This is a genomic window from Phyllobacterium myrsinacearum (assembly GCF_014138285.1).
GTDB lineage: Bacteria > Pseudomonadota > Alphaproteobacteria > Rhizobiales > Rhizobiaceae > Phyllobacterium > Phyllobacterium myrsinacearum_A.
Genome location: NZ_JACGXN010000009.1, coordinates 1 through 114,382 on the forward strand (window position 1 = coordinate 1; position 114,382 = coordinate 114,382).

The 114,382-nt window shown below is 56.5% G+C and carries 108 protein-coding genes and 5 tRNA genes (1 of these 113 cut by a window edge); 50 read left to right on the top strand and 63 right to left on the bottom strand.

Annotated elements, in window-relative coordinates; translation table 11 throughout:
- From FHW16_RS21405 to FHW16_RS21415, 3 genes are all read right to left on the bottom strand, one after another.
- Positions 1-473 (bottom strand): GTP-binding protein (locus FHW16_RS21405; protein ID WP_182551329.1); only part of this gene is annotated, 473 nt, incomplete at its 3' end.
- Positions 474-713: 240 nt separating this feature from the next.
- Positions 714-787, bottom strand: a tRNA-Gly gene (locus FHW16_RS21410).
- 122 nt (positions 788-909) lie between these two features.
- Positions 910-994: transfer RNA gene (locus FHW16_RS21415), tRNA-Tyr, on the bottom strand.
- A 255-nt stretch (positions 995-1,249) separates the two neighbouring features.
- Between FHW16_RS21415 and rlmB the strand changes: the two genes are divergently transcribed.
- The 3 genes from rlmB (at position 1,250) to FHW16_RS21430 (ending at position 3,402) form a co-directional block, all read left to right on the top strand.
- Complete coding sequence (rlmB, locus tag FHW16_RS21420; protein WP_182551330.1) at positions 1,250-2,119, top strand: 23S rRNA (guanosine(2251)-2'-O)-methyltransferase RlmB; 870 nt, start codon at positions 1,250-1,252, stop codon at positions 2,117-2,119.
- Between the two features lie 102 nt (positions 2,120-2,221).
- On the top strand, positions 2,222-2,812 hold the full coding sequence (locus FHW16_RS21425) for a cytochrome b (RefSeq protein ID WP_182551331.1): 591 nt from the start codon (positions 2,222-2,224) through the stop codon (positions 2,810-2,812).
- Complete coding sequence (locus FHW16_RS21430) at positions 2,809-3,402, top strand: YceI family protein (protein WP_182551332.1); 594 nt, start codon at positions 2,809-2,811, stop codon at positions 3,400-3,402. Before FHW16_RS21425 ends, FHW16_RS21430 begins: the two co-directional genes overlap by 4 nt.
- 34 nt (positions 3,403-3,436) lie before the next feature.
- Here the strand turns inward: FHW16_RS21430 and FHW16_RS21435 are convergent, their stop codons facing one another.
- Both FHW16_RS21435 and FHW16_RS21440 read right to left on the bottom strand, forming a co-directional pair.
- A complete protein-coding gene (locus FHW16_RS21435; protein ID WP_182551333.1) occupies positions 3,437-4,411 on the bottom strand; it encodes a sterol desaturase family protein in 975 nt (324 codons plus the stop codon).
- 370 nt (positions 4,412-4,781) lie between these two features.
- Positions 4,782-5,786 (bottom strand): alpha/beta hydrolase, encoded by a 1,005-nt coding sequence (locus tag FHW16_RS21440; protein WP_182551334.1) that lies wholly within the window; start codon positions 5,784-5,786, stop codon positions 4,782-4,784.
- A gap of 316 nt (positions 5,787-6,102) precedes the next feature.
- On the opposite strand from FHW16_RS21440, the gene FHW16_RS21445 reads away from it, so the two are divergent.
- Positions 6,103-6,678, top strand: coding sequence for a transglycosylase SLT domain-containing protein (locus tag FHW16_RS21445; protein ID WP_182551335.1), 576 nt, complete (start codon positions 6,103-6,105; stop codon positions 6,676-6,678).
- Positions 6,679-6,806: 128 nt separating this feature from the next.
- Here the strand turns inward: FHW16_RS21445 and FHW16_RS21450 are convergent, their stop codons facing one another.
- The 4 genes from FHW16_RS21450 to FHW16_RS21465 all read right to left on the bottom strand — a co-directional run bounded on the left by FHW16_RS21450 (position 6,807) and on the right by FHW16_RS21465 (position 10,531).
- The gene (locus FHW16_RS21450) at positions 6,807-7,910 is read right to left on the bottom strand and encodes an ABC transporter substrate-binding protein (RefSeq protein ID WP_432652068.1); all 1,104 of its coding nucleotides are present in this window, start codon (positions 7,908-7,910) and stop codon (positions 6,807-6,809) included.
- A gap of 181 nt (positions 7,911-8,091) precedes the next feature.
- On the bottom strand, positions 8,092-9,012 hold the full coding sequence (locus FHW16_RS21455) for an aminoglycoside phosphotransferase family protein (RefSeq protein ID WP_182551337.1): 921 nt from the start codon (positions 9,010-9,012) through the stop codon (positions 8,092-8,094).
- A 46-nt stretch (positions 9,013-9,058) separates the two neighbouring features.
- Positions 9,059-9,592: a cupin domain-containing protein gene (locus tag FHW16_RS21460; protein ID WP_182551338.1), complete on the bottom strand. Its 534-nt coding sequence runs from the start codon at positions 9,590-9,592 to the stop codon at positions 9,059-9,061.
- Between the two features lie 420 nt (positions 9,593-10,012).
- Positions 10,013-10,531 (bottom strand): lysozyme inhibitor LprI family protein, encoded by a 519-nt coding sequence (locus FHW16_RS21465; protein WP_246711894.1) that lies wholly within the window; start codon positions 10,529-10,531, stop codon positions 10,013-10,015.
- Between the two features lie 68 nt (positions 10,532-10,599).
- On the opposite strand from FHW16_RS21465, the gene FHW16_RS21470 reads away from it, so the two are divergent.
- The 3 genes from FHW16_RS21470 (at position 10,600) to FHW16_RS21480 (ending at position 11,888) form a co-directional block, all read left to right on the top strand.
- Complete coding sequence (locus FHW16_RS21470; protein ID WP_182551339.1) at positions 10,600-10,842, top strand: hypothetical protein; 243 nt, start codon at positions 10,600-10,602, stop codon at positions 10,840-10,842.
- A 70-nt stretch (positions 10,843-10,912) separates the two neighbouring features.
- Complete coding sequence (locus tag FHW16_RS21475; RefSeq protein WP_182551340.1) at positions 10,913-11,149, top strand: hypothetical protein; 237 nt, start codon at positions 10,913-10,915, stop codon at positions 11,147-11,149.
- A gap of 34 nt (positions 11,150-11,183) precedes the next feature.
- Positions 11,184-11,888, top strand: coding sequence for a hypothetical protein (locus FHW16_RS21480; RefSeq protein ID WP_182551341.1), 705 nt, complete (start codon positions 11,184-11,186; stop codon positions 11,886-11,888).
- 535 nt (positions 11,889-12,423) lie between these two features.
- Here FHW16_RS21480 and FHW16_RS21485 read toward each other — a convergent pair.
- Positions 12,424-12,499: transfer RNA gene (locus FHW16_RS21485), tRNA-Thr, on the bottom strand.
- A 155-nt stretch (positions 12,500-12,654) separates the two neighbouring features.
- Here FHW16_RS21485 and FHW16_RS21490 point away from each other — a divergent pair.
- The 3 genes from FHW16_RS21490 (at position 12,655) to FHW16_RS21500 (ending at position 15,560) form a co-directional block, all read left to right on the top strand.
- Positions 12,655-13,428: an NAD kinase gene (locus tag FHW16_RS21490; RefSeq protein WP_182551342.1), complete on the top strand. Its 774-nt coding sequence runs from the start codon at positions 12,655-12,657 to the stop codon at positions 13,426-13,428.
- Positions 13,429-13,617: 189 nt separating this feature from the next.
- The gene (locus tag FHW16_RS21495) at positions 13,618-15,147 is read left to right on the top strand and encodes a DEAD/DEAH box helicase (protein WP_182551343.1); all 1,530 of its coding nucleotides are present in this window, start codon (positions 13,618-13,620) and stop codon (positions 15,145-15,147) included.
- 11 nt (positions 15,148-15,158) lie between these two features.
- Positions 15,159-15,560 (top strand): NUDIX domain-containing protein, encoded by a 402-nt coding sequence (locus FHW16_RS21500; RefSeq protein ID WP_348643920.1) that lies wholly within the window; start codon positions 15,159-15,161, stop codon positions 15,558-15,560.
- Positions 15,561-15,597: 37 nt separating this feature from the next.
- On the opposite strand, the gene FHW16_RS21505 is transcribed toward FHW16_RS21500, so the two are convergent.
- Both FHW16_RS21505 and sufA read right to left on the bottom strand, forming a co-directional pair.
- Positions 15,598-15,921 (bottom strand): TfoX/Sxy family protein, encoded by a 324-nt coding sequence (locus FHW16_RS21505; protein ID WP_182551496.1) that lies wholly within the window; start codon positions 15,919-15,921, stop codon positions 15,598-15,600.
- Between the two features lie 102 nt (positions 15,922-16,023).
- On the bottom strand, positions 16,024-16,398 hold the full coding sequence (gene sufA / locus FHW16_RS21510) for a Fe-S cluster assembly scaffold SufA (RefSeq protein ID WP_182551344.1): 375 nt from the start codon (positions 16,396-16,398) through the stop codon (positions 16,024-16,026).
- 125 nt (positions 16,399-16,523) lie between these two features.
- On the opposite strand from sufA, the gene FHW16_RS21515 reads away from it, so the two are divergent.
- Complete coding sequence (locus FHW16_RS21515; RefSeq protein ID WP_182551345.1) at positions 16,524-17,126, top strand: hypothetical protein; 603 nt, start codon at positions 16,524-16,526, stop codon at positions 17,124-17,126.
- Between the two features lie 247 nt (positions 17,127-17,373).
- On the opposite strand, the gene FHW16_RS21520 is transcribed toward FHW16_RS21515, so the two are convergent.
- The 7 genes from FHW16_RS21520 to FHW16_RS21550 all read right to left on the bottom strand — a co-directional run bounded on the left by FHW16_RS21520 (position 17,374) and on the right by FHW16_RS21550 (position 24,592).
- A complete protein-coding gene (locus FHW16_RS21520) occupies positions 17,374-17,589 on the bottom strand; it encodes a hypothetical protein (protein WP_182551346.1) in 216 nt (71 codons plus the stop codon).
- A gap of 257 nt (positions 17,590-17,846) precedes the next feature.
- Complete coding sequence (locus FHW16_RS21525) at positions 17,847-18,266, bottom strand: SUF system Fe-S cluster assembly protein (RefSeq protein ID WP_182551347.1); 420 nt, start codon at positions 18,264-18,266, stop codon at positions 17,847-17,849.
- A 4-nt stretch (positions 18,267-18,270) separates the two neighbouring features.
- Positions 18,271-19,512, bottom strand: a complete 1,242-nt coding sequence (locus FHW16_RS21530) for a cysteine desulfurase (RefSeq protein ID WP_182551497.1) — start codon at positions 19,510-19,512, stop codon at positions 18,271-18,273.
- Positions 19,513-19,589: 77 nt separating this feature from the next.
- Positions 19,590-20,861, bottom strand: coding sequence for a Fe-S cluster assembly protein SufD (sufD, locus tag FHW16_RS21535; RefSeq protein WP_182551348.1), 1,272 nt, complete (start codon positions 20,859-20,861; stop codon positions 19,590-19,592).
- A gap of 11 nt (positions 20,862-20,872) precedes the next feature.
- The gene (gene sufC, locus FHW16_RS21540) at positions 20,873-21,628 is read right to left on the bottom strand and encodes a Fe-S cluster assembly ATPase SufC (RefSeq protein ID WP_091877072.1); all 756 of its coding nucleotides are present in this window, start codon (positions 21,626-21,628) and stop codon (positions 20,873-20,875) included.
- Positions 21,629-21,718: 90 nt separating this feature from the next.
- Positions 21,719-23,248, bottom strand: a complete 1,530-nt coding sequence (sufB, locus tag FHW16_RS21545) for a Fe-S cluster assembly protein SufB (RefSeq protein WP_182551349.1) — start codon at positions 23,246-23,248, stop codon at positions 21,719-21,721.
- A 168-nt stretch (positions 23,249-23,416) separates the two neighbouring features.
- Entirely contained in the window at positions 23,417-24,592 is a 1,176-nt protein-coding gene (locus FHW16_RS21550; protein WP_182551350.1) for a cysteine desulfurase family protein, read from the bottom strand.
- A gap of 207 nt (positions 24,593-24,799) precedes the next feature.
- On the opposite strand from FHW16_RS21550, the gene FHW16_RS21555 reads away from it, so the two are divergent.
- Complete coding sequence (locus tag FHW16_RS21555; RefSeq protein WP_182551351.1) at positions 24,800-25,474, top strand: alpha/beta hydrolase; 675 nt, start codon at positions 24,800-24,802, stop codon at positions 25,472-25,474.
- A gap of 183 nt (positions 25,475-25,657) precedes the next feature.
- Here FHW16_RS21555 and FHW16_RS21560 read toward each other — a convergent pair whose 3' ends face one another.
- Entirely contained in the window at positions 25,658-26,791 is a 1,134-nt protein-coding gene (locus FHW16_RS21560; RefSeq protein WP_182551352.1) for an anhydro-N-acetylmuramic acid kinase, read from the bottom strand.
- A gap of 110 nt (positions 26,792-26,901) precedes the next feature.
- Here FHW16_RS21560 and tyrS point away from each other — a divergent pair, with 110 nt between their 5' ends.
- Complete coding sequence (gene tyrS / locus FHW16_RS21565; protein ID WP_182551353.1) at positions 26,902-28,155, top strand: tyrosine--tRNA ligase; 1,254 nt, start codon at positions 26,902-26,904, stop codon at positions 28,153-28,155.
- 185 nt (positions 28,156-28,340) lie between these two features.
- On the opposite strand, the gene FHW16_RS21570 is transcribed toward tyrS, so the two are convergent.
- Positions 28,341-31,676 carry a DUF3971 domain-containing protein gene (locus tag FHW16_RS21570; protein ID WP_246711896.1) on the bottom strand — a complete coding sequence of 1,112 codons (3,336 nt, stop codon included), beginning with the start codon at positions 31,674-31,676 and terminating at the stop codon, positions 28,341-28,343.
- 209 nt (positions 31,677-31,885) lie between these two features.
- Here FHW16_RS21570 and bcp point away from each other — a divergent pair, with 209 nt between their 5' ends.
- Positions 31,886-32,353 (top strand): thioredoxin-dependent thiol peroxidase, encoded by a 468-nt coding sequence (gene bcp, locus FHW16_RS21575; RefSeq protein ID WP_182551355.1) that lies wholly within the window; start codon positions 31,886-31,888, stop codon positions 32,351-32,353.
- A gap of 124 nt (positions 32,354-32,477) precedes the next feature.
- A complete protein-coding gene (locus tag FHW16_RS21580) occupies positions 32,478-33,752 on the top strand; it encodes a M23 family metallopeptidase (protein ID WP_182551356.1) in 1,275 nt (424 codons plus the stop codon).
- Between the two features lie 119 nt (positions 33,753-33,871).
- Here FHW16_RS21580 and prfB read toward each other — a convergent pair.
- The 3 genes from prfB to FHW16_RS21595 form a co-directional block, all read right to left on the bottom strand.
- A protein-coding gene (gene prfB / locus FHW16_RS21585; RefSeq protein ID WP_182551357.1) for a peptide chain release factor 2 occupies positions 33,872-35,000 on the bottom strand; the annotation gives its coding sequence in 2 pieces (ribosomal slippage) (positions 33,872-34,930 and positions 34,932-35,000; 1,128 coding nt in all).
- A gap of 115 nt (positions 35,001-35,115) precedes the next feature.
- Positions 35,116-37,575 carry a penicillin-binding protein 1A gene (locus FHW16_RS21590; RefSeq protein WP_182551358.1) on the bottom strand — a complete coding sequence of 820 codons (2,460 nt, stop codon included), beginning with the start codon at positions 37,573-37,575 and terminating at the stop codon, positions 35,116-35,118.
- Between the two features lie 289 nt (positions 37,576-37,864).
- Positions 37,865-39,094, bottom strand: a complete 1,230-nt coding sequence (locus tag FHW16_RS21595; protein ID WP_182551359.1) for an N-acetylmuramoyl-L-alanine amidase — start codon at positions 39,092-39,094, stop codon at positions 37,865-37,867.
- A 714-nt stretch (positions 39,095-39,808) separates the two neighbouring features.
- Here FHW16_RS21595 and FHW16_RS21600 point away from each other — a divergent pair.
- The 8 genes from FHW16_RS21600 to FHW16_RS21635 all read left to right on the top strand — a co-directional run bounded on the left by FHW16_RS21600 (position 39,809) and on the right by FHW16_RS21635 (position 48,938).
- A complete protein-coding gene (locus FHW16_RS21600; protein ID WP_182551360.1) occupies positions 39,809-42,775 on the top strand; it encodes an Rne/Rng family ribonuclease in 2,967 nt (988 codons plus the stop codon).
- A 179-nt stretch (positions 42,776-42,954) separates the two neighbouring features.
- Positions 42,955-44,352, top strand: a complete 1,398-nt coding sequence (locus FHW16_RS21605; protein WP_182551361.1) for a M48 family metalloprotease — start codon at positions 42,955-42,957, stop codon at positions 44,350-44,352.
- 52 nt (positions 44,353-44,404) lie between these two features.
- Entirely contained in the window at positions 44,405-45,193 is a 789-nt protein-coding gene (locus FHW16_RS21610) for a DsbA family protein (RefSeq protein WP_182551362.1), read from the top strand.
- Positions 45,194-45,432: 239 nt separating this feature from the next.
- Complete coding sequence (aroQ, locus tag FHW16_RS21615) at positions 45,433-45,876, top strand: type II 3-dehydroquinate dehydratase (protein WP_182551363.1); 444 nt, start codon at positions 45,433-45,435, stop codon at positions 45,874-45,876.
- A 38-nt stretch (positions 45,877-45,914) separates the two neighbouring features.
- Positions 45,915-46,385, top strand: a complete 471-nt coding sequence (gene accB, locus FHW16_RS21620) for an acetyl-CoA carboxylase biotin carboxyl carrier protein (protein WP_182551364.1) — start codon at positions 45,915-45,917, stop codon at positions 46,383-46,385.
- A 12-nt stretch (positions 46,386-46,397) separates the two neighbouring features.
- A complete protein-coding gene (gene accC, locus FHW16_RS21625; RefSeq protein ID WP_182551365.1) occupies positions 46,398-47,762 on the top strand; it encodes an acetyl-CoA carboxylase biotin carboxylase subunit in 1,365 nt (454 codons plus the stop codon).
- The gene (aat, locus tag FHW16_RS21630) at positions 47,759-48,373 is read left to right on the top strand and encodes a leucyl/phenylalanyl-tRNA--protein transferase (protein WP_182551366.1); all 615 of its coding nucleotides are present in this window, start codon (positions 47,759-47,761) and stop codon (positions 48,371-48,373) included. Before accC ends, aat begins: the two co-directional genes overlap by 4 nt.
- Positions 48,374-48,527: 154 nt before the next feature.
- On the top strand, positions 48,528-48,938 hold the full coding sequence (locus FHW16_RS21635; protein ID WP_182551367.1) for a VOC family protein: 411 nt from the start codon (positions 48,528-48,530) through the stop codon (positions 48,936-48,938).
- Between the two features lie 158 nt (positions 48,939-49,096).
- Here the strand turns inward: FHW16_RS21635 and FHW16_RS21640 are convergent, their stop codons facing one another.
- The 5 genes from FHW16_RS21640 to gatB form a co-directional block, all read right to left on the bottom strand.
- Positions 49,097-49,471, bottom strand: coding sequence for a DUF2155 domain-containing protein (locus tag FHW16_RS21640; RefSeq protein WP_432652069.1), 375 nt, complete (start codon positions 49,469-49,471; stop codon positions 49,097-49,099).
- Positions 49,472-49,618: 147 nt separating this feature from the next.
- Complete coding sequence (locus FHW16_RS21645; protein ID WP_182551369.1) at positions 49,619-50,017, bottom strand: NADH:ubiquinone oxidoreductase subunit NDUFA12; 399 nt, start codon at positions 50,015-50,017, stop codon at positions 49,619-49,621.
- Positions 50,018-50,087: 70 nt separating this feature from the next.
- Positions 50,088-50,576 carry a GNAT family N-acetyltransferase gene (locus FHW16_RS21650; RefSeq protein WP_182551370.1) on the bottom strand — a complete coding sequence of 163 codons (489 nt, stop codon included), beginning with the start codon at positions 50,574-50,576 and terminating at the stop codon, positions 50,088-50,090.
- A complete protein-coding gene (locus FHW16_RS21655) occupies positions 50,573-51,082 on the bottom strand; it encodes a GNAT family N-acetyltransferase (protein WP_182551371.1) in 510 nt (169 codons plus the stop codon). Before FHW16_RS21655 ends, FHW16_RS21650 begins: the two co-directional genes overlap by 4 nt.
- A 14-nt stretch (positions 51,083-51,096) precedes the next feature.
- Positions 51,097-52,599: an Asp-tRNA(Asn)/Glu-tRNA(Gln) amidotransferase subunit GatB gene (gene gatB, locus FHW16_RS21660; protein WP_182551372.1), complete on the bottom strand. Its 1,503-nt coding sequence runs from the start codon at positions 52,597-52,599 to the stop codon at positions 51,097-51,099.
- A gap of 189 nt (positions 52,600-52,788) precedes the next feature.
- On the opposite strand from gatB, the gene FHW16_RS21665 reads away from it, so the two are divergent.
- Positions 52,789-53,430, top strand: a complete 642-nt coding sequence (locus tag FHW16_RS21665) for a cysteine hydrolase family protein (RefSeq protein ID WP_182551373.1) — start codon at positions 52,789-52,791, stop codon at positions 53,428-53,430.
- 878 nt (positions 53,431-54,308) lie between these two features.
- Here FHW16_RS21665 and FHW16_RS21670 read toward each other — a convergent pair.
- Positions 54,309-54,956: a TetR/AcrR family transcriptional regulator gene (locus FHW16_RS21670; RefSeq protein WP_182551374.1), complete on the bottom strand. Its 648-nt coding sequence runs from the start codon at positions 54,954-54,956 to the stop codon at positions 54,309-54,311.
- Between the two features lie 105 nt (positions 54,957-55,061).
- On the opposite strand from FHW16_RS21670, the gene FHW16_RS21675 reads away from it, so the two are divergent.
- Positions 55,062-55,922, top strand: a complete 861-nt coding sequence (locus FHW16_RS21675; protein ID WP_182551375.1) for an NAD(P)H-binding protein — start codon at positions 55,062-55,064, stop codon at positions 55,920-55,922.
- 1 nt (position 55,923) lies between these two features.
- Positions 55,924-56,412 carry a DUF1772 domain-containing protein gene (locus tag FHW16_RS21680; protein ID WP_182551376.1) on the top strand — a complete coding sequence of 163 codons (489 nt, stop codon included), beginning with the start codon at positions 55,924-55,926 and terminating at the stop codon, positions 56,410-56,412.
- A gap of 1 nt (position 56,413) precedes the next feature.
- On the opposite strand, the gene FHW16_RS21685 is transcribed toward FHW16_RS21680, so the two are convergent.
- Positions 56,414-57,358, bottom strand: a complete 945-nt coding sequence (locus FHW16_RS21685) for a GlxA family transcriptional regulator (RefSeq protein WP_182551377.1) — start codon at positions 57,356-57,358, stop codon at positions 56,414-56,416.
- An 81-nt stretch (positions 57,359-57,439) separates the two neighbouring features.
- Here FHW16_RS21685 and FHW16_RS21690 point away from each other — a divergent pair, with 81 nt between their 5' ends.
- The 4 genes from FHW16_RS21690 (at position 57,440) to FHW16_RS21705 (ending at position 59,590) form a co-directional block, all read left to right on the top strand.
- A complete protein-coding gene (locus FHW16_RS21690; RefSeq protein WP_182551498.1) occupies positions 57,440-58,126 on the top strand; it encodes a DJ-1/PfpI family protein in 687 nt (228 codons plus the stop codon).
- A 113-nt stretch (positions 58,127-58,239) separates the two neighbouring features.
- Complete coding sequence (locus FHW16_RS21695) at positions 58,240-58,554, top strand: ArsR/SmtB family transcription factor (RefSeq protein ID WP_105732628.1); 315 nt, start codon at positions 58,240-58,242, stop codon at positions 58,552-58,554.
- A complete protein-coding gene (locus FHW16_RS21700) occupies positions 58,551-58,931 on the top strand; it encodes an SRPBCC family protein (protein ID WP_182551378.1) in 381 nt (126 codons plus the stop codon). Before FHW16_RS21695 ends, FHW16_RS21700 begins: the two co-directional genes overlap by 4 nt.
- A gap of 35 nt (positions 58,932-58,966) precedes the next feature.
- Positions 58,967-59,590, top strand: coding sequence for an ATP-dependent Clp protease proteolytic subunit (locus FHW16_RS21705; protein ID WP_182551379.1), 624 nt, complete (start codon positions 58,967-58,969; stop codon positions 59,588-59,590).
- Positions 59,591-59,599: 9 nt separating this feature from the next.
- Here FHW16_RS21705 and FHW16_RS21710 read toward each other — a convergent pair whose 3' ends face one another.
- Entirely contained in the window at positions 59,600-60,241 is a 642-nt protein-coding gene (locus tag FHW16_RS21710; RefSeq protein WP_182551380.1) for an HD domain-containing protein, read from the bottom strand.
- A 114-nt stretch (positions 60,242-60,355) separates the two neighbouring features.
- Between FHW16_RS21710 and FHW16_RS21715 the strand changes: the two genes are divergently transcribed.
- Positions 60,356-61,309: a GlxA family transcriptional regulator gene (locus FHW16_RS21715; protein ID WP_182551381.1), complete on the top strand. Its 954-nt coding sequence runs from the start codon at positions 60,356-60,358 to the stop codon at positions 61,307-61,309.
- Between the two features lie 228 nt (positions 61,310-61,537).
- On the top strand, positions 61,538-61,795 hold the full coding sequence (locus FHW16_RS21720) for a YjhX family toxin (protein WP_182551382.1): 258 nt from the start codon (positions 61,538-61,540) through the stop codon (positions 61,793-61,795).
- A 287-nt stretch (positions 61,796-62,082) separates the two neighbouring features.
- On the opposite strand, the gene FHW16_RS21725 is transcribed toward FHW16_RS21720, so the two are convergent.
- From FHW16_RS21725 to FHW16_RS21760, 8 genes are all read right to left on the bottom strand, one after another.
- On the bottom strand, positions 62,083-63,327 hold the full coding sequence (locus FHW16_RS21725; RefSeq protein WP_182551383.1) for a Y-family DNA polymerase: 1,245 nt from the start codon (positions 63,325-63,327) through the stop codon (positions 62,083-62,085).
- A gap of 104 nt (positions 63,328-63,431) precedes the next feature.
- On the bottom strand, positions 63,432-65,222 hold the full coding sequence (gene recJ / locus FHW16_RS21730) for a single-stranded-DNA-specific exonuclease RecJ (protein ID WP_182551384.1): 1,791 nt from the start codon (positions 65,220-65,222) through the stop codon (positions 63,432-63,434).
- A 70-nt stretch (positions 65,223-65,292) separates the two neighbouring features.
- Positions 65,293-65,937, bottom strand: a complete 645-nt coding sequence (locus FHW16_RS21735; protein WP_182551385.1) for a hypothetical protein — start codon at positions 65,935-65,937, stop codon at positions 65,293-65,295.
- Positions 65,938-66,088: 151 nt separating this feature from the next.
- Complete coding sequence (gene glpX, locus FHW16_RS21740; RefSeq protein WP_182551386.1) at positions 66,089-67,078, bottom strand: class II fructose-bisphosphatase; 990 nt, start codon at positions 67,076-67,078, stop codon at positions 66,089-66,091.
- Between the two features lie 215 nt (positions 67,079-67,293).
- Positions 67,294-67,956, bottom strand: coding sequence for a VOC family protein (locus tag FHW16_RS21745; RefSeq protein ID WP_182551387.1), 663 nt, complete (start codon positions 67,954-67,956; stop codon positions 67,294-67,296).
- Positions 67,957-68,119: 163 nt separating this feature from the next.
- On the bottom strand, positions 68,120-69,436 hold the full coding sequence (locus FHW16_RS21750; RefSeq protein WP_182551388.1) for a homoserine dehydrogenase: 1,317 nt from the start codon (positions 69,434-69,436) through the stop codon (positions 68,120-68,122).
- A 69-nt stretch (positions 69,437-69,505) separates the two neighbouring features.
- Entirely contained in the window at positions 69,506-70,723 is a 1,218-nt protein-coding gene (locus tag FHW16_RS21755) for an LL-diaminopimelate aminotransferase (protein ID WP_182551389.1), read from the bottom strand.
- A 185-nt stretch (positions 70,724-70,908) separates the two neighbouring features.
- Positions 70,909-71,253: a hypothetical protein gene (locus FHW16_RS21760; RefSeq protein WP_182551390.1), complete on the bottom strand. Its 345-nt coding sequence runs from the start codon at positions 71,251-71,253 to the stop codon at positions 70,909-70,911.
- Positions 71,254-71,503: 250 nt separating this feature from the next.
- Between FHW16_RS21760 and phaC the strand changes: the two genes are divergently transcribed.
- The 9 genes from phaC to FHW16_RS21800 all read left to right on the top strand — a co-directional run bounded on the left by phaC (position 71,504) and on the right by FHW16_RS21800 (position 80,052).
- Positions 71,504-73,324 carry a class I poly(R)-hydroxyalkanoic acid synthase gene (gene phaC, locus FHW16_RS21765; RefSeq protein ID WP_182551391.1) on the top strand — a complete coding sequence of 607 codons (1,821 nt, stop codon included), beginning with the start codon at positions 71,504-71,506 and terminating at the stop codon, positions 73,322-73,324.
- A gap of 252 nt (positions 73,325-73,576) precedes the next feature.
- Positions 73,577-74,881 carry a YcbK family protein gene (locus tag FHW16_RS21770; RefSeq protein ID WP_246711886.1) on the top strand — a complete coding sequence of 435 codons (1,305 nt, stop codon included), beginning with the start codon at positions 73,577-73,579 and terminating at the stop codon, positions 74,879-74,881.
- 147 nt (positions 74,882-75,028) lie between these two features.
- A tRNA-Glu gene (locus tag FHW16_RS21775) sits at positions 75,029-75,103 on the top strand.
- Positions 75,104-75,777: 674 nt separating this feature from the next.
- Positions 75,778-75,900: a hypothetical protein gene (locus tag FHW16_RS29105; RefSeq protein WP_281410135.1), complete on the top strand. Its 123-nt coding sequence runs from the start codon at positions 75,778-75,780 to the stop codon at positions 75,898-75,900.
- A gap of 53 nt (positions 75,901-75,953) precedes the next feature.
- Positions 75,954-76,655 (top strand): DNA/RNA nuclease SfsA, encoded by a 702-nt coding sequence (gene sfsA / locus FHW16_RS21780; RefSeq protein WP_182551392.1) that lies wholly within the window; start codon positions 75,954-75,956, stop codon positions 76,653-76,655.
- An 18-nt stretch (positions 76,656-76,673) separates the two neighbouring features.
- On the top strand, positions 76,674-77,504 hold the full coding sequence (map, locus tag FHW16_RS21785) for a type I methionyl aminopeptidase (protein WP_182551393.1): 831 nt from the start codon (positions 76,674-76,676) through the stop codon (positions 77,502-77,504).
- Positions 77,505-77,517: 13 nt separating this feature from the next.
- Complete coding sequence (gene radC / locus FHW16_RS21790; RefSeq protein WP_182551394.1) at positions 77,518-78,309, top strand: RadC family protein; 792 nt, start codon at positions 77,518-77,520, stop codon at positions 78,307-78,309.
- Between the two features lie 92 nt (positions 78,310-78,401).
- The gene (locus FHW16_RS21795) at positions 78,402-79,235 is read left to right on the top strand and encodes an AraC family transcriptional regulator (protein WP_182551395.1); all 834 of its coding nucleotides are present in this window, start codon (positions 78,402-78,404) and stop codon (positions 79,233-79,235) included.
- Positions 79,236-79,308: 73 nt separating this feature from the next.
- A complete protein-coding gene (locus tag FHW16_RS21800; RefSeq protein WP_246711887.1) occupies positions 79,309-80,052 on the top strand; it encodes a 3-keto-5-aminohexanoate cleavage protein in 744 nt (247 codons plus the stop codon).
- Between the two features lie 15 nt (positions 80,053-80,067).
- Here FHW16_RS21800 and FHW16_RS21805 read toward each other — a convergent pair whose 3' ends face one another.
- Positions 80,068-80,712: an HD domain-containing protein gene (locus tag FHW16_RS21805; protein ID WP_182551396.1), complete on the bottom strand. Its 645-nt coding sequence runs from the start codon at positions 80,710-80,712 to the stop codon at positions 80,068-80,070.
- 120 nt (positions 80,713-80,832) lie between these two features.
- Positions 80,833-82,257, bottom strand: coding sequence for a trigger factor (tig, locus tag FHW16_RS21810; protein WP_182551397.1), 1,425 nt, complete (start codon positions 82,255-82,257; stop codon positions 80,833-80,835).
- A gap of 714 nt (positions 82,258-82,971) precedes the next feature.
- Here tig and FHW16_RS21815 point away from each other — a divergent pair.
- The 4 genes from FHW16_RS21815 (at position 82,972) to FHW16_RS21830 (ending at position 89,651) form a co-directional block, all read left to right on the top strand.
- Positions 82,972-84,078 carry an efflux RND transporter periplasmic adaptor subunit gene (locus FHW16_RS21815; RefSeq protein WP_182551398.1) on the top strand — a complete coding sequence of 369 codons (1,107 nt, stop codon included), beginning with the start codon at positions 82,972-82,974 and terminating at the stop codon, positions 84,076-84,078.
- Positions 84,075-87,245: an efflux RND transporter permease subunit gene (locus tag FHW16_RS21820; protein WP_182551399.1), complete on the top strand. Its 3,171-nt coding sequence runs from the start codon at positions 84,075-84,077 to the stop codon at positions 87,243-87,245. The genes FHW16_RS21815 and FHW16_RS21820 overlap by 4 nt, the downstream gene beginning before the upstream one ends.
- Before the next feature lie 146 nt (positions 87,246-87,391).
- On the top strand, positions 87,392-89,476 hold the full coding sequence (locus tag FHW16_RS21825) for a prolyl oligopeptidase family serine peptidase (RefSeq protein WP_182551400.1): 2,085 nt from the start codon (positions 87,392-87,394) through the stop codon (positions 89,474-89,476).
- 92 nt (positions 89,477-89,568) lie between these two features.
- Positions 89,569-89,651: transfer RNA gene (locus FHW16_RS21830), tRNA-Leu, on the top strand.
- A gap of 18 nt (positions 89,652-89,669) precedes the next feature.
- Here FHW16_RS21830 and FHW16_RS21835 read toward each other — a convergent pair.
- Positions 89,670-90,557: an alpha/beta fold hydrolase gene (locus FHW16_RS21835; protein WP_182551401.1), complete on the bottom strand. Its 888-nt coding sequence runs from the start codon at positions 90,555-90,557 to the stop codon at positions 89,670-89,672.
- 327 nt (positions 90,558-90,884) lie between these two features.
- Between FHW16_RS21835 and FHW16_RS21840 the strand changes: the two genes are divergently transcribed.
- Positions 90,885-91,661, top strand: coding sequence for a class I SAM-dependent methyltransferase (locus FHW16_RS21840; RefSeq protein ID WP_182551402.1), 777 nt, complete (start codon positions 90,885-90,887; stop codon positions 91,659-91,661).
- On the opposite strand, the gene FHW16_RS21845 is transcribed toward FHW16_RS21840, so the two are convergent.
- From FHW16_RS21845 to FHW16_RS21855, 3 genes are read right to left on the bottom strand one after another with little or no spacing between them, the layout of a single operon-like run.
- A complete protein-coding gene (locus FHW16_RS21845) occupies positions 91,643-92,047 on the bottom strand; it encodes a GDYXXLXY domain-containing protein (RefSeq protein WP_182551403.1) in 405 nt (134 codons plus the stop codon). The two genes, FHW16_RS21840 and FHW16_RS21845, sit on opposite strands and share 19 nt — an antisense overlap.
- The gene (locus FHW16_RS21850) at positions 92,017-92,211 is read right to left on the bottom strand and encodes a hypothetical protein (protein ID WP_182551404.1); all 195 of its coding nucleotides are present in this window, start codon (positions 92,209-92,211) and stop codon (positions 92,017-92,019) included. Before FHW16_RS21850 ends, FHW16_RS21845 begins: the two co-directional genes overlap by 31 nt.
- Complete coding sequence (locus FHW16_RS21855) at positions 92,208-93,320, bottom strand: DUF2157 domain-containing protein (protein WP_182551405.1); 1,113 nt, start codon at positions 93,318-93,320, stop codon at positions 92,208-92,210. Before FHW16_RS21855 ends, FHW16_RS21850 begins: the two co-directional genes overlap by 4 nt.
- 268 nt (positions 93,321-93,588) lie before the next feature.
- On the opposite strand from FHW16_RS21855, the gene FHW16_RS21860 reads away from it, so the two are divergent.
- Positions 93,589-93,735, top strand: coding sequence for a DUF1127 domain-containing protein (locus tag FHW16_RS21860; RefSeq protein WP_091878374.1), 147 nt, complete (start codon positions 93,589-93,591; stop codon positions 93,733-93,735).
- Positions 93,736-93,874: 139 nt separating this feature from the next.
- On the opposite strand, the gene FHW16_RS21865 is transcribed toward FHW16_RS21860, so the two are convergent.
- Entirely contained in the window at positions 93,875-94,453 is a 579-nt protein-coding gene (locus tag FHW16_RS21865) for a hypothetical protein (protein ID WP_246711888.1), read from the bottom strand.
- A gap of 140 nt (positions 94,454-94,593) precedes the next feature.
- Between FHW16_RS21865 and FHW16_RS21870 the strand changes: the two genes are divergently transcribed.
- Entirely contained in the window at positions 94,594-95,541 is a 948-nt protein-coding gene (locus tag FHW16_RS21870) for an aldo/keto reductase (RefSeq protein WP_182551406.1), read from the top strand.
- An 81-nt stretch (positions 95,542-95,622) separates the two neighbouring features.
- Entirely contained in the window at positions 95,623-97,050 is a 1,428-nt protein-coding gene (gene trmFO, locus FHW16_RS21875) for a methylenetetrahydrofolate--tRNA-(uracil(54)-C(5))-methyltransferase (FADH(2)-oxidizing) TrmFO (RefSeq protein ID WP_182551407.1), read from the top strand.
- Between the two features lie 38 nt (positions 97,051-97,088).
- On the opposite strand, the gene FHW16_RS21880 is transcribed toward trmFO, so the two are convergent.
- From FHW16_RS21880 to yajC, 4 genes are read right to left on the bottom strand one after another with little or no spacing between them, the layout of a single operon-like run.
- Positions 97,089-97,925 carry a phytoene/squalene synthase family protein gene (locus FHW16_RS21880; RefSeq protein ID WP_182551408.1) on the bottom strand — a complete coding sequence of 279 codons (837 nt, stop codon included), beginning with the start codon at positions 97,923-97,925 and terminating at the stop codon, positions 97,089-97,091.
- A 27-nt stretch (positions 97,926-97,952) separates the two neighbouring features.
- Entirely contained in the window at positions 97,953-98,342 is a 390-nt protein-coding gene (locus FHW16_RS21885) for an MTH938/NDUFAF3 family protein (RefSeq protein WP_182551409.1), read from the bottom strand.
- Positions 98,343-98,347: 5 nt separating this feature from the next.
- Positions 98,348-100,606, bottom strand: coding sequence for a protein translocase subunit SecD (gene secD / locus FHW16_RS21890; RefSeq protein WP_182551410.1), 2,259 nt, complete (start codon positions 100,604-100,606; stop codon positions 98,348-98,350).
- A gap of 56 nt (positions 100,607-100,662) precedes the next feature.
- Positions 100,663-101,001 carry a preprotein translocase subunit YajC gene (gene yajC / locus FHW16_RS21895; RefSeq protein ID WP_182551411.1) on the bottom strand — a complete coding sequence of 113 codons (339 nt, stop codon included), beginning with the start codon at positions 100,999-101,001 and terminating at the stop codon, positions 100,663-100,665.
- A gap of 163 nt (positions 101,002-101,164) precedes the next feature.
- On the opposite strand from yajC, the gene FHW16_RS21900 reads away from it, so the two are divergent.
- A complete protein-coding gene (locus FHW16_RS21900) occupies positions 101,165-102,028 on the top strand; it encodes an ATP-binding protein (protein ID WP_182551412.1) in 864 nt (287 codons plus the stop codon).
- A gap of 56 nt (positions 102,029-102,084) precedes the next feature.
- Here the strand turns inward: FHW16_RS21900 and FHW16_RS21905 are convergent, their stop codons facing one another.
- The 12 genes from FHW16_RS21905 to argS form a co-directional block, all read right to left on the bottom strand.
- A complete protein-coding gene (locus FHW16_RS21905; protein WP_182551413.1) occupies positions 102,085-103,431 on the bottom strand; it encodes a M23 family metallopeptidase in 1,347 nt (448 codons plus the stop codon).
- 145 nt (positions 103,432-103,576) lie between these two features.
- On the bottom strand, positions 103,577-104,230 hold the full coding sequence (locus FHW16_RS21910) for a protein-L-isoaspartate(D-aspartate) O-methyltransferase (protein WP_182551414.1): 654 nt from the start codon (positions 104,228-104,230) through the stop codon (positions 103,577-103,579).
- Positions 104,227-104,985 (bottom strand): 5'/3'-nucleotidase SurE, encoded by a 759-nt coding sequence (gene surE / locus FHW16_RS21915; protein ID WP_182551415.1) that lies wholly within the window; start codon positions 104,983-104,985, stop codon positions 104,227-104,229. Before surE ends, FHW16_RS21910 begins: the two co-directional genes overlap by 4 nt.
- A 9-nt stretch (positions 104,986-104,994) precedes the next feature.
- A complete protein-coding gene (gene serS / locus FHW16_RS21920) occupies positions 104,995-106,278 on the bottom strand; it encodes a serine--tRNA ligase (RefSeq protein ID WP_182551416.1) in 1,284 nt (427 codons plus the stop codon).
- Between the two features lie 69 nt (positions 106,279-106,347).
- Positions 106,348-107,178 (bottom strand): twin-arginine translocase subunit TatC, encoded by an 831-nt coding sequence (tatC, locus tag FHW16_RS21925; protein ID WP_182551417.1) that lies wholly within the window; start codon positions 107,176-107,178, stop codon positions 106,348-106,350.
- Positions 107,175-107,825, bottom strand: a complete 651-nt coding sequence (tatB, locus tag FHW16_RS21930; RefSeq protein WP_182551418.1) for a Sec-independent protein translocase protein TatB — start codon at positions 107,823-107,825, stop codon at positions 107,175-107,177. The genes tatC and tatB overlap by 4 nt, the downstream gene beginning before the upstream one ends.
- Positions 107,826-107,889: 64 nt before the next feature.
- Complete coding sequence (locus tag FHW16_RS21935) at positions 107,890-108,111, bottom strand: twin-arginine translocase TatA/TatE family subunit (protein WP_182551419.1); 222 nt, start codon at positions 108,109-108,111, stop codon at positions 107,890-107,892.
- A gap of 189 nt (positions 108,112-108,300) precedes the next feature.
- The gene (gene scpB, locus FHW16_RS21940) at positions 108,301-109,032 is read right to left on the bottom strand and encodes an SMC-Scp complex subunit ScpB (protein WP_182551420.1); all 732 of its coding nucleotides are present in this window, start codon (positions 109,030-109,032) and stop codon (positions 108,301-108,303) included.
- Positions 109,025-109,855, bottom strand: coding sequence for a segregation and condensation protein A (locus FHW16_RS21945; RefSeq protein WP_432652070.1), 831 nt, complete (start codon positions 109,853-109,855; stop codon positions 109,025-109,027). The genes scpB and FHW16_RS21945 overlap by 8 nt, the downstream gene beginning before the upstream one ends.
- A gap of 58 nt (positions 109,856-109,913) precedes the next feature.
- Positions 109,914-110,933, bottom strand: a complete 1,020-nt coding sequence (gene nagZ / locus FHW16_RS21950) for a beta-N-acetylhexosaminidase (RefSeq protein WP_182551422.1) — start codon at positions 110,931-110,933, stop codon at positions 109,914-109,916.
- A 76-nt stretch (positions 110,934-111,009) separates the two neighbouring features.
- The gene (locus FHW16_RS21955; RefSeq protein WP_182551423.1) at positions 111,010-113,697 is read right to left on the bottom strand and encodes an SPOR domain-containing protein; all 2,688 of its coding nucleotides are present in this window, start codon (positions 113,695-113,697) and stop codon (positions 111,010-111,012) included.
- A 99-nt stretch (positions 113,698-113,796) separates the two neighbouring features.
- A protein-coding gene (argS, locus tag FHW16_RS21960) for an arginine--tRNA ligase (protein WP_182551424.1) crosses the window boundary here: on the bottom strand, positions 113,797-114,382 show its final stretch. Its footprint extends 1,172 nt past the window's final position; the window shows 586 of its 1,758 coding nt (coding positions 1,173-1,758); its start codon lies off the right edge, out of view — the gene reads right to left on this strand; the stop codon is at positions 113,797-113,799.

Here is a 114,382-nt window from a genome sequence, read left to right on the forward strand (position 1 = left end):
AAGTCGTACTTCGACAGAAGTTCACGAACCTCAAGCTCAACCAGTTCCAGAAGCTCGGCATCGTCAACCTGATCAACCTTGTTCAGGAAAACCACAATCGCAGGAACGCCAACCTGACGCGCCAGAAGGATGTGCTCGCGCGTCTGCGGCATCGGGCCGTCGGCTGCCGATACAACCAGGATCGCGCCGTCCATCTGCGCCGCACCGGTGATCATGTTCTTCACATAGTCGGCGTGTCCGGGGCAATCAACGTGCGCATAGTGACGGGCCGGCGTCTCATATTCAACGTGTGCCGTCGAAATCGTGATGCCGCGCGCCTTCTCTTCAGGCGCCGCGTCAATCTGGTCATACGCCTTGTATTCACCAAAATACTTCGTAATCGCTGCCGTCAACGATGTCTTGCCATGGTCAACGTGACCAATCGTGCCGATGTTGACGTGCGGCTTGTTACGTTCAAACTTGCTCTTAGCCATAGCTGTCGTTCTCTCGTCATCACAACCGGTCTAGGGCCGGTACCATGTTTGTAGCTCAGACGAGACAGCATGCCGTCCGTCAGCTCAGTCGCCCGCCCGATCAGCCATGATCAACGCGGGTTAGCTTTGTCCTGATCATGCTCGTTCATATGGGGACACATGAGCGGCGTGCAATGCTCAAGACAAAAATCGAAGAGCACCTATGCACGCTCACGCGTGCACGCGGTGCTCTTGTAAATCTGGAGCGGGTAGCGGGAATCGAACCCGCATATTCAGCTTGGAAGGCTGCTGCTCTACCACTGAGCTATACCCGCACACCTTACTGCGCCGTGCATCGATACGCACAAGGAACACAGTAACACTCATCACAGCGCACAAACCATACCAAAACCATTTCAGGTTTTGGCGGTGCGCGCCAGGCGGGCGGTTCCGGCAGTGGTGGAGGAGGTTGGATTCGAACCAACGTAAGCCAAGCTAACGGATTTACAGTCCGTCCCCTTTAACCACTCGGGCACTCCTCCGGTCACTGCCGTGGAACCGCGCCATCAGGCACTCTGCAAACCAGCTGCCGAATTTGTTTTCCAGCGGCGGCTTGCGGGTGGCCTTATGCCGACTAGCTTTCGTGGTGTCAACAGTCTGTGGAAGAAAATGACGGGCCCTGTGAAAATGATTGTTCAACAACCACCTGCAATCAAATTCTGCAGAAACAGCCAAAGCCTGCATTTTAGCCAACAAGCATATATCGCAAGACGGTTCGAAAGGTTATAGGTTGCGCCATGACCGACGAAAAACCATCCCGTACCCTTAAAGATTCCCATTATGCGACACTGCGCCGTCAGTTCCGCGATCAGAAGTCCGGCGGCGCACCGCAGGCCCCGCGCGAAAGGGCATCACGCCCTGCCGTAGAAGGCACTGCAGTGCCGGATGGCCTCGTACGCCTTTATGGTTTGCATACAGTGCGAGCGGCCCTTGATAACCCAAATCGCCAGATTAAGCGCATGCTTGTGACCAAAAATGCGCTGGACCGGCTGGAAATTGCCGATTCGTCCGCCCTGCCCTTTGATGTTGACGTCGTTGATCCGCGCGCCATTGACCGGGAAACCGGTTCGGACGCTGTGCACCAGGGCGTCATGATCGAGGTCCAGCCCCTGAAATCCCAGTCGCTGAAGGCGCTGAAGGACAGCCAGCTGCTGCTGATTCTCGATCAGGTAACAGATCCGCACAATGTCGGCGCCATCATGCGCTCAGCCGTCGCCTTCGGTGCCGGCGCGATTGTGACAACAGCCCGCCACAGCCCCCAGGAATCCGGCGTTCTGGCCAAGGCTGCATCCGGTGCACTGGAGCTTATTGCACATATCGAGGTGCGTAATCTTGCTGAAGCTATCCATGAATTGCATGAACTTGGTTTCGCGACGATCGGGCTCGATTCGGAAGGCCCGCTTGAGCTTGAAAAAACCATGACCAGCGATCGCATCGCGCTCGTTCTTGGAGCCGAAGGCAAAGGCTTGCGGCAGAAGACGCGTGAGACGGTGACCCATCTTGCCCGGCTCGATATGCCAGGCGCGATCAAATCGCTCAATGTTTCCAATGCAGCCGCCATTTCGCTTTATGCGGCTCAGCGCTTCCTGACTTCCAAGGCCGGTTAAAAAAGAATCGGCGATCTGAATATTCTTCGCAGCTGCGGTGTTCATTCCACGTCAGGGCACAGACTCCTCATGTGAGTGGTGCCCTCCCGATGGAGTGTACCGATGCTGCGCAATGACACCGAATCCTATGGTTTGCTTGCGATCCTTTTTCATTGGATCATTGCCGCCATCTTTATGGGTCAGATTCTGCTGGGCTATCTGATGGTCCGAACCAGTGATTTCGCGCTGCAGTTCAGCCTTTTCCAATGGCACAAATCCTTCGGTTTCCTCATTCTCGTTCTTTCCGGGGTACGGCTGCTCTGGCGGATGGCAAATCCGCGGCCTCGTGATATCGCCGGGATGAGCCGAATGGAACGATCGGCGGCCCATCTGACGCATGGCGTGCTTTATCTCGCGCTCTTCCTCATTCCGCTGACTGGCTGGGCACTGGCTTCCAGTTCGCCGCTGCAAATACCGACGTTTGCCTTCAATCTCATCGTCATTCCCCCGTTGCCCCTGACGATTTCCGATCAGGCCGAAGCATTCTGGACGGCCAGCCACGCCTGGCTTGCCTACATCTCCTCCCTTGTGGCCGCCGCACATATGTCGGCAGCTCTCCACCATCATTTCTGGAAAAAAGATGCTGTTTTGCGGCGCATGCTCAGTTGGCATTCTCGCGCCCGCACCGCCGCTCAAAAGGACACGCGATCATGAATAGCGCCCAAACATTCATTTCAACCATTCTCAAGGCGGCAGTTGCTTTGCTGGTCGCTATAGCGCCTGCCCTGGCCAATGCGGATACATTGTCAGAAGTGGCAGGCCGCTATCGAATAGACACATCGTCCCGTATCGGTTTCATGGTCGCGCAGATCGGTGGCGGTGGAATATCCGGCGATTTCAAGAAGTTTTCCGGTGTTTTTGCCCTTAATAACAGTGATATCAGCCGTTCCACCATCGAATTCACCCTCTTCCCGGAGAGTGTCAGCACTGGTCAGGCGCGGATCGAGAGCTTCCTTCGCTCCGACGCGGTGTTCGATTCGCAGAACTTTCCTACAGTGACGTTCAAATCGACACAGATTACCCAGACGGGACCGAGCACTGCGGCTGTCGACGGCATACTGACTGCACGTGGAAAGAGCAGCCCAGCCAATTTCCAGGCCACCCTCTCCACCCATGACAAGAATGCCATCGTCTTTCATGTCGAAGGCAAGATCATGCGTTCACGTTATGGCATGGACGTAGGCACGCCGATCTATTCCAATGTCGTGCAATTCGACATGACAATCCATGGTCAACGCAGTTAAGGGGATTATTCAGCCGATGCACCAGCACGGTTCGTCAATCCTTCTCGCCGGCCGATATTTCCACGGCGACGGGTTGAACACTTTTCTCTTCACTCTTTCGCGGAGCGTAACCAAGGATTTGCCTGACGCCCTTTGCAGAAAAAGGTTGAGCCAATTGGCCGAGAAAACTTTTTGCCACGCGACCGCTGATACCTATGTCGACCGGCGATGGCCGTGGAGGATTAAAGTAAGTTCCGAGAACTTGATCCCAAAGCACGAGATTCTCACCATAATTGGTGTTGCCCTCCGACAATTCCTTTGAATGGTGCCAGCGATGCAGACGCGGCGTACTCAAGAACCAGTCCAACGGTCCCGTCCGTACATCCACATTGCAGTGGGTCAAAAGCCCGGTGAATGCGGTGACTGCACTGATCCACAGGAAGACAGGCAAAGGTGCGCCGAGCAGATAGAGCGGAATCTGGCTGAGGGCGATCTTGAACAGGGAGTCGATCACATGGAAGCGGCCGGTGTTAACCACCCACAAACGCTGAACGCTGTGATGCAACGCGTGAAACCGCCAGAGTGCGAGTTTTTCATGCGCCAGCCGATGCGCAATGTAGAGTCCGAATTCAGCAATGATCAGCCCGAGAACGACCTGTATCGCCAGCGGCCATTCGCTTGGCCATATGTGTACAGACGTCGCGAGAATCGGTTGCGCAACAATCGCTACAACCATGGGAAAGGATGCCGCAATGGCTGCGGCAATCTGCACCGCGCCCTTTGTCAGCAACGTATGGGCAATATCGTTGAAAGTCTCGCCATCCCGCTTCAGCCACGTTTCTTCGTAGGGCATGAGCCGTTCGAATATGGCGATCAGGAACACCACGGAAAAATAGACCACGTTGAACCATAGCAGCGGCGATTGCGTTTGGAAGGCGGCGTAAGTGCCAATAAGACCAACACAATAGAAGAGCGGCCACAACGAACAGGAAAGCGCTGTATAGAGCCATGAATTTTGGGGGATCGTCATTCAAAAATCCCCTTATTCTCCGACATCAATCTGTGTTCCATGTTTATCGCAGTCATCATTGCTTCACGCGGGGTTATTTCATCAGGCTCGTTTCCCGATCCCGCTGGTGATGTTTCACCAGAACGAACAGGAAAGGCAGAGGTCAAATTCTGGTCAGCATAGCAAACCGGGTTGCAGTCACAAACGGGTTGTCACGACATTAGATTGCAAGAACATTGCGCGATACCCGATTAATAGCTTACCCAACCGGAACTTTTTGGTTGAATCTGGCGTTCAGTCATCGCTGGATTTCCAGCAGAGGCTTGACTTTATTACCTGCTCTCCAAGTTGGTTGGTTGGTCAAGCCTCTCCTATCTACGAAGCAAAACGCTTAAATCAAGGCCTTGGCAATAAACGGCAGACTAATATCCATGCGATAGTCGACTGCCGAATGATTATCGTCGAACTCCTCATAGCGATGCTGAATTCCGAGCCGGTCAAGCGTGCGATGAACACGGCGGGAACCGTAAAGAATATTATACTGATCCTTGGTCCCGCAGTCGAAATAGACGGCCTTCAATCTCGCGAGATTGGAACTGTGTGTTTCCGCCAGTCGTGCCGGATCCCAGGCAAGCCAATTCGACCACCGGTCTTCGATCAACTCGCAGGTTTCCAGATCGACCGGCAAACGCAGCCCCAGAAATGCGGAAGGATCCGGATCGAATGTTGCGGCTTGAGCCAAGATCATGATCACCAGTGTGTCATTATCACTCTTCTTGGGCTTTGCCTCAAAAGCCTTCATCCATGCTTCGATAGACAGATCATGTTCCGCAAGCGCTCGCAGCACGCCGGGAAATTCAGGCAGATAAAGCTGTTCAAATCCCGCATCGCCGGAATGGCTCGCAGCGGCAGACCAGACGTCCGACCGCCGCATTGCGTGCACGTGGGTGCCATAACCGCCTGAGCTTTTTCCGAAAACACCACGTTTTCCATAGCCGCCGCATTTGAACGGGCCTTCGACCGCCGGCAGCATCTCGTCGATCAAAAAATCTTCCCAATTGCCCATGACAGCGCTGTTTATGTACTGGTTACCGCCAAGTCGTGTGAAACAATCGGGGAACGCCACAACCACAGGCGGCATCGCCCCCGAGCCGATCAACCGGTCGAGCCGCTCCGGCACGTTTTCGCCAAAACCTTTCCAGTTCGTATGCGCCGGACCGCCCGCGGTGAAGCCAACCAGATCAACAAGCAACGGCAAGCCTTCACCGTTATGGCCGGCAGGCACATAGACATCGACAACACGAGTCGTGGGATCGCCCAGAAGGTTATTGCGAAGATGAACGCCGTCAACGCTCAGACGATGCACGGCTCCGGCGGGATGATTGGTAACACGCATGGGACAGCCTTCGGATATATGCCAGGCGATCCTCCGTTGCTTGGAACAGATTCGCCGAACCAACCGTGATCCCGCTCCGCCGCGAAGGCAAGTGTGTTTATTCCAGGATGAGATTTGCTGTGTCGCCAGCCTTGGCTTGGTACTGAAACTTGCCACCTGTGCAAGCGGTCGAAGACGCCTTGCTCCAACCAAGGCACCACCGAATCAATAATTTGTCACATCAAAGTTGATCAAGCGCGATGGCTTCGGCGGCCATTTGGTAAGAAAGCGTTAGGAATTGAGGACTAGGTGATTGGGTGAGACAAAGGACTTACCTATGCGCCGCATGATGATCATTGCCTTGTTATTGCTGGGAGGCTGCGCCTCAGCGCCCACTCAGACCAACAATGTATGTGCCGTATTCGATCAAAAGGACGGCTTCTTCAACAATTGGTACTCCTATGCCAAGGGTGCGGAAGCGCAATATGGCGTTCCGGTTCCCATTCTGATGGCCACGATCAATACGGAATCCGGCTTCCAGGCGCGGGCACGTCCGGCGCGCACCAAGTTGCTCGGCTTCATCCCCTGGACACGCCCCTCCAGTGCCTATGGCTATTCGCAGGCGCTCGACGGCACTTGGGCTGAATTCCAGCGCAGCACCGGTCGCTATGGCAGTGGACGGACAAGTTTTGCCGATGCAATATACTTCGTCGGCTGGTACCACGCACAAAGCAATCAAAAGAACGGCATTCCACTGAATGACGCGTATAATCTTTACGCGGCCTATTACGCAGGCCCAAAGGAATATGCGCGCGGTACATGGAGAAACAAGCCCGGAATTGATCGTGCTGCACGCCGTACTGCGGCTATTGCAAGCAAATATGCAGCCCAGATGCAAAGCTGCGGATTGTAGGGCGACTGAAGCTCGCCGCTACAGCCACGCATGCAATGTATAACGGGCGCCCGAGGCGCCCGCTTTTCTTCCGAATGGAACGTCCCGGATAAAAGATCCGTTCCGCACACATTCCCTGGATCAATGCCTCACGGCTTCATCGCCGTGTAAGCACCGTCGTGCCAGACGTTGATGTCATACTTGGCATCCTTGATGTCGCCCTTCTCGTCGAAAACCACGGCGCCAATAACCGTATTGACAGGCTTCCCATCCTTGAGCGCGGCAGCAACCTTCACCGGATCATCGCTGCCGGCGCGTTCCACGCCTTGAGCAAAGGCTTCCACGACAGCATAGGAGAACAGCGTGAAGCCATCCGGTGTAAAGCCACTGGCCTTGATCTTTTCAACGGCTGCTTTGGCTTCCGGCCGCGCTTGCGGGTTTGCCGGGAAGGTGAACATCACACCCTCACCCGCAGGTCCCGCAACCGCCCAGAATTCAGGAGAGGCAATCGCATCCCCCATCATGAGCTGGAACTTGAAGTTCTGGTCGGCTGCCTGGCGCAGGATGAGACCAGCTTCAGGATGGTAACCACCGAAGTAAACAAAATCAGCCTTTGCTTCCTTCAGCTTTGTAATGAGCGCCGAATAGTCCTTGTCGCCGGCATTGATGCCCTCATACAGGACTTCCTTCAATCCGCTTTCATTCATCTTGGCCTTCACCGCATCGGCAAGGCCCTTACCATAGGCGCCCTTGTCATGCAGGATGACAACGCGTTTGCCTTTGTACTTCTCGGCAATCCACGGCCCGACAAACTCACCTTGACCATCATCGCGCGTATAAAGGCGCATGATCGTCGACCAGCCCTTTTTCGCGGCTGCTTCAGTAAGGTCCGGATTGGAGGATGCAGGTGTCATCATAAGCACGCCAGCTTCGGCATAGACCGCCGAGGCGGGAATGCTGGAGCCCGAACAGGCATGGCCGTCAACGAACTTGATCCCTTCGGCGACGATGCGATTGGCAATCGATACGGCCTGTTTCGGATCGCAGACGTCGTCTTCGATCACCAGCTTGATCTGGCGGCCCTTGACGCCACCCTTCTCGTTGATCGCGGCAGCCGCCGCCTGTGCGCCCTGCTTGAACTGATCACCGATATTGGCAAGCTGTCCGGTCATGGGACCGGCGACCGCGATCTTGAGATCGTCAGCCAAAGCCGCCGGAGCGCCCAAAGCAACACTCAGTAACGCAGCTTGCATTATTCTCTTCAAAGGCATGTTTTTTCCCCTCATTTTTCTTCAATGTCCCCAAGGACGAGCGAACCGTACTATAAGTAAAATTGAAATACCACGGGCTGCATATGCTCATTTAGTAGGAAAAACACTGCGTTGGTTATCAAAATATTGGGCTGATTTCCTTCAGGCAAACAGGACGCTAATATCAAGCTGGTTTTGCTGAAATCTTGTGGTCCGCAAGTACTTCTTTGAGAACTCTTCGCGAATTATGTGCTTCGAGCGGATCGGTACCAGCAAGCCCGGCATACACGATCAAGGCCTTCCACAATGTCCAGCCACGGCCGCGTGCCCACGTTGCCTCATCGAGCGGCAAGGCTGCCCGGAAGGTTTGCCGGCTTTCTCCTGAAAAGAGCGTCCACGCAATGGCCAGATCACAGGATGGATCACCGACACCGGATGTTCCGAAATCGATGACCGCGCTCAACCTGCCTTCCCTGACCAGAAGATTGCCGAAGCTGACGTCCCCATGGAACCAGACCGGAGAACCCTGCCAAGCGGTGACAAGAGCAGCCTCCCATATTTCGGTGGCGAGATCCGTATCGATCTTGCCCCGGAGCGCGATGATGGCCTCCCGTGTTTGCCCGTCATAAACGGCGAGCGACCCGCCGCGATGAAAATTGTGCATGCCGGGTATTGGCCCGCCGATAGCGTCAATGGCCTGCAGGGCGACAAGGAACGCAGCGAGATCGGCAGCAAACTGTTTGAGATCAACGATACGTTCCGGTTTGGCAACGTCACCGTCGAGCCATTTGTAGATGGACCAGCGCCACGGATAATTCTGATCTGGCAATCCCATCGCCACAGGGGCCGGAATGGGCAAAGGCAGATGCAGCGCCAGTTTGGGCAGCCAGAATTGCTCCTTTTGCACCTGTTCGGCATAAGCGCCGCTGCTCGGCAGCCGCACAGTCATCCCATCGCCAAGATGGAAAGTCCTGTTGTCCCAGCCGCCATGCTCGACGGGTCTTACCGGCAGATCCGCCCATTGCGGAAATTGGGCGGTTATCAGTCCTTTGACCAGCGCGACATCGATTACCGGCGGTTGCCTGCACGCTTCTTCGTTTGACATGCATAGACACCCTTTGTTGAAGTCATTCCACGTCCCGTTCGGTCGTCTAGCCCGGTTTGGCTGGCGTTGCCGCTTTGCGGGCCCGCTCCCTGTCAGTCAGTCCATCATGCTCACCCATCGGCCGTTCCGGCGGGTTCTCCCACCAATCCTGGCGAAGAGGCTTTCGCTCGGGGTTTCTTGGATAGAAGATCAGGTTCTCAGCCTTCGGCGTTTCACCGACAACGAGAAGGCGCACTTCTTCCTCTGTATTGTTGAGAAAACTATGGGAAATCCCCGTCCCTGCAGGAAAGCCAACACCATCGCCCGGTTTCAGCCGATGCAGCGTGCCGTCAATCCAGACATCGGGCGTACCTTCGATGACATAGACGAATTCCTCCTCCGCGCTTTCAGCATGGGGGAATGATGTGCGCCTTCCCGGTGGCAACCGCTGATGGTGGATGCCTATTCTACCAAGCCCGAACTGCTGACCGAAGGACGCATCGACGGCAAGCAGTTCGTGCTCGCCCTTGTAATGATTGTCATCCGGTCCCTCGATCTCAGACCAGTGCGCAATGAAGGGCGGGCGCCCGCTGGATGTCATGTCATGCCTCCCGATGAACCGAACGGCACGGACACTAGCCAACAAAAATCATCGCTGCAAACCAAGAAGTCGGCACAATAGCAGCCATCCTATACCGAATTGTCCTGCTTGATTATTCGCAGAGACACTCGTCTGCCCTCCAAAAACCACGCGTTTATCCCCGCGGAGATGGTCCATGTTTTTGAAGCGGCGTGCTCGACGCTTGGTCTGGAGCTTCTCGAAACTGGAGTGAAGGATCAAGTATTCTAACCAGCGCAACGAAATCAGCGCACCTTAAACGGAGTGATGCATTTGCTTATCAACGGGCGAATCTGTCAGCACTGCCCTTGGTTATCCGGTTCGCACACCTTTGTACGAAGTATTCCACCTCTCTATTTATCGAGACAGAGCTGAACACAGTGCTTCCATTGCCGGTCCAGCTCACCGGCTTCCGTTAATCGCCTCAGAATAGCCCTCCAGGTCTTTTGTTCTGGCGGCGATAACTTCTGCACGGCAACTCGGGAAGCTTAAAACCTGCCCCTCTCGTCCCCAATCGCCATTATCGTAAAACTTACACGACCCCTCTTTAAAGGTGTTCCAAAGGCGCTGCTCCGCCAGGAGAGCGCTTTTGGTATTTCCCTGAGCGGTTGTGAATAAAGCATTCCAAGCTTTATTGAGCTTATCGTCCTCGCGCTGCACCCAGTCGCCGCCACATTGGCCCCAACTCGGATTATCCGTGTATTTTGCGATGCATTTATCGTAGATGTCATCAGATAGAGCGGGCGACGGCACTCCTGCCAGAATTACTCCTAATGCGAGAAGTTTGATTGAAGTCCCCGTACGCAAGTTCATGTCATTCGCTCCCGATCCGAAAAAGTAAAAAGCAATCTGTGCTGAAATGGGAATCTTCTCAAGGCACAGTCTTGACTCTTCCGCCTGATGAGAACGAATATAGAACATCACGTTACGATGTCCTGTTGTCTTCATAAGGGCTCGGGCAATCTGAGGTTCAGATAGGAAGATTCCGAATGGCTCAACCTCCAAAACTCATAGTTGTCATGGCATTTTCCCGATCGGACGAAGGCGAACTCGTTCCGGCATTTGAACCCGTGCAATTCGATACGGAAGAACGCGCGCTGCGATCTGCCAGAAGTTTGGCTGGTCAACACGTTGGCGTTTTGGCCTGGTCCCGTGAAGCGGATCCCAATATTGGAGAATACGGGCCGCCCGCGGTGCTGTTCCAATCCGGGGAAGTCCCAGACATGGAATAGCTCATGCTCGTAAAAAAGCGTTTCTCCACAAAACGTCTGAAGCCATAAATGCTATCGCGCATCGATCGCGATGTCGGGAACGCCGGCTGATGACCAGCAAATGAAGATTGCCTGCCAATTGGACAATTATGCCGATGATTTGAATTTTCATGCCCGAAAAGACCAGAGCAATAATGCTGGAAGTCTCCGGCTCTTTGCCGATTTTTCGATTGCTGACGGGTATCAAGCAAGAAGTGCTGGACGAAAACGGCCGAAACCATTGATAGTCCAAGATACCGGTATCGCTTTCTTCAACGACGCGTCCTGAAGAAGCGAAGCCTCGATTGCATCAGGAGGCCTCGTTGCGCAACATAGATTTCAGTTCATGGCAAAGCCTTGGCGCCACGCTTATTGGCCTTGCAATGTTCACGCTGATCGGTGTCGGTATTCGGCTGTTGATGATGCTCACCATCCAACAGCGTCGAGAGCGCATGAACCGGCAAATCAACGAGCGGCTCCGTACGTTGATTGCAGCATATAAAGTTTTGGGCGGTTCATTTACTGGAAACCTCACAGTTGATCCTGCTCATCTCCGCGACTTGCGCAGTGTATCAATATCTGAGGTGGATTCTGAAGACCCCCTTCATTTGACGGACGAGAAGCCAAGACGATCTGACCGCCCTCGACGAATACGCGATGCCGTGGAAGCAGCTCTTTCAGATGTCATACTTCTTGGAACCGACGAACAGGTACGCCTGGCAGAGCGAGCTGCTCGCGAATTGGTTGCGGGACGCCCTGTCCATACGCACGAGCTCGTCATCGCATTGAGAAATTTCATTCGCAAAGCACTCGATCTCGATCCGGTTCCCACGGATCTGAGCATTCCGATGCAAGGCCCAACGAGGCCATCGACATCCGGCGGACGCAATAAAGGGGAAACAGAAGGGTCCAAACGAGGCGGTGGAAGCGGTAGTATGGGTGGTGGCGGAATGGGCGGCGGCGGAATGGGTATGACCGGCGGATCAATTGGAAGCGAAGAACCACCCTCATCCGGTCATTCAACCTGATATCATGGTGAAGTAGGAAAACAGCGAGACTCCAGGAAATTATAATTGCGAACCCATCGCCCGCATCAACCGAACGCCTGAACGATGTAGGTCTTCATCTCTTCGGATAGTTTCGCTTTGGCCATGGCTGTGTCAAAGTCCGGTAAAATACGGGGAGAAGGAATGGCGACTGGGAAATGCCCAAAATGCGAACGCGCGCTGTCCAACATTAAGGTGCAACCGGTCAATCTGGTCTACGGACCAAAGCACCTGCGTGGCGGAGCATTCGTATGTCCGCACTGTAATACCGTGATAAACGTTTCACTGGATCCGGCACTGGTAGCAGATGCCTTGCGCCGCAGTTCCCGTCGCTGAGATCAGGCCGCGTGCAATTGGCACGTGGCGGGCATCGAGCCGTTCTCCTTGTGGATGACAAGGATGGGATCAGCCATCGCCGGTTCCGGTTCGCCTTTGCTCCAACGCGTAGGATGTAAATTCGCCCCCGGCACCTCAAAAAAGGTGCTGGTTGATCAATCAATTGAAAGTGAAGGAAAAATGGTGCCCCCGGAGAGACTCGAACTCCCGACCCTCTGATTACAAATCAGATGCTCTACCAACTGAGCTACAAGGGCAGCGGCGTCCGATTAGCACAAACATTCCTGATGTAAAATGAAAAAACAGCACTTTATGCAAATTTCCCGCTTTTTTTGAATCAACAGCATTTTGCCAGATCAATCGCGCCGTGCTAGGCGATACGTCCTTGAGATGCTCGGACACGCAGGCAGCCATGAACCGGAATATTGAAACCTTTGCTTTTCTCTCCTCCGGAACGCCGGAATCCGACGAGGCTATGGATAATCTTGTCAAGCTCTATGGGCAGACAGCGCCCAAGGATGCCGATGTCATCATCGCGCTTGGCGGAGACGGCTTCATGCTGCAGACGCTGCAGAACCACATGAACCAGGGCAAGATGACCTATGGCATGAATCGCGGCTCTATCGGCTTTCTCATGAATGAATACAGCGAGACCGGTCTGAAAGAACGCGTCGAGGCGGCACAGGCTGAAACCATCCGTCCGCTGAAGATGGTGGCGGAATCGCTCGAGGAAGGCACAGTTACCTCCTTTGCACTCAATGATGTCTATTTGCTTCGTCAGTCCTATCAGGCGGCAAAGATCAGGATCACGGTCGATGACCAGGTTCGCCTGGAAGAATTGATCTGTGATGGCGTGATGGTGGCAACGCCTGCAGGCTCAACCGCCTATAATCTGTCCGCACAGGGGCCTATTCTGCCACTCGATGCCCGTTTACTCGCGCTCACGCCGGTTTCGCCGTTCCGTCCGCGCCGCTGGCGCGGTGCGCTCCTGTCAAACAAGGTGACTGTGCGGCTTGATATTCTTGAACCGGAAAAGCGCCCCGTGAATGCTGTCGCTGACCACACGGAAGTAAAATCTGTTCTTTCCGTCACTGTTGAAGAAGCCGCGCAATTGCGCGCAACCATTCTGTTTGACAAGAATCACTCATGGAACGAACGAATTCTCAAAGAACAGTTCCTTTATTGACAACATTAGCTTAAAGTGATGAACAATTGTAACGGACTCTTAAATCTCACGGGACGCAAGAGTTGACTTTTGCCGGTATGGGCCCTAACGCCATTCCTGCAAGACACTGTGCAATAAAAAGCACCCATTCCATTGGCAAAAATGACGGACATGTGCGGCATCGACTGCAGATAGAAAGTTAAATCTCCATTGACCACGTTCGCTGATCTGGGCCTTTCGCCGAAAGTGCTCAATGCTGTCGAAGCAGCAGGATACACCATCCCCACTCCGATTCAGGCAGGAGCCATCCCGCACGCGCTGCAGCGCAAGGATGTTCTTGGTATTGCCCAGACCGGAACAGGCAAGACGGCGTCCTTCGTGCTGCCGATGCTGACGCTGCTCGAACAGGGTCGCGCCCGTGCACGCATGCCGCGCACACTGATCCTGGAGCCGACACGCGAACTCGCGGCGCAGGTCGAGGAAAACTTCGTCAAATACGGCAAGAACCATCGGCTCAACGTTGCGTTGCTGATTGGCGGCGTTTCTTTTGATGACCAGTTGCGCAAGCTCGAACGCGGCGCCGATGTGCTTATCGCCACGCCCGGCCGCCTGCTTGACCATTTCGAACGGGGCAAGCTGCTTCTGACCGGCGTTGACATTCTCGTCATCGACGAAGCTGACCGCATGCTCGACATGGGTTTCATTCCCGATATCGAACGCATCTGCAAGCTGATCCCCTTCACCCGTCAGACGCTGTTCTTCTCGGCTACCATGCCGCCGGAGATTACCAAACTGACCGAACAGTTCCTGCATGCTCCCGTCCGCGTGGAAGTTGCGAAAGCCGCGACTACGGCCAAGACCGTCGAGCAGCAGTTGGTCAAGTCAGGCAAGAAGGATTGGGAAAAGCGCGCCAAGCTGCGCGATCTGATCCGCGCCGAAGAAGATGGCCTGAAGAACGCAATCATCTTCTGCAACCGCAAGAAGGACGTCTCGGAGCTGTTCCGCTCGCTGGTCAAGCATGAGTTTGACGCCGGTGCCCTGCATGGCGATATGGATCAGCGCGCCCGCACGACGATGTTGGCCAATTTCAAGGACGGCAAGCTGAAGATCCTCGTTGCCTCCGATGTGGCGGCACGCGGTCTCGATATTCCTGACGTCAGCCATGTCTTCAATTTCGACGTACCGATTCATTCGGAAGATTACGTGCACCGCATTGGCCGTACCGGCCGCGCGGGACGTTCCGGCAAGGCTTTCACGCTGGTCACTCCAGCCGATGTGAAACATCTCGCATCCATCGAAAAACTGATCGGCGAAGACATCAACTGGTACGATGGCGATCTTGCCACCCTGCCCGTTTCGGAAGAAACAGACGAAGCGCCGCGTCGTGGCCGCAATACCCGCGGCAAGAGCGAGACCAAGCGCAAGCCGCGCAATGAGGGCCGCGAACGTGAGCGCCCGCAGTCGGAAATCGATATCATTGCCGCCGCCGAACGCGCCAAGGAAACCGGCGATCAGCCTGTCATTGCTGATGAGCCAATCAAAAAGACAGCCGAGAAGCCGCAGAAGGCTGCCATCAAGGCCGACAATGAGCAGCGTCGCGCCCGTCCCGCTGCCCAGCAGGAACAGCCGCGCCGCGAACGGGATCGCGATCACCGTCGTGACCGGGGTGATAATGAACCGTCGCCGGTCGGTTTTGGCGATGAAATTCCCGCCTTCATGCTGATCGACACAAAAATCTGAGGGCTCCAACCGTGAATGCACCGGGCGTCGGATGTGGAATCGTCTTCTTAAAAGATCGCCATATCCTCTTGCTACAGCGCAAGAAAAGCCCGGAGATCGGCGCCTGGGGCATCCCGGGCGGGAAAATCGACTTTCTGGAAACTGCCGAACAGGCAATCCGGCGCGAAGCGCTGGAGGAAACCGGACTTGAAGCCGGCAACATCAAGTTACTGGGCCTCAGTGAGCAGCTTTTCCACGATGAAAATCAGCATTGGTTTGGCGTTCTTTTTCAGGCACAGAACTTTTCCGGTGAAATACAACTGCTTGAACCGGACAAACATGGCGGTATCGACTGGTTTCCACTCGACAACTTGCCGGACAAACTGACACTCCCCACAGTTCATGCATTGGATCTGATCGGCCAAACGGCCTGACAAGCCCATAGAAGCCCTATAGAGCGCTTCCGAACCTCTATGCCTGTCTGGCCACCCGCAGCGAGGCCTCGTAGGCCTTGCGGGCCCATTCGGTCATGATATCAGGGTCATCGAACGCATCGGCTGGAACGGACCAATACGGCATGTTGACGATCTTCGACTTGCCTTCATAATTCCAGCGTCGGCATCCGGCCGCCTCAAAATCCGGGGCGGAAACCGCATCGGCCTTGAGCAGGATTTCGTCAGCTACCTCAAGCGCAATGATCAGACCATTGTGATAGATGCCCTTGCCGCCAAACATACGTTTGATGGTAACAGGCCCAAGCCCGGAAAACAGATCGTGAATCGCGTCATTGTCCATGCGTGCAGTATTGCAGGCAGCGCGTGTGCCGTCACGCCCAAAAACAATGATGGGAGCAGACATTACATCCACTCCCACGCAGCAATAGAAGTCGGGTCAAAATCAGGACGCGGCGGATGCCATAGCTTCCGGCTTGGCGGGGGTCAATTCAACCGACTCACCGCAGCCGCAGGCTGATGTCTGATTGGGGTTGTTGAAGACAAAGCCCGTACGCAGGGTTGTTACCTCGAAGTCCATCTGGGTGCCCAGGAGATAAAGCACGGCTTCCGGTGCCACGAAGACCTTGGAACCATCCTTCTCGACGATATCATCGCCGGGTTTGGCTTCGGTAACGAGATCGATGGTATATTCCATACCGGCGCAACCGCCCTTCTTGATGCCGACACGAATGCCAAGCGCATTCTCGCGCGTCGCTACAATCTCGCTTACGCGGGTAGCGGCAGCCTCAGTCAACGTCATGACAGAAAAACGACCCATTTCTCATCTCTCTTGGTTCAGATCGTACAACGATCAGTCTGTACCATAGTTAGTGTTACATAACCGTCACCGCAAGTGTTCAAACTGGTCTCGTCCGAAAAACCCGCACGCAGAAGGCAGAAATCATGAATTACCGCCATCTCATCCTTTCCACTATCGCCGGCATGGCGCTGACGCTAACGCCTGCGCTTGCTCAGGAGGCCAAGAAGCCCGAACCCAAGCAGGAAACCGGTGCAAAGCCTGCAGCGCCCGCTGAAGCGGCTCCAACGGAGCCTGCGCCCAAGGAGGCGGCTGAGGCGCCCAATCAATCCGTGCCGGATTACCTCGATGACCGCAGCACACCGGAGCAACTGGTCAAATCCTATTACAACGCCATCAATCGCCAGGAATATGCACGCGCCTACAGCTATTATGCTGATGAAGGCCACACCCAACCATTTCCGCAGTTCCAGGCCGGTTATGAGAATACCGTCTCGGTAGAGCTTCGCCTTGGCAAAGCCGAAAGCGAGGGAGCGGCCGGTTCAACCTATTGGAGCCTTCCTCTGGCGATCGAATCAAAGCAGAAGGATGGGAAACTTACCGTCTATAATGGTTGTTACCGGCTGCGGCTGGCCAATGCGGCCATTCAGGGTGTTCCCTTCGTTCCCTTGTCCATTCTTGATGGCACATTGCAGAAATTCGAGAAACCGCTGGATCAAAGCGTCCCCGAAGCATGCGAGGCACCCTAGGGATGTGAAGCTTTGGGGACGTGACACGCTCTGGGAGAGGTAGGGAGCGCGCCCGGGACGTAAAGGCGCTCCGGGAGCATGCAATTACCCCCAGGGCATGAAGCTTTGGGGAGATGAACCGCCCAGGGGCGCATCGAACGCCTTGGGATTCTTCGGCGCGCACCATTGATCAAACTGGCACCTGGCATGCGGGCGAGACGCATGCTTGCATTTCAGCGCGCGGCCATTTGCTTCACCGCCGACTTCTTTAAAAATAGCTGGCGATGCCGGCGATCGCCGCCAGCAATCCCGCACATGCCGCAGCCAGCGAGCCTTTTGCATTCTGCTCGGCCTGTTCCATGGCTGACGAAGCAACATCAAACGCTACCGGCCGGCCATCGCACAGTCCGGCAAGATCAGCGCGTGTCAGAATTTCGGTGGAGGAATACCAATGCCACGCTGCCTTCAGGACGCAAAAAATCATGCCAGTCTAGCCAAAGCGCGCAATCCAGACCGCGAACGGCAAATCAAAATCCATAAAAAACTCAAGCGCTATGCTCGCAAGCTCCCCCAGCATCACGGCAAGATCAGCCGTCAATACGTCCGGGCACCGTGCAGCCGGTTAACATACTTGCAAGAACAATGCAGAAAATCACCTCCGCACCATGCTCGCCAGTCATGCGCTTGACAATTCGTACTTATACGTAGGTCAAAGGTCCAATAACGGCCCGGAAGAGCCGATCAATACCAGCCGACGGCAACCTGCGCCTCTTCCGACATGCGGTCGGGTGTCCATGGCGGATCGAAGGTCATGGACACATCAACGAAGCTGACGCCCTCGACCGAGCTGACGGCATCCTGCACCCAGCCCGGCATTTCGCCAGCCACCGGACAGCCCGGCGCCGTCAGGGTCATCTCGATCTTGACGGAACGATCGTCTTCAATATCGATCTTGTAGACAAGGCCGAGTTCATAGATATCGGCTGGAATTTCCGGGTCATAGACTGTCTTCAACGCACCGATAATATCATCGGTCATACGTGCCAGCTCATCGGCCGGAATAGTCGACGCCGAAACAGCACCGCTGACTTCCGTCACCTGTTCAGGCGCATCCGGCTTCAGCGTCTCGTCTTTTTCCAGCGTTTCAACTTTATCGGTCATGGTTTCACCCAAAGAATTTCCGCGCCTTTTCCAGCGCATCGGCGAGAACATCGATCTCGTCTCTCGTATTATACATCGCAAACGATGCACGGCATGTGGACGTTACGCCGAAACGTTTCAAGAGCGGCTGTGCACAATGTGTACCAGCACGCACGGCAACACCCGCCCGGTCGATCACCATGGACACGTCATGGGCGTGAATGCCTTCGAGCTCGAAGGAGATGATCGCGCCCTTGCCCTTGGCATCGCCAAAAATGCGCAGCGAATTGATCTTGCGCAGCCGGTCATGCGCGTAATCGCGCAAATCTTCCTCATGGGCGAGAATGGCGGCGCGGCCGATCTTCTCGACATATTCGATGGCGGCGCCTAGCCCGATTGCTTGTGCAATCGGCGGCGTACCCGCTTCGAAGCGGTGTGGCGGGTGATTATAGGTGACGATATCCTCTGTCACCTCTTCGATCATCTCGCCGCCGCCCTGAAACGGGCGCATGGCTTCCAGCTTTTCTTTGCGTCCATAAAGCACACCGATGCCCGATGGGCCGTAAATCTTGTGGCCGGTGAAAATATACCAGTCACAGCCGAGATCCTGCACGTCGACGGGCAGATGCACGGCGCCCTGGCTGCCATCAACCAGAACCGGAATACCCCGCGCATGGGCAATACGGACGATTTCCTTGATCGGCGTCACGGTCCCCAGCACGTTCGACATATGGGTAATGGCAACCAGCTTGGTACGATCTGTCAGACGCGCCTCGAATTCCTCGATGTGGAACGCACCCTGTTCGTCGACCGGCACCCAGACCAGCTTTGCGCCCTGCCGTTCCCGAATGAAGTGCCAGGGAACGATATTGGAATGGTGCTCCATGATCGACAGGACGATCTCGTCGCCTTCACCGATATTCGGCATGCCGTAACCATAGGCGACCGTGTTGATCGCCTCGGTGGCGGATTTGGTGAACACGATCTCGTCGACAGAACCGGCATTGAGAAAACGGCGAACACTTTCGCGGGCCTTTTCATAGGCGTCTGTCGCAGCGTTCGACAGGAAATGCAGGCCGCGATGCACATTGGCATATTCATGCGAATAGGTATGGGTGATCGCATCAATCACCGCCTGCGGCTTTTGCGCCGAGGCACCGTTGTCGAGATAAACCAGCGGTTTGCCATAGACTTCGCGCGACAGGATGGGGAAATCGCGGCGGATGGCCTCGACATCATAACCGGCTCGAATGATCTTCGTATCCATAGTGCCCGCGCTTCCCTGCGTTTCGGTCGGATGTTTATTCATTTGAGTGCCCGCCGGATCAACCGGCAGGCAAACAATTAGACATGCGCCGCCAGCCACTTGTCGAGAATGGCTTCAAGAGCCTCGACCAGCGGTTCGCTTTCCAGTTCTTCGATGATTTCAGCCACGAATGCTTTGATCAGCAAACCGCGTGCATCGCTTTCCGGGATACCGCGCGCCTGCAGATAAAACAGATGATTGCCATCGATCTCGGTTACCGTCGCACCATGGCCGCAGGCCACGTCGTCGGCAAAGATTTCCAGCTCCGGCTTGGCGTCGAATTCGCCGTCATCCGACAGGAGCAGCGTGTTGCAGGCCATGCGTGCGTCAGTCTTCTGGGCGATCCTGTTGACCTTGATCTGCCCCTGGAAAACACCGCGCGCACGGTCTGTGACGACGTTGCGGATGATCTGTACCGACGTGGTGTTTTCGACGAGATGGCCAAGCGTCATTGTCACATCCGTGTGGCTTTCACCGCCCAGAAGATTGACGCCGCGCAACTGAAAATCAGAGCCTTCGCCCTTGGAGAGTACGTGCACTTCCTGACGCACCAGCTTGCCGCCTGCATTGACGATATAGAGCGTCAGCTTGGCATTGGTGCCGATGGTCGCGGTAAACTGGGCAAGCTGCGTTGCTTCAACACCATGCTCACGCAGGATGATCCAGACGATATCCGCGTCGTCGGCAACGGTGACGTTGCTGACACTGGTCGAAAAGCCCTCGCCTTCGCCGCCGGTCTGGCGTTCGATGACGGTTGCCTTGCTGCCCTTGCCGAACTTGACGGGGAACCGCACGTGGCCCTGTCCGCGTGCCTGTGCATTCTGCAATTCGAGCGGTGCTTCGAGCACGACGCCTTCAGCAACGGAAACAGCCCAACCGTCGGTCACGTAGGCTGCATTGATCTGGCCGATTGCATCATCACCACCACGAATGGCGAGATCACGGATCACCGATCCGTTAGCCAGTTTTTCGCTGTATTTGACGAATTCGACACCCTCGACCCGTGGCGATGTCAGCGCCACGCCGTTGGAAACCGTCGCAACAGCCGATCCCGGGATGATTGCCGGCAAGGCATTGGTGCCCGCCGTGCCGTCATAGGCGGCGACACTGCGCAGCAGAGTGCGCAGATCGGTATAGTGCCATGCCTCGACGCGGCGTGACGGCAGACCCTGCGTCTTCAATGCCTCGATGGCATTGTCACGCGCGCTGACGATCTCCGCATCGCCGGGCAGTTCGCCCATCCGGTCGACGAAGGAGTCGACCAGCGCCGCTTCTGCGGTTGTCGGCTGGCGTCCTGTATGAACATTCATGACGTCGCTCCTCAGGCTGCCTCACCGATGATATCGGCGTAGCCGTTCTCTTCGAGATGGAGGGCAAGATTCTTGTCGCCAGACTTGATGACCTGTCCCTTGTAGAGAACATGAACACTGTCCGGAACGATGTAGTCGAGCAGACGCTGATAGTGGGTGATGACAATCACGGCACGATCAGGCGAGCGCAGTGCATTCACACCGTCGGAGACGATCTTCAGCGCATCGATGTCGAGGCCGGAATCGGTCTCATCCAGCACGCAGAGCTTTGGCTCCAGCAGCTTCATCTGCAGGATTTCCGCGCGCTTCTTCTCGCCGCCGGAAAAACCGACATTGAGCGGACGCTTCAGCATGGCAATATCCATGTCGAGCGAGGCGGCAGCTGTCTTCACCCGGGCGATAAAGTCCGGAATCTTCAGGGGCTCTTCACCGCGCGCCTTGCGCTGCGAGTTCATCGCCACTTTCAGGAATTCCATCGTGGCAACGCCGGGTATTTCCATCGGATACTGGAATGCCAGGAAAATGCCCTTGGCGGCACGTTCCGAAGGGTCGAGTTCCAAAATGGATTCGCCGTTGTAGAGAATGTCGCCTGAAGTGACTTCGTAGTCTTCGCGGCCCGCAAGAATATAGGACAGCGTCGACTTGCCGGAACCGTTTGGTCCCATGATGGCCGCCACTTCACCCGCCTTGACCGTAAGGTTCAGGCCGCGAATGATTTCTGTGTCCGTATCTGCGATCTTCGCATGAAGGTTTATGATTTCCAGCATTGTACTACCCTTTGAATTCCGTGGGATCAGCCTCGGCGATCCCAATAATAATCTTGTTTGGCGAGGAACAGGCCAGTGGCCGTCCCATGGCTATCCGACTGAGCCTTCAAGGCTGATGCCGATCAGTTTCTGCGCTTCCACCGCAAATTCCATCGGCAGTTCCTGAATGACTTCCTTGACGAAGCCGTTGACGATCAGTGCAATAGCCTCCTCTTCCGGAATGCCGCGCTGCATCACGTAGAACAGTGCGTCTTCGGAAATCTTGGAGGTGGTTGCCTCATGCTCGAACTGGGCGGTGGCGTTCTTCGCCTCGATGTAAGGCACCGTATGGGCGCCGCAATCGTTGCCGATCAGCAGCGAGTCACACTGGGTGAAATTGCGGGCATTCTCCGCCTTGCGGTGAGCCGAAACCTGACCACGATAGGTGTTGTTCGACTTGCCGGCCGAAATGCCCTTGGAGATGATGCGGCTCGACGTGTTCTTACCCAGATGCAGCATCTTGGTACCGCTGTCGATCTGCTGATGACCATTCGACACGGCAATCGAGTAAAACTCGCCGCGGGAATTGTCGCCGCGCAGGATAACCGACGGATATTTCCAGGTGATCGCCGAACCGGTTTCGACCTGTGTCCACGAGATTTTGGAGTTCTTGCCGCGGCAATCGCCACGCTTCGTGACGAAGTTGTAGATGCCGCCTTTACCGTCCGCATCACCGGGATACCAGTTCTGCACGGTGGAGTACTTGATCTCGGCATCATCCAGAGCAATCAGCTCCACAACAGCCGCATGCAGCTGGTTCTCATCGCGCTGCGGCGCGGTGCAGCCTTCGAGGTACGACACATAGGCGCCCTCTTCGGCAATGATCAGCGTGCGTTCGAACTGGCCCGTATCCCGCTCGTTGATGCGGAAATAGGTCGACAGTTCCATCGGGCAGCGTACGCCCTTCGGCACATAGACGAACGAGCCATCGGTGAAGACAGCCGAGTTCAGCGTCGCATAGAAATTGTCGGAAACCGGCACCACGGATGCAAGGTACTTCTTGACCAGTTCCGGATGTTCGCGGATCGCTTCGGAGATCGAGCAGAAAATGACGCCGGCCTTGGCCAGTTCCGCCTTGAACGTCGTGACGACAGACACGCTGTCAAACACGGCGTCCACGGCGACGCGGCCTGATTTGTAGACATTGTCGCTGGCTTCTTCGTCCTCGTCCGAAGGGCTCGGTTCGCCCATCTTGCGCACACCTGCCAGAATTTCCTGCTCTTTCAGCGGAATCCCGAGCTTCTCATAGGTACGCAACAGCTCCGGATCGACATCGGCAAGCGAAGTCGGGCCGGTCTGGTTCTTTGGTCCAGCGTAATAGACCATGTCCTGGAAATCGATCTTCGGGTAGTTCACCCGCGCCCAGGTGGGCTCTTCCATGGTCAGCCAGCGCTCATAGGCTTTCAGGCGCCATTCCAGCATCCATTCCGGCTCGTTCTTCTTGGCCGAAATGAAACGGATAATATCTTCACTGAGGCCCTTCGGCGCCTTATCCATTTCGATAAGCGTCTCGAAGCCATACTTGTACTGGTCCACGTCCAGGGTGCGGACCTGATCAATAGTTTCCTGCACGGCAGGCATTGGCGTTCTCCATCCTCGCGGGATTCAAGGTCCCGCAGTTGCAAACGTCAAGGCGTGTGTCGTCTTGAATATTTGCCTCAATGTAGTGTGCAAGCGCACGATTTAACACCGGTGTTCACCGGATTCTTTTGCATTTATCGGCGATTTATTGCCGATATCTGCGATAATTCATGCCGCATCAGCCGAAACCGGCTTTGTCCGGTCCCGCCGTGCAACAATTTTCGTCAGCGCATCAAGGAACAGCGCAATCTCGTCCGGCGTGGTTTCCGGCGATGTGGAAACCCGCAGGCCGCCGGTTCCGTCACCAAATCCCATCGCCGCAAGCACGTGACTTGGCCCAACTTTCCCCGACGAACAGGCAGAGCCAGCCGATAGCGCAATTCCCGCCAGATCGAAAGCGATTTGCACAGTTTCCGCCTTCATATCCGCCAGACTGAAGAATGTCGTATTGGCGAGTCGCTCAACGGCATCGCCATAGATCACCGCATCGGATGCGATTGAACGGATGCCATCCTCGATGAGCTGCCTGTTGGCAAGCCCCCATCCTCCGGCAAGAAGCTGTTCGCGGGCAAAGCGCGCCGCAGCACCGAAACCGGCAAGGATAGGCAAGGCTTCCGTCCCGGCACGATGTCCCTTTTCCTGTCCACCGCCGCGCACGAGCGCTTTCGGCATGATCAGATCGGAAACAGCAACGATCGCTCCGACGCCCTTCGGACCACCGATCTTGTGCGAAGAAAGAATGAGATAATCGGCGTAAGTAGTTGCAATATCGATAGTAACACGCCCAACTGCCTGTACGGCATCCACAACAAATAAACCGCCGAACTCTTTGACAAGTTTACCGATTTCCTCAATTGGCTGTAGTACGCCCGTTTCATTGTTCGCTGCCTGTACAGCAACCAATGGCAGGCCTTGGCTCTTGTCATGAGCTGCAAGCAGAGTGCGCAAGCGATCAAGATCCAGCAACCCGTTACGATCAACCGGAACCGTATCGATCTGATCGGCGGCAAACTGTCCGCCCGCCAGAACGCATGGATGTTCACTGGCACCGACATAAAGCCGCGACAGCCGCACCGGAGCCCGTCCCATCACATAATGCGGGGTCAAGAGGGTTGAAGCGGCCTCCGTGGCACCCGATGTAAAGAACACATGATCAGGCTTGGCATTGACGAGTGCAGCCACATCGCGGCGGGCGCTTTCGAGAATGGCTTTTGAAGCACGGCCTTCATGATGAACCGATGATGGATTGCCCGTTTGCGCCAATGCGTCGACAACAGCATGGCGCGCCACTGCGAGAAGCGGTGCGCTTGCATTGTAGTCGAGATAGGCGCGTTTTTGGGCCATACCTGTCGTGATTCCTATTCTTTTGAACTCTGCGCTGGCAAAAAGCGCAATTTTCTTGAAATTCAACCTCGGACCAGCCTATTAAGCCGCTTCGAGACAAAATTCTACACCAGTTTTGAACGGTTCTAAACTGGTTTTATGGGTGCTGTTGATCGCCGTCAAGTCCGGCTGATAGACAGGCACCCTGTGGCGAAGAGTGGAGTACACATGCCTGAAGTAATTTTCAATGGACCTGCGGGCCGTCTTGAGGGTCGTTATCAGCCTTCAATGGAAAAAAATGCGCCGATAGCAATCGTGCTGCACCCGCATCCACAGTTTGGCGGCACCATGAACAACAAGATCGTCTACGATCTGTTCTACATGTTCCAGCAACGCGGTTTCACGACACTGCGTTTCAACTTCCGCGGCATTGGCCGCAGCCAGGGCGAATTCGACCATGGTTCCGGTGAACTGTCCGATGCCGCCGGTGCGCTTGACTGGGTTCAGTCGCTGCACCCTGATTCGAAGACCTGCTGGGTTGCCGGTTATTCCTTCGGCGCCTGGATCGGCATGCAGCTTTTGATGCGCCGTCCGGAAATCGAAGGCTTTATCTCGGTTGCGCCTCAGCCGAACACCTATGATTTCTCCTTCCTCGCACCCTGCCCGTCGTCTGGTCTGATTCTGCATGGTGATCAGGACAAGGTCGCACCGGCCAAGGATGTTCAGGGTCTGGTTGACAAGCTGAAGACCCAGAAGGGCATCACCATCACGCAAAAGACGATGGTTGGCGCCAATCACTTCTTCTCCGGCATGACCGATGAGGTCATCGCCGAATGCTCTGACTATCTCGACCGCCGCCTGAATGGCGAACTGGTCGAGGCCAAGCCAAAGCGTTTGCGTTAAAAAAAAGCGCTGCACAAGCATTGTGCGTGGTTCGTGGTTCGACAAGCTCACCATGAGGGAGAGTGGTGCTGTAAGGCTAACCGGAAATATTGCAGGATAAAGCTTCCTGCAATCCTCCATCTCCCTCATGGTGAGCTTGTCGAACCACGCACAGTGTTATTGCAGCGTAAAAATACGGTGCCCCTATCTATCGGGGCCCACCACCACGCCCCCTGAAACAGCCACATCGCACCCTGTTGTGGTTGGAAATGTCAGCGGCAGGCCGTCTAGCGCGCGAACGGCCAGATAGGCCCATGCTTCGGCTTCCATTGAATCGCCGTTGAGCCCCAGATCTTCCGCTGCAATAACCACTGCGCCAGCCTTCGCCGCGCCTTCGGCCAGATCAGCCATGATGGTCGCATTCTTGCGTCCGCCGCCGCAGATCACCCAAAGCGCGGGCTGTTCCGGTGCATAGATACCGGCTTCGAGAATCGCATCGGCGGTAATTCTGGCCAACGTGCGGGCACCATCGGCCAGTTCCGGATTGCCAAGGTCTTCAAGCGTAAAATCATTGCGATCGAGTGATTTGGGTGGTTTCAGGTCAAAGAAGGGCTTTGCCATATAACGGGCGACGACACTGGCCAGAACCTGACCTTCGCTCGCAATCGTTCCTCCGGCATCATAGGCGATTCCCGCCCTGTCCGAGACCCACTGGTCGATCAGCGTGTTACCCGGCCCCGTGTCGAAGGCGATCGGATCGCCTGTTACCGAAACGATCGTCACATTGGAGATACCGCCGATATTGACGAACACGACGGACTTGCCCTTGCCAAGCTCGGTCGGAACCCGCGCAGCCAGTGCCTGATGATAGACCGGCACAAGCGGCGCACCTTGCCCGCCATGCACCATGTCATTGGCGCGCATATCATAGACAACAGGAATGCCTGTGATGTCAGCCAGCAACCCGCCGTCACCCAGTTGCACGGTCAGTTTCTCGTGCGGACGGTGCAGAACTGTCTGACCATGAAACCCAATGATATCAATGGTATCTGCCGACAGTTTGCAATCTGACAAAAAGCTGCGCACCGCTTCGCCGTGCCGCCGCGTTAATTCCTGCTCGATTGCCGCGAGCTCGCCGGGCCGTTCATTGCGTGCATGGATGGACTTGGCATCCTCGAGTCCCGCCTCTATGCGGCGGCGGAAAGCCGACTCATAAGGCACGAACCCGGAAGGGCCGCGCTGCACCACGTTTCTACCATCGGTTTCGATGAGCGCGATGTCGATTCCATCCATGGATGTCCCGCTCATCAGGCCAATTGCCCGCCTTATCGCTGTCACGTCACACCCTTTCTTGTGATTCGGTCCCGAATGATGTTAAACGGCCACGTCTTGTTCGGCACGTTTCTTCAGGCCGGACGCTTCCCTACGTAAAGTTTCAGGAAAACCTCATGTCTGCCTTCAAATCCGACTTTCTGCACACGCTTTCCACGCGCGGCTTCATCCATCAGGTCTCCGACGAGGCTGGTCTGGATGCGCTTTTCGCCAAGGAGACAGTGACTGCCTATGTCGGATATGATGCGACGGCGACAAGCCTGCACATTGGCAACCTCATTTCCGCAACGATGCTGTACTGGCTGCAGGAAACCGGCCACCGTCCAATTGCCCTGATGGGTGGTGGCACGTCGATGGTGGGCGATCCCTCTTTCCGCGACGAACAGCGCAAGCTGCTGACACCAGAAGCGATCAACACGAACATCGAAGGCATCAAGCGGATCTTTGCCCGTATACTCCGCTTTGGTGACGGCCCGACCGATGCGTTTCTGGTCAACAATGCCGATTGGCTGATGGGCCTCGGCTACGTCGAATTCCTGCGGGATGTCGGCCGCCATTTCTCAGTCAATCGCATGCTGTCATTCGACAGCGTCAAGCTGCGGCTGGACCGGGAACAGTCCCTCTCTTTCCTCGAATTCAACTACATGATCATGCAGGGTTACGATTTCGTCGAACTCAACCGGCGCCATGGCTGCGTGCTGCAGATGGGTGGTTCGGACCAGTGGGGCAACATCATCAATGGTGTTGATCTCGGCCACCGCATGGGAACGCCGCAATTGTACGCCCTGACCACACCACTGCTGACCACCAGTTCGGGTGCCAAGATGGGCAAATCCGCTACCGGTGCGGTCTGGCTGAACGAAGACGTCTTCAGCCCCTATGATTTCTGGCAATACTGGCGCAACACGGAAGATGCCGATGTCGGCCGCTTCCTGAAAATCTTCACGCGCCTTCCGCTCGACGAGATTGCCCGGCTGGAAGCCCTCGGCGGTTCGGAAATCAACGAAGCCAAGAAAATCCTGGCAACGGAGGCAACGGCCATTGTCCATGGCCGCGAAGCTGCCGCCATGGCCGCCGAAACGGCCCGCACAACCTTCGAGGAAGGCGCTTTGGCTGCCAACCTGCCATCCATCGACATCGCCTCGAGCGAGCTCGATGGCGGCATTGGCATCCTGACACTTCTGGTCAAGGCTGGCCTTGCCGGTTCGAATGGTGAAGCCCGCCGTCATATTCAAGGCGGCGCGGTCCGGGTGAACGATGCCGGTATTTCCGATGAGAAGGCGCAAGTCTCGACCACTGACGTGACGGGCGACGGCATCGTCAAACTGTCACTCGGCAAGAAGAAGCACATTCTGGTTCGTCCGGTTTAAGACCGTATTGGCAGTACGATTGTGCGTGGTTCGTGGTTCGACAAGCTCACCATGAGGGAGAGTGGTGCTGCAAGGCCAACCGGAAACATTGCAGAATTTAACTCCCTGCAATCCTCACTCTCCCTCATGGTGAGCTTGTCGAACCACGCACGATGGTTTTGCCAGCGCGTTTGCTACCGTGCTTCTCACTGAAACTCGAAAATCGATCTGAAAATACCCGGTGCGATGACCGAAATCGGATTGACGATGATCTGCGGCTGCTTGATCGGCCCCTGCAGTTTGTAGGTGATTCCGATCAGGCCGCGATCACGGCCATTACCAAGAAGCAGGCCAAGTACGGGCAGCTCGCCAAAGATACGATTGATGCCATAGGCGGGCATGAACGTACCGGTCAGCGCCATGTTGCCCTGCGGATCGCTCAGCACCCCCTGGAACGTCGTGCCGATCGTTGAGCCCCGCACGACGCCATTGGCCAGGTTGATATAGTTCTTGCCCTTTTCGATCTGGGAGAAGCCACGATCGAAATTGACCACTGACACATCGATGTTGTTTTTCACCGCATCATTGAGGCTGGTGCCGTTGGGTGACGACGAAACGAGGCTTGCCAATCGTGGTTCATTGACGAGCGTGAAATTGCGGGCATCGATTTGTCCGCGCAAAGGTCCCTCGCCTTTGGAATCCAGCGTCACAACGATGCTGCCGCCCTGCATCTTGTCGTAAAAACCGGTAAACCGAAGCACGGCACCCGCATCCTTGGATTGAAGACTGACGGACCGCGCGCCGCTTTCCGAACTATCTGTCGCAATGACTTTCTGGCCTGATTTCGTCACCGCATTGAAGGCGAGCCCCGAAACATTGGACCCCACGCCTTCATAGGACAGCGATACATTGCCAAAGCTTTCTGAATAGAAGCCCTGTACGTCGTCAATATCGGCATTAACCAGAACGCGCTTCTTGTCGCTGGTATCGCCGCCCTGCTTTTTGTCGGTAACCTGATTGAGCAGAGAGCGTGCGTCGAACGACTTGCCCTTCACGTCCGCCCGGTATCCATAACCCGTACGCGAGACCTTGACGGCAATATCATCCGTGCGATTGAGGCTGACCTGACTGAAATCGGCACTTACAAGGTCGCCTTTGACAACCGATATGTCCCCTCGCAACCGGAAGGTTTCGCCGGCTACATCGAGATTGCGGATGCTGATGTTGTCACCCTCCTGCTGCAATCCGAATTTCGCCGTGGCCTTCACACCTGCGCCTTTGGTCCAGCCAAGCTGTGCCAGCTTCACTTCGGCTTTGGTCAAATCGGCAGATGCGATCTGACCACCATCGGCCGACTTGTCGATATCGATCATAATCGGGCCCGATATGAATGGATCAAGGCTTGGAAACAGGGCGTTACGCGTCTTATCGTCCAGTTGCAGCGAAACCGATTGTTTGCGCTTTGCAGTATTGCTGCCAAGCGGCTCGTACAGCGTGATGTCAGCTGGAACACCATTCAACTGCGCCTTGACGTCGATATTCGCCTCGGTGTCATTGACGTTCAACGTACCGCTGGCATCGGTGATCGTCTGGCCATCCACCTTTTTGGCAAGGTCGACACCATCAAGGGCAATCTCCGCTGACCAATGCAAACTCCCCGGCGGAGCATGGCGCGTCACAGGAAATGTCACGAGGACGTGGGTTTTCACATCGCCACTGATATCTTCAGGCGCAAAAGGCACGCCCTTCACTGCATTGATCGGCTTGAAACCGGCGATCTCCGCAATCGCTGAAGCGTCGCCCTCGATATTCAGATCAAGGTCCGAAAGCACCGGGCGCTGCGGACCCCACGGGATGATAAGCGTACCATCGACAATCCGGGCTTCGCGATTACCGGGAGTAAAGGCCGAGCCTTTCAACAGTTTGATGGTTGTGTAGGCGCCCCGCACGCTGATAGCGCCATCCGCATCGCGGATCGGAGGCAGATCTCCGACAATGTCGAAGCGCGTATCCTTCACGTTGAAATCAACCTGCACTTCGTCGGCTGTCAACGGCGGCGGTTTACCGGGACCATCGAAACGGCCCGCCGCAAAAATAACGTCGATGCGACTGTCCTTCACCTCGCCGCCGACAAGGTTATCGAGAACCCAGCGACGCGCTCCCGTTGCAATCCAGATCGGCCACAGCTGCTTCACTTGTGCAGAAGGCATCTTGGGCACTCTCAGAGCCAATGTCATGGCTGGCGATCCTTTGCCGAAGGTTGCGCTGCCCTGCCCGTAAAGTTCGTTGCCGCCATCGCTGCGCACGGCAATTTCGGAGATGTCGAGCTTTTTCGCATCAGGCGCATAACGCCCGGCTACCCGCCCGTTGAACACCAGCGGTGATTCTGTTGAGTCCTGCGGCGCAGAACTTGCTTCCTGTGTGATCAATTCAAAACGGTACCCGGGGTTTGCAGCAGCTGCAACCGCGGTTGCATCCGCCGGCAGCGGTTCGGGCCCGATAGCGCCTTCGACCGTTCCCCTGAAGCCACCAAAATGGATGTTCGACGGGGTAATCTCGATCTTCTCCGTACCGAATACGTGTTCGAAATTGATCTGGGTGCTTGCCCCCATGTCCGAGACATTGCTGATGCTGACAGGCCCTTCACTCACATTGAGCGAACCCCGGACGCGCATCGGAACGGTTGCAGCGCCTGCTACACCGTCAAGTTTGATTTCTGCTTCGTTGTTGTAGGAAAAATACGACGCATCCGGCTTTATACCGTCGGCATCCGGCACCGGTGCTTCGCCGTGTTTGCCGATAAGTGGAATCTTGCTGATGGCCAATGAAAATGAATCTATCTTGGCACCGATAGCGGCACGTTTGACCATTGCCGAGATGTCGATGACCTTACCTTGCCATTCGACCGATCCCTTGATCGCCACCGGACCACCGGTTTCCGCCAGTTCCAGATTGATGATGCGCAGGCTTTCCGGCTTGCCGGCAACGGTAAAATCAAACGTTGTATCGGCAACGGTGATATCACGGGTTTCGCGCTGGTCCAGAAGGGATACTGCGTTTTGCAGTCCGGTAAAAAGCAGCTCCGAAACACGGTCAAGATCAACCAGACCGCGGTCATCCTGCGGAACAATCGACATGAAGTCGAAGGGCTCCTGGCTGGCAACCTTGATCTGCGCACCATCCAGTTCAAGACTCTGAACCTGCACATTGCCTTGCAGGAGCGGCAGAGTTGCCAAACCAATGCGCACAGAACGGATATTTTTTATCTCTACGCCGCGTTTGACGTCGGAAATATTGACGTTCCGTGCTTCAAGAGCGACGTGCCTGCGCTGGTCGAGAGAAATCTGCGCAGACTGGATGGTGGCATCCGTATCGGGTCCAACGACGGATTTCAGTGCGGTTTGTGCACGCTGGGTCAATGCCGCCCCGCCAATGCCGACACGCAGCACGACGAAAGCAATACCAGCCAGAATCACGATCAAAAGCAGAAACGACGCAGCAGCACCACAGACGAAGCGAAAACGCGATCGCCGAGCAGGCATGGCCACGGGAACCTCGCCTTGCTCGACTGCAGACGGGTAATGATGAAATTTCAGGAAGTCGCGCTTTGTAAAACGGACTCTTTTCGGTTTCTCTGTCAAATTCCCAAGCCAATTGAGGAATCATGTGGGAAACCGTAGACGATTCCCTTGCCTCTCATATAGTTGCTCATGTGAGGCTCGCATTCAATGATGAAAAGAAAGGCATTCCTATGACAACTCTGGAAATCGGCAATCCCGCGCCGGATTTTACCCTTCCCCGTGATGGTGGCGGCACGCTTTCTCTGGCGGAATTGCGCGGAAAACCTGTTGTTTTGTATTTCTATCCGAAGGACGATACGAGCGGTTGCACACAGGAAGCCATTGAGTTCTCAGGACTCAAGCCGGAGTTTGAAAAGCTTGGTACGAAGGTTATCGGCATGTCACCGGATCCGGCAAAAAAGCACGACAAGTTCAAGACGAAGCACGACCTCAAGATCGATCTCGTCGCCGATGAGGAAAAGACCATCCTGGAAGCCTACGGTGTATGGGCGGAAAAAAGCATGTATGGCCGCAAGTACATGGGTGTCGAACGCACCACGTTCCTGATCGATTCGAACGGCAACATCGCCAAGATCTGGAACAAGGTCAAAGTTCCGAACCATGCGGCAGAAGTTCTCGAAGCCACCAAGGCTCTGTAATTCCCCCAACATCGCTTTCTGGTTGAAATAGATGGAAAAATGCCACTCCGTTAGGGTTTGTTAACCATAACGGAGTGTAATGCCTGACATGAATTGAAGCTGCAAAAAGACGAGCGGTGCGGCCATGAAGAAGGCAAAACATTCCCCCATCTTCAGCAACCAGAAAGAACCCCACACGATCATTATCGCGCGGGGCGAAACGATCCGTCATTTTACCCTTCGGCCCTGGGCTGCCATTCTCGGCGGCACTCTCGCCTTCGCACTGGCGGGCACCTATCTTATCGCCACATCCTACCTGGTTTTCCGCGATGATCTCATCAGCGGCAGCGTTGCCCGTCAGGCGCGCCTTCAGCAGGCCTATGAGGACCGCATCGCCAATCTGCGCACCCAGCTCGATCAGGTCACAAGCCGCCAGTTGCTTGACCAGCAGGTCATGGAAAACAAGGTGTCCGAACTTATCCGGCGGCAGAAATCTCTCGCCGAGCGGCACGACAAGCTCGCCCCTGTGCTGCAGCGCGCGGAAGATGCGGGAGCTGTTATCGCACCTGAAATAGAAGACAACGCGCCCATGGACAGCAACAGTCAGGATGTCGTGAAGTCCGAGGACGACGAAGGTTTCTACGGTATCGATCCGATCATTACCGGTCCGACCACGGTCAAGCACAAATCAGAACCTCGCGGAGAAAAACCTGCTAAAGGCGTCGACAAAGCGGAGATTCTGCTGAAATCGGTCAATACATCGCTGACAGATATCGAAGCGAAACAGATTGCACAGATGCAGACGCTGTCCAACACGGCTTATGAAAACGCCGACAAGATCATGGAAGCGCTGGCGGCAACCGGCGTCAAGCCGGTCCTCGATGAAAAGTCTGACACGGGTGGGCCCTTCATTCCTGCTGGCAGCATCGCTCCCTTTGACGCCAAGCTGAATGATCTCGATCAGGCGCTCGAGCGGCTCGAGAGCGCCAAGGCTCTCGCCAAATCCATTCCGATTTCCAATCCCGTGCCGGGCATGCCCGTTTCCAGCACATTCGGCGTGCGCAAGGACCCGATCATCGGTTCCATGGCGTTTCATTCCGGCATCGATTTCCGCGCCATCACCGGCTCTTCTGTGCGTGCCACGGCCAATGGCACTGTGACCGAGGCGGACTACAATGGCGGTTACGGCAACATGGTTGAGGTCGACCACGGAAATGGCCTGGCGACCCGCTATGGCCATATGAGCCAGATTCTTGTGAGCGTCGGCCAAAAGATCAAGATCGGCGATATCGTGGGCAAAGTCGGCAGCACCGGCCGTTCAACCGGCCCGCATCTCCATTACGAAGTGCGCCGCAATGGCAGTGCAATCAATCCTGCGGGTTTTCTGACAATTGGCCGCGAAGTGGCAGCCGAACTTTAAGCCACAAAACGCGCATTGCCTGCGGACGATTGCTGTAATCGCCCCATGCACCATGAAAAATCCCCCGTCAGGACATTTTCCTGCCGGGGGATTTTGATTCAGGCAATATACAGAAACCCTTAGGCGATATCCTGCACGTCCATGTCGGTGCCATGCACACGGTGCGCCAGAGCAGCTTCCATGAACATATCGACTTCGCCATCAAGCACATCCTGCGGACTGGTGCTTTCAACGCCCGTCCGCAAATCCTTGACCAGCTGATAAGGCTGCAGGACGTAGGAGCGTATCTGGTGACCCCAGCCGATATCGGTCTTGGATGCGGAAATGGCGTCGGCCGCCTGCTCGCGCTTTTCCAGCTCTGCTTCATACAGGCGTGCGCGCAGCATTGACCACGCCGTGGCACGGTTCTTGTGCTGGGAGCGCTCCGCCTGACACTGGACAACGATACCCGTAGCGATATGCGTGATGCGAACAGCCGAGTCCGTCGTATTGACGTGCTGGCCGCCAGCGCCGGACGCGCGATACGTATCAATGCGCACATCGGCCTCCGTCACGGCGATATCGATATTGTCGTCGACAACCGGATAGACCCAGATACTGGAAAACGAGGTATGGCGCCGCGCGTTCGAATCGTAGGGCGATATACGCACCAGCCGGTGTACGCCCGATTCGGTCTTCATCAGACCATAGGCATTGTGACCCTTGATCAGGATCGTCGCGGACTTGATGCCCGCTTCTTCACCGTCATGGATTTCCAGCAGTTCGACCTTCATGCGCTTGCGTTCGGCCCAGCGTGTGTACATGCGCAGCAGCATAGATGCCCAGTCCTGGCTTTCCGTTCCGCCGGCGCCCGAATGCACTTCAACATAGGTGTCGTTGGCATCGGCTTCGCCGGATAGCAGCGTGTCGATCTGCCGGCGATCCACTTCCACCTTGATGGCGCGGATAGCCTCTTCCGCTTCGGTGACGATGGATTTGTCACCCTCTTCGTCGCCCATGGCGATCAGCTCGATATTGTCTTCAAGCGATTGGCTGAGGGTGCGGATGGAATTGATACCGTCTTCCAGCTGCTGGCGCTCACGCATGAGCTTTTGGGCTTCCTGCGCGTCATTCCAAAGCGCTGGATCTTCGGCAAGCTGGTTCAGATAACCAAGGCGTTTGATTGACGTATCCCAGTCAAAGATGCCTCCTCAGCAGGCTTATGGCCTGCTTGATCTCGTCGACCAGCGTCTCAATTTCAGCGCGCATTGGCTGTCAGTTCCTTCTGTACATGGCATTGTTTTCGAATTGCGGCGGACCATATTCACTGGTCCGCGCGATGTAAAGTCTTCAGACTTCACGGAATTGCATCAGGTGAAGGCGGTCAGAAAAGCCCGCCGCCCCCGCCCTGGATAACCCTGTTGACGTTCGGCGACTGCACTTCCACCGGCGCGCCCTCGGAGAACGTATTGGCTCCAATGACGGAATAACTGTCGGCAGGACCTGTCCCCGGCTTGAACGCTTCCATGATCACATTGGGCTGGCCTTCGCTGGCACGCATGCCCGTCTTGCGGTCGATGGCAACAACCGTCATGCCTTCCGGTACACGGAAGTCTACCGAACGCTGGCCCTTCATGGCTGCTTCAAAGAAATCCTTGGCCACAGGCGCAGCAAGACCGCCACCGGTACCACCATGGCCCATCGCCGTGGGTGTGTCGTAGCCAAGATAGAGGCCAATCACGAGATCCGGTGTAAATCCGATGAACCACGCGTCCTTTTCGTCATTCGTCGTACCTGTTTTGCCGGCCAGTGGACGATTGAGGCTTTTAAGGATCGTTGCAGTGCCGCGCTGGATAACACCTTCCATCATCGAGGTGATCTGGTAGGCGGTCATCGGGTCCAGGACCTGATCGCGGTCATCCACCAGTTCGGGCTCGGCCTGATTCTTCCAGTCTTCAGCCACACAGGTTTCGCACTTGCGCTCGTCATGCTTGAAGATGGTCTTGCCGTAACGATCCTGAATACGATCGATGATCGATGGCGTGATCTTGCGGCCGCCATTGGCGATGATCGAATAACCTGTCACCATGCGCATCACAGTCGTTTCACCCGAACCCAGCGCCATGGCCAGAACCGGCAGCATCTTGTCATAGATACCGAAGCGCTCGGCATATTCAGCCACAAGTTTCATGCCCATGTCCTGCGCCAGACGCACAGTCATGAGGTTGCGCGACTGTTCAATACCGTAGCGCAAGGTCGATGGTCCGGCAAACTTGCCGCCGTAGTTCTTTGGCGCCCATATACCGAGGCTGCCGCCCTGATCAATGGAAATGGGACCGTCCAGCACCACGGATGCCGGTGTATAACCATTGTCCAGCGCGGCCGAATAAACAAACGGCTTGAATGAGGAGCCAGGCTGGCGCATCGCCTGCGTCGCACGGTTGAATTCCGATTCGGCAAAGGAGAAGCCGCCGACCATCGCCAGTACACGGCCCGTATGCGGGTCCATGGCTACCATTGCGCCTTCAATGCCCGGCACCTGGTGCAGATCGAAGGCCGTCTCGCTGTCCTCTTTCTTCTGCACGAACACAACATCACCCGGCTTGAACACGCCCTCGAGAGATTTGACCGATGTGCGCCTGCCATCCTTGTAGAGATTCATGGCCCACTTGATATCAGCGGCAGCAATCGTGCCCTTCTTGCGCTCTGCAACAAGACCGTTGGCATCGTTGCGTTCCGGCTGCAATCCGATGGTTGCCTGCGTCGGTGTCACTTCAAGAATGACTGCGAGCTGCCAGTCGGGAACGTCGGAGAACGGCTTGATCTCGGCGAGTGGAATCCCCCAGTCGCCGATAGTCGAAATGGTCTTGTAGGGTCCGCGATAGCCCTTGGCCTCGTCATACTTGAACAGGCCATGCTGCAAGGCGGCGCGCGCCTGCACCTGCATTTTCGGGTCAAGCGTCGTGCGAACGGACAATCCGCCCTCGTAAAGTGCATTCTCGCCATACTTGCCGATGATCTGGCGGCGGACTTCTTCCGTGAAATATTCCGAAGCAAAAAGATAATTACCCGTATGACGCGGTGTAACACCAAGCGGTTCTGCCTTGGCTGTCTTTGCCTCATCCATGGTCACATAGCCGTTTTCAGCCATGCGATCGATCACCCAGTTGCGGCGTTCAATAGCCCGTTCGGTCTGGCGGAACGGGTGATAATTGGACGGTCCCTTGGGAAGCGCAGCCAGATAGGCGGCTTCGGCAATCGTGAGTTCGTTGACCGATTTGTTGAAGTAGGTCAGCGCAGCACCGGCGATACCATAGGAATTCAGGCCGAAGAAAATTTCGTTGAGATAGAGTTCGAGAATGCGATCCTTCGAATAGGCCTGTTCGATACGGAAGGACAGAATCGCTTCCTTGACCTTGCGGCCCATCGTTTGGTCGGAGGACAGAAGGAAGTTCTTTGCCACCTGCTGGGTGATGGTCGATGCGCCAACAGGACGACGTGAACCCCAGTTCTGAATATTGACGATGACAGCGCGCGCAAGGCCGCTGATATCAACACCCGGATGCTGATAGAAATTCTTGTCTTCTGCCGAGATGAATGCAGCCTTCACCCGGTCCGGAACCGCCTGAATGGGCAAATAGAGGCGGCGCTGCCGGGCGAATTCAGCCATCAGCGCACCATCCGACGCGTGAATGCGCGTCATGACAGGGGGCTCGTATTTGGCCAGAACTTCGTAATCAGGCAGGTCTTTCGATACGTTGACAACATAAAGTGCCGCGCCGCCTGCCGCCAGAAGCGCTATGACGGTGCCGATTCCGAAAAAATATCCGATCAAGCGTATCATTTGTATCCGGAACCCGTTTCATTCATTGGCATGTCGATAATCGATGCACGATCCTGATCAATGCAGATTGCACCTCGGGAAACAGTTTCCCTTCACTTGAACCGGAATACACAACGCCCGGTAAAACTCAGAGACGCAATTGAGCGACAAATGTGACAAAGGCAAGGACATCCCCGTTCTGCGCACAATTTAAATACCAATTGTGGAGTTTCGGCAACGCACACGCGAATATACTAGATGTTACAACTCAAATGATGGTTAGCCGGTCAGCAACCGGTGTCGGAAACTGTCAATTCAGGGCGCCTGCCGTCTTTTTTCCTGAAAATTCACCTACGGCAGTAGCAAGTCGCTCGGCCACGTGGGTGCGCCATGCGGGATCGAGCATCAGCTTTGCATCTTCGTCGTTGGACAAATAACCGATTTCCACCAGGACCGAAGGCACGTCGGGCGCACGCAACACCTGGAATCCGGCAAAGCGATGCGGATTGTTGATCATGTTCACATCGCCCTTGAGCGCTCTGACGACGCCTTTGGCAAAGCTAAGCGAAAATGTGTGGGTCTCGCGCCGCGTCAGATCCATGAGAATATCGGCGATCTCGGGTGTCTCATTGTCAAATGTAACGCCCGCCACTGCATCCGCCTTGTTTTCGCGATCCGCCATGGCGCGCGAGGCAGCGTCGGAAGCCTTGTCCGAAACCGTATAGACCGTCGCGCCGCGAATATTGCGCTGGTTGATCGTGTCGGCGTGTACCGAAATGAACAGATCAGCCTCATATTGCCGGGCAATCCGCACGCGCTCGGTCAAGCGCAGGAATTCATCACTATCACGGGTCATTTCGATGCGCAGCCCGGGAATCTTGCGCAACTGGTCTCGCAATTCCCGCGCAAACATCAGCGTGACATCTTTCTCCATGATGCCGCCACTGCTTTCCGCGCCGCTGTCGATACCGCCATGGCCCGCATCCACCACCACCGTGAACGGCTTGGGCGCCTTGCTGACCTCGCTGGGCGCGGCGCTTGCGAGACGATCGCCCTTCAGCGCCGTCTGCGTGGAGGCTGTCGTTGCATTCTGGGTTTTGAGCGCTTCGGCAAACTGGCGATCGGAAGAAGCGACAAGATCAGCCACGAGGCGGTAGCCCGGACTGTTGTCATTCTTCAGAACATCGACCCGCTCGACGCTGAACGGGCCTTTCATTGTGAAAATGAGTCGCGAACGTGCGTCATCGATCATGCCGTAGCGAACATCATCAATAAGACCGCGCGGCTCCAGTGATTTCTTGTCAAAGGCAAAGACGGCCTTCGGCAAATCGACCACCAGACGATGCGGCTGATCGAGCAAAAGAGTCGACACCTCAGGCTCACGGTCGAAATTGATGACGACGCGGGTCCGCAACTCGTCACCGGCCGCCTGATATGTCAAGGCAGCCAGTTCGTTGGCAGCACTGGCTCTCTCACTCGCCTGCGCAACGGCAAGCAAACCAAAGAAGACAGCTACAAAAACCCGGCAGATCACATTCATTTCATTGCAGATTCATGTCGGCATTTGCCAGACATCATCCCCTCTGGTGCTGTTTTGTATCAGACGGAGCACGATTGTTACATCGCTTTAGCCATATTATATGTGAATGATAGGTAACCCGTCGTGGTTAATTTAGTCTTATTAACTGACTTGTCCCGCCTTCTTGACCGCCACTTCCGTGCCACCCCGATGACACGATTATGAAGAAGGCCTTGTCATAACGCGACACACCTCCTAAAAGCAAAGGTGGGTTACTTTCCGCCATCCGGAATCAAGCTCTCTACGTCACGGCAATTGGCCGGCTGACACTGAAGGCAAATACACGGAGCGGCAGAAGCGAAGCATCGCTGCGGTAACCGAAAAAGAATTTGGCGTGAGCAGACAGGGAATGTCGGCTGCGCTTTTTGTGAACGGCAGATTGCGCAGACAAGGCGCGTCGAGCCAGCCCTTTCGAGGGTATTAACAGTGTCGGCAATGCTCCAGAGCATGCCATTCGTGAGGTCGTTTCGTCAGGAACAGAAATGTTTGATACAGACGTGATTATAACCGGCTTGAAAGCCGCGGGTGCTGAAACGCAACCCCGCGTGATGCCGTGTCTGTCTGTTTCTGCGAACCTTAATATATCCGGCAAATGTGAAAATGCGGCTCCGGCACCCCTGTGGGCGTCCCGGTTGAACCGCGTTTTGAGCGTTTCAGCCGGGGAGAAGAATTATAATGTCGGACAAAATGCTAATCGACGCCTCCCACCAGGAGGAAACGCGCGTTGTCGTGGTTCGCGGCAACCGGATTGAAGAATTTGACTTTGAGTCGGAACACAAGAAACAGATCAAAGGCAATATCTATCTGGCGCGTGTCACACGTGTAGAACCATCGCTTCAGGCAGCCTTCGTTGAATATGGCGGTAATCGCCATGGCTTTCTCGCGTTCAGCGAAATCCATCCTGACTACTACCAGATCCCTGTCGCAGATCGCCAGGCACTGATCGACGCGGAAGCCGAGGCAGCCAGCCAGGACGAAGATCATGAAGAAAACGCTGGTGAGCAGCGCAGCCGTGATCGCAATGATCGCGGACAGCGCAATCGCCGTCGCAGCCGTCGTGGCACGCGTCAGGGCGACGAATCGGTCAAGCTTGATGCGGCCGACGATGAGAACGCGTCCGGTGATGAAGCGGTCGACGGTCACGACTCATCAGAACAGGCGGGATCGGACGAGACCGGCTCTTCCGAGGACAATGGCGGCCAGACTTTGGCTGCGGCTGTAGACGCCGATGTCATTTCAGAAGCCGTTGCCGTCGATACGGACGAAGCAAACGCAGACTCCGAGGAGACGGCCGAGGAAAGCGACAATCACGCGCGCAAATCCAAGCGCCGCTCACAGGACGACAAGGAAGAGCCGCATGACGAGCTCGACGAAGTCGATTCCATTGGTGCCGAAGATGCAATGGAAGAAGTTCCGACGCATCAGCGCTTCCAGCGCCGCCAGTACAACATTCAGGATGTCATCAAGCGTCGGCAGATTCTGCTGGTTCAGGTCGTCAAGGAAGAGCGCGGCAACAAGGGCGCAGCGCTGACCACATATCTGTCACTCGCTGGCCGTTACTCGGTGTTGATGCCAAACACGGCCCGTGGCGGCGGCATTTCGCGCAAGATCACCAGCATTCAGGACCGCAAGCGCCTCAAGGATATCGTCAAGGATCTCGAAGTGCCCAAGGGCATGGGCGTGATCCTGCGCACGGCCGGTGCGATGCGTACCAAGCCGGAGGTGAAGCGCGATTACGAATATCTGATGCGGTTGTGGGAAAATGTCCGCAGCCTCACCCTCGCCTCCAGTGCGCCGACCCTCGTCTATGAGGAAGGCAGCCTGATCAAGCGCTCTATCCGCGATCTCTACAACAAGGACATCACGGAAATCCTCGTGGCCGGTGAAAACGGCTATCGCGAGGCCAAGGACTTCATGCGCATGCTCATGCCGAGCCATGCCAAGGTGGTACAGCCCTATCGCGAATTGACACCGATCTTTGCGCGCAACGGCATCGAGGCCCAGCTCGACCGGATGTTGCAGCCGCAGGTCACGTTGAAATCAGGCGGTTACATCATCATCAACCAGACGGAAGCTTTGGTGGCGATTGACGTCAACTCCGGCCGGTCGACACGCGAACACTCCATTGAAGACACTGCCTTACAGACGAATCTTGAAGCAGCGGATGAAGTTGCGCGCCAATTGCGACTGCGCGACCTTGCCGGTCTGATCGTTGTCGACTTCATCGACATGGAAGAAAACCGCAACAATCGTGCGGTTGAAAAGCGCATGAAGGATTGTCTGAAAGACGATCGCGCCCGCATCCAGGTCGGTCGTATTTCCCATTTCGGTCTGCTCGAAATGTCGCGTCAGCGTATTCGCGCCAGCGTTCTGGAAAGCACGACGCAGATTTGCACGCATTGCGGCGGCACCGGGCATGTACGTTCGGCGTCATCCATCGCATTGCATGTCATGCGCTCGATCGAGGAATATCTGCTGCGTCATTCGCAGAACAACATCATCGTTCGCACCACTGTGGCAACGGCGCTTTATGTGCTCAACCACAAGCGCCAGAACCTTGCCGATCTGGAGACCCGTTTTGGTCTGACGATCAGCATCGAAGCCGATGACAGCGTCGGCGCACAGCATTTCGCCATCGACAAGGGCTCGATTGCCCTCGGTCCAATTGTTCCGCTCAGCGAAACGCCGACACTCGGTATCGTCGACGATTTTGACGAGACTGACCCGGTTGTCGAAGACATTGACGATGACGTCGAGGGTGAAGCCCAGCCGGGCGAAACTGCTCGTGCCGGCGACAATGATGAATCATCCCGGAAACGTCGCCGCAAGCGTCGGCGCCGTGGCGGTCGTGACCGTCAGGACGTTGCTGCCGGTGAACCCGGCCAGGCCGTGCGCGGCGACACCGATGGCGATGACGCCGATGTTCCGGCTGTTGAGGGTGAAGACGCCGCTGCCGCCCAGGCACGCGAAGAAGAGAACGAACGCCGCAAGAAGCGTCGGCGTGGTCGCCGCGGTGGTCGCAAGAATCGCCGTCCGGAAGATGGTGAGGATAACCACGTTGCCGCCAAGACCGTACCCGATGCGGAACCGGTCTTTGTAAGCATACCTCTTCCTGATTTCAGCAAGCCTGCTGCCGTTGAAACCAAGGCATCTGCCGTCGAAGAAACCGTGTTCGTCGAGAGCACAATCGTCGACGTAGTTGCGGAAGCGGTTGCCGTCGAGGAAGTCCCGGTCAAGAAGCCTGCGCGCCGCAAGCCGCGCGCCAAGGCGGGGGCTGAAACGGTCGAGGCTGTGGCAGAAGCTGCACCGGTAGACGTAGACGTTGCACCTGTCGAAGCACCGGCCAAGCCGAAGCGCGCACCGCGCAAGACAGCCAAGAAGGCTGTCGCCGAGGAAACCGTTGCCGAAGCAACGCCTGTAGTCGTTGCCGAAGCAAAGCCTGTAGTCGCGGAGGCACCCGTTGCCGCGCCTGTCGAAGCCAAGCCTGAACCGGCCCCGGAGCCTGTTGTTGCGCCAAAGCCGGAACCCGCGAAAGTTGACAACAGTACTCCTGTTGTGACCTCGACCGCAGCGAAGGAAAAGAAGGCCGAAGGCGAAGCGCCTGCGAAACGCGGCTGGTGGCAGAAGAAAGGGTTCTTCTGAGCCTCAAAAACGCGTGGATAAGTGAGTTGAAGAACCGGCATCGTTGCCGGTTCTTCTTTATCAAGACTCCCTGTATCCTCAGGAGCCTCAGATTTGCCGGAATAATCTGGAATCTCACAAATGAGAGAACACGGTTTGCTTCTCTTTCCTTCAAAGATCGACTTCGATACGAATAAGCCATGATGACAGTTCGACAGATCATTTTGCGTCAATCGTTTACTGCCATGGCACGCAGCGCGGCAGCCGCTGTTCTCGCGGGCGCAGTCAGTCTCGTTCAGACAAGCATCGCCGCAGCACAATCCAATGTGCCCATTGTCCGCGATGCGGAGATTGAAGCGCTGGTGACGGACTACGCCACGCCAATCATCAACACAGCCGGTCTCGGCAAACACGCCATTCGCATCGTTCTGGTTAACAACAGCAGTTTCAATGCGTTTGTGGATGGCCGCCGCATCTTCATCAATACGGGTGCCCTCCTCCAGGCGGAAACACCCAATGAGATCATTGGCGTGCTGGCCCATGAAACCGGGCATCTTGCCGGCGGGCACCAGTTCCAGTTGCGCGAGCAGTTGGCGCGCGCCAAGACAATGGCCGTTGTGGCCGGAATCCTGGGCATGGGCGCCGCCGTTGCGGGTGCAGCGACCAAGCAGGGCAGCGTTGCACAGGCCGGTGCCGGCGTTGCCATGGGTGGTACGGAAGTTGCCATGCGCAGCCTGCTCAGCTATCAGCGCACGGAGGAAATGGCGGCGGATCGTTCGGCGATCACCTACCTTGCCAACACAGGGCAATCCGCCAAGGGCATGCTGACGACGTTCGAGCGTTTTTCCAACGCCCTGTCGCTCACCGGCACACGCACAGATCCCTATCGCATCAGCCATCCCATGCCGCGCGAGCGCATCGCCAATCTGGAAACACTTGCCCGCGCCAGCCCATACTTTGAAAAAACAGACAGCGCTGCTCTGCAGCAGCGACATGACCTCATGCGCGGGAAAATTGCTGCCTATACGGGTGGCGGCACGAGTGTGCTGCAAAGTTTCCGCAAGGACCCCAACAATATTGGTGCGCGTTACGGCAACGCCATCGCGATTTACCTCAATGGCTCGTCGCAGGAAGCGCTCGGGAAGATCGACGCACTGATCAAGGAACAGCCGAAGAACCCTTATTTTTATGAGATGCGCGGCGAAATACTGCTCAAACAGAGCAAGGTTATGGACGCAGCGGCGGCCTACAAGAAGGCCGGTGCCCTTGATCCGCGCAAATCAAGCCTTATCCGCATGAGTTATGGCCGGGCCCTGATGCTTAGCGGTACCCCCGCTAATCTGAAGGCCTCGATCAAGGAAATTCAGGCGGGGATCGACCGGGACCGCGAATTTCCCGACGGTTACGGCTATCTGGCGCAGGCCTATGGTCAGCTTGGCGATGGTCCGCGTTCCGACCTCGCCTCGGCCGAACAGAAATACTATTCCGGCAAGATCCAGGATGCGCAGATCTTCGCCATACGGGCCCAGAGAGGCCTGCCCAATGGATCACCGGACTGGGTTCGTGCCCAGGACATCATCAATGCCAAGCGCAAATGAGCACCCATAAGCTGCCTTTTGCCGACATCAATACAAACAAGGACATGACACTATGAAAAAAGTCGCTCTGGTAGGTGCAACAGCAGGCCTAGCCGCTCTCGTTGCGCTCGGTTTCAGCCAACAGGCTGTTCTGGCCCAGACCAGCACCGCTGCCACGTCGCAGCCTGCCATGTCCTCAACGGTCAATCGTGCGGAAATCGAAGCCATCATCAAGGATTATCTGCTCAAGAATCCGGAAGTGCTGCTTGAAGCGCAGGCAGCCCTGAGCGCCAAGCAGGAAGCGACACAGCAGCAGGCGCAGGGCCAGGTCATCAGCCAGAACAGCGAAAAACTCTTCAATTCTCCGCTTGATGCTGTCTTCGGCAATCCCAAGGGTGATGTTACGGTTGTCGAGTTCTTTGATTACAATTGCGGCTACTGCAAACGCGCCCTGCCCGATATGGATGCCTTGCTCAAGAGCGATCCCAACCTGCGCTTCGTGATGAAGGAATTTCCGATTCTGGGACCAGACTCCACCAAGGCCCATATTGTCGCCAAGGCGTTCAAGGCTTTGATGCCGGAGAAATACCTGGAATTCCACCGCGACCTTCTTGGCCATGACGGCCGCGCAACCGAAGAAGCAGCCATGCAGATTGCCATCAAGCTTGGCGGCAACGAAAAGCAGATCCGCGAAAAGATGAAATCACCTGAGATCGCGCAGGCCTTCCAGCAGAATTATGATCTTGCCAACAGCCTGAACATCAACGGCACACCATCCTACATAATCGGCAATGAGGTGGTTCCGGGTGCCCTAGGTGCTGACGCGCTGGCAGAAAAAATCAGCCATATTCGCAACAAATAGCCCTGCCTATATGCCAATGATTGCAAAAACCATTTATGGACGAGCAATCAAGTGACTTTTCGGCTGGCGAACACCCGCTTTGTCAGGCAGTTTCGTCCTATGGATAAACATCGGACTTGCTACCTTCCTTGTGGATTGCTTCGCCATCCGGAAAACAGAACTAGTTCCATTTGGCTATTCATTGCTCTATATGGGACCCGTCATCGGGTCCCGAAACCCGTCAATATATCCGGTATGGTATGAAACAGCTGATCTTTGTCCTCAATGGCCCGAACCTGAACATGCTGGGAAAGCGTGAACCAGGCATCTATGGCGCTTCCACATTGAGTGACATCGAGGCTCTCTGCCGCGCAGAGGGCGAAAAACTCGACGCCGAGATCGAGTTTCGTCAATCCAACCACGAAGGTGATCTGGTCTCCTGGATTCAGGAAGCAGGCGAGAAAAAAGCCGCTGTCCTGATCAATCCGGCTGCCTACACGCATACATCGATCGCATTGCATGATGCCATCCGCGCGGCGGCCGTCACGCTGGTGGAAGTTCATCTATCCAATATTCACGCGCGCGAGTCATTCCGCCATCACTCCTATGTTTCCCCTTTGGCCAAAGGGGTGATATGTGGCTTTGGAGTGGATGGCTATGTGATGGGCTTGCGCGCACTCGTCAAAGCAGCGGCACCGCAATAACAAGGGCTGCCGAACAGAAATAAGGGGCTTGAAAAAGCATGGCTAGCAGAAACACCGGGATCGACAAGGTCATGATCCGCGATCTCGCAGAAATTCTGAACGAGACGGATCTCACCGACATCGAAATCGAGCAGGGCGATCTGCGTATCCGCGTATCGCGTCAGATCACCATGCAGGCTGCTGCACCGCAGGCCGTCTATGCACAGGCTCCGGCTGCTGTACCAGTTGCTGCCGCTGTGCCTGTCGAGGCTGCCAAGCCCGCTGGTGATCCATCAAAGAATGCTATTCCCTCACCAATGGTCGGTACAGCCTATCTGTCCCCGGCTCCCGGTGCCCGTGCCTTCATCGAAGTTGGCTCGAAGGTCAAGGAAGGCCAGACGCTGATGATCATCGAGGCGATGAAGACGATGAACCAGATTCCATCGCCTCGCGCCGGTACCGTCACGGCCATTCTCATCGAGGACAGCCAGCCGGTTGAATATGGCGAATTGCTAGTTGTGATCGAATAAATCGAGAGCGTGATGTTTCAGAAAATTCTCATAGCCAACCGTGGCGAAATTGCCTTGCGCGTGCTGCGCGCCTGCAAGGAGCTCGGCATTCAGACTGTCGCAGTCCATTCGACCGCCGACGCCGACGCCATGCATGTGCGCCTTGCCGATGAAAGCGTTTGCATCGGACCGCCTCCTTCGCGCGACAGCTATCTGAATATTCACCAGATTGTTGCCGCCTGCGAGATCACAGGCGCCGATGCCATCCATCCCGGCTACGGCTTCCTGTCCGAGAACGCCAAGTTTGCGGAAATCCTCGAAGCCCACGGCATCACCTTCATCGGCCCCACCGCCGCGCATATCCGAACCATGGGTGACAAGATCGAGGCGAAGCGCACCGCAAAACGCCTTGGCATACCTGTTGTTCCCGGCTCAGATGGCGGCGTGACCGATGACAAGGAAGCGGCGCGCATTGCCGCCGAAATCGGCTATCCTGTGATCATCAAGGCTTCGGCCGGTGGTGGCGGACGCGGTATGAAGGTCGCGCTGAGCGAAGAGGAACTGTCCGTTGCGCTTTCGACAGCGCGTACGGAAGCCGGTGCCGCCTTTGGCGACGACGCCGTCTACATCGAAAAGTACCTGCAGAAGCCACGCCACATCGAAGTTCAGGTCATGGGCGACGGAATGGGCAAGGCCGTGCATCTGGGCGAACGCGACTGTTCGCTGCAGCGCCGGCACCAGAAAGTCTGGGAAGAGGCCAACTCGCCCGCTCTCAATGCGGATGCGCGTGATCGCATCGGCATGATCTGTGCCAACGCCATGGCCGACATGGGCTATCGCGGTGCGGGTACGATCGAGTTCCTGTATGAAAACGGCGAGTTCTATTTCATTGAGATGAACACCCGTTTGCAGGTCGAACATCCGGTCACGGAGGCCATTACGGGCATCGATCTTGTGCATGAGCAGATCCGGGTTGCGTCCGGCGGCGGTCTCTCGGTGACGCAGGACGAGATTCGCTTTCATGGCCATGCCATCGAGTGCCGCATCAACGCGGAAGATCCACGCACCTTTGCGCCGTCGCCCGGCAAGATCACCCACTATCACACGCCCGGCGGCCTCGGCATCCGCGTCGATTCCGGCGTTTATACCGGCTACAAGATTCCACCTTACTACGACAGCCTCATCGGCAAGCTTATCGTGCACGGCCGCAATCGTGTGGAATGCCTGATGCGTTTGCGCCGTGCGCTGGACGAATTCGTGGTGGATGGCATCAAGACGACGTTGCCGCTGTTTCAGGACCTGATCAACAATCCTGATATTGCCAATGGCGATTACGATATCCATTGGCTCGAAAAGTATCTGGCAGGCGACACCGCTACCGCCGAAGAAGAGGCATGACGGGCAAGGACCCGGCAGAGACCTTCAAAATAGACCCCGAGTTGTTGCTGCGCGCCTATGCAACCGGGGTCTTTCCCATGGCCGAAGAGGCCGACAACCCGGAGATCTTCTGGGTTCGCCCGGAAAAACGCGGCATTATTCCCTTCGAGAATTTCCATGTTTCGCGCAGTCTGCGCAAGACAATCCGCCAGGGCCGCTTCGACATCCGTTTCAACACGGATTTTCGGGGCGTTATTGACGGATGTGCCAGTGGCAGCGGTGAGCGTGCCCGTACGTGGATCAATCAACCGATCCGCGAAGCCTATGGCACACTGTTCGTCCTTGGCCATTGCCATACAGTCGAAGCATGGCAGGAGGATCGGCTCGTTGGCGGCCTCTACGGCATCTCGCTGGGATCAGCCTTTTTCGGCGAAAGCATGTTCTCGCGTCAGCGCGATGCGTCGAAAGTCTGCCTCGTCCACCTGGTCAGCCATTTGATTGAAAAGGGATTTACCCTGCTCGATACCCAATTCACCACCACCCATCTGGAAAGCTTCGGCGCTGTTGAGGTCCCCCGGCGGCAATACCAGAAGATGCTCGACAACGCGTTGGCACAGTCAGCAGAGTTTTAAGGCGTCATAGTCTCCAAAACAAAATGTAGTATGGTTCATCCCACCGTAGCTGCCGCAAGAGCAGGCGGCTGAAAGATTTTTTACGAACAGTGTCGGGTTGACGGCTTTCCACACGTCCTTGGATGGAAGCGCAACTCAGGAGAGGAGAACTGTCATGAAAATCAATGCGTATCTGAATTTTGATGGACAATGCGAAGAAGCATTCAAATTCTACGAAAAGGTTCTGAACGGCAAGATCCAGTTCATGGCCCGTTTCGGCGAGATGCCCGAAGGTGGTCAGATGCCCGGATCGGAAAATCTGATCATGCACGTCCATATGACTGTGGGTGACAATGAACTGATGGGCTCCGATGCACCGCCGCCCTATTTCGAGAAGGCGCAGGGAATGCATGTTTCCCTGCATGTCGATAGTGCTGCCGATGCCGACCGGATTTTTGCTGCATTGGCCGAGGGCGGTAAAGTCAGCGCGCCGATCGGGGAAACATCATGGGCTATTCGCTTTGGCATGCTCGTAGACCGTTTTGGAACACCCTGGATCATCAATTTCGCCAAGCCGATGATGTGATAATAAAAGATGATATCCCGGTGCTTCGGCACCGGGGTCGATCTCTGCCTGCACTCCCTCTGTGCGCGGTTCGTGGTTCGACAAGCTCACCATGAGGGAGAGTGGTGAGCGTGTCGAACCACGAGCCATCGTCATGCAATCAAAAATTGGGGAATCAGTCAGCTTTTGGCTGGAGCAGGAACATCCGAGGACTGCTTGCAGCCCTTCAGCCAGACATCATAAACCGGGTGCTCGACCGCATTGAGACCGGGGCTGTCGGCAAACATCCAGCCGGAGAAAATCTTGCGGATCTTGCGGTCGAGGGTGATTTCATCCACTTCGACAAACGTATCGGTTTTTGGTGTTTCCGTATCCGGACGCGTGTAGCAGACACGCGGTGTCAGCTGCAACGCGCCGAACTGAACCGTTTCATCGATATAGACATCAAACGAGGTGATTCGACCGGTAATCTTGTCGAGGCCCGAAAAAACAGCGATCGGGTTGGAAATCTTGTCGTCGGCGGCAAATGCGGGTGCACACAGGCCAATGGCCATCAAACCGGCCGCCACAAGGCGGGTTTTGCTGCGGAATGGAAAGGACAAGTTGGGACGGATCATTTCAATTCCGGCTGTGTTCAGGCTGACGGGACAGTTTCTTACCAACCCGTCGATAATCACCAATTGTGGCAGAAGAAAATCCGTTCAGGATCCCGGTGTCCATGCATCGTAATCGCCCGTCACGGCAGGACGGTTGTCGCCATGAGCAATGGAACCCTTTGGACGGTAGGCAGCGGCGGAACCGGTGAGGTTCTGCTGATGGGGCTTTTCCCAAACATGCGCTTTGTAATCTTCGCGGGACGGCGGCGTTTCAGCGCGATGATGAATCCAGCCGTGCCAGCCCGCAGGAATAGCCGAAGCTTCCGCATAGCCCTTGTAGATCACCCAGCGGCGCGTGCGGCCTTCGGAATCCTGCGTGCCTTCATAATAGACATTGCCGAACTCGTCTTCACCGACTTTCGTACCCTTGCGCCATGTAAAGACGCGCGTACCGATCGTCTGACTGTTCCACCAGGTGAAAAACTGTAAAAGGAAGGTCTTCATAGCAATCCTGCTTCGAACTCTGTCGTTCAACTCTTCGGGTTATGGCCGTATCACCTGGGGATAGCAAGGGTCAAGTTGCCGCTGGCGGGGCTTCCACGACCATTTTGAAACCGGCATGGCTCTTCTTGAACCCCAGCCTTTCGTAGAAACGATGCGCATCCACCCGCTTGGCATTCGACATCAACTGTATCAGCCCCACACGGCGCGCCTTGCCGAGCGCAATGCAATGTTCGATCAGCTTGGCGCCGATCCCCTTGCCGCGCAGGTCGCTGCGGGTCTGCACAGCGCCGATGGTCATATTGGTGGTGCCGCGACTTGGCAATGTCGTGGTAAACGTCACCTGTGCCGTGGCAACCACTTCACCCTCGAGCACGCCGACAATCAGCTGGTCGCAATTGCTGGCTTCGATCTGGTCGAAAGCGCGCTCATAGTGCGGAAAAAACGCGGGATCCGTCGTGTCACCATGGCCGCCAACCAGATCCTCGGCGAATATCGCAATCAGTGCGGGCAAGTCCGCACGGATAGCGCGACGGAAAACAGGTTCAGCAACCGATGTCACGGCGCGAGCTCATATCCCGACAGGGATTTCTCCATCACCAGCACGGAAATACCGGAATTGGCTTCTCCCCAGTTGTCCGTCCGCGCACCGGTCAGATCAAACCCCCTGCTTTCATAAAAGCGCCGAGCCTTTTGATTTGATTCGATAACTTCGAGATGCAGCATGAACACGCCGGGAAAAGCGCTTTCCACTTCCGCCAGCAGGAGCGAACCCACGCCATTGCTTTGCTTTTCCGGATGCACATAGAGCTGGTTGAGCAGCGCCAGCTTGTGGTCCTTTTGCGAGGCATAGGCCATGCCGTAGAGATCAGCACCGTCATCGGCGAGGATGAACTCGGAATAGGGCTTTGCCAGCTGCTTTTTCAACGCATCCAGCGAGTGGTAGCGATTGGTGACCGCATTGACCTTTTCGACGCCGTAAACATCGTCATAGGTTGCATGCCAGGTCTCTACGAGCAAATCACGGACAGTTACCAGATCGTCCTTCGTCGCGCTTCGAATCCACATTCTTTAATCGACCTTTAATCGACAATCCCGAGTTTTGCCTTGACCAGATCGCTGACAGCCTGCGGATTTGCCTTGCCGCCAGTAGACTTCATCACCTGCCCGACAAACCAGCCGGCCATAGTGGGCTTTGCCTTTGCCTGCTCAACCTTATCAGGATTCGCGGCAATAACATCATCAACGGCTTTTTCAATCGCACCGGTATCGGTCACCTGCTTCATGCCGCGCTCTTCCACCAGCGCGCGCGGATCACCGCCCTCGTTCCAGACGAGCTCGAACAGGTCCTTGGCGATCTTGCCGGAAATCGTGCCTTCCTTGATCAGATCGATAATGCCACCAAGCTGATCCGGCGATACAGGCGATTCTTCAATGCCCTTGCCGGCCTTGTTCAGCGCACCGAGCAGATCATTGATCACCCAGTTGGCGGCAAGCTTGCCGTCGCGCCCTTCAGCCACCGCCTCGAAATAATCGGCAATCGCCTTTTCCGTCACCAGAATGGACGCGTCATAGACCGAGAGGCCCAGCGCCGATACAAGCCGCATCTTCTTGTCATCCGGCAGTTCGGGAAGATCAGCCCGCAATTCGTCCACGTAGGACTGCTCAAATTCGAGGGGCAGAAGATCGGGATCGGGGAAATAGCGATAGTCATGCGCTTCTTCCTTCGAGCGCATGGAGCGTGTCTCGCCCTTTACCGGATCGAACAGACGTGTTTCCTGGTCGATCGATCCACCGTCTTCCAGAATGGCTACCTGCCGGCGTGCTTCATAGTCGATAGCCTGACCGACAAAGCGGATAGAGTTGACGTTCTTGATTTCGCAACGCGTTCCGAACGCCCCACCCGGCTTGCGCACGGAGACGTTGACGTCGGCGCGCATGGAGCCTTCATCCATGTTGCCATCACAGGTGCCGAGATAGCGGACGATGGTGCGCATCTTGGTCAGGTAGGCCTTCGCCTCGTCGGCCGAACGCATATCCGGCTTGGATACGATTTCCATCAGCGCCACGCCTGAACGGTTCAGGTCCACATAGGACATGGTGGGGTTCTGGTCATGCAGAGACTTGCCCGCATCCTGTTCCAGATGCAGTCGCTCGATACCGATCTCGATATCTTCGAACTGGCCCTTGTTGTCAGGTCCAACCGAAATAAGCATCGTGCCTTCGCCGACGATGGGCTGCTTGAACTGCGAAATCTGATAACCCTGCGGCAGATCCGGATAAAAATAGTTCTTCCGGTCGAAGACCGATTTCAGGTTGATCTGCGCCTTCAGACCTAGACCGGTCCGAATCGCCTGACGGACGCACCATTCGTTGATGACGGGCAGCATGCCGGGCATGGCAGCATCGACCAGCGATACATTCTCATTGGGTTCGGCGCCGAATGTCGTGGAAGCACCGGAAAAGAGTTTCGAATTGGATGTGACCTGCGCATGAACTTCCATACCGATGACGATTTCCCAGTCGCCTGTGGCGCCGGAAATGAAACGCTTGGGTTCGGGTGTGCGGCTATCAACGAGAGTCATGCTGGGCTGTCATTCCTGGCTAAATTTGTCTGTCTACTGGCTAGTCGAAACAGCTCCGGGAGGCAAGTGTTTCTCCATTCCGAAGCACTCTGATTGCGGAAATGCAGCGCTTCGGCCTGTTTTTCCTGTCCCACAATGCTACCGTTGATTCCGGGTAGCGGATCACCTGACATACATTCGGAGGACGCCATGCAGAATATCTATGGTCTTGCCATCCCTGAGACCCTTGCCGAAACGGTCAGACCCGAGACAACAGCCCTCGTTGTCTATGACATGCAGGTCGGCATATTGCGGCAGATGAAAGACGGCGCTGCCATTCTGCAAAAAGTGTTGCAAACCCTTGAGATCGCCCGCTCTGCCGGCATCCGCATTTTCTTCATGCGCCATATGTCCCTGCCGAAGAAAATGGCTGGCGTGTTTCAGCTGAAGCAGATGATGGCGTGGCAGCGCCAATCGTCCGCTGAGAATGTCGAGCCTTGGTTTTTGCGCGATAATCCCGGGTTTGCGCTTGCACCGGAACTCGCCGTTCGGCAGGATGAAGCCATTCTCGACAAGATCACATTCTCTGCGTTCGAAGGCACGCCGCTGGCCATCGCACTGCGCGACTGCGGTCTCAAGAGCTTCATCATCTGCGGCATTGCCACGGAGATCGGTATAGACCCAACGGTGCGGCACGGTACTGATCTTGGTTTTATCCCGGTTATTCTCACCGATGCCTGCGGTGGCGGCCATGCTGAGGCGGCAGAACGGTCGATGGCCAATCTGGCTTTTATGGGTGATGCGATGTTGTGCACGGTCGAGGAACTGGCTGCTGCCGTGTCTGTTCAATAGAGCAACGGCATATCCGTTGTGTGTCGTTAGTGGTTCCACGAGCCTGCACTTACTGTAGTGCGTGGTTCGACAAGCTCACCATGAGGGAGAGTGGTGCTGTAAGGCTAATCGCCAGCGTTGCAGAACGAGCCAATCACGTGCGTTGCAGATTTTAGCTCCCTGCAATCCTCACTTTCCCTCATGGTGAGCCTCCTGAGCTTGCCGAAGGGCGAACCACGCATGATGGTTTTGCAACCAGCCTATCTCCATTCTGAAGCTACACTCTTCCGGTTGCCACGCCCGCTTTTGCGTCTGGCCATTGAAAGAAGAGAATGACGGGCGGTCCTTGGAACGCGGGTCTTGGGTATTCTGTATGCGATGCTTGCGATCCAAGGACCACCCGCCCCGGCGATTTGTGTTTCCGCCTGTTCTGCCCTGTCATCTGGCTGCTGGGCCGAATGAATAGAACAGCTTCAGCGAAACCTCCCCAGTCTCACAGGTTCTCCCCACGAGGCCGAAGCGCCGATCCTTTCCCGACTTTCGAAAGTTTCCGGAAGCATTCTCGCCGGAAAGGACACGATGAGAATAAGCGAGGATGAGAACTGTTGGATAAGTTGGTGGGATTTTTCTGAGCGAGACGAGATTTGATGATTGTTTCACCCCCCTCTGCCCTGTCGGGCATCTCGCCCGCAAGGGGGGAGATCACATCGACATCAGAATGATCGCTAACTTTTCAACGTAGCAAATTGTGAGAAATAGCAATGAAGGCTGATCTCCCCCCTTGCGGGGGAGATGCCCGACAGGGCAGAGGGGGGTAAAACATCCCGCTCTTGCATGAGTTCGCCCTTCGACAAGCTCAGGAAGCTCACCAAGCATACTGCAAATGCAATCCAACTCACCTACCCCACCAGCATTTCCCGCAGCACCATTCGCTTGAAATTCTTTACCAGCGCGTCGCCTTCTGCCCGATCGACTGAGATCGCAAGGCGCATGGTTGCTTCGCCCAGCTGCATGATCAGAAAACTGGAATTTTCAAGCGCAGCCCTGTCCGCAGCCGGATTGATCCGCGAACGCGCATCCGCAAGCACGGCGCCATTGAGGCGGCTGTCATGAAGATCGATATCGCGCAGCGCCTTGTCGGCCTGCGTGCCCGACCAGATATCCCGCATGACAGGTTCGGCCAGAAACATCGCGTAATAGACGTCGATAAGTTCGGCAAAGGATGCCTGCAAGCCATTCATATCACTGACATTTTGCAGCGCATCGGCGATACAGTCACGCCCGAGCGCATTATACCGTTCAGCCAGGGTGCGAATGATCGATCCCTTGTCCGGAAAGTACTGGTAGAGCGATCCGATCGATATTTCCGCCATCTCCGCCACATCGCTCATACGCATGGCGTCGCTGCCGCCTTGAGCGATCAGCGTCGAGGCGCAGGACAGAATGCGCTCCACCCTCTCCTTGCTGCGCCGCTGCGTCGGCTCCTTGCGTGGCATCGTGGCTTCCTTGTCGCCGGATGCTGGCACAATCGGTGCAATCTCGTTCATGCAGGGTCTCCAGGACTCATAAATTCCGCTTGACTCCAATAATATGAGGATTTATCACATATTGCAAATGTGAGGATTACTCATATTAATTTAAGGGAGATGAACATGACCACCAGCAGTAGCATTTCTTCGACAAAACCCATTCTTATCGTCGGCGGTACGGGCAAGACCGGGCGCCGCGTGGTCGAACGGCTCACGGCGCAGAACGTGCCTGTTCGCATCGGTTCGCGCAGCGGCACCCCGGCCTTTGACTGGGAAGACCGCAATACGTGGCTTCCAGTGCTTGAAGGTGTCAAAGCCGCCTACATCACCTATTATCCGGACATTGCCATCCCCGGTGCGACCGAAACCGTGGAGGCATTCACGCGGCTTGCCGTGGACAACGGCGTAAAACGGCTCGTGCTCCTGTCGGGGCGCGGTGAACACGAAGCCCAGCGCGCCGAAAAAGCGTTTCAGGCTTCAGGAGCCGACTGGACCATCGTCCGCGCCAGCTGGTTCGCCCAGAATTTCAGCGAGAACGTCATGCTGGCCTCCATCCTTGCTGGCGAACTCGCCCTGCCGGTCGGTAGCGTGGGCGAGCCGTTCATCGATACGGACGATATTGCCGATGTGGTCGCAGCAGCGCTGACCGACGATCGCCATATCGGCCAACTCTACGAGGTCACAGGGCCGCGTCTCTTGACTTTTGCACAAGCCACGGCAGAAATCGCCAGCGCCACCAAGCGCGATATTCGCTATCTGACGATAACACCGGAACAGTTCTCAGAGGCGCTGACACAGGAACAGCTTCCGCCTGACATCGTCGGCCTTCTCAATGAGCTCTTCACCGAGGTGCTCGACGGCCGCAACGAATATCTCACCGATGGTGTGCAGCGGGCACTTGGTCGCGCCCCGCGCGACTTTTCGGATTACGTTCAGAAAACAGCAGCAACCGGCATCTGGTCCGGCATATCGGAGGGACAGTAACATGTGGCTACCTATTCTCACCCTTTTGGCCGCCCTGGGAAGCGGCCTGATGGCGGGTTTGTTCTTCGCCTTTTCAAGCTTCATCATGACGGCGCTGGCAAAATTGCCAGCCGAACAGGGCATCGCCGCGATGAACTCGATCAACGTGACGATCATCAATTTCTCGTTCATGCTCGCCTTCTTCGGTACGGCCGCGATCTGCGTGGTGCTCGGGGTCGTCAGTATCCTGCGCTGGAGTGATGCCGGATCACTGGCTCTTCTGGCTGGCAGCGTGCTCTTTCTCGTCGGCACCATCATTGTGACGATGGTGTTCAACGTGCCGCTGAATGACGCGCTTGCTGCTGTCACGGCGCCTGCCAGCGCCGAAGGCGCCGGTGTCTGGACCACGTACCTGCAGGATTGGCTGCCCTGGAACCATGTACGGACGGTCGCGAACTTCGCCGCCCTCGCCGCCTTCATCTTCGCTTTCGCCCAGCAGTCGCAGGCATAAGCTACCTGACAACCCGAAGCGCGCGTGCGGCGCGCTTCAAAGCCTGCGGCGGCTGACCATACAGCCTCAAAAACGCACGGCGCATCCGCTCCGGGTCCTTGAAGCCAACCAATACGGCAATACTCTCGATCGGTTCACTACCCGATTCAATCCGCACCCGCGCCGCTTCCGCCCGCAGGCGCTCCACTGCCTTTGCCGGCGTTTCTCCCGTTTCTGCCCGGAACGCCCGGCCAAACTGGCGCGGACTGAGACAGGCCGCCTCCGCCAGCCGCTCGACCGGTAACGGCTCATGCAAATGCTCGCGGGCAAAGCCAAGGGCACGCCGCACGCGATCACTGTCCGGCTCCAGCTCCAGCATCGCGGAAAACTGCGACTGTCCGCCTGGCCGGCGATGGTAGACCACCAGTTCCTGCGCCACGGCACGTGCAGCTTCGGCGCCAAGATCGTCCTCGATCAATGCCAGCGCCAGATCGATACCCGCTGATATGCCAGCCGATGTCCACACGGAACCATCCTTGATGTAAATGCAGTCACGGTCCACGGCGACACCGGGAAAACGCTTCTGCAGGTCAGCCGCGCGCCGCCAATGGGTCGTTGCCCTTTTGCTGTCGAGAATGCCCGCTGCGGCAAGAAGAAAAGCACCTGTGCAGACGCTGGCGACACGGCGCGAGCGTGAGGCAAGATCGCGTACCAGCGCAGGTAGAGCTTCCGTTCGGGACCCAGCCCGGGCACCATTGCCCCCCGCAATCACCAGCGTATCGAAATAGCGCTCCTCGGCCCGTGTTGTCATGACATCCAACCCTGCCGAGCTCGGCACAAGCCCACCCTGCGGAGAAATGACATGCAGCCGGTATTGTCGCCCGGCAATCTGGAAGGCAGACAGAGGCCCCGTCAGATCGAGAATCTGGAACTTGGGAAAGACGAAAAATCCGATGTCACGGGTCATGGCTGAAAATGAGGGTTCTATGTCGTTTGAGACGTGATCATGTCGGCCTATCCTGACGCTGTCAATCACAAAGGATCAGCCATGGCCAGCCCGCTTATCATCGTCATTCCCATTTACAACGGCGTTACCCATCTCGATTTCACCGGTCCACACCAGTTTCTCTCGCGTCTACCCGATGCAAAAGTCATTGTCGCATCCATGGGCGGGACGGACGTAAGCGCCGATGGCCTCGTCTTCTCCGGTTTGGTCGATCTGGCCACGATCGAGCATTGTGACGTGCTGTGCGTACCGGGAGGCTCGGGCTGTACCGCTGCCCTGCAGAATGAAGCCTTTGTTGCCGCGGTCCGCCGTCTCGGCTTGTCCGCACGATACATCACCTCGGTCTGTACCGGTTCGCTGATACTCGGCGCTGCCGGGCTTCTCAAGGGCAAGCGTGCTGCCTGCCATTGGGCATGGCGCGACCTGCTGGTGCCTTTCGGCGCCATCCCCGATACGCGCCGCGTCGTGCGCGACGGCAATATCCTGACCGGCGGCGGCGTAACAGCTGGCATCGATTTCGTGCTGACTCTCATTTCCGAGCTTCAGGGGGATGACGTCGCCCAGCGCATCCAGTTGATGCTGGAATATGCACCCGCACCACCCTTCACTGCCGGTCGTCCGGATACAGCCCCGCAAGGTATTGTTGATGCAGTGCGCAGCCGCATGCAGCCATTTGCGCAACAACGGCGTGATGAGGTTGCAATCGCTGCCGCGCGACTTGCAGGCTGACCTTCGCCACAATGCCCTGACAAACCCGGCCGTCCCCACGGCCGGGTTTTCATTTGGGGTAGCATTGCAAAATCGTGCTTGCGACTCACATAAGTCTATGCTTATGTATTGGTATGTCTGAAGTCGATATATTCAAGGCTCTTGCCGACCCCACCCGCCGCGCCGTGTTTGAACGGCTGGCTGATGGTGAGAAGAATGCGACAGAACTGCGCGAAGGCTTTTCGCTCTCACAGCCTGCGATGTCGCAGCACCTCGCCGTCCTGCGTTCCGCCGGCCTTGTTGCCGAGCAGAAGTCCGGCCGCCATGTTCACTACCGGGTTAATCCCGACGGACTGGCGCAACTCCACCAATGGCTCCACCGCTACCGCGCCTTCTGGCCACAGCGTGTCGATGAACTGAAACAGCTTTTGAAGGAAATGGATCAATGACCAGCGAAACAGCGGAAGACAACGCCGCATTGCGTTATGAATATGATCTGGATGCCGCTCCATCAAAAGTCTGGCGCGCGCTGACAGTGCCGGAATTTGTCGCCCGCTGGCTTCTGCCCGACCCGCAGGCACCGCAGGAGCCGTCGCGTATCTCCCTTGAGGTCATCGAAGCGGATACGGAACGTTTCGTGCGTTATTCCATGCGCGAAGAGGATGATGCCGTGCCGGACAGTATCGTCACTTTCCGGCTCAATCCCAACGGTTCGGGCGGCACCACGTTCAGCATCGTGCATGAACCGGTGCTGGCAGTGATGCCGCTTGGCCGCACTGCCGCCAATGGCAACGCGCCGCCGACAACCATGCGCCTCGCCGCCTAAACACATAAAATACAACTGATGAAGGAGTGTTCGCCATGCGCGACATGATGCAGCTCGTGCCTATGGTCGTGGAGCAATCCAGCCGTGGTGAACGGTCATTCGATATTTTTTCCCGCCTGCTGCGGGAACGGATTGTCTTTCTGAATGGTCAGGTGGAGGACGGCATGGCAGCGCTGATCTGCGCGCAACTGCTGTTTCTCGAGTCAGAAAATCCGAAAAAACCCATCTCCATGTACATCAACTCGCCCGGCGGCGTCATTACGGCGGGCCTTGCCATCTATGACACAATGCAATTCATCACCTGCCCGGTCGCCACGCTGTGCATGGGGACGGCGCGCTCCATGGGTTCATTCCTGCTGATGGCAGGCGAACCCGGCCACCGCGCCGCCCTGCCCAATTCGAGCCTGCATGTGCACCAACCGCTGGGCGGCTTTCAGGGACAGGCCTCGGATATTTTCATTCAGGCGCAAGAGATGGCCGTGGTCAAGCGGCGAATGACCCGGCTCTATGCCGAGCACTGCGGCCGCACGGTGGAAGAGGTCGAGAGAACCCTCGACCGCGACCATTTCATGACCGCACAGGAAGGCTTAGACTGGGGCCTTGTCGATACGATCATCAGCAAACGCGACGGCAACCCGCTGCAACTCACCAAGGACTGAGGGAACCGTTCAGGCCTTCCAGTGCGAGCAGCGGATCACATCGCAGAAATTGCCGCGATGGAAGTGTGGATCCTTGTCCGCCAGCACATCGGCCTTGACGTTGCCAAACGTCGTCTCCGGCTTGTGCTTGATGCCGTCATAGAATGCCTGAATGATGTCTTCCTTGAAGTGGTCGCTGCGCGGGAAAGCCGCAACCACGGCCTCGCGTTGCGCATCACTGTACTGCTTGTAGGTCAGGCCCAGCACGTCCATTTCCACGCCAGCGGTCACGAGAGCAACCACGGGATGCATGTGCTGCGGAATGCCCGGTGTCGTATGCAGGGCAATCGCCGTCCACACCGTATCAATATCCGCCTGCGCAATGCCGTGGCTGCGCAGAAAATCCCGTGCGGCATTCGCACCGTCGACTTCGAACCGCTCATCGGCACTGCTGTGCTGATGTGTCAGCCCCATGTCATGGAACATGGCGCCCGTATAGAGGAGCTCGGGATCGAACTTCAGACCTTTCTGCTGCCCGGCAATCGCTCCGAAATAATAAACGCGGCTCGAATGGTTGAAGAGCAGGTCCGAAGCGGTGTCACGCACCAGTTCGGTGACGCCGCGTGCCAGTTTTGTATCGGGAATGGCGATACCGCTGATAGAGAGGGACATGTGAGTTTCTCCTTGTCTTGGGAGTTTCAATCTATCGGACGCATCTTATGGCAGCAATTGACTGAACACGTTATATTCTGCCAATATGCGATCTGTGATGCCATGGAGCGAGACATGCGAACCATTACCCTGTTGGCCATGCCGGGCGTCCAGCTTCTGGACGTATCCGGACCGATGGACGTCTTTGCCGAGGCGAATGTGCAGGCTGGGCGTGAGGAATATCAACTGCAGGTGGTGGGCGCCGAGGCCGGACCGATCCGCAGTTCGTCCGGGATACGCCTGCTGCCGGATCGCATCATGACCGATGCCCAACCCGCAGTCAGTGATACGGTGCTGGTTGCCGGTTGCCCGCATGCGGCCGATATCCGCCTGACCACGGAGCAGCAGCAATGGCTGCGGGCAGCCTGCCTCCCGGCACGGCGCTTTGGTTCGGTTTGCAGCGGCGCCTTCCTTCTTGCGGCCGCCGGGCTTCTCGACGGCAGGCGGGTGACGACGCATTGGGCCGTAGCAGATACGCTCGCAGCAACCTATCCCGCGCTTCATGTGGACGCCGATGCATTGCATGTGCGCGATGGTCCTGTTCGCACGGCTGCCGGTGTCACCGCCGGTCTCGATATGGCGCTCGCTCTTGTCGAAGAAGACCTTGGCCGGGATATTGCATTGAAAGTCGCGGGACAGTTGGTGATGTTTTTCAAACGACCGGGCGGACAGATGCAGTTCAGCCGGCGGGGCGAGGCAGAACCGGGCGGACGCTCCGCCTTGCAGGAGGTACAGCGCTGGGTTGCCGCACATCCTTCGGAGGATCATTCTGTCGCCAACCTCGCACAGCGCACCAGCCTCAGTCCGCGCCATTTCGCCCGTGTTTTTCAGCAGGAAGTGGGCATTACACCCGCGGCATGGGTGGAAACAGCGCGCGTCAATGCTGCGCGCCAGCTTCTGGAAACCAGCCACCGGCTGCCGAAGCAGGTTGCCGTTGAATGCGGTTTTGCCGATGCCGACACCCTGCGCCGCGCCTTTGTCCGCCATGTCGGCGTCACTCCAGCGGAATATAGGCGGCGGTATTTGTGACGCTGCTGCACGCGCATTCGCTGCGCCCTGACTTTGACATCGCCCTTTTCTTCCATTATACGGCTCGTCCACACCGAATGGAGTGTTTATGTCTTACCAGTCTGAGTCCCTCTAAGGCCCCAACTTCTTTTGAAGATTGGGGCGCGAAAACAGGAGCCCCGCGCCAAAGTCTTTTGGCAGCGGACGTGTTCTCATGGGCTTTTGCCCGTTTTCCCAGGACTTGGATCAATGGACATTTCGCGCGACGAACAGCGCATACTTCACCTGCTCGCCCAGGGCGGCAAAATCTTGCTTGAAAAAGATGAGCGTAAGGCCATCACGGATATCATCTGCCTCACCCGCGATGGTGCCCGCTATACGGCCTGTGACCTCAGGCTTTTTCGCAAGCTCAAACAGAAAAAGGCCATCGCCTCATCAGGCGGCGGCCCTTACCGGGTTACCCGGCACGGCCTGAAACTGGTCCGCGCAGAACTGGACAACCGCTAATGCATGACCGGCGGCATGGAAACATGCCGCCGGTTTTTTACACCGCGAGTTTCCGACTTCTCATGAACTCACAAACGTCTGCACAACCATTGTGCGTGGTCGCCCTTCGACAAGCTCAGGAAGCTCACCATGAGGGATATGGGTGGGCTGCAAGGTTAATCGTCAGCATTGCAGTACGCGGTAATCATACGCGTTGCAGAACATGCTCCCTGCAATCCTCACTCTCCCTCATGCTGAGCTTGTCGAACCACGCATGATGATACTGCAAATATAATCTGCACTTTTCCTCAAAAATCTTCCGGTTCCGGAATCCGCCCAAAGGCGATCTTCGAGCCGATGTAATTGCCGGGGCCCGTGGTCAGCCCGAGATTGAGCGCCTTGGAGCCGTGGCGCACGCGTACCTTGTCGAGCACATCAGAGACGCGCTCCCACTGGCCACGCTGTTCGGTCACCAAATGGTTATCGAACAGATCGCGGCTTGCTTCCGTCTCGCTGGAAAGATTGTGCAGCACGACCGTCACCGTGCTGACGTTCCGCATTTCACCTGCTTTGACCAATTTTCCATGCAAATCATTGAGACAATTGAGAAAACTGTGATCATCTCGCGCCGGACGAAACTGCCCGTCCACCGTTACGCGACTATCCCGGCGCGCGCCCACGGTATAGCTGAGAGCACCGGCACGGTAATGCGATCGGCGCAAACGCCGCGCGGCGCTGAGGCAGAGCAGCCGCGCGCATTGCAGCACCTTGTCCGGTGCCCGCCAATCCGGCGGCAAATTGCGACCATGGCCGAACATGCGCTTGACGGTTTCCGGCTTTTCCACCGCATAACCGTGCAGCGCCGTGACAAAACGCTCACCTTCGACACTGTTCCAGATCGCGCGGGCATGTTTGGGCGCCAGCGCCCAGAGGCCCTGTACATCCTGCACGCTGGCCTGGCCCAGTCGTTGTTCCATTCCCTTGGAAATACCGGGCAAATCCTTCAGCTTGAGATCGAACAACCTCCCCGGCAGATCGTCATGATCCAGCACGACACAGCCATCGGGCTTGTCCATCTCAGCAGCAATCTTGGCCAGAAGCTCGTTCAGTGAAATCCCGATTGAACAGGTCAGAACCGCGCCCATTTCATCGTGCAAAGCGCGTTTGATCCGCGCTGCCAGCCCCTGCGGGTCTTTGGCTTCGGACGCCAGCAGCGTGCACGCCACTTCATCAATCGAACGCACCGCCGCAATCGGCACACAGGTCTCGATGGTGGAAAGAATCTGATTATGCAACTTCACATAGACATCGGGCCGCGCCTCCAGAAAGACGATATCCGGGCAAAGTTCGCGTGCATCCCGCACGGATGTGCCCGTCTTGATCCCGAAAGGTTTCGCCTCGCGGCTGGCAGCAATGACGCTTGTATGCGGCGAATCCAGTGGCACCACCGCAATTGGCCGGTTGCGCAGCGCCGGATTCAACTGCTGCTCGGCGCTGGCAAAGAAGCTGTCGAAATCCAGATAGAGCTTTTCCAGATGGGTCGGTTTACGCATGGGCCACAGGTTCTATTCTCGTTTCGGAATGAGAACAAAAATAGAACATAGGCCGATTGAATGCAATCTGAATCAGAAAAACCACCGTTCCTGCTGACAGATGGTCAGGCCCGCGCGGCGTCCATGATGCGGAACTGGGTGGTTGTCGAGCCGTTCCAGTGGTTCAATGCCAGATTGCCCGCCACGTGCATGGACTGGCCGAGATTACCGAACAGGAAATCACCCAGCGGCGCCCCTGTTGCTCGAAAGGCAATCGCATTGATGCGCTTTCCATCTGCGCCCGCCAGCGTCGCCTTGACATGGTTTGTCCCGACAGTACGCGCATCGACAAGTCGGTGATGCGGCAGCACCAGCACAGGCTGCGGATGACCGGAACCAAATGGTCCGGCCCGTTCCATGGTCTCATAGAGAGAAACCGTCGCGCCGGAAGCGCTGAGGGCTCCATCAATGGCCAGCGACTGGTTTTCACGCAGTTGCCCCACCATTTCAGCCGCCTGCTCTTCAAAGAATGCCCGCAATGCGCCCATTTTTTCGCGTTCGACTGTGATGCCTGCGGCCATGGCATGCCCGCCGCCTTTAACCAGCAACCCCGCATCGACAGCACTTCGAACCAGTTTTCCCAGATCAAATCCACTGATCGAACGTCCCGAACCGCTGCCCGTTCCATTGGCGTTGAAGGCGATGGCAAAAACCGGACGTCGAGCCCGTTCCTTCAGTCGCGCGGCGATCAGGCCGACAATACCCGGATGCCAGTCATCATTGGCGGTCACCAGGACAGCCGGCCCGCCACCGCTCGACATTTCCAGCATGGCCTCGGCTTCGGCCTGCTCGAGCATCACGGTCTCCATCGCCTGGCGTTCCGTGTTGAGCCGGTCGAGTTCGGTGGCAATCCGCGCCGCTTCATTGGGATCATCCAGTGTCAGCAGACGTGAGCCGAGCCCGGCATCGCCGATACGGCCGCCCGCATTGATGCGCGGACCGATCAGATAGCCGAAATGAAACGCACTGAGCGGCTCGCCGATGCGCGAAACACGCGCCAGCGCGGCCAACCCGGCATTTTGCTGCGCCCGCGCGACGAGCAGGCCCTTGACCACGAAAGCGCGGTTCAACTCTTTCAGCGGCACCACATCACAAACGGTGGCAAGCGCCACGAGATCGAGCATCGACAAAAGATCGGGTGCCAACGTGCCTGTCGCGATGCGCTGCTCGCGCAAAGCGCGCAGTATCTGTACCAGGGTGAGAAATACCACACCTGCCGCGCAGAGATGGCCCTGACCTGAGAGATCATCCTCGCGGTTAGGATTGACCACGGCCGTTGCGGCAGCGGGCAATGCGCCGCCAACCTGATGGTGATCGAGCACAACCACGTCGGCACCTGCTTCGCGGGCAGCCTCGATAGCCAGAGCGCTGTTGGTGCCGCAATCCACGGTGACAATCAGTGATGCACCATTTTGCACCAGTTCACGCATCGCTAGCGGATTTGGCCCATACCCCTCAAAAATCCGGTCAGGAATATAAATGTGGTTGGCAACGCCGTAATGGGTAAGAAATCGCGAGAGAATAGCGGATGAACAGGCGCCATCCACGTCATAATCGCCGAAAATTGCCACCTTCTCGCGCTTGCCAATGGCTTGCGCGATGCGATCGGCTGCTTTTTCCATATCGGTCAGCGACGCGGGATCGGGCATCAGACCTTTGATGGTCGGATCCATGAACGCGGGACCATCGTCAACACCCACGCCGCGCCCGGCAAGAACGCGGGCAACGAGATCGGGGAAACCATGGTTCTGCGCCATGGCGAGAGCGATGTTTGCCTCACGGGTCCCCAACCGATCAATCCATTTGAGACCGGTTGCCGAATGTTCAACGCCGAGGAAAAGCCGTTCTGGTGCCATGCAAGGGTTCAATCATTCGCCAGACCCGAATGCAATGCTCCGAATGACGTATCCAGTGAACAAACGGCAATTACTGAGGAGCGGCAGCCGGCGCAGCAGGATCATTCAACGGTGGTGGTGCCCCTATATCATTCATCGTCATCGCAATGGAGGTCGCGAAATCTGCAAGGGTACGCTCGGCCGCTTCCTTGGTACCATTGCTGTAGGTGGCTGCGGGCTGGATCAGCAGATAACGGCTGTGCATGCCGATCACGCACACCAGAAAGGCGTGCTTGTCCTGCGCCGCATCCGCGGTCACGCAGGGCATCGCCTGGCCAGCGCTGTAGGGCAGCGTTGTCTGCACGGCAATCTCGCCCGGTTGGGTTGAATGATATTGGGTGGCCTTTTCGAAGAGATCGCGGACAACAGGATCATCTGCCCCATCCTTTATCGGATAGGCCGCCTCCTTGTTGCTGGCCTTGACACCCGCCATGGTCACGCTTGCCCTGGCATCAACAGCCTCATATTCAGCCGTAACACTGAAGTCCTGCGGATTGACACTGTGCTTGACCAGTGTGAATGGCCCGACGGTCTGCGGAAAACGATCGGCAATCGAATTGGACCGATAACCCTGAATAAGATCGAGGTACGGATCCTGTGCAAAAGCAGAATTGACCGGCCCGGCCAACGCGAGCGTCGAAACAATGCAAGCAGTTATTTTCGTTCGGATATTCATGGCTGTACCACCGATCTGAACTCCCGCACTGAAAATACCTCAAAAAGCATGGCCTCAATAGGGCATTTCCTATTGAGCCATGAACGCAGTTAATAAAATGCCCTGCAGCTCAGGTGAACGGCAGGGCAAAAAATGTTTCAATAACCGGTTCTTACTGGAACTTGGACATATCCTGATGCTTCGCCTTGATCTCGCGTACGGTCTGAGAATGCGAGCGCATGACGATGGTATGGGTCTGGATATAGTCGCGGGCAAACTTGACACCGGACAGCATGTTGCCGTCAGTCACACCCGTTGCAGCGAAGAGCACGTCACCCTTGGCCATTTCTTCCATGGTGTAGATCTTCTTGGGATCGCTGATGCCCATCTTGGCGGCACGCGCAATCTTGTCGTCGCTGTTGAGCTGCAAACGGCCCTGCATCTGACCGCCGATGCAGCGCAACGCGGCTGCGGCGAGAACGCCTTCCGGCGCACCGCCAATACCAATGTAGATATCAATGCCAGTTTCATCAGGGTCGGTCGTGTGGATCACACCGGCGACATCACCGTCACCGATCAGGCGGATGGAAGCTCCGGTCGCACGCACTTCTTCGATCAGGCGCGCATGGCGCGGACGGTCCATGATGCAGGCGGTGATCTCGTTGACTGGCACGCCCTTGGCTTTTGCGACGGCAGCGATGTTTTCGGCTGCAGGTGCATCGAGCTGGATAATGCCGGCGGGATAGCCCGGTCCAACGGCAATTTTTTCCATGTAAACGTCAGGCGCGTAGAGCAGATTGCCCTTTTCGGCAATGGCGATAACTGCCAGTGAATTGGGCAAATTCTTGGCGCAGATGGTCGTTCCCTCGAGCGGGTCAAGCGCAATATCGACTTCCGGACCAGTCCGTGTGCCGACCTCCTCACCAATGTAGAGCATTGGTGCTTCGTCGCGCTCGCCCTCACCGATTACCACGGTACCACTTATCGGTAGACGATTGAGTTCCTGACGCATGGCGTCGACGGCGGCCTGATCAGCGGCCATCTCATCGCCGCGTCCGCGCAGACGTGCAGCGGCAACAGCGGCACGCTCGGTCACGCGGACGAGCTCAAGGGTCAAAATACGGTCGAGGCCCATCGAAGTCTGGTCGGGAGTTTTCGGCATAATCTATCCTGCGTTCGTGTGGGAGATACCCTTTTGCGGATCAACAGGGTACTTCCTAGCATTGCTGTGCAAACCTTTTGTCAAAGTCGTGCAGCAGCGGCAAGACCCTATTGCCCGGAAAGCGCCCTCACCGAAAAAGCTAATCGATTAAACGGGGTAGCGATCGTTCACGAAGCAATACAAGCCTTTTACAAACGGTCATGAATCGATGAAAACTAGAGGGAAACCAACGTGGTCCATTCAGAAAGCGAATGTGTCCGGGCACGCACGGGAGCGTCGATCTCGATCATCAACGGTGACCGTGCAGCATGAATATCGAGCGTTGGAAACCACAGGCGGTTCCCGTCGACAATAATCAGCAATCCATCCGGACTGCCCACGGGTGCGAAGGTGTCCGTCTGAGGCGGGAATGGCGGCAGGCCAAAATCTGCCGCCAGCACTTCAACGGTGGCTTTGACATCCTCGACCGCAAAGCCGACCTCGGCGATGGAAAAGGGCTGCGGCCCCACAAGCGGCAGCCCGCTATACTCATCGTGGGCGATGTACTCCAGAATGATGCCTTCCGGGCCGATGAAATAAAGCGAACGTGAGTGCCAGCCTTCCGGGCCACCGACAACATTGGAATCACCAACTGATATCAGCGTGACACGCTTGCTCAGCCAATCCCTGATCCGGTCGAACTTCGCCGGTGCAATGCCGAACGCCAGGTGATGCACTCCGCTGAACGCCGAGCCCTTTTCCACAATAAGACGGCTGTAACCGATGGTCACAACGATATACTCGGCACGTTCGTCGACTGGCAGCTGCAGTACATCCCGATAGAAGGTTGCAGCAGCAACCAGATCCTGCACGGTGATGCGCGCGGAGAAGATTTTCATGTCATATGTCCCTGGAAATCATGCGATCCAGTGAGAATAATTCCTCAACTATGGTTGAGGTCAACAGGGACAAGCATTTGTTTTAAAGTTATTTTGTTGGCAGACAGCAAAACGCCGTTCCCTGAGATTCAGGAAACGGCGCAGTTCATAAGGTCTGGCGCATTCAGCCGGCGCGTTCGATGCGGATCATCTGCGGTTTGTCGGTGGAATGACCATCCTTGACGATGCCCTCGAGCGCTTTCTTCACCGCTGCCTCGGTGGTTTCGTGCGTCACGAGGATGACTGTCTTGGTAGCCTCCGGATGGTTTTCCGGCGTCTGGCGCTGGACAATGGATTCCAGTGAAATGTCATTGTCGGCCATACGCTTGGCAATCGCCGCAAAGACGCCCGCGCGGTCATGCACAGTCAAGCGAATGAAATATCCACCTTCGTGCGAACGCATTTTGGCACGCTTGTAAGGTGCCAGTGATTTTGCAGGCGTACCGAAGACTGGACCATGCTGGAAGCCCGGACGGCTCTTGGCAATGTCGGCAAGGTCGCCGATAACCGCCGATGCCGTTGCGGCGCCACCGGCCCCCGGACCTGACAACAACAATTCGCCGAGAAGATCGGTTTCGATGGCAACCGCATTGGTCACGCCATGGACCTGCGCGATCACCGATTCCACCGGTACCATGGTCGGATGAACACGCTGTTCGATGCCGCTGTCGGTCTTCAACGCGACACCAAGCAGCTTGATGCGGTAGCCAAGTTCATCGGCTGCCTTGATATCGGCCAGCGAGATATTGCTGATCCCTTCGAGATAGATATCGTCGGCAGCAATCTGCGTGCCAAAGGCAAGGCTGGTCAGGATCGCCAGCTTGTGCGCCGTATCATTTCCCTCGATATCGAATGTCGGATCGGCTTCCGCATAGCCGAGACGCTGTGCGTCGGCGAGGCAATCTTCGAACGAAATGCCTTCGTCCCACATCCGCGTCAGGATATAGTTGCACGTCCCGTTCATGATGCCATAGACGCGCGACACCGTGTTGCCGGTCAAAGATTCGCGCAGGGCCTTGATGACGGGAATGCCGCCAGCCACTGCCGCTTCGAAGTTGAGCAGGACGCCCTTCTCTTCCGCAATCTTGGCGAGAGACACGCCATGCTTGGCCAGAAGCGCCTTGTTGGCGGTTACCACATGGCGGCCGGACTTGAGCGCAGCCTCGACTGCGGCGCGCGCCGGACCTTCGTCGCCACCGATCAATTCGATGAACACGTCGATATTGTTCGACTTGGCAAGGGCAACGGGATCGTCGAACCATGTGGCCGACGAGAAGTCCACGCCGCGATCCCGCTTCGCATCACGGGCGGAAACGGCGGTCACAATGATTTCCTTGCCGCACTGGCGGGTGAGCATGTCACCCTTGTCCCGCAAAATTTTCAGAACCGAGGCACCAACAGTACCCAGTCCGGCGATTCCCACGCGCAGCGCATCACTCATCGTTCATTTCCCTGAAAGGTTAGCCTGAAGCGGCGCCCGAAGGCGCCGCGAATTCCGGTTTCGGCAGGCCTAGCGGCGCGCGTTCAACGGAATGACGTTGTGCAGCTTTTCATCCGCCGTTGCAAGGAACCGCTTGAGGTTGCGGGCCGCCTGACGAATACGATGTTCATTCTCGACCAGTGCAATGCGGATATAGTCATCGCCGTGCTCGCCGAATCCGATACCCGGAGCAACGGCCACATCCGCATGCTCGATCAGAAGCTTGGAAAACTCCAGCGAGCCGAGGCTGCGGAACTTCTCAGGGATCGGAGCCCAGGCAAACATCGTCGCAGCGGGCGAAGGTATATCCCATCCGGCACGGCCAAAGCTGTCGACCAGCACGTCACGGCGATGCTTGTAGATCGCACGAACCTCGGCAATGTCGGAACCATCACCATTCAGAGCGGCCGCAGCGGCAACCTGAATCGGGGTGAACGCGCCATAGTCGAGATAGGACTTGACCCGGGTGAGCGCCGAGATCAGGCGTTCATTGCCCACGGCAAAGCCCATGCGCCAACCTGGCATCGAGAATGTCTTCGACATGGAGGTGAATTCCACAGCGACATCGATCGCGCCCGGCACCTGCAGAACGGAGGGCGGCGGTGCATCATCGAAATAGATTTCCGAATAGGCCAGATCCGACAGAATGATGATTTCATTCTTGCGGGCGAAGGCAACCACATCCTTGTAGAAATCCAGTGACGCCACATGGGCGGTGGGATTGGATGGATAGTTGAGGATCAAGGCCAATGGCTTCGGAATGGAATGGCGAATACCGCGTTCCAGCGCCGGAATGAACTGGTCATCAGGCATGGCCGGGATCGAGCGGATCACGCCGCCGGACATGATAAAGCCGAAAGCATGAATCGGATAGGTCGGATCGGGACAGAGCACGACGTCACCGGGCGCGGTGATCGCCTGGGCCATGTTGGCAAAGCCCTCTTTCGAGCCAAGGGTTGCTACGACCTGCGTATCCGGATTGAGCTTTACGCCGAAACGCCGCTCATAATAGGCGGCCTGCGCGCGGCGCAAACCGGGAATGCCCTTGGACGATGAATAGCGATGGGTGCGCGGATCCTGAACGGCCTCGCACAGCTTGTCGACGATGCCCTGAGGGGTTGGAAGATCGGGATTGCCCATACCCAGATCAATAATGTCCGCACCCGCCGCTCGCGCGCTCGCCTTCAGGCGATTGACCTGTTCAAAAACGTAAGGTGGCAGGCGGCGAACTTTATGAAATTCTTCCATAGGTTTGGGTCCGGTAAAAATGGGTTCAATGTGCGGGTGCGCTATACACCCAAACGTTACAGCGGTCGAGCGATCATTGACCTTTTGCATTCAGCTGCGGGTCAATCACTCTCAAGCTATCCCGTTTGGGATCTTTGATGAAAACACTGCGAATGCGGTGTCTTCGTGACCGTATCGGCCGCTTGTTACTGCGTGCCTTCGATGGCTTTCAGATCGTCCTGCTGCTGCTGGACCAGCTTCTTCATTTCGGCCTGTCGCCGGGCAACGGCTGCCGGATCGGCAGTGGCGTTGCCCTGCCCGCTTTTGGCGGCGACAAGCCTCTTCTGCAAGGCATCCTTTTCCTGAGGCGTAAACTGCGCGGTTTCACCCTTCGGATCGGGCGTGAACACGGGATAGGTTCCGGTATTGACCGGGCCGGTCAGTGGCGAGTTGGACATCGGCTCCGGTGGCGTGTTCGCACAGGCGCTCAAACCGGCAATCAGAACGGCGCCAACCGAAAAGCGGATAATGGTTTTGACCGAGATATTCATTGTGTGTCCTGACTGCCGGAATCGATATTCATCATGGTGATAAGAATTGCAGGTTAGAGGGATAGCATTAGAGCCCTGCACATTCAAATAGGTTCAATTCTGTTTTCTTCAGTGGAAATGCAATCCGCGGGCAAGGTGGCAATGCCGTTATCTTTCCTGCAGAATGGCTGCAATTGAATGTCCGTTGCCCTGACTTGTGGTATCATGTCTATTATGCTGATCGGGAGGATCAGCGGGAGGAAGCGAATATATGGATAATCAAGGCGACAAGAGCGGAAAAACGCCGAACCTCGATAATTACGTGATCAAGGATCCGGAAGCCTTTGCGCGCAACGTCGCCCATATGATCGAGCAGGCCGGCAAGGCTGCTTCAGCCTGGGTGGAACCGCGAGAAAAGGGCCTGAAACGTGACACGATCGCCGATCCCGTCACGGATGTGGTGAAAACACTCTCGCGCGTGTCCGAATACTGGCTGTCCGAGCCGGGCCGCGCGCTCGAAGCGCAAACCAAGCTTTTCGCCAGCTACATGACCATCTGGTCCAATTCCATCCGCCGCATGAGCGGCGAAGAGGTGGAAGACATCGTCAAGCCTGAGAAAGGCGACAAACGCTTCGCTGACGAAGACTGGGGCAAGAACGCGTTTTTTGATTTTCTCAAGCAAGCCTATCTCGTAACCGCAAACTGGGCCGGAGAACTCGTCACCCATGCGGAAGGTCTTGACGACCATACGCGCCACAAGGCTGCGTTTTATGTCAAGCAGTTGACATCAGCGATATCCCCGAGCAATTTTCTGCTGACCAATCCGGAACTTTACAAGGAAACAGTCGCCAGCAACGGCGAGAACCTGGTCAAGGGCATGAAGATGCTGGCGGAAGATATCGTCGCCGGTGGCGGGGACCTGCGCCTGCGGCAATCGGATATGACCAAGTTCACCCTGGGTGAAAATGTTGCGACAACCCCCGGCAAGGTCATCGCGCGCAGCGAAGTCGCCGAAATCATCCAGTATGAGCCCTCAACCAAGGACGTGCTGAAACGCCCGCTGCTGATTTGCCCACCGTGGATCAACAAGTTCTATATCCTTGATCTGAACGCCGAAAAATCATTCGTCAAATGGGCCATCGACCAGGGTCATACCGTCTTCGTGATCTCGTGGGTCAATCCCGACCATCGCCACGCATTGAAGGACTGGACAGCCTATATCAATGAGGGCCTGCGTTTTGGTCTCGATACTATCGAGGGTGCAACGGGCGAAAAGGCTGTCAATGCGATCGGTTATTGCGTCGGCGGAACCCTTTTGAGTGCCGCCCTCGCCCTTTTCGCTCGGGAAGGTGAAAACCGGATCAGGAGTGCCACGCTCTTCACCACACAGGTGGATTTCACCTATGCCGGTGATCTCAAGGTCTTTGTCGATGAGGACCAGATTCGTGCGCTGGAAACAGCAATGTCGGCCGAGGGTTATCTGGATGGCACGCGTATGGCCACGGCCTTCAATATGCTGCGTTCAGGCGATCTGATCTGGCCCTACGTCGTCAACAACTATATGCGCGGCCGAGATCCGGTGCCGTTTGATCTCCTGTACTGGAATGCCGACGCGACACGCATGAGTGCCGCCAATCATTCCTATTATCTGCGCAACTGCTATCTCGACAACAATCTGGTGCGCGGGATGATGAAGCTCGCAGGCGAAAACCTGTCGCTGGGTGATATCAAAATTCCAATCTACAATCTCGCCGCCAAGGAAGACCACATCGCGCCCGCACTGTCTGTATTCACCGGCTGCAAGTATTTTGGCGGCGATGTGACTTACGTGCTTGCGGGCTCGGGTCACATTGCCGGGGTTGTCAACCCACCTGCCAAGAACAAGTATCAGTACTGGACCGGTGATTCACCCCTTGGGGCGTTCGATGAATGGCTCACCAAGACAACAGAACATCCCGGTTCCTGGTGGAATCATTGGCATACATGGATCGAATCACAGGACGACAAGCGCGTTCCGGCCCGTATACCGGGCGAAAATGGCGCGGAAATTCTCGCCGAAGCGCCTGGAACCTATGTCCGCATCCGCGTCTGAAAACCCTCTATTTTGCTGGTTTTCAAGTTTCTCCAAGAGTTCGCGACCATGGCAGGAAAGTGGCTAATCACTTTTTTGCCTCATTCTCACTATAGCCCAACGCTTGTGGAGACGTTTAAAAACCGTTAACTTTACATACTCTCTGCCGGTGTTTTTTGCACTTCAGCTAAACTTCGCGAGCATCCTGCTCCTATAAAAAGCGGATTGGACCGAACCTTTGCAAGAGCCGGAAAAGACGAGACGGGGGAATCGTTGAACAAGCTGTCAGCCTCAGTAGCGGCCTTCCGGGCAAGCACCGTCATATGTGTTGTTACGCTTTTTGCGATGGCAACCGTGTCGTGCACCTCGACAGGCTCGTCACCGACAGCAGGGTCCGTTCTTAGTGTAACGCCAACCACGACGACAACATCCACGGCCACGGCTGACGCCCATGCCATGCCGGTGACCGGATCAGAAAATGTATCCCCGGAAGCCCTTGCGCTCGCCGGAAGTTCCGAAACGAACGCCTTGAAGGCGGCCACCGAAGCCGAGGCCCATCCCGGACAGGGCAAGGTCGCCGCGACCGCTACTCCGATCCAGACAGGTAAGGATGCCGCAACAGGCAAGATACCAGGCAAAACAGCGCTTTTTGGATCCAGCACGCCACAACCGGAGGCCCAGCAGCAATTTGCTGCCCTGGCACCAGCCACCGCGAAACCACCCGTGAAGACATCGCTGTTTGGCGGCTCTTCCAAGGCTGAGGAATCAGCTTCGGAGCAGCCCCAGCAGGTGGAGGTACCTGCGGCGCCGGAAACCACCGGCAAGACTGCCAAAGGTGCACAGGCCGCCGCGGACGATCAACCGGCAGCGGCCGAAATCAAGCCGGGTGCACATGCACCCGCTCCCGGCAAGGATAACGGGCTGCTTGTGCGGCTCTTTGCCAACAATGCAGGTGCTTCATCAGCAAAACGGCAGCAAGCAGTTATTCAGCCGAAGGCACAGGCCCAGCTCAAGGCCATTAGCAGCGACACACCCGTACAAACAGCCGGATTGCCGTCACCATCGGATTATAAACCGACCGAGCATCTTTCGTCCCTTCCCGGCGTGCGCCCCAACGGCGGTATCCAGATTATGCAGCGCGACAGCCTCTATCAGGATGACGATGTTGAATCGGCTGCAGCACCAGTGATTCTTGCTTCCGCAGCCGGATTGGCGCGGCTGGCGCCCAACGGCCTTCGGGTCCAGCGCGAAAGTGTCGATGTCGCCTGCCTGAAGCCGCAACTGGTCGGCATGCTGAAGTCCATCGAACGGCGCTACGGCAAATCTGTCATCGTCACGTCAGGATATCGCAGCCCGCCGTACAACCGGCTGGTGAACGGGGCAAAGGCCTCTTTGCATATGTCCTGCGCCGCAGCGGACATTCAGGTTCCCGGTATTTCCAAGTGGGAATTGGCCAACTTTGCCCGTTCCATGCCGGGTCGCGGCGGCGTCGGCACCTACTGCCACACCGAATCAGTTCATGTGGATATTGGCCCGACTCGCGACTGGAACTGGCGCTGCGGCAGCCGCCGCGGATAAGCCAAATCAGCAGAGGCAGCATCCGGGCAGCCTGATACGAACTGAATTTTCTCACGACCCCCTCAACAATTTTCACTTTTCCCAAAAAAGAATGAAATATGGGGTTGCAGTCGAAAAACTGTTTCACTATAAGCCGCTTACCTGCAGGCGCCCATCGTCTAGCGGTTAGGACGGCGCCCTTTCACGGCGCAAACAGGGGTTCGATTCCCCTTGGGCGTACCAGGTTTTCTCCTTAGAAAATCAATGATTTATCACAGTCAGCTAACAGGCCTGTCTGCTGATATCCATGTAAACGGCCAGCCCTCTGGGAGAGCCGGCCGTTCTGTCATTTGGTCAGTACAGCTAGTTTGCAGGTGCCGGTTTTGCCGGATCTGCTGCCGGAGCGCTCGGAGCGGCATCGGGTTTTGCCGGCTCCTGAGTGGTCGCGGGTGGCGTCGTGCTGCCCCCGGATTGTTTGTTGTCACAAGCTGCTAATGTGAACGCAGCGACCGCTAGAATCGGTACAAGAAACTTATAGTTCATCGTGTCTCCTCCTATGCGTTTCACCCGCCTTAGGCAGGCACTACACAGGATGTGACAGTCAAAGCGGCGAGAACACCCCATGACGTTCAAGCTTTGTCACCGACTGTTAAACAAAGTTATGAGGTTGTATTCCTGACCTGACCTATCATGAATCACTGCTGAGATTCCGATCTTTGGCAGTAGGGTTCGGTTTAACCTCCAAACGAACCCGAATTCTCCCACCCCAGAGCAAATTTGCCTGCCCTTCAAAAGGCAGGCTTTTTTTCGCAATTGATTCATTACGCAGCGGTTTCAATGCCTGCGAATGAGCACAGGTGGGACACAATCTCAGCATGTTTTTCCGGCCCCATAGACGCATGCAGGAAAACACATTCATGAGCAAACAAGCAAAAACAACAGCGACTTTCTTTCTGGCGGGCCTTTTGGCTGTCGCCGCTGTGCTCATGGCAGATATGTCCCTCGCGGATGTGATCAGGACAGTGCAAAATCTGTCTTGATGCCAGGAGCGATTACTGTTGTTCCACCATTCGCCGTCGGGTAAATCTCGCGGATGATTTTCTCAACGCCCCTCGTCACCGGCCAACTCGTCCAGCGCTATAAACGGTTTCTTGCCGACATTATTCTGGATGACGGCAGCCCGATCACCAGTTCGGTTCCCAACACCGGCTCCATGCTTGGGCTTACTGACCCCGGCATCCGGGTCTGGTTGTCACTGTCGGACGGTATAAAGCGTAAATATGCACATACACTGCAAATCGTCGAAGCGCAGGGCACGCTGGTGGGCATCAATACGGGCTTGCCAAATCGCATTGCCGAAGAAGCCATTCTGTCTGGCCTGGTGCCTTCCCTTTCCGGCTATCGCGACCTCAGGCGGGAGCAGAAATACGGCGTCAACTCCCGGATTGACATCCTGTTGACGGACCCCGATCGGGCAGATGCCTATGTCGAGGTGAAGAATGTGCATTTTTCCCGCACGGAAAATCTGGCAGAATTTCCCGATTCTCCTACTGCCCGTGGCGCAAAACATCTGGACGAGCTTGGCAACATGGTTGAGAATGGTCACCGTGGTGTCATGCTTTATGTCATCCAGCGCGATGATTGCGATCGTTTGAGAATCTGCGGCGACCTGGACCCGGTGTACGCAAGGGCATTCGAGCGGGCAATGAGTCGTGGGGTTGAAGCTTACGCAATAAGATGCCACATCAGACCTTCGGGTATCGCAGCAACAGGCGCGATACCCATTATTGATTGACGCCAAGCGGAAAGCACCATGGTTACCTATCTCGATGCGCAGACTGCGCCCCTGAAGAACACCGGACAGATCAGGCTTCACAGTCCTGAAGGTTTTGCGGCCATGCGCAAGGCATGCCAGCTGACTGCGCGCTGTCTCGATGAGCTTGTCAGCATTGTTGAACCAGGTGTAACCACCAATACTATCGACCGCTTCGTTTTCGAATTTGGTGCCGATCATGGCGCCCTGCCCGCAACGCTGAACTATCGCGGTTATACAAAATCCTCGTGCACCTCCATCAATCACGTGGTTTGCCACGGTATTCCGGATGACAAGCCGCTGCGTGAAGGTGATATCGTCAACATCGACGTGACCTATATTCTCGACGGTTGGCACGGCGATTCAAGCCGGATGTATCCGGTGGGCGAGATCAAGCGTGCTGCGGAACGTTTGATGGAAGTAACCCATGAAAGCCTGATGCGCGGTATCGCGGCGGTTCGCCCCGGTGCCCGTACCGGCGCCATCGGCGCGGCAATTCAGAACTATGCCGAGGCGGAGCGCTGTTCGGTTGTTCGCGATTTCTGCGGCCATGGCGTCGGCCAGCTGTTTCACGACGCGCCGAACATCCTTCACTACGGCACGCCCAACGAAGGGGTGGAATTGCGCGAAGGCATGATCTTCACCATCGAGCCGATGATCAATCTCGGACGCCCGCATGTGAAAGTGTTGGCCGACGGCTGGACGGCGGTCACCCGTGACCGTTCGCTGACAGCACAGTACGAGCACACGGTTGGCGTCACCAAGGATGGTTGTGAAGTATTTACAGTGTCACCGGCAGGGCAGTTTGCACCTGGTCTGAAACTCGATTAGCGACTGAGAGGCCATGAGCGAAGACGAGACACAAAAGACCTTCTTCCTCAACGAGCCTTCCCAGAAACCCTTGCAGAAACAACCTGGTGTTGAGAAAACTGCCGATACACCAAACACGGACAGCCAGCCTGCGGAGCCGCATTATACCGGCCATCGCGAACGTATGAAGGAACGTTTCCAGAAAGTCGGCCACGAGGGCTTTGCGGATTACGAGATGCTGGAAGTGCTGCTGTATCGCTCCATACGGCAGGGAGACACCAAACCACTGGCCAAGGCACTGCTGGCCCGCTTTGGCAGTCTGGCTCAAGTCCTGGGTGCTCCGGACCATCTGCTGCAGGAAGTGAAAGGCTGCGGGCCAACCGTCGCCTTTGATTTCAAGTTCATCACAGCCTTCGCACACCGGTTCATACGCAGCGACATGAACGAGCGCGCAGTGCTCAGTTCATGGGGCAAGCTGATCGACTATTGCACAGCGGCCATGGCACATGAGTCTCGGGAACAGTTGCGCATTCTTTTTCTCGACAAGAAGAACACCCTCATCGCCGATGAGGTGCAGCAAGTGGGTACCATTGACCACCTCCCCGTCTATCCGCGCGAGGTCATAGCACGCGCACTACAGCTGTCAGCAAGTGCGATCATCCTCGTCCACAATCACCCCTCCGGCGACCCGACACCGTCCAGAGCCGATATAGAGATGACCAAGACCATTGCCGGCATTGGTGGTCAGATGGGTATCGTGGTGCACGATCACATCATCATCGGGCGCAACGGCCATGCCAGCCTCAAAGGCATGAAACTTTTCTAATACGGCGGGAAATTGCGTTCGAACCGCAATCGCGATCAAATGCCGTGTCATCCAGGCGTGTAGTTGGTTGTCTTGCTTTGGTGGAGAACTCCATGAATTCGGTTGAGAAAGCGATCTGGTACGTTGAAGGGCATTTCGCCGAGGAAATAACCCTCGACGATATTGCTGACGTCGCTGGTCTGTCACGTTTCCATATGTCCCGCGCGTTTGGCATTTTTGCCGGACGCTCGGTCAGCAGCCATATAAGGGGACGCAGGCTTACTCAGGCAGCAAAGTCGCTGTGCGATGGTGCTCCTGATATTCTCAGCGTCGCGCTTGACGCCGGATATGGTTCCCACGAGGCATTCACGCGGGCGTTCCGTGATCAGTTCGGGCTCACGCCTGAACAGGTTCGTGCCCAACGCCACACTCAAAACATCCCATTGGTGGAGCCGATGAAAATGGACGAGAAATTCATCATCAATTTGGAAGAGCCGCGCATCGAAAATGGCAAGCCGATGCTGATGGCAGGCATAAGCGAGCGATACAGTTGCGAAACCAGCATTGGCATTCCGGCACAATGGCAGCGTTTCAATCCCTATTTCGGTCATATCAATGGCCAGATCGGCAATGTAGCCTACGGCATCTGCTGCAACAGTGACGACGCCCAGAATTTCGATTATATCGCGGGTGCCGAAGTTGCCGATTTCTCCGATATCCCGCAGGAGTTCGCTCGGCTGCGCATCCCAGCGCAGACCTATCTGGTATTTTCCCATCGCGAGCATATTTCGACCATTCGCAGCACGATCATGACGATCTGGGGCAAATGGTTGCCTGAATCCCGCCACGAGGTGACCGACGGGCCGAATCTTGAGCGTTATGGGCCGGAGTTTGACCCGCGAACCGGAAATGGCGGAATGGAGATCTGGATTCCGATCAAGAATTGAGGCGGAAAATCCGTTATCATTCAAACGAGCCGTTCCATGCTGACAGAGTGCTGTCAGGAGGAAACCCGCTAGTATGATTGCGCAAACAGCGGAGGAAACCATGATGTTACAGGCGTGTCTGAACGGCGGGCGCATGCGGGATTTCCATCCCGCTGTGCCCTTTACCGCCATGGAACTCGGCGCGGATGCTGCCTTGGCAGTGGCCGCCGGTGCGCGGGAGTTGCATGTCCATCCGCGCGGTCCTGACGGACTTGAAAGTCTCGATCCGGATCATGTGGCAGAAACGTTGCAGAGCATTCGCGCAGCCGTTCCGGGAATTCCCGTCGGCCTTTCCACCCACTGGCGTATTCCTCCCGGCGGTCTTGACAGACAAGAGCCCATCCGCCGCTGGACGACCATGCCTGACTATGTCTCGATCAATCTGATCGAGGAGGACGCAGAGGATTTGATTGCGCTTGTGCTCGGCAAAGGCATCGGCGTCGAAGCCGGTCTTTGGTCCGTCAGCGATGCGGAACGATTTGTCGGTTTGAAGAATGCGGAGAAATGTCTGCGGGTCCTGATTGAAATCAATGAGCAGGATGTAGCCGAAGGGCTGGCTGTTGCTCAAGGCATAGAGGCCGTTCTGAAGAAGGCGGGCAGCAAACTGCCAATACTCCTGCATGGAGACGAAGCGAGCGTGTGGGCCATCTACAGGGAAGCCATGGCCAAGGGCTTTGACAGCCGTATAGGCCTGGAAGACGGCAACCTGCTGCCGTCGGATCAACCCGCCAGGGACAATGCCGATTTGATCCGCGCTGCGATCAATCTGATATCCTGATATCCCGCTGAGACGTCATATCTCGTCGAGGAACTCATCCAGAAACCGGCGAAGACGTTCCTGCCGCGCCTGAGCGATCTGCGCGCCCTTGCCCGTGTTGAACCCGGCAGTCAGCTTGAAGAGCTTGACCTCGAAATGATCGATGGCAAAGTTCTTGTCATCAAGCTCACGGTCGATTGCCGTTGGATCCACGGGATCGTAAAGCCCGCTGCCCATCCGGCCAGCAATATAGAAACATCGTGCCGCGCCAACCATTCCGATGGCATCCAGACGATCCGCATCCTGAAGTATCTTCGCCTCCAGCGTGCGAGGCGTGATGTTTGCGGAAAAGCTGTGCGCTTCGATGGCATGCGCCGCTGCGGCGATGCGCGGCAGTTGCCACCCTGTATCAGCAAGAAGTTTGGATGCTTTCGCTGCAGCCAGTTGCGAGGCCTGAGCGCGATGAGGCGAGTTCTTTTCCACGGCAACACAGTCGTGCAGGATTGTTGCTGCCGCCAGTATTTCCATGTCGCCGCCCTCCTCGCTTTGGATTGCTCTGGCATTTTTCCACACGCGCAGGAGATGGGACAGATCATGGGATCCATCCGTTGAACCATCGGTGACGTGAGGCAGAAGCTGTTCGGCAAGCGCTTCGAATGGCGCAAAGGCAGCAATGGACATTGGGCAGGATCTCGGCGGAATCAGTTGAACCCGCACCATACTCTGCCCAACCTGCTCGGGACATTGAAAATGAAAAAGGCCGCTCGAAGGCGGCCTTTCCCAATCTGAGATGCGAGAAGCTTACGCTTCGTCTTCAGTCTTCTTCTTGGCGGCCTTCTTCGGCGCTGCCTTCTTGGCAGGCTTCTTGGCTTCGCCGGACTTTTCTTCCGACTCGTCTTCAGCCATCAGCTCTTCCTTCGTCACCTTCTTGTCGGTAACGTTGATGGACGATAGAAGGTGATCGACAACCTTTTCTTCGAAGATCGGAGCGCGGAGATTGTTGATTGCTTCCGGAGTCTTGCGGAAGAATTCATAGATCTGCTGTTCCTGACCTGGGTACTGACGAACCTGATCGTAAACGGCGCGCTGCAATTCTTCTTCGGTCACTTCGATACCGGCCTTGTTGCCGATTTCGGAGAGCACGAGGCCGAGACGAACGCGGCGTTCAGCCAGCTTGCGATACTCTTCGCGTGCTTCTTCTTCCGTTGTCTCTTCGTCTTCGAATGTCTTGCCGGCCTGTGCGAGGTCCTGACCGATCTGGGCCCAGATGTTGTTGAACTCGGCGTTGATCAGACGTTCAGGCGATTCGAACTTGTATTCACCGTCCAGCGCATCAAGAATCTGACGCTTGACCTTCTGGCGGGTGAAAGAACCGTACTGGCTCTCGATCTGCTCGCGGATAACCTGACGCAGACGGTCGGCGCTTTCGATGCCGAGCTTCTTCGCGGTCTCGTCGTTGATTTCGAGTTCGCCTGGCTTGCCGATTTCCTTGACGGTGATGTCAAAGGTCGCATCCTTGCCAGCAAGGTGCGCTGCACCGTATTCAGCCGGGAAAGTTACCTTGATCTGCTTTTCGTCGCCAGCCTTAGCGCCGATCAGCTGATCTTCAAAACCGGGAATGAACTGGCCCGAGCCGAGGATCAGCGTTGCGTCGGTATCAGCACCGCCATCGAACGGCTCGCCGTCGATCTTGCCGAGATAATCCATGGTAACGCGGTCGCCGGTTTCGGCCTTGCCCTTCTTCGTCTCAAAAGTCTGGGCAGAGCTGGCAACGCGCTTGACCTGCTCTTCAACTTCCGCGTCGGTTACATCGACAACTTCGCGTGTAACGCTGATCTTGGAAGCGTCTTTGAGTTCGATCACTGGCAGAACTTCATAGTTCAGTGTGAATTCGAAATCGGCTTCGCCGTTCAGAACCTTATCTGCTTCCTTCTCGTCTTCCGTCATCGCAACTTCCGGCTGGGTAGCCGACTTTTCGTTGCGATCAGCGAGAATGGTGCGCGAGGAATCGCTGAGGATCTCGTTGACGACTTCGGCCATGAAGGACTTGCCGTACATCTTGCGCAGGTGATTGAGCGGCACTTTGCCGGGGCGGAAGCCATTGATGCGCGCCTTTGCGCTAGCACCTTGGAGGCGTTCGGAAAGCTTTGCTTCCAGATCCTTGGCCGGAACAACGACCTTGATCTCGCGCTTCAGCCCTTCATTGAGCGTTTCAGTAACCTGCATGTCCAAACCTTCACTTTTTTAACATTTGTCCCGCCGTCGCCGGCCTATTAGCCAAATTGCGGGAGAAAAACTGTCTGCCATCGTGGCTTCTGGTGCAGATGGGGCGAGCCATGCCCTGACCATCTGCGTTGATTTTATTGCTTTATTTCTTTTTCGGCCCGTTATTTGTGTCAGAATTCATATCACAGAATATGCCACAAAGCCGCGGAAGAAATTGCACCCTTACCGATTGGTGGCTCCATTTACTTGCACTGCGTACAAAAATCAATGGCACAGCCCTATGCGATTTGAAAATGGGCGCCTTCCGGTCTGAACTCTTGCAACACGAGTCCGGCATAATCGTGATCACAAAAGGAAGTGAAATATTTGTCTGATGACAACAATGTGCAACTGTGCAAATCTTAACGGATGGGGACCATCGATAGCCTGTTGGAAATATGCCTTGACGGAATTTGGAACTGCCCTTGCGCTGGTCCCTATCGAAACTAAATACTAAATCGATACAATCTGAGAAACTGACTTGTTTGTCCGCGGCACCAGCGTTCCAGCTGTTCTGGTCAGCTCATTATCTGACTCGTAGCCGTGTGATGAACTACCAGAACTGACGGAGATGCACATGCATCCCGATATGCCTGGAAGTCTGATCGTCATGGAGGCCTGCCCTTGTCACGGAATTCTCTCTCTACATTCAAAATTGGCTTTGCAATCGCGCTTATGAGCACTTCCCCGGTGCTGGCGCAGAATGCTCCACCGCCTCCAACCGTCACTGTAGCAAAACCCGTTGTCCGCGATGTCATCGACAGCGATGAATTCATCGGCCGTTTCGAAGCCGTTGATCAGGTTTCCGTGCGATCGCGCATCGACGGCTATCTCGACAGCGTCCACTTCAAGGATGGTGCCCTGGTCAAAAAAGGTGATCCGTTGTTCACCATCGATCAGCGACCCTATGTATCGGCGCTTGCACAGGCTCAGTCCGCTTTGGAAGTGGCCAAGACCACGGAAACCTATGCGGAAGCCCAGTTCAAGCGCACGCAGTCGCTCACCGGCAGCGGAACACTCTCCGTATCGACGCTGGATGACCAACGGCGTGCCTATCTCGCCGGTCAGGCCAATGTGGTCGGTGCGCAGGCCGCCGTCGATGCGGCTCAGCTCAATCTCAACTACACGCAGATCACCGCCCCTCAGGATGGCCGTATTGACCGCAGGCTCATCTCGGTCGGCAATCTGGTTAATGCCAATGACACCATCCTCACCACAATCGTTTCGCTCGATCCGATCGATTTCTATTTCGATGTCGACGAACGCAATCTGTTGTCCTATGCGAAGACAGCCCGTGAAAACGGCGCCAATCTGCAGGAAGGCGGCGGCGGCCTTGAGGTGACGGTACGGCTCACCGATTCGAACGAAGCGCCCTTTAAGGGCAAGCTCGACTTTGCTGAAAACCGGCTCGACGATGCAACGGGTACGATGCGCGTGCGTGCGCGCTTCGACAATCCAAAGTTCGTTCTGCAACCGGGCCTTTTTGGCCGCGTTGAGGTGGCGGCCTCGAACACCTACAAGGGCACCCTCGTCCCTGACGAAGCCGTTGGTTCCGATCAGAACGAACGCGTTGTCTACGTCGTCAACGCCGATGACACAGTCACCACCAAGCCCGTCCGCCTTGGACCCAAGCTTTACGGCTATCGTGTTATTCGCAGTGGTCTGAACGGCGATGAAACAATCGTCGTCAATGGCCTGATGCGCGTACGGCCCGGTATTAAGGTCAAACCTGAGCTTGTCCAGCTTCCGCCGGAGGTTAAGGCGCCGGAGGCGGGCCAATGAGGTTTGCGCATTTCTTCATCGACAGGCCGATCTTTGCGTCGGTCCTGTCCATTGTGCTGCTGATTGTTGGCGGTATCGCCTACACACAGCTTCCCGTAGCCCAGTATCCGGAAATTGCACCGCCGACCATCGTTGTCCGCACCGCCTACCCGGGTGCTGATGCCGAAACCATTGCCAATACGGTCGCCACTCCTATCGAACAACAGATCAACGGCGTCGAGGACATGCTCTATATGTCCTCCTATTCGACCGCCGACGGTTCGATGGCGCTGACGATCACGTTCAAACTGGGCACGGATCTCGACAAGGCACAGGTTCTGGTACAGAACCGCGTGGCTATCGCGGTGCCGCAATTGCCGCAGGACGTGCAGCGCAACGGTATCACCACGACGAAAAGCTCGCCCGACCTGATGATGGTCGTGCACGTCCTTTCGCCCGATAACCGTTATGACCAGCTCTACGCGTCCAATTACGCCAACACCCGTATCCGCGACGTGCTGTTGCGGCTCGACGGTGTCGGTGAAGTCACCATCTTCGGCGAGCGACAATATTCCATGCGTATCTGGCTCGACCCGCAGAAACTGGCCGCCTACAGCATGACGTCCGCTGACGTGGTTCAGGCGCTGCGCGACCAGAACGTACAGGTCAATGGCGGTGCCATTGGCGGGCCGCCTACACCCGGCACGAGTGCCTTCCAGTACACGGTCACCATGCAGGGCCGCTTCAGTGACGCCCGGCAATTCCGGTATGTCATCGTCAAAACAAGCGGTGATGGTCGTCTCGTACAGTTGCAGGACGTTGCGCGCATCGAGCTTGGCGCCAAGGATTATGTCACCAACAGTTATCTGGACGGCAGTCCCGCTGTGGCGCTCGGCATTTTCAGCCGTCCCGGCACCAATGCTCTTGCCGCGGCGGAATCAATCAGATCCACAATGGAGGAGCTCTCCAAGGATTTCCCTCCAGGTCTGAAATATGACATCGTCTACGACCCGACGGAATTCATCGCTGAATCGATCTCCGATGTTTACAAGACGATCTTCGAAGCCGTGATCCTCGTCGCGCTGGTTGTTCTCGTCTTCCTGCAATCGTGGCGAACGGCGATCATCCCGATCGTTGCCATCCCGGTGTCGCTGATCGGTACTTTTGCGATACTCTCGGCATTCGGCTTCTCGCTGAATATGCTGACCCTGTTTGGTCTGGTTCTCGCTATCGGTATTGTCGTGGACGACGCGATCGTGGTGGTGGAGAACGTTGAACGAAACCTTGCAGCCGGCATGAGCCCGAAACAGGCCTCGCATGTCACCATGGATGAGGTGGGAACCGCTGTTATCGCCATTTCTCTGGTGCTGATCGCGGTGTTTGCGCCGACAGCCTTCATTCCTGGCATATCCGGCCAGTTCTACATCCAGTTTGCCGTGACAATCTCGGCAGCAACCGCCATTTCGGCGCTTAACTCACTGACACTATCCCCCGCTCTGGCAGCGATTGTATTGCGCCCGCATGACCACGCGGTCTCAAATAATCCTGCAGCGCGGTTTGGACGAGCCCTGGCCAATGGCTTCAATACGGGCTTCGACAAAATGGCGAATGGCTATTCCTGGGTCGTCCGGCATCTCGTCGGATCGACCGTCGGCCTCCTCGCCTCCCTGCTGGTGTTCGTCGGCCTGCTTGGTGCCACCTGGTTTATGGCCGTAACGGTCCCGCGAGGCTTTGTGCCTCCAATGGACCAGGGCTATGCAATCGTGGTTGTCCAGTTACCTGACGGGGCATCTCTCGCCCGCACGGACGCGGTGATCGAAAAAGCGTCAAAAATCATCAAAGGCATTCCGGGCGTCAGAAACGCGATTGCCTTTGCCGGTTTCAACGGCGCCACATTCACCAACGCGTCGAATTCCGGCGTGGTATTCGTCCCATTCCAGCCATTCGCGGACCGGATCAAGAATGGACAAACGGCCAATTCCATCATTGGTCAGGTCTATGGCAGTCTGCAAAGCATACAGGAAGCCTTTATCATTGCCGTTCCTCCACCGCCGATCAGAGGTGTCGGCAATGCCGGCGGCTTCAAGATGCAGCTCCTCGACCGTGACAGTTCCGATATGCGGCGCATATTGGGATTGGCATACCAGATGATGGGTGAAGCCAACCAGACACCGGGTCTGACCGGCGTTTACACCACATTTTCTGCCAACAGCCCACAATATTTCCTCGAGATTGACCGCGACAAAGCTCAGGCTCTGAACGTGCCCATTCCAAACATCTTTGAAGCACTTTCGACCAACCTCGGTACGTCATATGTCAATGACTTCAATGCCTTCGGCCGCGTTTATCAGGTGCGGGCGCAGGCGGATCAGCAGTACCGGCTGGATCGAACCGACATCCTTGCTCTGAAAGTGCGCTCGGCCACGGGTGCGCTGGTGCCACTTGGTACGCTGATAAACATCAGGGATACAAACGGGCCCTCGCTCGTACAGCGATACAACATGTACGTGTCTGTTCCGCTGCAGGGCAATGCCGCACCCGGTGTTTCCACGGGTACAGCACTCGACAAGATGGAAGCTCTGGCAACCAAGACCCTGCCCGCCGGCACCACTTTCCAGTGGACAGAACTCGCGCTTCAGGAAAGACAAACGGGTAACACCGCAATCCTGATCTTCGGGCTTTCCGTGGTGTTCGTCTTCCTTGCCTTGGCGGCGCAATATGAAAGTTGGGTCTTGCCGCTGGCAATTATCCTGATCGTACCTCTGGCGGTTCTGGCCGCGCTGATAGGCGTGTTCCTGCGTGGGATGGACAATAATATCCTGACCCAGATTGGCCTTGTCGTTCTGATTGGTCTGGCGGCGAAGAACGCGATCCTGATCGTGGAATTCGCCCGCCAGCATCAGGCAGAAGGAGCAACCCCGGTTGAAGCCGCTATCGAAGCCAGCCGGCTGCGTCTTCGCCCCATCCTGATGACAGCCTTTGCCTTTATCTTCGGCGTTGTTCCGCTGATGATTGCCCAGGGTCCCGGCGCGGAAATGCGTCAGTCACTCGGTACGGCGGTGTTCTCCGGCATGCTCGGCGTGACATTCTTCGGCCTGTTCCTGACACCGGTGTTCTACGTCGCCCTTCGCTCCTTCGGGCGCAAGAAAGCGCCGGCAGAGACCCCTACCGAAGCCCCGGCCCACTAGACCAAAGGCTTCCGGACACAAACAGATCGCGCCGGGCTCAACCCCGGCGCGATTTTTCATTGGCATGCAAATTGATGCTTCGAGGCATTGCAAAACGCGCCGCTTTCACCAGACTGCCCGGCAGATTCTGCAGGAAAGTGACGCTCATGACCGTTCAAGACATCCGCCCGACCGTCGAGGCCCCCGATGACGATCCGCACATCTGGCTCGAAGAAATTGACGGTTCCAAGCCTCTCGAATGGGTTGAGAAACAATCCGCCGCAACCTTGCAGCGGTTTGGCGGCCAGCAGTTTGAGCATGACCGCGATACCCTGACGGACATTCTCAACCGGCCTGACAAGATTCCCATGGTCGGACGGCGCGGTGATTATCTCTACAATGTCTGGCAGGATGCACAGAACCCGCGTGGTCTGTGGCGCCGCACAAAAATGGCATCCTACAAAACAGCAGCGCCGGAATGGGAGCTTCTCCTCGATATCGATGCGTTGGCCAAATCGGAGAATGACGACTGGATCTGGGCCGGTGCCCAGATTGAGCCGGAAAAGCGCCAGCGGGCGATCATCGGACTGTCGCGCGGTGGCAGTGACGCGGTGGTTAATCGCGAGTTTGATCTGGAAACCCTTTGTTTCATCGACAATGGTTTCAACCTGCCCGAAGCGAAGGGCGGACTTGGCTGGCTTGATCTGGACACGGTTCTGATATCGAGCGCCTTGGGCGAAGGCATGGCCACGCAATCCGGCTATGCCCGCACTGTGCGCCTGTGGCAACGCGGGACTGATCCACTTGCAGCACCCGTCATCTTTGAATGCGGGCCCGAATCCATGGCCGTCGGCGTTGATATCGATCATAGCAGCGGCAATGAACGGCTTTGGTTTGTCGAACGGCATGCCTTCTTCGAAACAACGGGATGGCTGGGAGATCGCAGCGGACCCAAACAGCGCGTTGAAGTGCCGGCAACGGCTTGGTGGAATTCCTATAATCTCTGGTTTACGGTCAAACCGAGAGAAGACTGGACAATCGCCGGCGTGACCTATCCTGCCGACACACTGCTCGGTATTTCGCTTCAGGCATTTCTTGCCGGAGATCGCGATTTTCAGGTTCTTTTCGAGCCAGCCGCCCGCCGCGCCCTGCAAGGCTTCTTCTGGAACGATCAAAAGCTGGTGATCTCCTATCTCGATAATCTTGCGCCGCGCTTCGAGATTTTCGAGCCAACGGAAGGTGAATGGGTAAAAACACCGATTTCCGCACTGCCAACCGAAGGTATTGTTCACATCTGGTCGCTGGATGTCGAGCACAATCACACAAACGGAGAATTGCTGGTAGCAGCACAGGATCCGATAACGCCACCACAGGTGCTTCTACTGGACATTGCCAGGCCCAAGGCCATCGCCGCACCCAAATTGCTGAAACAAAGCCCGGCTCTGTTCGACGTCACCAGTCTTGTTGTTACGCGGCACGAGGCAATCTCCAGCGATGGCGAGTCGATCCCCTACACGCAGATCGGACCGAAGCGTGAAACAGGCGATGCCCCGGTGTACATGACCGGCTACGGCGGGTTCGGCCTGTCGATGGAGCCTTACTACAGCGCATCCATCGGCAAACTGTGGCTGGAGCGCGGAGGCACCAGTGTGGTTGCCAATCTGCGGGGCGGCGGCGAGTTCGGCACCGCATGGCACGAGGCTGGACGCCGGGCGGGCAAGAAACTTTCGCATGATGATTTTGCCGCCGTCGCAGCCGATCTGGTCCGCCGCGGTGTTACAAGGGCAGATCGCATCGGGGCAGAGGGTGGTTCAAATGGCGGTCTTTTGATTTCCAATATGCTGACACGCTATCCCGAGCGCTTCGGCGCCCTGTTCTGTACCATTCCGCTGATCGACATGCGCCGCTACAGCAAACTTCTCGCCGGCGCGAGCTGGATCGACGAGTATGGCGATCCTGATAAAGTCGAAGACTGGGCCTTTCTCAAAGAACTGTCCGCTTATCACAACGCGCTACCCGGTCGTCCCTACCCGCCGATCTTAATCGCAACGACCCGCAGGGATGACCGCGTTCATCCCGGACATGCCCGCAAGATGGCGGAAAAACTTCAAGGGCTTGGCTACAACGCCTATTTCTACGAACCCGAGGCGGGCGGGCATGGCTACGGCAAGGACAACAAGGAACGGGCAAGCTTCATTGCGCTGGGATACGCGTTTCTGCGCGACGCTATCGGTTGGGAGCCTGCCCTGTAGTAATACTGTTCAAACAGCGGCTTTTTCCTTTGACCCCTGTGAAGAGGGTGATATAGAGACCGGCGCTTGGGGGCCGAATGTGGTCCCCATCTGCGGATATGGCGAAATTGGTAGACGCACCAGATTTAGGTTCTGGCGGGAGACCGTGGGGGTTCGAGTCCCTCTATCCGCACCACTCCTTCTTAAAACATGGCTATTTTATTGGGTTTTTGACCATCACCTGAGGTAGCTTTGAGGGATGCCATGCACCTGTATGAGCGCCGATGGCCGAAATGATTTCAACCCAATCCTGGGGATGAATTTCATGGCCTCCGCCCTCAAGACGGAGAAGCTCAGCACCTTCAACGGTTTCTGCCAGTAATTCGCCGTGCTCGACCGGGAAGATCGGGTCTGCCGTACCATGAACGATGAGAAGAGGCGCGGCCAACTCGCCCGGCTTGCTCGCATCGCCCCTTTTCAGCATGAAATGGTTGGTAGCACTGACGAAGTTTTTTGTGCGTTTGACGTCGCGCTCCACAAGTTCACGGGCATGCACCTCGTCGTAGGGGTGCGCCGTGCCAGCTATCATCCGCGTATCCTTGACGATGAAGTTGATGACCTGAGTGTTGTCGGCCCAATCGATGTTCTCGCCCGCCGCCGCGTGCTCCATATAGGCATCGCTGGTCTGAGGTAGAGCAGAAGTATCAACGCCGATCGGGGTGGTTGAGATCAGCGTCAACGTTCTCACCCGCGCTGGATGGGCGAGAACGGCGATCTGTGCGATCATCCCGCCCAGTGACATACCGACCAGATGGGCGCTGTCGATGTCGTAAGCATCGAGCACGCGCATTGCGTCCTCCGCCATATCGTCCATCGTATAAGGCGGGCTGCCCGGCTCATAGAAGGTTGAAAGGCCGGTGTCGCGGTTGTCGTAACGGATGACATAGAGGTCCTGGGCGGCGAGCTGCTGGCAAAACGCCTCCGGCCACCACAACATTGAGGCCATGGCACCCATAATGAGCAGGATAGGCTCATGGGTCGGGTCGCCAAAAACCTGCGTGGCAATTTCCACACCGTCAGCCACGATGATACGTTCATTCATTTCAGTGATTCCTCCCCGTTGCAAAGGATGAAATGCAAAAGCTGAGATGAAAGTGTTGTCACCCGTGGCACCGCAGTAGAGCCCGGCAGGTAAGACTTATGGGTCCGGGTGCGATGCAGTGGTCAATCAGGCTTCTTCCATCCGATTGCATTTTGCAATCGGTTGTGTTATCGCACAACCGATCCTATTCTGCAACCGGTTTACCCAGAACAATGGATATACTTGAACAATCGCGCAGGCTGCCCCATCAACCCATGAAGCCGCCATGGAAGTGACGAAGAACGAACGTCCGTCAAATGACCGGGACAAAACCAAGTGAGGGTGGAGATGTGGGATCGTGCTGACTTCTATGATGCAGAGTTAAAACGGCACAATGCACATTTGCGCACCGCCGCCAGCGTTGGAGTACGTGACCGTGTGCTCGATATCGGTTGCGGGGCTGGGCAATCGACTCGTGAGGCCGCCCGCGCTGCGGTTGAAGGCCACGTGATCGGCGTAGATACGTCCTCTGAGATGCTTGAGGTTGCCCGACAACGTTCCCGCGAAGCGGGGCTGCAAAATGTTGCGTTTGAGCAGGGCGACGCCCAGAACCATGCATTTCCCACTGCCAGTTTCGATATTTGCATCAGCCGGTTTGGCGTAATGTTCTTTGCTGATCCGGCGGCGGCGTTTGCCAATGTCGCCCGCGCAATGCGTCCGGACGCGCGCCTTGCATGGATGGTGTGGCAGGGCCAGGAGCGCAACGAATGGTCTGGTGCCATTCGGCAAGCATTGGCGCCGGGAACCGCAGTTTCCGCAGATGCTCCCAATCCGTTTTCACTGGGTGATCCCGCCACTGCTGCAAAACTTCTGAGCGCAGCCGGCTTTGTCTCGATCGATTTTATCGACGTGCGAGAACCGGTCTTCTATGGGCGCGACGTCGACGGGGCGTTTGACGCGCTCATCCACCTCTATCTTGTAAAGGATGCGCTCGACCGAACCGATGCAGCGCCTGACAAGGCAATGCATCGACTGCGCGATTTACTGGAAGCGCATATGACCACGGAGGGCGTACTCTTTGACTCGCGCGCGTGGATTATTACCGCTCAGTATGCGGGTTCCTGATACAGCAGGTGGCCATTGTCCTTGAGGGCGCGAATTTGCGCATCACCTGATGGCGAGACGGCAATCACCGCATCAATCTTGCGCTCCCTCTGCACATCTTCAATCGCATGACCCCAGCCCTCCGGAAGATAATAGCGTTCGACGCCATATCGAACCCCGTAAGAGCCATTTGCGCCCGCATAGGAATGATTGAATGTCCGGCCATGAAGCTCGACTTCACCGGTAGAGAGATCCGTGCGCTTCTGCCAGGAAGCACTGGCGAAACCCCATCGGCCGTCCGCCCCTTCTCTGACAACCACATAGACGTCGATGAGGCCTTTCGTATCCGGTTTCTGTCCGGTTATCTTGTCCGCTGCTAAGGATGAAATGCCATAGCCGAGCCGCACATATTCGCCGCGAAGGAGATCCCGAGGTCAACTGGTTCTGTCTCCAGCATAATCGATGTGCCGTGGCGCAAAACCATCGCGTGCTTTTCCACCATGGCATAAAGCGTACCGGTCTGCAGAAGGGCAATGAGAGCTCCGGACAGCAGAAAACGATTTATTTTCATGGTTCTACCTCCTTCAGCAGACTCTTTTTCTGAAGACGCCGTTCCATGCGGATGACGAACACCGCGAGCAGCAGCACCAGCACACCGACAGTGAGGAAGAAGCCCGCCGTGCCAATCAGAGAGCCGATGGTTTCAAAGGCGAGGTAGAGAACTTCAACACAGAACACGCCGTAGGCGCTCCACCGTACGGCTAGATTGCGATGACCGGATAGAGCCAGTCCCGCAATTGCCAGCACAAGAATGGCAAAGCCGATCACCACTTCACGGGAATGGCCGATCACGTGATCATCAAACTGGAAGAGCATCAGCGCCAGGTGGGCAGCAAGAAAGCCATATGCGCCAAGAGCAATACTCCATCCGGTAACACGGTCCAGCATTGGGGATTTCAGCGCATCGACGAGAAACAGGCCAAGTCCAACCACAAGTGCCAGCCACACCATGCCGCTGGAACTGAGGTCGAAATGAACGACAGCGACAAAGACGAGCAGCAATACTGCCAGAAAATGCCGTGCCACATCTGCTTTGGTGTACCAGATCAGGCCCGCCACCACTACGGCAAGGATCGGAACAATCCAGAGATAGCTCAGACGCCACGCTGTTTCCGGTTCCAGACTTGCCACAAGATAGAATGCTGTGATGACAACGCTCGCAGCCACAAGCGCAGGTGAGCGCAACAGCAACGCGGCCACGACCGTTCCGCCAGTCCACAGAAGAGCAGCAGACGTCACATCGCCGGATAGGTGATACATCTGCCCGATAAGTGCGATGCCGGCACCAAAGCCTATTGCAGCTATCAGATAGAGCGCTTCGCTGAAAACCTTGTCACCCCGGCTCGCCCGCCAGGCGCCACCGAGATAGCCACCCCATAAAACAACGAAGATCAATCCAACGCGAACCAGCCTCGGCATTGCCTCCCAGTTGGCAGCGATCAGGGAGAGCAGCGCGGTACCGAGCAGAATGGCACCGAGGATGGCCAGCACATTGCCCAGACCGAAACTGAAGCCTTGCCCGGCAATATCTTTGCGTAAGCGCTCCGCCGTGGCTTCGTCGATCAGCCCGTCATGCTGCCACCGTGCAATGTGCTTGCGCAGTGTGAAGCCGATTATCATGCATTCCGCTCCTGATTCGAGATCTAAGACTAGGGTCCTGCCCCTCTTAACGCCAGCCGTAATGAGAACGCAATTACAGCCGTATTCGGGCAAAAATCATAAAGATGACAATTGTGCGGCGCAGCAAATCAAATCGATTAATGATGCAATGCAACATCTGCATAGCTGACCTGCAAACTTGGCTCTGCACATTCGACGAGGCATCCACTATCTTCAGCTCAACGATCAAGAGTGATCAACGAAACAAACGAACCGAATGGTGATTGAAATGAACCTTATCCGCTCTTACAGCAACTGGCGCCGTTATCGTGACACGGTTTCCGAGCTGAACCGTCTGTCGACCCGCGAACTGAACGACCTGGGCATTTCCCGCTCGGACATCCCGTTCGTCGCCAAGAAGTCCGCAGTACGCTAATCGCATAACAGAATATCGCCGGGGCTCATCCTCCTCCCAGAGCCTCCGCGATCAAAGACCGGCACTCCTCCTCCCAGCCGGTCTTTACAAAACGGCACCCACCGCACCTCCTCCCGCGGTGGGTGTTGTTGTTTCCGGCCTATCTCTGGCTGTTGAAACCCCGCTCTTTCCATTCTGCTAAACGCATGACATCGGGCTTTCCGCCCGCAGGTTCGTACCAGGAATCGACTGCCCAAAGCGTCCCTGATGCGTCGCGGAGCACCGCTGCAAAATGCGGATAACGACCGTCAAAGAAGCTCCCGCGCGATTCACGGCGGCCGACGCTGTGATGCCGGAGCATGCCTGCACTTTGCAGATAGCGCAGAAAATGATCCGTATTGGTGGATTCATCCACACAGTCCATCTGACCTTTTTCACGTGCGGCGCCGAACGCCATCTTTGGCCGGTCTGCCACCCCAATGACCTGTGTCGAACGCAGTTCGAATACCTGCACGGCGCGCCGGATCGCGGCGCGTTCCGCTTCCGCCGATTTGCGTCCACTTGCCATGATACCGGCAATCCGGCTGCGATCGCCTGATGTCAACGTCACCGGTGTCTGGAAATAGCAGCCATAGCCATGGCAGACGCGGAAGCTCTGCGCCCCGGCGGAAGAAGTCCATCCCAACAGTGCTGCAAAAACCAGCAGCGGCAGATAAAGCCTTGAGCCGGATATTTTCATGCACGCATTATAGCAGGGTGGCCGTTTAAACCTACCAGACTCGTGGCATTTGGTTACCGCACGGCGTCGATTGCGGGTGGAAACATGGGCTAAGGCGCCCTACATTCGAAATCCCCACACATCCTCCCGGGAGATCAATCATGCAAAAACGCCCTCTTGGCCGCACCGGCCTTTCCATTGCCCCGCTGGTTTTCGGTGGTAATGTCTTCGGCTGGACCGCCGACAAGAAGACTTCCTTCGATCTGCTCGACCGTTTCGTCGATGCGGGGCTCAATGCTATCGATACAGCCGATGTCTATTCACGCTGGGTTCCCGGAAACAGCGGTGGCGAATCCGAAACGATCATTGGCGAATGGATGAAAGCCCGAAATGCACGCGACAAGGTGACGATCATCACCAAGGTCGGCGGCGACATGGGTCAGGGCAAGAAGGATCTTTCATCAACCTACATCGCCAAGGCGGTCGAGGCATCACTGAAACGCCTGCAGGTGGAGGCCATCGACGTTTATCTGTCCCATTGGCCCGATTCTGAAACGCCCTATGAGGAAACGCTTGCTGCCTATGACACATTGCTGAAAGCCGGCAAGGTCAAGTCCATCGGTGCTTCCAACCTCGATGCGAGCCAGTTGCGCGCGGCTCTTGACGTAGCAAAGACCAATGGCCTGCCCCGTTACGACGTGCTTCAGCCGGAATACAATCTCTACGATCGGGGCAGTTTCGATGGCCAGTTGCGCGATCTCTGCATTGCTGAAGATATCGGCGTCATCACCTATTTCAGCCTCGCGCGCGGGTTTCTCTCCGGAAAATACCGCAGCGAAGCCGATCTGGGCCAGAGCCAGCGCGGCGAAGGCGTCAAAACCTATCTCAATCCGCGCGGCTACCGCATTCTGGAGGCACTGGATGCCGTTGCAGCCAAACACGGGGCAAAACAGGCAGAGGTTGCAGTAGCGTGGGTCATCGCGCGTGCAGGCGTAACGGCACCCATTGCCAGCGCCACATCATTGCAGCAGCTGGAAAGCCTGATCAATGCTGCCGCGCTCAATCTGGATGCGGGCGATATCGCTGAACTTGACAAGGCAAGTGCCTGAAACTTCAACAAGCCGCTGCGGATAGCCTGCAGCGGCTTTTGCACCATTGAAGCCTGACGCCAAACGGTTTATTGGGGTGCTATGTCAAACACACCCGTACATATCATTGGCGGCGGTCTCGCCGGTTCCGAAGCTGCATGGCAACTTGCCGAGGCAGGCATTCCCGTCATTCTGCACGAGATGCGGCCTATTCGCGGCACTGACGCGCACAAGACGCAGGACCTTGCGGAACTTGTCTGCTCCAACTCCTTTCGCTCCGATGATGCCGAAACCAACGCGGTCGGCGTACTGCATGCGGAAATGCGCCTCGCCAATTCGTTGATCATGGCATCAGCCGATTCCCATCAGGTTCCTGCGGGCGGCGCTCTCGCCGTGGACCGCGACGGTTTTGCCCAGGCGGTCACAGCGAAGCTGGAAGCTCATCCGCTCATCACCATCGAGCGCGAAGAGATCACCGGCCTACCCCCGGCAGAATGGGACAAGGTCATCATCGCCACCGGGCCGTTGACGGCTCCCTCTCTGGCCGAAGCCATCGGCAAACAAACCGGCGCCGATGCCCTCGCCTTTTTCGATGCCATTGCACCAATTGTGCATTTTGACAGCATCGACATGAACACATGCTGGTTCCAGTCGCGCTACGACAAGGTCGGACCCGGCGGCACCGGCAAGGATTATATCAACTGCCCCATGACCAAGGAGCAGTATGAGGGATTCGTGCAGGCACTCATCGGCGGCGACAAGACCGAGTTCAAGCAATGGGAAGGTACGCCTTATTTCGACGGTTGCCTGCCGATTGAGGTCATGGCGGAACGCGGTGTCGAAACCCTGCGCCACGGCCCGATGAAGCCGATGGGCCTGACCAATGAACACAACCCCACGGTCAAGGCCTATGCCGTTGTGCAGCTGCGGCAGGACAATGCGCTTGGCACGCTCTACAACATGGTCGGCTTCCAGACGAAGCTGAAATACGGGGCGCAGACCGATATTTTCCGGATGATCCCCGGCCTTGAGAATGCGGAATTTGCACGTCTGGGTGGTCTGCATCGCAATACATACCTGAATTCTCCCATCCTGCTCGATCCAACGCTCCAGCTGAAATCACGGCCCGGCCTGCGTTTCGCGGGCCAGATCACCGGTTGCGAGGGTTATGTTGAATCAGCAGCCATTGGCTTGCTCGCCGGACGTTTCGCCGCCGCCGAACGTTTGGGCCAGACTTTGACCCCGCCCCCCGTTACAACAGCCTTTGGTGCACTGCTCGGGCACATCACCGGCGGACACATCGTCAGCGATGAAGAGCCCGGCAAACGCTCTTTCCAGCCGATGAATGTCAATTTCGGCCTGTTCCCGCCGATTGAGGTACCGAAAACGGAAGGCAAACGGTTGCGCGGCAAGGAAAAAACCAACGCCAAGAAACGCGCCATGAGCGCACGCGCTCTTGCCGATTGCCGTGCGTGGCTGGGTCTACCTGCTGTGGTTGAGGCTCAAGCTGAGGTTGAGGCTGCAGAATAAGGCGCCAAGCCTGTTGCACAACGCCAATGCTACGCTGGCTAACGCATGGATGCCCGGAGCATGACCCACTGACGCTTCAGGGGTGAAACAACTGGCGTCTCATTGGCTGCGTCTGACCCGATGGCCTTGAGTTTCTTCAGATAGGTTCTGGTGAGGGCAACCGGCAAATAGGCAGGACGCAACGATGCGGGCAGCGATTTTGCAGCTGCTTCATATTTCCCAAGATGATCTTCAGCCAAGGCAATCATCGCATCGATGGCCCGCTTGATTGCCTGCTTGTCCGCACCTTGAAGCAGTGTTTCGTTGCTGCAACCGACGGCTGACAGAATATCGGCTGGCACGTATATCTGCCCGCGCCGCCGGTGCAGCGGCAACAGGCGTAAGAGCCCGGCAATCGCCTGCGCCACGCCCGCATGCCCTGCCACATCCGCATGGGCAGGCGCCTTGTCTGGGTCAAGCACAAGGGAGGCAAGCTGGATCAAGGCAGAGGCCGTCTCGCCACAGTAACCTTCCAGGTCGTTGCGGCTCGGCATAGGATCGTCATAGAGATCGAAAATACGGGCTTCGCAGTAGTTATCGAAAGCACCACGCGGCAGATTGTAAGCCTTGATCGCATCCAGCAAAGCCGCAGCTACCGGGTTGCCTGACACCTCACCATGCTCCGTGCCGCCGATCAGGTCACGCCACCATTGCAACCGTACTTCACCCGGCAGCGGATCGTGGATCAGGTCACGGATACGTGCGATCTCGACATTGAATGCATAGAGCGCAGCCAATGCACCACGTTTACCCTCCGGCGCATAGAGCACGGAGAGGTAACGGTCAGGATCGGCATCCCGCAGTAATTGCAAGCAGTGGGTTTCGTTCTCGTTCATGGGGCTGGGATACAGAGAAGTACCGGTTTAATCTACTGCAATCAGTGCCGCAGCGACGGCCCGGTCTTCCGCCAGGAGAACATTATAGGTGCGAACAGCCGCGCCGGTACTCATGGGGTCGGAGGAAATGCGGTGTTCGCGCAGCACATCACGCAAAGCCTGCGGCAAACGCCGCAGTTCGGTTCCAGTCCCCACCAGCAGAATTTCGATATCCGCAGCCCGTTCGAGCACAAGCGCCAGATCGTCTGCTGTCAGAGCTGTTTCGATCTTCGGCGCCCAGCCGTGAATGCCCGATGGCAGGCACAGGATCGATCCCCGATGTGACATGTCCGCAAACCGGAACCCGCCATTGCCATAGGCATCGATGGGCGCACGACCGGGAAAATGGGCGTCGCGGATTTCAATACCTTTGACCACGGCGTCTATGCTCCGATGTTGGCCGGGCGAGCATCGTCGACCACATCGCGGCCTTTCAGGCCGAACAGCATCAGCAATGGACCGGCGACAAAGATCGACGAATAGGTCGCAACGACGATACCAACGGCGATCGTCAGGGCAAATGAACGCATATCGTCGCCGCCATAGGCATAAAGAACGATCAGCGCCAAAAATGTGGCCAGAGACGTCAGGATTGTACGCGACAGGGTCTGGTTGATAGAGGCATCGAGAACCGCCGACAAGGAAACACTGTTTCCGTGCCGCCGCAGGTTTTCGCGCACACGGTCATAGATAACCACGGTATCGTTGAGCGAATAGCCGACAATGGCCAAAAGCGCCGCGATGCTCCACAGATTGAACTCCATCTGGAAGATAATGAACATGCCAAGCAGCAGCACCACATCGTGGATAGTCGCGATGATCGCGCCAAGGGCAAAGTGCCACTCGAAGCGGAACCAGACATAAACAAAGATTGCCAGGAGAGAGAGCGCAACAGCCAGTCCGCCCGCCTTGGCAAGCTCACCCGATACAGTCGGACCAATCACATCCACCCGTCGGAATTCATAATCCTGATCAAGCTCGCCACGGATTTTAACGCCAACGGTCTGCTCGGCATTTTCGCCCTCGCCTTGACTGCCAACTGTGATGAGCGCGCGATTATCCGATTTGAACGGTTCGATCTTCACATCGCCGATGTTCAGGTCATCCAACCGGCTGTACACATCGTCCAGATCGATCGGCCCTTCACTGGAGGCAATCTCCACCATCGTCCCGCCCTTGAAATCGATGCCGAAATTCATGCCGACGACAATGAACAGGACAATGACCGCAACGCTGGACAGCGCCGAGAAACCGAGCGTCAGCCCGCGCAGGCGCATGAAGGGTATTCTGGTGTTGTAGGGAACAAGCTTGAGCGGTGCCCGCGGCACTTCCTTGGGCTTCGACCACTGTACCCATGCGGATACCATCCAGCGCGTGAGCGTGAACGTCGTGAACAGCGTTGTCACGATACCTATGGTGACCGTCACGGCAAAGCCATGCACAGGCCCGGTGCCCAGAATGAAAAGCACCAGGGCAGCGATCAAAGTGGTGACATTGGCATCAACGATCGTGGCCTGTGCCCGGGCAAATCCGGAATCAATGGCCTGAATGACTGAAAAGCCTGCACGTCTGTCTTCACGAATACGCTCATAGATCAGAACGTTGGAGTCCACAGCCATACCAATGGTCAGGACAATACCCGCAACACCCGCAAGGCTGAGCGGAACGCCGAATATGGTCAAAACAGCCAGGATCAGGACGATGTTCACGATCAGCGCGATATTCGCAATCACGCCAAGCAGGCCGTAGGTCAGAAGCATGAACAGAATAACAAGACCGGCGCCGATAAGCGCGGCAATCTTACCGGCGGAAACGGCAGCCGCGCCCAGATCGGTCCCAACCGAACGCTCTTCAATGACGGTTACAGGCGCAGGCAAGGCACCGGCGCGCATGACGATGGCAAGGTTGCTGGCACCGGACAGGTCGAAATTGCCGGCAATCTGACCAGTATCACCGGGAATGGCTTCGCTTATAACCGGCGCAGACAACACCTGATCATCAAGAACAATGGCAAAAGACTTTCCGATATTCTCTTTTGTTGCCTTGGAGAACCGTTCTGCACCAGCACTGTCCAGCTTGAATGTGATGACCGGCTGCTGTGTGGCAGTGTCGACACCCGCCTGTGCGCCAACAAAATTCGCGTTGGTGACAATGGGATCTTTCTTGACCAGATAGGCCACGGGAGGATCATCAAAGGAATAGACGACATCAGTTCCGTCAGGCGGCGTGCCGTCAACAGCCTGCTGCACCGGCATTGACGTATCGATCATGCGAAAGCTGAGCTGACCTGTGAGGCTCAGAATATCCTTGAGCAACTGCGAGTCATAAAGACCCGATACTTCAACAAGAACGCGGCCGCTTCTCTGACTTTCCACGTTGGGGTTGGTATAGCCAAGCTCGCTCAGACGGCGGCCCATGACTTCAATCGCAGCGTCGGTCTGTGCCAGCTTGTCCTTGTCGACCTGCAGCCGGATACGGGAGCCGCCTTCCAGATCAAGGCCGAGCGCGAGTTGCTTTTTCGGCAGCCAGTTGGGCAGGTTTGCCAGCTGGATCGGGGTAAACAGATTTGGCAGAGCCAGGATCACGCCTACAAGAACAACGGCCCAGATGAGAAGAGTCTTCCAGCGGCTAAAGTAGAGCATGCAGTCGCGACCTCAAGAATCAACAGGGCGGCCTGATGCCGCCCTGTCACTATGACTCATTTCTTGTTATCGGCAACCGGTTCGCCTTTGACGCGCACATCGGACACCAAAGCACGGATCACGCGAGCCTTGACGCCCTCGCCGATTTCAACTTCGAGTTCACCGGTCTCTTCGTACACTTTCGTTACCTTGGCGACGAAACCGCCGGTAACGATGGTGTCGCCGCGACGGATGTTTTTGAGCTGCTCTTCGCGCTTCTTCATCTGCGTGCGTTGAGGACGGATGATCAGGAAATACATGATCACGAAAATCAGGATGAATGGCAGGATGCTCATCAGCATTTCCGGCGCACCACCGATACCCGTTGTCTGTGCATATGCGGGAGTTACGAACATAGAGACAATCTCCAGAGTAATACGTGTTTGAATGTTTATAGAGCCTGCGCAATACAATGTTTGGAATGGGAAAAGCAACCGTGCAAAATCCCGCACCCCGCTTTTCGATTTTCCATCAACATGATAGTGGCTTGAAAGCAGAAAAAACAAAGGCTTGAGAAGAATGTCCGAGGAATTGCTGGCAGATAAACTTGATCGTCTGATTGCAGTGCTGGAGCGAATGGCACCGCCAAAAGCGCAACCAGCCAGTCTTGACGGCGCCGATTGCTTCGTCTGGAACCCTGATCACCTTGCATTTGACCCTGTTCACAAGGTCAACCGCGTCGATATTTCGCTCATTCGTGGCGTTGATCGGGTCCGCGACATCCTCTTCGACAACACCAAGCGCTTTGCTGACGGATTGCAGGCAAACAACGTGCTGCTTTGGGGCGCGCGCGGCATGGGCAAGTCATCCCTGGTCAAGGCAGTTCATGCTTCTGTGAACGCCGCGGCCCCCGGCAACGACAATACGCTCAAGCTGGTTGAGATCCATCGCGAGGATATCGACAGCCTCCCTGCCCTCATGGCTGCCATCAAGGACACAAAATATCGTTTCATCCTGTTTTGCGATGACCTCTCCTTCGATCATGACGACACCTCGTACAAGTCATTGAAGGCAGCACTGGAAGGCGGTGTCGAAGGCCGCCCGGACAATGTAATCTTCTACGCCACCTCGAACCGCCGGCATCTCCTGCCGCGCGATATGATCGAGAATGAACGTTCAACAGCCATAAACCCATCGGAAGCCGTTGAAGAAAAGGTCTCCCTGTCGGACCGCTTTGGCTTGTGGCTCGGTTTCCACAAGTGCAGTCAGGACGACTATCTCTCAATGATTGACGGCTATGCCGCACATTTCGACTTGCCAATGCCGAAGGAAGAATTGCACGCGGAAGCGCTGGAATGGTCGACGACCCGCGGTTCACGCTCCGGGCGTGTCGCCTGGCAGTTTACGCAGGACCTTGCCGGACGGCTGGGCAAAAAGCTCTGACAAACAAAAAGACCCGCGTATCGCTACGCGGGTCCTTTGATTCAAACCTGATTTGATCAGGATTCCAGGTACTTCGAAGGATCGACTGGCGTCGAATTCTTCCGGACCTCGAAGTGCAGCTTCGGCGAGGTGGCGTTACCGCTCATGCCGGAGCGGCCGAGTTCTTCGCCGCGCTTGACCTTCTGTCCACGCTGCACGTTCAGCTTGCTCGCATTGCCGTAAACCGTGACCAGACCGTTGTCATGACGAACGAGAACCGTGTTGCCGAATTCCTTCAGGCCATCGCCGGAATAGATGACCACGCCGTTTTCAGCGGCCTTGATCGGTGTACCCTCCGGAACCGAAATATCGATACCATCATTGCCCTTGCCGTAATTGGCGACCACACGGCCGCGCACCGGCCAGCGCATCTGCGAGGCACCCGTGGCGGATGGTGCCGAGGCAACATCCTTCTCCGCATCATCGATCACCTTTTCGCTCGCCTGTGGCGGCGTGTAAGGCTTAGCCTGACCGTCTGCCTGCGGCGCGGCCGGGGCAGTCGTCGCTGCATTCGGTGCCGTGCTTGCAACAACCTTGGGCTGTTCAACCGGAGGCGTCGCGGCAGTCTTGACCTGATCGATCGAGCCCTTCGCCTTCATGTTGGCAGCAACATTCTGCGCCATCGAGGCACTTGACGCCGGAATGACCAGAGACTGCCCGACACGGACAGTACCGTCCTTCATGTTGTTGGCCTGCTTGATGGCCTCGACATTGGCGCCTGTCTTGCGAGAGATCGCATGCAGTGTATCACCGCTCTGGACGGTGTAAGCACCACCATGGCTCGCCGGCGTAGCCGAAGCGGCACCGTTCCTGTCCTTGACCTGCGGGGTCTGTGGAAGGATGGCAGCCGTATTGGCAGGCACCTGTCCTTGCGATGGATTTGTCGGCATGCGCGCTTCGCGGCCATCGGGTGTCTTCAGCGAACCGGTTGACGATGCAAGCGGCGGTGCCTGAACGTTACCCATGGGCTGTGCCGAGGCGACCTGCTGGCGGACGGGAGCCGTGTGGGTTGCTGCGGGTGCCAATGCCGGGCGCATCGGCTGCGAGGAGACCGGCGGAAGCGCCGAAGCACTTGCAGCACCCACTGGCGGCAGGCTGCCGCGCTGGACACCCCCTGCTGGTGGAACCGCGTTGCGGTTGACCGACGCCGTGTAGGTTGAATCAACCGGGGGCGTGTAGCCTCGCGAACCAGAATTCGGAGACTGAATGATCGAACGCTGGTTATCGCTGTAGCCGGAGCTGAAGTCAGCGCTGGTGAAGCGCGACACTCCGGAGCTGCAACCGGCAGCCAAACCGGCAATCATGAGAATGCTGGCATTCAGTGCCAGCCGCCGTGACGCTTTGTCTAGTACACTCAAACGCATCGCTTATCCCGCCCGTACTCAATACAAGAATATTGAGCCATTAAACCGCGTTAATGTTACCCGACCGTTAAAACGAGCAAAAAATTTGTAAAAGATTCACCAAACCCGTAAAGGGTTGCGCCAAACCTGTGGCGGAACCTCCCCGTTAAAGGGCCGTCGCGACACCATCAAGCAGAGGGAGGAAGCGCGCGGGCATCATATCCTCACGCTCGAAACGGCTGCCGATTTTGGAGAGACGCGACATCACCTGCTTGCCGTCCACGGGTCCGATCGGCGCAATCATCACACCGTTGGAAGAGAGAAGATCAACAAACTGCCGCGGCATGCTTTCAAACGCAGCCCAGACAATAATCCGGTCGAACGGACCATCATGAGTAAGACCGAGCTTGCCATCGGCGTGCTTGATGAAGATATTTTCGATCTTCAATGTCTGGTGGCGCTGCTGGGCGAGTTCAATCAACGTGCGATAGCGTTCAATCGACAGTACACGGCCGGCAAGCCGCGCCATGATCGCGCCGGTGAACCCGGTGCCGGTGCCGATTTCCAGGACCCGGTGCGTCGGCTCGAGATCAAGCGCCTTGATCAATCGCGCCTGCAGATCAAGCCCTTCCATGAACTCCCCGCACTCTATGGGCAGCATCCGGTCGCCATAGGCCTGTGTTCCCAGATTGCCGGAAACAAAAGCCATGCGAGGCGTCGCTTCAAAAGCCCCCATGAGCCGCTGGTCACTCAGTCCCAAAGACCGCATGCGCAGGACGAAGGCGGCAAAGCCTTCCCGTTCTGACAACGCAGGCTTCATGCGAACGCATCCTCCAAAGTCTGGCGCATTTCGTGTGCCGTCAGATCGAGCTGAAGCGGCGTTATCGAAATGTAATTCTTGCGGATTGCGGCCACATCGCTGTTTTCCGCAGGCTCGTCCTTGCCGCGGCCATAACGCAACCAGTAATAGGGCAATCCGCGTCCGTCCTGCCGTTCTTCAATAGTCAATCCATGGGAGAGCTTGCCCTGTGCGGTGACGCGAACACCGGCCAGTTCTCCGCCGCTGCAACTCGGGAAATTCACATTGAGCAGCACGCCCTTGGCGAGTTCAACCTCGAGAAGCTTCTTCAGAAGGGCTGGTGCCCGTTGCTCGACAACTTCCCATGGCAGGATACGTGTGCCGCCGTTGAGGTTGTATTCCTGCGACAGGGCGATGGAATTGATACCAAGCAAGGTGCCTTCGATTGCCGCAGCGATCGTGCCGGAATAGGTCACATCGTCGGCGGTATTCGAGCCGGAATTGACCCCGGACAGGATCAGGTCCGGCGCTTCCGGCATCAGGTGCTTGACGCCCATGATCACGCAGTCGGTCGGCGTGCCACGCACGGCATAATGACGATCATCAATCTCGCGCAGACGCAACGGCGTTGAAAGTGTCAGCGAATGCGCAAGGCCGCTCTGATCCGTTTCCGGTGCAATTACCCAGACGTCATCGGAAAGCTGGCGGGCGATGCGTTCTAGAACAGCAAGACCTTCCGCATGAATACCATCATCGTTGGTCAGCAGAATGCGCATCGCCCTCTCCTATGTGGCTTTTTCGATTCGTTTCAATCCGCCCATGTAAGGCACAAGTGCTTCAGGAACCGTTACACTGCCGTCTTCATTCTGATAATTTTCAACCACAGCGATCAGTGCGCGTCCGACAGCCGTGCCCGAACCATTCAACGTGTGAACAAAACGGGTCGATTTCTCGCCCTCAGGACGATAACGCGCATTCATGCGACGCGCCTGGAAATCACCACAGACGGAGCAGCTAGAGATTTCACGATAGGCCTTCTGACCGGGAAGCCAGACTTCCAGATCGTAGGTCTTCTGCGCGCCAAAGCCCATATCGCCAGTGCACAGGGTCATCGTGCGGAACGACAGATCAAGCCGCTTCAACACTGTTTCGGCGCAGGCAGTCATACGCTCGTGTTCCGCAACGGAGCTTTCGGCGTCCGTCACGGACACAAGCTCGACTTTCATGAACTGATGCTGGCGCAGCATGCCACGCGTGTCGCGGCCGGCCGACCCAGCCTCAGACCGGAAACAGGCGGTCAACGCCGTCATGCGGATCGGCAGATCGCGAATGTCGAGAATTTCTTCCCGCACAAGATTGGTCAGCGGTACTTCGGCTGTCGGGATCAGATAGCGGCCGTCGGTGGTCTTGAAGAGATCCTCTTCAAATTTCGGCAACTGGCCAGTGCCATACAGCACGTCCGCATTGACCAGAAGCGGCGGATTAACCTCGGTATAGCCGTGCTCTGTCGTGTGCAGATCAATCATGAACTGACCAAGTGCGCGCTCCAGACGTGCCAGCTGGCTCTTCAGAACGGTAAAGCGGCTACCGGATAGTTTGGCCGCGCGCTCGAAATCCATATAGCCAAGATTTTCACCGATCTCGAAATGCTCTTTGGGTTCAAAGGAGAAGTTCTTGAGGTGACCGACGCGGCGCGTCTCGACATTGCCGCTTTCGTCCTTGCCGACCGGAACACCGTCGAGCGGAAGATTGGGAAGGACAGCAAGCGCATCGTTCAACGCGCGGTCGAGCTGACGCTCTTCCTCTTCGGCAGACTGCAGGAATACCTTGATCTCGCCCACCTCCGCCTTCAGACGGTCAGCCGTTGCCTGATCCTTGGCACCCATAGCCTTGCCGATCTCCTTGGACGCCGCATTGCGGCGTTCCTGGGCATCCTGCAGTTTCGCGATGTGCTGGCGACGCTTTTCATCCAGATCGATCAACCGGGACGACTGAGGCTCGACGCCCCGTTTTGCCAGAGCTGTGTCAAGCGCTTGCGGATTCTCGCGGATCCATTTGATGTCGAGCATGGTATTAAAGCCGTCTTGGAGTGGTCGTTGGAATGAGGACGTGATTGTCCGGCGAAACCGGTAGCTGCGTCAGGAAGAGATATCGCTATCGCTGGAGCCTGATTTTGCCTCGGCATCCGCTGCCTCACGCTTTTTCTCGATCAGACGCGCCATCCAGATGGAAATCTCGTAGAGAAGGATCGTCGGGAGTGCAAGACCGATTTGGCTGAGCGGGTCCGGAGGTGTAATAACCGCCGCGACAATAAAGGCAATGACAATAGCGTATTTGCGCTTTGACCTCAGGCCCTCGTAACCGACAATCCCGACCCGGGCCAGCAGTGTCGTTACCACAGGTAACTGAAACACGAGACCGAATGCAAAAATCAGCGTCATGATCAGGCTGAGATATTCGGAAACCTTGGGCAGCAGCGAGATTTGCACTTCGCCGGCGCCGCCTGTCTGCTGCATGGCAAGGAAGAACCACATGACCATGGGCGTGAAAAAGAAATAAACCAGCGCGCCGCCCATGAGAAACAGGACCGGTGATGCAATCAGGAATGGCAGGAACGCCATCCGTTCATTCTTGTACAGGCCCGGCGCAACAAACTTGTAGATTTGCGAGGCGATGACCGGAAATGCCAGCACAATACCGCCAAACATGGCGATTTTGACCTGAGTGAAGAAAAACTCCTGCGGTGCCGTATAGATCAGCTGCGCCTTGGACGGATCGAAACCGGCCCAGCCGACAGCCCACTGGTACGGAATAACCAGAAGGTTGAACAACTGCTTGCCGAAGTGGAAGCACACCAGAAACGCTACAAAGAACGCCAGCAATGCCCAGATCAGACGGCGGCGCAGTTCTATGAGGTGTTCGATCAGCGGGGCTGAGCTCTTGTCAATTTCGTCTTCGGCCTTGCTCACGATTGTGTCCCCGTATCGCCAGCTTTGGCTTTGGCCTGCGGCTTTGCCGTTCTTTTTGCTGGAGCAGCCTTTACAGATGCTTTTGCCGGTGTCCCGGCTGGAGCAGTTTTGGCTGCAACTTTGGCAGGAGCTGCTTTTACCGCAGTTTTGGCTGACGCGACTTTCTTGACCACGGCGGCAGCAGCAGGTGCGTTTTCAGCAGCGGCTTTCGGTTTGGCTGTCCGGCCTGGTTTTTTCGGTGTCGCGGCAGTCATCAACGGCGCAACAGGCTCCATGACCTGTGGCTGCACCGGTGTGGCGCCCGGAGCCGAGGGATCCGGGACCGCAATATTGTCTTTCGCCGCCGTGCCACCGTCCTTCAGCGTCGAGCGGATCTCTTCGCCGATGGTGCGCACGGGATCGAAAACTTTGCGGATGTCATTGCGTGGATCGAGGCTCTTGGCATCGTTGATGATATCCCTGACGTCATCGAGTTCGGCCTCTTTGAGGGCTTCGTCGAACTGTCGCCTGAATTCACCCGCCGTGGCGCGAAACTTGGCCGTTGCCTTGCCAAAGGCGCGCAGCATTTTAGGCAAATCCTTTGGCCCGACCACCACGATCAAGACGATCACGATCACCAGGATTTCCGACCAACCAACTTCAAACATTCATCATGCTCCAGCCACGACGCGGCAGCGAGGCCGCGCGCAGGACAAGGCTATTCTCAGCCACTTAGGACTTTGTCGTCTTTTCCTTGACGGAATTTACCGGCTGGTTCGGCTGATTGTCGATCGTCTTGGAATTTTCAGCCGTATCGTCGTCGCTCATGCCGCTCTTGAAGTTCTTGATACCCTTTGCAACATCACCCATCAATTCGGGAATCTTGCCGCGACCAAAAACCAGAAGCACGATCGCCAGAACGATCAGCCAATGCCAAATTGAAAAACTACCCATCTTACCCTCGCATTCGCTCAACAGTTTGAGCTCATCTATGCCTTTTCCCCGTGCTTTTCAAACACAAGTGCATATTGTTGTTTCACATTCATGTTTGTTCAGCGCAAGTGCGAATTGAAATCTTCGTCACGAATTTCACGAACTGGCATGTCTACGCCACCATTGCGCACAAATATGGCAAATAAAAATTCAATCGTGTTCTACACGCGGCGTCAAAAGTCCAAGCTCTTCAAGATCGATATCCGTCAGTGGATCCTCGTCCTCTGTCAGCTCATCCGGATCATTGACCGGCACCGGAATGGCGAAATTGGCTGGCATCCGCGCTGACAGAAGTCCCGCTCCGCGCAATTCGTCAATTCCCGGTAGATCACGCACTTCCTGCAACCCGAAATGATCGAGGAACGAGCCGGTTGTACCATAGGTTATCGGCCGCCCCGGTGTACGCCTGCGCCCGCGAAACTTGATCCAGCCCGTTTCCATCAGCACATCCAGCGTACCCTTTGACGTTTCCACGCCGCGAATATCTTCAAGCTCCGCGCGGGTGACCGGCTGGTGATAGGCAATCACCGCAAGAACTTCGAGCGCAGCGCGGGAGAGCTTCTTTTGCTGCACCGCCTCGCGGTTCATCAGGAAGGCAAGATCAGCGGCGGTACGGAAGGCCCAGGCGCCGCCGACCTGCAAGAGATTGATGCCGCGCTTGGCATAGATGGATTGCAGTTCTCCCAGGAGAGCCGGCACATCGATCCCGGAAGGAAGACGCTCTTCCAGCGCCCTCACCGTCACCGGTTCGGCCGAAGCGAACAGAATGGCCTCCGCCATCCGCAACGCCTCAGACACCGGGATAGCCGATGCCCATTCCGATTTCTGCAGATCGCTTTCGTCATTGTCATGCTGGATATGCATAGGACCGTTTTCAACCATTGGCCACATCCCTCATGGTTGTGAGCGGAGGTTGTCCGGTCTTTTCCGCTGGCCTTGGTGCACGGTCACGCAGGAAAATCGGCTTGAACGCACCCGTCTGCTGAATTTCCACATGCCCTTCCCGAACCATCTCAAGGCTGGCGGCAAAAGAACTGGCAAGCACCGTTGCGCGCTCGCTGGGCGAAGCGATGAAATCGAGGAGGTATTGATCCAGCGCCGTCCAGTCTTTCATCTCGCCAATGAGACGCATCAGGATCGTTCGCGCTTCTTTCAGGGACCAAACGCTGCGGCGTGCAATCTGCACGTGGGAAATGGCCTGCTTCTGCCGCTGCGACGCATAGGCCGTCAGAAGTTCATACAGCGTCGCCGAATAGATGTTGGTTTGATCAACAATGACGGCTTCCGGCATGCCTCGGGCAAATATATCCCTACCGAGACGATTGCGGTTGACCAGCTTGGTCGCCGCATCGCGCATTGCTTCCAGACGCTTCAGCCGGAATTGCAGCGTTGCCGCCAGTTCCTCTCCGCTCTCTCCCTCGTCGCCGGGGGCTTTCGGGATCAGCAGCTTGGATTTGAGATAGGTCAGCCATGCGGCCATGACGAGATAATCGGCGGCAAGTTCGAGCCGCAGGGCCTGCGCCTGACGGATGAAGATCAAATATTGCTCAACCAGAGCGAGTACGGAAATACGGGCGAGATCAACCCGTTGGTTGCGCGCCAGATGCAGAAGCAGGTCAAGCGGACCTTCAAAGCCCTTGATATCAATCAGCAGCGACGGCTCGCTGACACCGCGATCCGATGTGCTTTCCCACAGCGCCTCCATGGGTGCTGCGGTATTGCCATTGGTTTTCTGTTCCGTCGCCGTCAACTCTCTCTCGCTTCTATGCCACCGCTTCGAAGAAGCGCTGGAACTCTTCCCGGATTTCCGCCTCGTCCGAAGCATCCGGCTTCTTCGCATATTTGATAGCCCGTTGCGTCCGCTCCAGTGCCTTGCCGTTCAGCTCAGGAGTACAGGAGGCAACGGCCGTCATTTGCTCCATAATACCGTGGCAGTGAAGCACGATATCGAGTCCGGCCGCAAAGATTGCTTTGGTCCGGTCAACATAATCCCCAGAAAGTGCGTTCATCGACACGTCGTCGCTCATCAGGAGCCCATCAAAACCGATATGGCCGCGAATGATCTCTTCCACAACCTTGCCCGATGTCGTTGCCGGGTTCTTGGGATCGATGGCAGAGAAGATCACATGGGCGCTCATGGCCATCGGCAAATGGGCAAGGGTGCGGAATGGCGCGAAGTCATGCTCTGCAAGCTCTTCGAGCGGAGTCGTCACGGTCGGCAACTCATGATGCGTGTCGGCAAATGCACGACCATGCCCCGGAATGTGCTTCACGACAGGCAGCATCCCGCCAGCAACAAGCCCTTCTGCCGCAGCCCGGCCCATGGCCGTAACGATTTCCGGATGCTTGCCATAGGCACGGCTGCCGATGACTTCGTTGGCGCCTTCGACCGGTACATCCAGTACAGGAAGGCAATCAACGTTGATACCAAGCTTCAGAAGGTCAAACGCATGAAGGCGTGACAACAGCCATGCAGCCCGCAATCCCGCCTCTTCATCCTGCTTGAAGAGCGCACCCAGTGCAGAACCGGCAGGGTAATTCGGCGCCAATGGCGGCCGCAAACGCTGAACCCGCCCGCCTTCCTGATCGATCAGCACAGGGGCTTCCTCACGCCGGACCAGATCGCGCAGATGAGCGGTCAAATCCTCGACCTGTGCCACCTCACTGACATTGCGGGCAAACAATATAAAACCCCAGGGACGTTCATCGCGAAAGAATGCGATTTCATCCGGAGTCAGCTTCAAACCGGACGTACCGGCAATCCATGCTTTTGATTCGCTCATGCGCAGAGTCTACTGTGTTGATGCAAAAAAGGAAAAGGCGGCCAATGGCCGCCTTTGTCTGTTTATGCGCTGGAACTTACTGGGTCACAAAGCAGCTGCCACCGGCCGACTTGTACTTGGTGCACAAATTGACCGCATCATCCTTGCTGCCTGCCGGAATGCGGACACGGAAGAATGTGCCTTTGCCCGCAATCTCGGCCTGCTTGATGTCTACGCCACGACCACCGATCACACCGGGATAGCGCTGTGACAATGACGCGTAGGTCTTCTGTGCGCCTTCGACCGTCGGCTGCGAAGCGACCTGGATCAAATAACCGCCTGGTGTAGCAGCCGATGCGACCTGCTGAGTGGGGGCGGCCGCCTTCTGCGGAGCAACCCGGTCGACTACATTCAAAGGCTGATCCGCCGGACGATCGACGACCGGAACATTCTTTGGCGAGACAGAGGCAACCGTTTCGGAGGTGATCTTCTTCGTTTCAACTGCTTTGGCTGGAAGCTTGCCGGAAGCCGGAACCTGTGGCTTGGCAACCAATGGTTCGACCGCCGGCCGTGGTGGTGTAGCCGGGTTGCTTGCAGCAGCGAGCGAACCGATCTGATCGTTACCGTCAGGCATGGCGTTTACGGGAGCCGAAGCTGTGGCCGGTGCCGGGCGTGCAACAGGTGCAGCAGCCGGACCGGAACTGACAGGGTCCGCTGCCTGCGGAATGGCAGCAACCATTGTACCATCGGGCTTCACGACCATGGTCTGAACCTTGCGCGGCGCAATTGCGTTGTTCGGTTGTGCCTGCTGATCTGTCGAGGCAACATTCGCGGCAGCAGGATCAACCCGCTCCTCGGCCTTGTTGCTTGCAACATCACTGCCCGTTACATCCTCGTCCTCGTCGGCAGCCAGATCAACCGGCTGTTCCTGGGTGGTTACGAGCTGCTGCTGCTTTGGCGGCGAGGTATCGGCCGTCGCGCCCTTTTCATAGACGATCTTGTCCTGCGCAGGCGCGGTTGCAGTGGCTGCGGTCTCAGGCTGAACCTTGATCGGAGTCTTGTCCGCCATGATCACAACGGGCGTTCCGCTCGAACCACTGGTCCACTTATAAGCGACAGCGCCGGAAACAGCGATGAGAACAGCGGCGGCCACAGCGCCCGGCACGACAAAGCTGCGTTTGCGCACCGCGGGCTGAGCATAGGCTGTGGCAGCCATTCCGACGTCATCGCGCTTTGGATCGTAGCCAAAGTCCATATCGTCTTCGGGACCATTGCTATAGTTGCTGGCGACCGGGCGCGCCTGATGGCCGGCCGCGGCCAAACCAGCTGCCGCGGCAGCGACTCCAGCGCCGGCAGCAGCATAGTTTGCCGGAGTATAGCCACCCTTCTCAGCCTCATTGCCAAACACGTCGGCAAAAATATCGGCATATTCATCCTTGGGCGCAGCAGCAGGCTGCGCTTCTTCCTGCGGCGCGGCATGGGCGGCGCGGGGATCTTCAGCTTCTATGGAGCCGAAAACTTCAGCGAATTCGGTCTCCAATTCACCCAGACCATTGTGCTGCGGAACATCATCCTCGTAATGCACCTCGGGCAAATCCAGAGTTTCCGTGGGTTCGACACGGTTTTCCGTGACGGCCATCGTATGAACATCCGGTGCAGAAGCAATGGAAGAGGCAGCACGATCAAGTTCATCCGCGTAACCGCTCAAATCCTGCGGCTCGGGCAAATGATGGGTTTCGGCCACAGGTTCGGGTAGAGCAGCCACGGGAGCTGGCTCATGAAAAGCGTCATAGGATTGAACAGGGTTTTGGTAACGGGGAAGTTCGATCTCCTCAGCCCGCGCTTCTGCCTGTGGCTCGGCCACAGTGTCCTCGATGTCCATCGGCACTTCGAAATCATCAAAAGCTGCCATCAGCTCTTCAGTATCGAAATCGTCAAGCGGATCGTCCTGAACCGGAGCGGTTTCCTGTACCTGTACAGGCTCATAGGCAGCAGGCGCCTGATAGGCGACTGGTTCCGGTACATAAGCCGGTGGTGCAGCTACGGGAGCCGGCTGGGCCGCAGGCGGCACGTACGCTGTTGCCCGGCTGATAACAGGAGCAGCTTCCGTGCGGCCGGCAACCGGCGCTTGCGAGCCGTAACCCCAGGACGCATTGCCGGAACGCTGGATCACAGGTTTCGCGGAACCGGCCAGAAGTGTCTCCAGCTCGTCCTCGAGGCTGAGCGATGGTGCGGCGACAATTGCACGCTCGGGCTGAACATGCTCTTCCGTATAAAGCGCGGCAGGCTCCGTGCGAGGTGCAGGTGGCTCCGGTGTGAAACTCACCGGCTCGCTGGTATCAACGCCCTCGCCCGCTTCGCTATCCACATAGGCCGTTTCCGCCTCATAATCGGCATAATCGGCCTCTTCATAGATCGCAGCCGGTTCGGAAACCACCTGACGAACCGGTTCCGCGACAGGATGTGAATGAGAAGGTTCCTCATTCGACATCAATTCCCGTTCTACCGCATCCTGAAGATCGAAATCCGCGAAAGGATCCTGCGCTGCCGCAGGACTGTGATCGTGCACGGTGTCCGCAGTGTGGGCGACTGTCTCCGGGTGCTCGTCGAAGTCACCCATGAGCTCGCGCTCCAGATCCATAGCAAGATCCTCACTGGAACCAGTCGCAGAGTTTTCCTCTTCTGCGGGCGTTCCCATGATGCGGGAAAGCTCCATCAGAGGATCGTCGTTACCGATTCGCGAATCATCCTGCCGGTGAGAACGCTGAAGATAGTTGTCCGCCATGGCGTTAATCCTGTACTCTCAACTATGGACGTCAAAAAACGTCACGCATTGGCCATACCAGCGCAATGTGGGCAAAAGTTGACAGGATTTCCACGCCTTTCAGCGCATTTCGGTTGGGGCGTCCGCACCAATGATAGACAATCCGGACGTCAAAACCTTAGAAACAACCTGAACCAGCCCTAGCCTGGCTTGGGACAAGTTTGGATCGTTAACCTTAATAAAACGTAAGTCCGCATTTTCGGTTCCTTTATTCCACTGCGCATGGAGCGAACTTGCGAGGTCATAAAGGTAGAAAGCCAGCCTGTGCGGCTCCTGATGGACGGCTGCTGTTTCAATCAAGCGGGGATATTCGGCCACCTTGCGGATAAGCGCGATTTCGCTTTCATCGGTCAATAAACCAAAGTGCTGGGCACTTGCCGCAAGTGATTCTTCACCCAATCCGAGTTGTTCGATTGCCTGCCGGAATACGGAATGGCACCGGGCGGAAGCATACTGAACATAGAATACCGGATTGTCCTTGGAGTGCTCGGTGACCTTCGCGAAGTCGAAATCAAGCGGGGCATCATTCTTCCGGTACAGCATCATGAACCGAACCGGATCGCGCCCGACTTCCTCAACCACGTCGCGCAAGGTAACGAATTCACCTGAACGCTTGGACATCCGCACCGGTTCGCCATCGCGATAG

Excerpts from the sequence above, each read along its gene's own strand:
- FHW16_RS21475 (WP_182551340.1), top strand. The coding sequence starts at position 10,913 with ATGTCGGGAACGCCGGCTGATGACCAGCAAATGAAGATTGCCTGCCAA.
- FHW16_RS21945 (WP_432652070.1), bottom strand. The coding sequence starts at position 109,855 with ATGGAGGCGCTGTGGGAAAGCACATCGGATCGCGGTGTCAGCGAGCCG.
- FHW16_RS21690 (WP_182551498.1), top strand. The coding sequence starts at position 57,440 with ATGGCCAGCCCGCTTATCATCGTCATTCCCATTTACAACGGCGTTACC.
- FHW16_RS21460 (WP_182551338.1), bottom strand. The coding sequence starts at position 9,592 with ATGACATCCAGCGGGCGCCCGCCCTTCATTGCGCACTGGTCTGAGATC.
- FHW16_RS21465 (WP_246711894.1), bottom strand. The coding sequence starts at position 10,531 with ATGTTCTATATTCGTTCTCATCAGGCGGAAGAGTCAAGACTGTGCCTT.
- FHW16_RS21840 (WP_182551402.1), top strand. The coding sequence starts at position 90,885 with ATGTGGGATCGTGCTGACTTCTATGATGCAGAGTTAAAACGGCACAAT.
- secD (WP_182551410.1), bottom strand. The coding sequence starts at position 100,606 with ATGCTCTACTTTAGCCGCTGGAAGACTCTTCTCATCTGGGCCGTTGTT.
- sfsA (WP_182551392.1), top strand. The coding sequence starts at position 75,954 with ATGATTTTCTCAACGCCCCTCGTCACCGGCCAACTCGTCCAGCGCTAT.
- FHW16_RS21645 (WP_182551369.1), bottom strand. The coding sequence starts at position 50,017 with ATGAAGACCTTCCTTTTACAGTTTTTCACCTGGTGGAACAGTCAGACG.
- FHW16_RS21745 (WP_182551387.1), bottom strand. The coding sequence starts at position 67,956 with ATGAAAATCTTCTCCGCGCGCATCACCGTGCAGGATCTGGTTGCTGCT.
- FHW16_RS21820 (WP_182551399.1), top strand. The coding sequence starts at position 84,075 with ATGAGGTTTGCGCATTTCTTCATCGACAGGCCGATCTTTGCGTCGGTC.
- FHW16_RS21795 (WP_182551395.1), top strand. The coding sequence starts at position 78,402 with ATGAATTCGGTTGAGAAAGCGATCTGGTACGTTGAAGGGCATTTCGCC.
- FHW16_RS21470 (WP_182551339.1), top strand. The coding sequence starts at position 10,600 with ATGGCTCAACCTCCAAAACTCATAGTTGTCATGGCATTTTCCCGATCG.
- FHW16_RS21440 (WP_182551334.1), bottom strand. The coding sequence starts at position 5,786 with ATGCGTGTTACCAATCATCCCGCCGGAGCCGTGCATCGTCTGAGCGTT.
- radC (WP_182551394.1), top strand. The coding sequence starts at position 77,518 with ATGAGCGAAGACGAGACACAAAAGACCTTCTTCCTCAACGAGCCTTCC.
- FHW16_RS21720 (WP_182551382.1), top strand. The coding sequence starts at position 61,538 with ATGGACATTTCGCGCGACGAACAGCGCATACTTCACCTGCTCGCCCAG.
- FHW16_RS21910 (WP_182551414.1), bottom strand. The coding sequence starts at position 104,230 with ATGAAGCCTGCGTTGTCAGAACGGGAAGGCTTTGCCGCCTTCGTCCTG.
- serS (WP_182551416.1), bottom strand. The coding sequence starts at position 106,278 with ATGCTCGACATCAAATGGATCCGCGAGAATCCGCAAGCGCTTGACACA.
- FHW16_RS21715 (WP_182551381.1), top strand. The coding sequence starts at position 60,356 with ATGCGAACCATTACCCTGTTGGCCATGCCGGGCGTCCAGCTTCTGGAC.
- FHW16_RS21435 (WP_182551333.1), bottom strand. The coding sequence starts at position 4,411 with ATGACGATCCCCCAAAATTCATGGCTCTATACAGCGCTTTCCTGTTCG.
- FHW16_RS21430 (WP_182551332.1), top strand. The coding sequence starts at position 2,809 with ATGAATAGCGCCCAAACATTCATTTCAACCATTCTCAAGGCGGCAGTT.
- bcp (WP_182551355.1), top strand. The coding sequence starts at position 31,886 with ATGACAACTCTGGAAATCGGCAATCCCGCGCCGGATTTTACCCTTCCC.
- FHW16_RS21755 (WP_182551389.1), bottom strand. The coding sequence starts at position 70,723 with ATGGAAGAATTTCATAAAGTTCGCCGCCTGCCACCTTACGTTTTTGAA.
- FHW16_RS21835 (WP_182551401.1), bottom strand. The coding sequence starts at position 90,557 with ATGAATGAACGTATCATCGTGGCTGACGGTGTGGAAATTGCCACGCAG.
- FHW16_RS21870 (WP_182551406.1), top strand. The coding sequence starts at position 94,594 with ATGCAAAAACGCCCTCTTGGCCGCACCGGCCTTTCCATTGCCCCGCTG.
- FHW16_RS21455 (WP_182551337.1), bottom strand. The coding sequence starts at position 9,012 with ATGTCAAACGAAGAAGCGTGCAGGCAACCGCCGGTAATCGATGTCGCG.
- FHW16_RS21860 (WP_091878374.1), top strand. The coding sequence starts at position 93,589 with ATGAACCTTATCCGCTCTTACAGCAACTGGCGCCGTTATCGTGACACG.
- FHW16_RS21515 (WP_182551345.1), top strand. The coding sequence starts at position 16,524 with ATGAATTACCGCCATCTCATCCTTTCCACTATCGCCGGCATGGCGCTG.
- FHW16_RS21695 (WP_105732628.1), top strand. The coding sequence starts at position 58,240 with ATGTCTGAAGTCGATATATTCAAGGCTCTTGCCGACCCCACCCGCCGC.
- map (WP_182551393.1), top strand. The coding sequence starts at position 76,674 with ATGGTTACCTATCTCGATGCGCAGACTGCGCCCCTGAAGAACACCGGA.
- FHW16_RS21580 (WP_182551356.1), top strand. The coding sequence starts at position 32,478 with ATGAAGAAGGCAAAACATTCCCCCATCTTCAGCAACCAGAAAGAACCC.
- FHW16_RS21670 (WP_182551374.1), bottom strand. The coding sequence starts at position 54,956 with ATGAACGAGATTGCACCGATTGTGCCAGCATCCGGCGACAAGGAAGCC.
- rlmB (WP_182551330.1), top strand. The coding sequence starts at position 1,250 with ATGACCGACGAAAAACCATCCCGTACCCTTAAAGATTCCCATTATGCG.
- FHW16_RS21735 (WP_182551385.1), bottom strand. The coding sequence starts at position 65,937 with ATGAATATCCGAACGAAAATAACTGCTTGCATTGTTTCGACGCTCGCG.
- tatB (WP_182551418.1), bottom strand. The coding sequence starts at position 107,825 with ATGTTTGAAGTTGGTTGGTCGGAAATCCTGGTGATCGTGATCGTCTTG.
- FHW16_RS21610 (WP_182551362.1), top strand. The coding sequence starts at position 44,405 with ATGAAAAAAGTCGCTCTGGTAGGTGCAACAGCAGGCCTAGCCGCTCTC.
- FHW16_RS21710 (WP_182551380.1), bottom strand. The coding sequence starts at position 60,241 with ATGTCCCTCTCTATCAGCGGTATCGCCATTCCCGATACAAAACTGGCA.
- FHW16_RS21850 (WP_182551404.1), bottom strand. The coding sequence starts at position 92,211 with ATGAAAATAAATCGTTTTCTGCTGTCCGGAGCTCTCATTGCCCTTCTG.
- aat (WP_182551366.1), top strand. The coding sequence starts at position 47,759 with ATGACGGGCAAGGACCCGGCAGAGACCTTCAAAATAGACCCCGAGTTG.
- FHW16_RS21605 (WP_182551361.1), top strand. The coding sequence starts at position 42,955 with ATGATGACAGTTCGACAGATCATTTTGCGTCAATCGTTTACTGCCATG.
- sufD (WP_182551348.1), bottom strand. The coding sequence starts at position 20,861 with ATGAATGTTCATACAGGACGCCAGCCGACAACCGCAGAAGCGGCGCTG.
- FHW16_RS21760 (WP_182551390.1), bottom strand. The coding sequence starts at position 71,253 with ATGAATATCTCGGTCAAAACCATTATCCGCTTTTCGGTTGGCGCCGTT.
- surE (WP_182551415.1), bottom strand. The coding sequence starts at position 104,985 with ATGCGCATTCTGCTGACCAACGATGATGGTATTCATGCGGAAGGTCTT.
- FHW16_RS21555 (WP_182551351.1), top strand. The coding sequence starts at position 24,800 with ATGCCTGAAGTAATTTTCAATGGACCTGCGGGCCGTCTTGAGGGTCGT.
- FHW16_RS21815 (WP_182551398.1), top strand. The coding sequence starts at position 82,972 with ATGAGCACTTCCCCGGTGCTGGCGCAGAATGCTCCACCGCCTCCAACC.
- FHW16_RS21445 (WP_182551335.1), top strand. The coding sequence starts at position 6,103 with ATGCGCCGCATGATGATCATTGCCTTGTTATTGCTGGGAGGCTGCGCC.
- FHW16_RS21505 (WP_182551496.1), bottom strand. The coding sequence starts at position 15,921 with ATGGACAATGACGCGATTCACGATCTGTTTTCCGGGCTTGGGCCTGTT.
- recJ (WP_182551384.1), bottom strand. The coding sequence starts at position 65,222 with ATGGCACCAGAACGGCTTTTCCTCGGCGTTGAACATTCGGCAACCGGT.
- FHW16_RS21825 (WP_182551400.1), top strand. The coding sequence starts at position 87,392 with ATGACCGTTCAAGACATCCGCCCGACCGTCGAGGCCCCCGATGACGAT.
- nagZ (WP_182551422.1), bottom strand. The coding sequence starts at position 110,933 with ATGAGCGAATCAAAAGCATGGATTGCCGGTACGTCCGGTTTGAAGCTG.
- FHW16_RS21750 (WP_182551388.1), bottom strand. The coding sequence starts at position 69,436 with ATGAGTGATGCGCTGCGCGTGGGAATCGCCGGACTGGGTACTGTTGGT.
- FHW16_RS21725 (WP_182551383.1), bottom strand. The coding sequence starts at position 63,327 with ATGCGTAAACCGACCCATCTGGAAAAGCTCTATCTGGATTTCGACAGC.
- FHW16_RS21550 (WP_182551350.1), bottom strand. The coding sequence starts at position 24,592 with ATGGCCCAAAAACGCGCCTATCTCGACTACAATGCAAGCGCACCGCTT.
- accB (WP_182551364.1), top strand. The coding sequence starts at position 45,915 with ATGGCTAGCAGAAACACCGGGATCGACAAGGTCATGATCCGCGATCTC.
- FHW16_RS21665 (WP_182551373.1), top strand. The coding sequence starts at position 52,789 with ATGCAGAATATCTATGGTCTTGCCATCCCTGAGACCCTTGCCGAAACG.
- FHW16_RS21680 (WP_182551376.1), top strand. The coding sequence starts at position 55,924 with ATGTGGCTACCTATTCTCACCCTTTTGGCCGCCCTGGGAAGCGGCCTG.
- yajC (WP_182551411.1), bottom strand. The coding sequence starts at position 101,001 with ATGTTCGTAACTCCCGCATATGCACAGACAACGGGTATCGGTGGTGCG.
- FHW16_RS21635 (WP_182551367.1), top strand. The coding sequence starts at position 48,528 with ATGAAAATCAATGCGTATCTGAATTTTGATGGACAATGCGAAGAAGCA.
- tyrS (WP_182551353.1), top strand. The coding sequence starts at position 26,902 with ATGTCTGCCTTCAAATCCGACTTTCTGCACACGCTTTCCACGCGCGGC.
- FHW16_RS21640 (WP_432652069.1), bottom strand. The coding sequence starts at position 49,471 with ATGGCCATTGGCCTGTGTGCACCCGCATTTGCCGCCGACGACAAGATT.
- gatB (WP_182551372.1), bottom strand. The coding sequence starts at position 52,599 with ATGACTCTCGTTGATAGCCGCACACCCGAACCCAAGCGTTTCATTTCC.
- FHW16_RS21590 (WP_182551358.1), bottom strand. The coding sequence starts at position 37,575 with ATGATACGCTTGATCGGATATTTTTTCGGAATCGGCACCGTCATAGCG.
- FHW16_RS21800 (WP_246711887.1), top strand. The coding sequence starts at position 79,309 with ATGATTGCGCAAACAGCGGAGGAAACCATGATGTTACAGGCGTGTCTG.
- FHW16_RS21530 (WP_182551497.1), bottom strand. The coding sequence starts at position 19,512 with ATGGATACGAAGATCATTCGAGCCGGTTATGATGTCGAGGCCATCCGC.
- FHW16_RS21935 (WP_182551419.1), bottom strand. The coding sequence starts at position 108,111 with ATGGGTAGTTTTTCAATTTGGCATTGGCTGATCGTTCTGGCGATCGTG.
- aroQ (WP_182551363.1), top strand. The coding sequence starts at position 45,433 with ATGAAACAGCTGATCTTTGTCCTCAATGGCCCGAACCTGAACATGCTG.
- phaC (WP_182551391.1), top strand. The coding sequence starts at position 71,504 with ATGGATAATCAAGGCGACAAGAGCGGAAAAACGCCGAACCTCGATAAT.
- FHW16_RS21855 (WP_182551405.1), bottom strand. The coding sequence starts at position 93,320 with ATGATAATCGGCTTCACACTGCGCAAGCACATTGCACGGTGGCAGCAT.
- FHW16_RS21805 (WP_182551396.1), bottom strand. The coding sequence starts at position 80,712 with ATGTCCATTGCTGCCTTTGCGCCATTCGAAGCGCTTGCCGAACAGCTT.
- FHW16_RS29105 (WP_281410135.1), top strand. The coding sequence starts at position 75,778 with ATGAGCAAACAAGCAAAAACAACAGCGACTTTCTTTCTGGCGGGCCTT.
- trmFO (WP_182551407.1), top strand. The coding sequence starts at position 95,623 with ATGTCAAACACACCCGTACATATCATTGGCGGCGGTCTCGCCGGTTCC.
- FHW16_RS21955 (WP_182551423.1), bottom strand. The coding sequence starts at position 113,697 with ATGGCGGACAACTATCTTCAGCGTTCTCACCGGCAGGATGATTCGCGA.
- sufC (WP_091877072.1), bottom strand. The coding sequence starts at position 21,628 with ATGCTGGAAATCATAAACCTTCATGCGAAGATCGCAGATACGGACACA.
- FHW16_RS21685 (WP_182551377.1), bottom strand. The coding sequence starts at position 57,358 with ATGACCCGTGACATCGGATTTTTCGTCTTTCCCAAGTTCCAGATTCTC.
- scpB (WP_182551420.1), bottom strand. The coding sequence starts at position 109,032 with ATGGTTGAAAACGGTCCTATGCATATCCAGCATGACAATGACGAAAGC.
- tig (WP_182551397.1), bottom strand. The coding sequence starts at position 82,257 with ATGCAGGTTACTGAAACGCTCAATGAAGGGCTGAAGCGCGAGATCAAG.
- FHW16_RS21675 (WP_182551375.1), top strand. The coding sequence starts at position 55,062 with ATGACCACCAGCAGTAGCATTTCTTCGACAAAACCCATTCTTATCGTC.
- FHW16_RS21880 (WP_182551408.1), bottom strand. The coding sequence starts at position 97,925 with ATGAACGAGAACGAAACCCACTGCTTGCAATTACTGCGGGATGCCGAT.
- FHW16_RS21905 (WP_182551413.1), bottom strand. The coding sequence starts at position 103,431 with ATGCGTTTGAGTGTACTAGACAAAGCGTCACGGCGGCTGGCACTGAAT.
- FHW16_RS21595 (WP_182551359.1), bottom strand. The coding sequence starts at position 39,094 with ATGAATGTGATCTGCCGGGTTTTTGTAGCTGTCTTCTTTGGTTTGCTT.
- FHW16_RS21700 (WP_182551378.1), top strand. The coding sequence starts at position 58,551 with ATGACCAGCGAAACAGCGGAAGACAACGCCGCATTGCGTTATGAATAT.
- FHW16_RS21655 (WP_182551371.1), bottom strand. The coding sequence starts at position 51,082 with ATGTGGATTCGAAGCGCGACGAAGGACGATCTGGTAACTGTCCGTGAT.
- FHW16_RS21425 (WP_182551331.1), top strand. The coding sequence starts at position 2,222 with ATGCTGCGCAATGACACCGAATCCTATGGTTTGCTTGCGATCCTTTTT.
- sufB (WP_182551349.1), bottom strand. The coding sequence starts at position 23,248 with ATGCCTGCCGTGCAGGAAACTATTGATCAGGTCCGCACCCTGGACGTG.
- FHW16_RS21570 (WP_246711896.1), bottom strand. The coding sequence starts at position 31,676 with ATGCCTGCTCGGCGATCGCGTTTTCGCTTCGTCTGTGGTGCTGCTGCG.
- accC (WP_182551365.1), top strand. The coding sequence starts at position 46,398 with ATGTTTCAGAAAATTCTCATAGCCAACCGTGGCGAAATTGCCTTGCGC.
- glpX (WP_182551386.1), bottom strand. The coding sequence starts at position 67,078 with ATGCCGAAAACTCCCGACCAGACTTCGATGGGCCTCGACCGTATTTTG.
- FHW16_RS21450 (WP_432652068.1), bottom strand. The coding sequence starts at position 7,910 with ATGCAAGCTGCGTTACTGAGTGTTGCTTTGGGCGCTCCGGCGGCTTTG.
- FHW16_RS21600 (WP_182551360.1), top strand. The coding sequence starts at position 39,809 with ATGTCGGACAAAATGCTAATCGACGCCTCCCACCAGGAGGAAACGCGC.
- FHW16_RS21525 (WP_182551347.1), bottom strand. The coding sequence starts at position 18,266 with ATGACCGATAAAGTTGAAACGCTGGAAAAAGACGAGACGCTGAAGCCG.
- FHW16_RS21520 (WP_182551346.1), bottom strand. The coding sequence starts at position 17,589 with ATGATTTTTTGCGTCCTGAAGGCAGCGTGGCATTGGTATTCCTCCACC.
- sufA (WP_182551344.1), bottom strand. The coding sequence starts at position 16,398 with ATGGGTCGTTTTTCTGTCATGACGTTGACTGAGGCTGCCGCTACCCGC.
- FHW16_RS21865 (WP_246711888.1), bottom strand. The coding sequence starts at position 94,453 with ATGAAAATATCCGGCTCAAGGCTTTATCTGCCGCTGCTGGTTTTTGCA.
- FHW16_RS21705 (WP_182551379.1), top strand. The coding sequence starts at position 58,967 with ATGCGCGACATGATGCAGCTCGTGCCTATGGTCGTGGAGCAATCCAGC.
- FHW16_RS21900 (WP_182551412.1), top strand. The coding sequence starts at position 101,165 with ATGTCCGAGGAATTGCTGGCAGATAAACTTGATCGTCTGATTGCAGTG.
- FHW16_RS21490 (WP_182551342.1), top strand. The coding sequence starts at position 12,655 with ATGAACCGGAATATTGAAACCTTTGCTTTTCTCTCCTCCGGAACGCCG.